Origin of the sequence: Sorangium sp. So ce204, from assembly GCF_051526795.1 — a bacterium.
In the GTDB taxonomy this organism is placed as follows: Bacteria; Myxococcota_A; Polyangia; order Polyangiales; family Polyangiaceae; genus Sorangium; species Sorangium cellulosum_B.
In genome coordinates this window covers 8429957-8545299 of record NZ_CP150317.1, presented here as the reverse complement: position 1 = coordinate 8545299, position 115343 = coordinate 8429957, and the positions used below count along the sequence as shown (strand labels likewise).

The window sequence follows — 115343 nt, the reverse complement described above, 5'->3', positions numbered from 1 at the left end:
TCTTGGAGCCACGCCAAGGCCCCAATACTAATGGCCGAGACAGCGGAGGCGGCTACCCTCGTCGAAACTGGGCTTGGCACCCATCCTCTACCTTCCTCCGAAATGTACTGCGTGCCGAAGTGCACAAATGGACCCATCGTGCGTGCCGGCAGGCTCGGTACGACGTCATTGCGATAGACATGCCTGAAGAGCATTTCTCCGAAGTCTCGTTCGAACCTGTCCTTGAAGTCCTGGTAACCGACCATCGGCTGTCCGTACGTGTACACGCCGCGCAGCTTCTCCCGGAAGTAGGCGAACCGAGGATCCACGCAAAGGAGCGCCGCCATGACAACGGCGAGCGCGCCGCCCAGGCTGTGACCCGTGATGTAGAGCGCATCCAGCATATCCGGGGCGTCCTCTCTGGGCGGCTGGGGCACCCCGTGCGGGGCGGCCGGCTCTGCCCCGGCGGGGCGCCGAGCATCCCCGTTGCACCGTGGGCATTCATTGAGGCAATCACTCCATATGGCTTTCTCCCGGGCAGCCGCTTCGCAGATGGATCCGCCCTTGCGAGCGCTCTGGAGCAAGATCTTCACGATGTCAGCCAGCGTCACGACGCCGCCAAGGAAGCCTCCGTGGACATGCCCTGCGGAGAGGAGTAAATCCGGTTTGGCGCTGGCGTTGGACATCCAGTTGATGATGTTAAGGGGCCCCGTGCCGCGGAAGCAGAGGATGCACATCTTCTTGTCTTCGCTCTGGACTAAATATGCCCTCGTGTCCGTCAGAAGCGCAGGGTTGCTCACCGTGATCTCGACCGTCTCGTTCCATTTGATCCCGGCGCGGCGGTGCATCATCCTCGCCAGGCTGCTGGTATCAGAATACGCCCATGCCGACGCCATGCCAAGGATAAGAGCGATAAAGTGGTCATGTTCTCCTACCGTGGCTTTCCTCATGTGGTCAACGGTGTCAAATCTATCCCACTCGGCCCCCGTCATGACAGTCTTTATGGCGGACTCAGTCTTCCCTGCGTCCGTCTCTCGCTGCAAGAGCTTGCTCACTCGAATCGCCTCAAATTTCATGTTCCACACTCCCGTATCCGTCCTGTAGACCCCATCCTCGCGTGGTGCGTGGCGTCGCCGTAGATTCGCGACCCGATGCGAGAGGAAGAGCGGTCTGCGGCGAAGGGTGGCTGGGCCCAGCAGCGAGCGGAGGAAACGGCGGTCGACGCTGAGGTCACCGCCCGCGTGCACGTCGCCCGCAGGCGCGCGGCGGCGAAGCCGCGTGCCGCCGATGCCTCTGCCGGGCCCGAATCGTCGACAAGGCGCCGGAAGCCACGCGTCGACCGCGCAAGCGCCGAAGAGCCGGCACCAGCGCGCCAAAGCCGGCGAGCTGCGCGCCCGGCAGCCGGAAAGCATGCGTCCGTACCCACGGCAGCGGACGGCGACGCCGACGATCGATCAGCTGGGCGTCGCGTCCGGCGCCCGGGGCCACGGACTGGCCGCGAGCCGCTGCCGAGCGTCGGCGTTCTCGAGGGTCTGCTTCCAGGACTTCGGAGCGAGCTCGATGACCCGCTCGGGAGGCCAGGTGGGCAGCATGATCAGCACGTCGCGCAAGTAGGCCCAGGGCTCGATGCCGTGCAGCGCGCAGGAGGCGATGAGCGACACGATGGTGGCGTTCCACTCGGCGCCGTCCTTGCTGCCCACGAAGAGCCAGTTCTTACGGCCCACGGCTTCACGGCGGAGCTCAAGCTCGCTCCGGTTGTTGTCGAGGCGGAGCCGGCCATCCTCGAGGAAGCGAGTGAGTGCGGTCCATTGGTTGAGCGCGTAGCCGATGGCGCCTGCGATGGGGCTCCTCGGCAGGACGAGCAGGTCCTCTGTCTCAAGCCACGCGCGGAAGGCCACGAGCACGGGCTCGGCATCCGTCCGGCGCTGCTCGGTTCGACGGTTCGGAGCCAGCTCCTTGGTCGCCTTGTCGATCGCGTAGAGCTTGCGAATGAAGCCGATGGCTACCGTCGCGCGGTCCCGGTCGGAGGTCATCGCCTCGAAGAACTTCCGCCGGCAATGGGCCCAGCAACCGACCTCGGTCACCCCCTCGGTGCGGAAGAGCTGCTCGTAGACGTTCGAGGCGTCGGCCTGGACATAGCCCTTGTAGCCGCGAAGGAACTCCTTCGGGCCATCCTGGTTGTGATGCGGCGTGAAACGGAACAGGACGTGATCTCGGTCCGCCACCAGGACCCAGAAGTGGCCCCGCCGACACTTGTCCTTTGCTTGCACGAGCACGCCGGTGGCGTCGATGGCGATGCAGTGCGCGTTCAGGGCGTCCTTGGCCATCGCCCCGACGAGGATCGCGAGCTTGTCGGCGCACGACTCGACCCAGCCGCACAGCGTCGAGCGCGAGAGGTGAAGGCCCCAGCGCTCGAACATCTTCTCCTGCCGGTGGAGCGGCAAGTGGTCGGCGTACTTGCTGACCAGCACGTGCGCGAGCAACCCCGGACCGGCGAGGCTGCGCGGGACAGGGCTGTCGGGGACGTCGGCGATCGTGATGCCTTGCTCGGGCTCACCTTTGACCGCGAACTTCGGCCTCACGATCTGCAGCCGCACGAAGCTCGCGGGCCGCCACTCCAGCGTCTCCGACACCTCCTCGCCGATGCGGACAAGCGTGGTCGCGCGCTCGTCCTGCGCCTCCGGCGGCAACAACTCGATCCGCTCGACCGGCACATGCTCGGGCAGCCGTTGCCGCCCGTGCGGGCGAGCTTGGCGCGCCTTGTCCCCGCCTCCGGAGGAGCCGTTCGGCGCCGCGCCATCGCGACCGTCGGGTGAGCCGGTCGCGCCCGCATCCGGCTGCGCCCCGGTGCCCGCAAGCATCTGCACGATCGCATCGAAAGCGAGCTGCATCTGCCCGGGGTCGACGTGCTCGGCCTTCTGGCCGAAGATGTGCCGGCGAAGGCGCTCCAGCTCGATGCTGGCGAGCTCGTAGAGCTTGCGGTACTCGTCCCGCTCGTGGGCAGCGCGCGCGAGCTTGTCCTTGAGCTCGCGAATCTGCTCTTCGACCGGCTTGCTCACGACGCGGTAAGTACTCGTGAGCTCTTGCTTTTTGAAGGGGCTTGTGGAGGAAAATTTATGTCGCTCGAGGCAATGCAACCGTGGGGGGCTACCCAGGAGCGTGCGAGGCTGTCAGGCGAGATCAGGGGACCGGAGGCGGCGCGGTCTCGGCGAACGGGACCGCTCGCCGCAACTTCGAGGGCGACAGGGCGATGCCTTCCAGGATCTTCGCGAGCTCGGCGGCGTCAATGATGACGCTCGTGGCTCCCGGCGTGACGGCACGCGGGGCTCGAAATGCCCCACGCTCGAGCCTTTTGTAAAGTAGACAGTATCCGCTGCGGTCCCACCAAAGCGCCTTGCAGCGATCGGCCGCCCGGTTGAAAAAGAGGAACAGCGCTCCGGAGAGCGGGTCTTGTCGCAGCACCTCGCGCACGACGGCAGCGAGACCATCGAACGAGCGCCGTAGATCGAGCGGCTCGGTGGCAACGTAGATCGAGACGCGGCCAGGGATCATCGTGCCCCCCCGAGCGCACGAACAACGCGCGCCAGCGTGTCCTCATCGAACGACGGCGGGACGCGGACGACCGCCCCGTCCGGCAAGACGATCTCCAGCGCCGCGCCCGACGAGGGCGTCGTGGATGCAGGCGCGGCGACCACCACGGGCAGCAGCGCCGGAAGCGTCGCCTTCTCCGAGCGCTGCCGGTACTCGCTCCGCTTCATGCCCAGTCGGCGGCTCCAGGAGTACAGTGTGCCGGCGTTGACCCCCTCCTGCTCCGCGAACACGCGGGCGGAGTGCCCGCTCTTGTGCCAGCGCGCCACGCGGTCGCGCCAGGTGCGTGTGCTCTCGTCCATCGGTACCTCCGGCGCGGGTTTCTAAGCGGCGCAGAGGCTCGAAGACAGGATGTGGTCCGCAGAACGCGTACACACTCCCTCTGGGCAACACGTCACACGTGGGTTGACTTTTGCACTGACACCGGTCGCTAGGGTTTTCAAAACCTGTTCAAAAGATACCGACGCACACCGGGAGCGCAATCGGTCGGCGTCGATTCACTCGCTTCACAGCAGTCGCGGCGGCGGCGGCGCGCGCTTTTGCCAAATTGAGCACGAATTCAGCTAAGCCGCGACCTACTCGGAATCCGCTCTCCGTGGCGCATTTGGCCGGCTCCTCGATGGCGAGCCGTTTGCGACGTCGAGGTACATCGAGTGGTCCGTGTTGATGACGCGGACATAGGGCTTTGACGTGCTGCGAACGAAAAACATAAAAACTGCTGAGGCTGGTGCTTCAACGGCGTGTATTCAAGATCCACAGGAATTCCGGGAAAGATGGGGATAGGGCTGCGGTGTTGCCTCTCCCGTCGAGGAGCTGGTGTTGACGCTCTGGCTGACCTATGCCCCGCCGAGCAGGCTCATTGATGACCATCGCGGGCGTGCTCGGTTGCGTGCAGGCCTCGTGACGGCCATCGCTCGGGCATGCGCCGCAGGGTGCCTTGCGATGGCCATCATCGGTTGTGGCCACCGGCGCCGGCGACATGTTCCTTCGCCGGTGCCGAGGGGCGGTAACCGCCCAGCCAAGGGCATCGTGACCATCCGAGCGGTGCCGGTTACCTGCTCCCATCGCGACGAAGGAAGAAGCGATGGCGACGAGGGTGGAGCGGGCCGAGCGGCTGGACGATGAGAGCGGAGCGGGCTGAGTGCCGAGAAGTTCGCGCGGCGCGAGAGGTACAAGCCGAAGCAGCTGTACTGGTGGCGCTGGAAGCTGCGCGTTGACAGGCCTTCGGGTCTAGGAATGCAAACGCGACCCGAAAGTCAATCTCCTCGTAGTGGCCGTCCCACCGTGCAGCCACGCTGCACGCGCTGGTTGACATCGAGAACCTTACGCGATCCGCATCCCTCCTGGAAAGGAGACACCTTTGCTTCATTTCCCGGGGGTTCTGCGTCGTTCTGACGATTGCCTGACGAATCGTCGTGGCCGTCGTCGCCCAGCAAGCTGGCGGGCAGCGGAGGGAACACCGCCTCGAGTCGGCCGACGAGCTGCTCCGCCTCCCGGACATAGCGCTGCGTCGTGACGAACGCCGCGTGGCCTGCCCGGCCCATGATCTTGAGCGGGTCATCGCCGCGGATGGCCATCCACGTCACGCCTGTCGCGCGGAGGTCGTGGAACGTGATGGGCTTCCGCGTGGCGTCATCCGCGAAGAGCTCGGGTCGGGTGACCCCCGCGAGCGTCAGGAAGCGGCGCAGCTTCGCGGCCAGACTCTGGCCGCACCGCATCCGGATCACCAGCGCGTTCGGATCGGCCTTGCCCTTCATCGCACGAAGCAGCGGCAGGAGGTTCGCCTCGATAGCGAACCTCCGGGCGTGCCTGCCCTTGGTCGACTTCTCCTTCGCGCGCAGCCGATCGATGCCGCGGTTCACGTTGATCACGCCGTGGTCGAGGTCGACGTCGCTCCACCGCAGTGCTTCGAGCTCCCCGGCGCGGAGGTACAAGTAGACGGCCAGCGCGATGATCCGGCGCCAGTGGAGCGGCACTCGATCGCTGTTCATGAGGGCCAGGAACTCGGAGGGGTAGAGATAGCTCTTCGCACGCTCGACGCCGCGGTCCGGACCGACCACATCAGCGCAGGGGTTGTCAACACGCACGCGCAGCGCAGCGAGTTTGGAGCGGTGCGAGTCCTTGAACATCTTGCTCATAATGATCCACACGCGCTGCATGGTCTGCCAGGAATGCGAGCCCGCGGCGACCTTGGCGTCCAGCGTCTCTACTACCGCTTCGATGTCTGTGCGCTTGACATCGGCGATCGGCTTCTTGCCGATGGTCGGCTCGATGTGCGTCTTGAAGGCGGACGCATCTTTGCTGATCGTCACGAGCCCGCGCACATCGCGAGCAGCGTTCCAGCGCCCGAAGTACTCGGAGACGGTCTCGCCAGGGCTGACCGCTGACGCCTTGCCGCCGTGCTTTGGTCTCAGCTCCAGCCCTTTCGCGTTCTCGCTCCAATACTTCGCTTTCTCCCGCGCCATCGCCTCCGAGCAGCCAGCCGGAAGGTGGTAGACGGGCCGACTCCCATCATCGAGCGTAACCCGGACGTCCCAATGATCACCATGCCGAAAAACCGTGCCAGTACGCTGACGTGCCATGCTGCCTACTCCCTGTAATTATGAAATCTCACGCTTCAATGTGTTCTGGCGCTGCCCACATTCAGCAGCGCTATTCGAGCGCGCTACAGCCAGTCTCGGTCCGATGTTGCTGCGGCTTCATCGCGTTCCCTTCGGCTCGGGCCGCAGGAAGTGGCGATCGAGCACGTCGAGCACGCGCAGGGCGCCGATCAACTCGACCAACGCCTCGCGCTCGGCCCGCGTCTTCGCCGCCAAGTGGAGGTCCATCACGGCGGCCCAGAGCTCGGCGCGGTTCCACGGGTGCGCGCCCGGGTAGGCGTCGAAGATGCTCAGCTGCTCCACGACGTAGGTCAGGTCCTCCTCCGTCAGGACGCGGCGCTTCTCGGCTCGGTCGCTCATCGGCGCCTCCGGAGCTTCCGCGCCAGCGCCTTCCGGGCGATCCTGAGCCGCGATGCCGCGGTGCTCGGGTTCATCCGGCGCCGCTGGGCGTACGCGACGAGGCTCTCCGGGTCGTCCACGGAGAGGAGCGCCTCCCGCTGCCAGCCCGGCAGGCTGGCCATCGCGTCCAGCACCTCGCGCGCCTCGATCTGGGCGTGCATGTCGACGCCGACGGGCTCGCGCAGCAACCCGAGCGGCGACGGATGGAGCACGGCGCGGCGCGCCCACGCGCTGTGGATGTAGTGCGAGGCGAGGCGCCAGGCGATGCCGTGGAGCCACTTCCGGAGCGCGTCCTTGGGCTTGTCCCGAGGGTCGGGCCGGTACATGCCGCGTCGGACGGCGTTCCAGGCGTTGAGCAACACCTCGGCCTCCACGTCGGCGCGGTCGCGGCGCGGGATGCCGGCGAGCGTCGCGAGGACGATGCCGCGCTCCGCGAGGATTGCCGCCATGCTCGGACGGGCCACGGGGGGCCGCCTCGCGGGCCGCTCGTCCTTGGCACGCGCGCCGCGGCTGGTTTCGGTGCTGGACCGCCGTGCTCGGCGGTGAAGGAAGCGATCGGACGGATGTGTGGAGCTGTCGATGGATGGATCGATCTGTTGGCCCTTTGCGGGCTGCGGGCGTAGCTTCGCCATGTCGGACCTCGTTCCGCGGGGTTCCGGCCACGCTCCCCGGTCGGTTGCCGCCGACGCGGGGAGCACCTTTTTGTGGTCCGTACAGGGTACGCACGCGTCCTGCAGGCCGTCAACGAAATACAGACGATCGTCTGTTAATCCGGCAAGAGCGTAGCGCTACGCCTGCGGGTGTGAGTAGCGCTCGAGTCAACACAGTGCTGATGTACGTGGCGGCGAACGTCCGACGGATTCGGCTCAAGCGCGACATGACTCAAGAGGCGCTGGCTGAAGCTGCCGACCTGCATCTGACCTTCATTCAGCGCATCGAAGCCGGTCGCGTGAACCCGAGTGTTGGTGTTCTCGTCCAGCTCGCCGATGCACTTGACGTATCCCCCGGGCTCTTGCTCCGCCCGGCAACGATGCCTGAGGTCAAACGTGGTCGTCCGCGGAAGGCACCGAAGTGACAGGCGCCTTTCAATCAAGCGCGCCGCTGGTACCTCTGCGCATCGCTCTCCGCTCCGAGCCGAGATAGCGCGGCAACGGCGTCGTCGTCGGACATGCCCGACTGCCCCGACATGATGCGGGCGATCTTCTCGCCGACGGTGAGCCCGGCGAGCGGCGAGGCGTGGCCGACGAGCCGAGCATGCTCGGCGCGCTCCGCTTGCTCGTCGCGGTCGGCGCATTCCTTTGCGAGTGCGGCGCCGTGGATCGCCTCGTACACATCCGCGGCCCCATGCTGGCCGGCAGCCCGCAGCTGAGCCAGTCTCGCAAGATGCGGCGTGTCGATCGGCGTTGCCACCATGGCCGGCGCGCCCGTGTTCGCGAGCTCCAAGGCGAGCACGCGCGCGCTGCGCTCGGCTTCGATCGCCGTCGCGTGGATCGCCTCGTACATCGTCGCGGTGGTCATCTTCCCCTCGGCTTTGAACCTCTCCAGTTGGTCGAGGTGCGACGCCGGGACGAGGTGCGGCTCGATGCGGTAGCCGTTGTCTCGGGCGAACTTCACCGCGGCGTCGGGCTGGCCGTTCGCCACGAGTTCATAGAAGGTGCGCATCGCCATCGGGCTGTTCTCGATGTTCTCGCTCATGTGCTGCTACTCCTATTCAGTCGAAAAAGCCGCGGATCTTGCATCCGCTCTTATCGAGATCGGCACGCAACCCGTCACTGACGTGCGGCTCTACATGCGTCTTGACCCATGCAATGAAGGGCTCGGAGCAATCAGAAGGCCGGACGTAGAACCCGCGCGGGTGCTCCGGCGTTGTGGCGGCAGTCACCCGACGAGCCGACTCGAACTCCTCATCCTCCATCAGCCGCTGAAAGTCCCTCCAGCGCTTCGGCACCTCGCGGAGGTGCACCGCCGTGCGCGGTGGCTCCTTCGGCTTCGGCCAGAAGCCTCCCGTAGCATCGGGGCGCGCCCATTCGATCGCAACGACCTCGGCGTGCGCCGTCCGAACCCATGCGGCGAAGGAGGGATCGATCATCGACGGCGTGACGTAGAACGCGAGCGAGATGATGCGCCGAGCTTCGATGAAGCACGCATCCATCTTCTGTCGCGCCTGCCGCTGCTCCCAGGTGTTGCTCTCAGCACTCGCGAAGTGCCGGATGCCCTCGTAGATCAGTTCGTCAACGCGCGTGCGGGCAGCGAAGTGTTGGTCGAGCGGCACGCGCGTGATCGTCGGGCTCGACGTCGCCACGACCTCACACGTCACGTCGGCGTCGATGCCCAGCGGGCGCAGGTCAAAGGTGCGTGTTGTGAGCATGCATCACCTCCAGGACTCGTCGTCGTCGTTGTAGAAGCAGTCCCAGATCACTGGGTTGCAGTGCTGCCGCACGTATACCTTTGCTTGCTCGCGAAGCTCCGCGGGGACATCGGATGGGCAAACGTAGCAGCCCTGATCCCTCACGTACCTGAAGGCCGTGTCGTAGTCCCGCGACGCTGGCCGCGCGTTAAGGATCTCGATGAAGCGATTGTAGACAGCTGGCCAGTCTTGGATCGGCTCGCGCGGCGGCGTCGGGTAGAAGTGCTCGCGCTGGCGCGGGTGGGTCATGCCATGAGGAAGTGCCATCTGCTTTATCTCCTGCGGCATCAAAGGCCGCGATCAGACCACGTGACGAAGTTGCGCCCGTTCGGCTTGCGCGTCGCGAGCGGTGACATACTCAGTGCACCATCGGCATCTGCGATCGCCGCGGTGAGCAAGAGCGCGGCGTAGTCATCATGTCCAGTGCGGGCGCCGTATGTGAGCGCGCCCGTCGCGGTGAACTTCTCCGAGAACGCGTGGAGCTGTTTCCGCATGGTCTCGTGAGGTGCGAGCGTGATTGCGTCATCACGAAGCCACCCGCGGATCAGCCCGACGGCGGCCGTCTTGTTGCTGTTCGTCCAGTCGTACGCGGTGAACTTGTAGCCGCGCGCCGCGAACGCGGCTTCGAGCATGAGAGCTTCGCGCTGGTCGGACACGACGCGGCGAATGGCGTGCTCCTCGCAGACGCCGCAGAGTCGATCCACGACGTCATCGCCTCGCATGTTCTGCCAGAACGCCCCGTCGATACCGCCGATCTCTTCGACCTGGAGGAAGGGGTTGATCTGGCCGGTGTAGTCGTCTCGCACGATCCGGTTGCCGCGCGCGTCGACTACGTAGGCACAGCTACCCGCGATCACGCGCCCCCATTCGTCGGTGAGGTCGGTCATCGCGTACGCCGTGACAGGAAGCAGCGGCCACGACCACCCGACGACGGCGTACGTGAACGAGTCGTTGCGCCCGCTTGAGGGATCGAGCACCAGGACGCGTTCGCCAGCGTGGTGCGAGCAGCCCGGGTCGCGGAACGCTCGATCGACTGCATCGGGATCGAACGCAGCGGAGACCGCAGCCTGCGGGAGCGCCTTGTACTCACGCGCCCAGATTCGCGCGTCAGGCTCAAGCGCGTGCGTGTCCTGCTCCGAGATCGACGGGTTCGCGATCCACGTCGGCGCGTACGCCACGCACTGCGTTGGCGCCTCGCCCTGCTCGAACGCGTCGAAGTGCGCATCGAGCGTGGACAGCGGCGACGACGAGAGGAACAACCTCGCCCTCGGCTGCGTCGCCATCGTCGGGCGGAGGGAGGCGAGCACCTCTTTCGCGGGGTTCGCGCCCGTGTCCTTGTCCGCCCACTTCGCCACCTCGTCGCAGATCGCCGCGATGGCGGTGAACCCTGAGACCCCCGCGATCGATGCGGCGAACACCTTGAACGCGACCGGGGCCCCGTCGTCGCGTTGCAACTCGATCGCTTCACCGGCCTTCCGGAAGTCGACGCCGAGCGCGCGCAGAATGGCCTCGATGGTCCGCAGGCGTGCCGCTGCCTCATCGCGCGATGTCGACACGATCGGCACCGTCCCGACATCGCCGGGCGGGATGTGGTGCTCGCCGAAGAGCGCCTCGACCACCGCGACGCGGCAGAGGGTGGACGACTTGCCTCCCCGGCGTCCGACGCGGAGCACGAGGGTGCGCCGGCCGCTGAGATAGAAGCGCTCGAGGGTCGACCACCACCACGCCGAGATCGCGGGGAAGCCCTGCGCCACGAGCTCCGCGTCTACGGCGCGAAGGTGGTCGAGGATGCGGCGACCGTGGTCGCTCACTGCTCGCCGTCGTCCTCGGCGTGCGCGTTCAGTCGGCCGGCAGCACGCTCGCGAACGCGATCGAGCGCGGTGCGGCGGCTGGAACCGCGCGCCTTTGCCTCGCGTGCGGCGAGCTCCCATGCGGCCAACTCGTTCTGCCTCGCCTCAGCGGCGAGAGCCGACGCGCGCTTGAGGAGCTCCGCATCGCCGATCGCGGCGCCTTGGTTCTGGAGGTAGCGCGACGACGCGAGGGCGAGCGCCGCAGACTCGACCAACGCGCCGACGCCGGCCGAGATCTCCCCACCGTGCGCCGCGGCGAGTTCACGCCGACGGTGCGCGCCGTACCGCCGACCCCACCTGGCGAAGGGCTTGAACGCGTCGGAAGTCGAGTCGACTCCACCGACACCGCCGAGCGGACCGGCGCGAAGCCGTCGCGCCCGTGCGGCCGTGTTACCGCGGAGGAATCGACCATCCGAGCCCCGATCGGAACGGACCGATTTGGAGCCCGCAGCGGCCGGCAGCTCGTCCGGAGGAAGCACCTCGACATGCGGTCGACCGCGACCGCGCCCATGTCCGGATCGAAGCGCCATCACGCGACCTCGGCGGAAGCGGCTGCGCGGGTGAGCTCATCCCGCATCACGCGCAGCCCGCGAACGAGGGCGGAACGAGCCACAGCGGCGCGCTTGACGATCAACCCATCCCGCGAGATCTGCGCCGCAACCGCCTCGATCTCGGCGCGCAGCTCTCCATCGACTCGAAGGTTAAGATGCTCTTGAAGTACATTTCTAGCCATCGTCTCACCAGCCTTGTTGCAACCTTCAATGACGCCACGAGCGACGAGCGCTCGAAGCGATCGGCGGACAGCCGCGCATGCAGTCGACAGAAGCGGCGCGGCGGTAGCTCGCGCGGATGTCTTCAGAGCGCGGCATCGGGAGCGCGCAGCGGGCGCTCCCGATGCCGCGGCTCACGAGCGCCGCACCCCGGCGCGGACATGCACGGCCAGCTTCACCGCCAGCCCAGGGAAGCGCGGCATGCTCGCGACCTCGCCCGCCGTCGCGACCTCGACCGCGAGCAGATCGTTGGGGTCGGCGGTGCCGACCGAGCGCCACATCGCGAGCACCGCGAGCGTGGCCAGCACCGCAACGACGAGCGCCACGAGCGCCGAGCAGATCGCGACCTCGACCAGCGCCGCGAAGGTACCGCGGGCGCCTTCTACGGGGCCGCAGGCGTGCCGAGTGCCGAGCACGTCGACCTCGACCATCCGGCCCGTCCACGGGCGTCCGGTGAGCGCACAGCGCGACGACCGGCCACAAGGACGACGACCGCGTATGCAACCTCGGAGCTTTCGAGGTTGGGGGCACCCGCGACCGATCCAAGGACCGGGACGCCGACGCCCGGCGCCGCTGCTCCGAGGTCGATCACCGCGAGCACGGGCGCCGAGTTGCCGATCGAGCCGCTGGCCGACGTGTCGGGTTGCGTCGTCCCCCGCAGGATGGGACGCACAGCGCGCTGAAATGCCTGGAAACCAAGGCTTCGCGCGATCGAATCGTCAGGGCGAAGTGTCAGCGCAACGCGCCGCTGAGCTCCGCCGGGGTCGAGGGCGCCATGCTGAGCGGCTCCGCCGACCACGAGGGCGCCGAGGTCGAGGTCGAGGTCGCGATCGAGCCTGCGGCGATCGGCCGGCGCGCCCGTGCTGCTCCGCCACGGCCAGGAGATCGACGGACACCAGCGCCAGCCCAACCGCCGAGCCCGATGCCAGGGCGGCCGGCGAGCAGCGGCAGCCCGACGCGCGCGGCGTTCCGGGACGCGTCGGCTTGGAGGGCGAAGACGTCCACCGCCTTCCCGTCCTGACCCCTCTCGTCCTGGCCTACCGCTCCTCTCCGTTGGCTCTCTGCCCCTCTCAATGTTCCTGCCTGACCCGCTCCGCTGTCGCCGCGAACGTGTCCCGTGTCCGGAGGTGTCCCGACGTGTCCAGGACACGCTGTGAGCATCGTGTCCCGTGTCCCCCCCCTTTAGGGGGAGACACGGACACGTTGCGAGCATGCCGGGCTCGACCCCGACCGAGATCACGACCGCCTGGCGGTGCGGCACATGAGACCTACCCATTGGTCCCATCCCTGCGCTGCCCGGTCAGGTAGTGCGCGAGCGAGCGCCCCTCTTGCCGCTGCTCCATCTCGCCGGACGCGACGAGCGATTTGACGGCGTCGTCCACGAGCTCCGCCTTGCCGCCTATCTTCTCCCGAAGTGCGCGGACGCCGATCCCAGGATGGGCGGCAACGACCTCTCGAACGCGATCGATGAGCTCTTGCTTCCGCTCATCGGCGCTGTGCTCTCCCTCTACTTCCTCAAGGCTCCGGTAGACGATGCGCGATGCCCCGGGCTCGCCGTTCTCGCCATCGGGTCGGAGAACTTCGAGGGTCAGGAAGAAGTCGTCGATGATGTCGTCGCCAGCATCGGGGGCGTTCTTCTGGTGCATCACCTTCTTGGGCTTCCCGTGCTCGCCGTGCATGAGCAGCACCAGCCCGGCGGCGTCGTAGATGGCCGATGAGCCTCGGAGCGCCATCCGCCCATCCGTCTGCCCCTCCCTGATCTTGCCCGCATGGTGGAGCACGACGAACGCCGTCTTGGTCCGCTCGGAGACGCGCGTGAGGTTGTCGAGCGACTCCCGGATCTTCGAGTCGTTTTCATCGCTGCCCGGTGTCGCTCCCTTCAGTGCGTCGATGATGACCAGCCCAACGTCATCCGAGCAGAGCTCGGCGTAAGCGTCCTCCGCGTCCTCCGCGTTCAGGAAGAAGCGAGGCAGGACGGCAACTCGCAGCCGATCCTCGAGGTCGCGCTGCCAGTCGAGCTCCATCCCGGCTGCAAGTCGCTGGTAGCGGAGAAACGTCCCGCGGCGTCCCTGCTCATGGTCGATGTGGATGACGCGCCGAGGTTGCTCGCACTGGAAGCATGGGTGCTGCCACGGCGGCCGGCCCGAAGCGACGGCGAGCGCGAGCGCCTGCGCAGCGAACGTCTTCCCCGATGAGCCGTAGCCCGCGAAGATCGCGGGACGACCGGGGCCCAGTTGCAGCCCCTTGACGACCCAGGACGCTGGAGGCAACGGCGCGAAGATGCTCGGCGTTCCGACCAGATGGATGCGCGTCCGGTGCTGCTCCGCGGCTGCCGTCGAGGTGTCGTTCGCCGCGGTCGAGGAAGCTGTCGCGGGCTCGCTTCGGCTCGCCGCATCGTCATGCGAGTCGGGGTCGCTCATATAGTTATCGGTCGCGCTCAAGGCATCGCTGTGATGCAGAGGCTCCTCGCACTCGCTCTGGATCGCGGCGCGCTCTTCAGGATCGTCGGGCAACCAACCGGGGATCGCTCTCATCACTTCGCCTCGCACCGCTTCCTGTGAAACCGCCGCAGCATGGTCTCCGCCATGTGCTCGGCATGCTCGCGGTTGCCCGCCCAGATCGTCGCGACGCTGTAGTCCTGAAGGAAGGCGAGCCCCGTCGCGATCACGGCGTTGGGCGCTGCCTTGCTCCGGTACGCGTGCGCGAACACGTCCCCGGCGTCGGCCTCGACCACGATCGCTTTGAGCTCGTAGGATCGGAGCCGCTCGCACTCCCGCTTGAACCGCTCGCGGTGCAAGATCAATGACTGCACGTAGTCATCGAGGGTCTTCCTCTCGATCGCGACGGTCGTCTCGAACCCGGCGATCGAGTAGTCGCCGGCGGGCAGCGTCGCCCGCTCGATGCGGAGGGCACCGCCGAACGTCCAGGGCCGCTGCTCGCGGGTGTCGACGATGATCGTGATGCTGTCCGCCGGCTTCATCGCGACGGCCTCTTCGGCTGGAGGGAGGCGAAGAACGCGGCGTCGACATCGTCGGCGGTCTGCTCCTTCGGCTTCGGCGTGCGCGCCTGCGTCGCGATCCACGCGTCAACGTCGGCCCTGCGCGCCATGAGCTTGCGGCCGATCTTGAACGAGGGGAACGCGCCCGCGGCGGCCGCACGCCGGAAGGTCGTCGGCGCCATCGGGCACGACTTCGCGTCGTAGTACTCGGCGCCGGTGTCGCGGGCAGCGTTCTCGTTCGCGGCATCGAGAACGAGGTTGATGAGGTAGAGGAGGAGGACGTCGACAGCCTTGGTCACGTCCGGCGGAACTGAACTGCGGTGCTTCATGCACCACGAATCTAGCTAGTGCGCCACAACCCCTCAAAGGGGGGGCTCCGGAACCCCCCTATCGCTAGAGGGGGGGAACTGTTACCCCCTATCGCCTGAAAGGGGGGGATCCACTGCCCCCCTTGACGTCACGGCGAGCGTTTCCCGGGCAGCTACCCATCCCGGCGCTGCCGTCGCTCCTTCTTGTGGAGGTCATCGAGCGACGACGACTTCACCGGGTCCAGCCCGGCCACCTGAACGAGCTCCGCGAGGATGACCCACTTGCCGCGTTTGGAACTGGACCAACCTCCCGGCGCTGACGGGGCCCGTGCTCCTGGCTTCTTGTTCATCCAGGCCAGGATCGCTTCAGCCACCAAGGCTCGGCCTCGCTCCGAACTTAGCCGGTTGGCGATCACCGGGTAGCACTGCCTGATGTGGAACCTGGCGAGCTCAACTGCATAGGCGAGCCCCTGCTCGCCCTCGTCTGCCCAACACATGGATCCAGCTCGGTCAGTGTAGAGTCTCACCGCGAAATCCATTGCGTCCATGATGGTGAGCTTCTTGTGCTGCTCGCCGCTGATCCCCCACAATGCGAGCTGGGCGGCCTCGATGCTGTCCGCCAGTCGACGCCGCGCCTTGTCCTCCAGCGTCGGATCCTCAAGTCGATCGGCGATCGCGAGTAGCTGGCTGGCGAGGACCCGCGCACGCTGCGCCGGAGACGGAGGCTGCTGCACCGGGATCCCTGCCGGTGCCGTGGGAACCGCCTTCTCGACCGGCTTGATGGGTGCGGTACGCTTGCTGGCCATGGGCACATGCTACCGCAGCCGCGGCGCTGGACGCAGCCCGCTCTCTCGGCAGGGCTTCCCCTCGCCGTGCTTGCAGCATCGAGCCCGTCCGCGCCGAAGGGGGCCGGTGTGGAGCTGCCATCGGCCGCGCGCAGCGGCCCCTCCTCGTGCGCGCAGCGCGGTCCGGAGGATTGCGCCCGCTGTCCGGGGTTGGGTACCATCGCGCGCCATGCCGGAACCGAGCTACGAGCGGGCGCACACAACATGGACCGTGCACCTCGGGATCCACCTTTGGGCCGCTACCACGGCCTACAGTCACAGCCTCGAATTCGGCTACCACCTGGATACGCTCATCCGTTTCAAGATACCGCCGGCGAATTCCGTGCGACGATGGAAATCGTGGTGGATACAGCGGCGGCGATTCGTGACCGGTCTAGCGTCTGTAAGGCGAACCACTGTACGGTCAGACATGCTTGCGATATCCTACGGTCAGTCCTCGTACTGGTCGACCAGTGCGCGAGAACCTGGACAAATGCCGCCGAATACAAATTCGCCTGTCGTCACCAACGCATATCCATGAACAAACAAGGCACATCATGTCAACGTCTGTATCACCGTCACCCGGCAAGCCTTTAGCCGTCAACCCGCGACGGTGGAGGCTCATTGCACAAGGCGTAGCGAAACACATGATCCACGTCGCCGGCACATGGGCTCACGCGCTCCGGCGCTCAAAGCCCATTGTCCAACGATGGGCGGAGGTGCTGACAATCGCTGTCGTATCGGCCGTGATCGCCGTCGTCGCAATGCCTTTCATACTTCCGCGTGCGGATGCCCAGTTGGCCACGCTCAATCAACAAGGAACCGTAACGGCGGTCGCCGTAGGCGCCCTGGTAATAGTGGCACTTATTATACCCGGAGCACGGACGATAGTTGGACGAGTGACGACAGTTGTTACTTATCTTCCACTATTGGTTCCTACTCTATTCGGGATATTTCTTGTGACGATCTACTGGTCTATCGAGCCCGCCGCTTGGAGCTTTCTCTGTCCCGGTGAATATGCGACACGCGGACCGGCATTCTTGCTTTGGTCTATGGGCGCACCTGCGTTGGGTTCGGTCATTATAGCCCTCTTCGTATCCGCTGCGACTCGGAGGAGGGCGAGAAAATCCCAGTCTGCGACCGACGCGAAGCAAAATCTGAGGCAGTCAGACGGAATGAGTCAGCTCGCTCTTCTAGATTGGATAAAGACTGACCTGCCGATACAAAGCTCAGATCAAGACATGTTCGGACATGGCGAAATCTCTCGCCGCATCGCTCGTCGGCTATGTGACAGAAAATCGTATGCGCAGATGCCTGCGATGGCCATTGTTGGGGCACTAGGTTCGGGAAAAACATCTATTCGAAACATGGTCAACGCGAAAGTGCGGGCTATTAACGCCGAGCAGGACGTTCGAATTGTTCCGTTTTCAGCGTGGCCGTTTGACACCGTCGCCGCTCTTGCTGCGGGGATCCTGTCATCTATTGTCGAAACACTCGAGGGAGCGACTGGATCACCTTTGCTTCGTTCTGTTCCGGAACATTACGTGAGCGCAATCGAGGGAGCCATTGGAAACTGGAGTCGATTGGCGCGTTCTCTTGACTCATCGCATAATCCAGAGGCGCTTCTCCAGCGCGTGGATGAGATAGCAACTTCCGTCGGGTTGCGTATCGTTCTATGGGTTGAGGATCTCGAGCGATTCGGCGCAGGCGAGGCCCCCGCCGCCTCAGCCGCCCTATATGAACGCCTCGCGCCGGTGCGCGCCCTGCTTTATCTACTCCAAGGAATGCAGTCGGTCACGATTGTGATGGCAGCGCCGTTCCTTTCCGTCGGGGTGGATCTTGAGAAGCTTGCGCGCTTCATCGAAACGCTGCATCCGCCGAGGAGCGAGCAAGTTAGGTATATTCTCGAATCATTTCGATCGGCCATGTTGGAGCTGTCACGACAAGGGAGTGTTATTGATGCTGCTAGTCCTGCGTTGCGTGAGCGATGGAGCCTTACGCCTGAGCGAATAAATTCTATAAGTGCGGCCTTAATGGGCGTAGGAACTATTAGAGAAAGAGGACTCGGTGGCGCGCTAATCGCAATATGCAATACACCTCGATCTATTAAGCAAGGCTTGCGTTCGTGCTACGAGATCTGGTCAGAGTATGCTGGTGAGATCGACTTCGATCACGTACTTGCAGCTTCTCTCCTGAGACACGGACAGCCTGCGATATTTGCCGCAATTGTTCCGCTCGTAGATCGCTTGCGCGCATCTCGACGGAATCATGGACAGGACAATCCATGGGGAGAGCTAGATGCGCTAGTGGACAGGATGACCTCTGATCCCAAAATTGCAACCGCCGTTCGCACGATTGTTTTTCAATTGTTCTCGGATTCACGAGAGGAATTCCCACAAGGTTTTTCACGGGACGAGCCAGTGGATTATTGGAGACGGTATTTGGCTCTTCCCGAATTGAGGGACGAGGATCGTGATCAGCCTATTATTCATGCGATCGATAAACTCATACGTGGAGAGCCCAATGAGCTGGTTGCGTTGTTGAGCAGCAATGAACGCGCACGCAGATTTCGGGCACTCGCGGTGAGTCTTGATCCTGCTTCCGTAATTAGGCTTCTTGATGCTCAGTTGGATTGGGCAGGAGATACTTGTTGCTCATCGTGGCCAGGGGATGAGCCTCCGGGCATATCTGGGACATGGCATCTGGTGGTGACCCATTCTCGCAGGGGGCAATGGTCGAGTGCTGAGATCGCGAACGTTCTGCGTCGACACATTGTGAAGAGTGTTCCTTTGAATCTTCCGCTTGCGCAGTATTTATTGTATTGGTTTGTATCTAATGATGATACGATACGTGATGTTCTTGAGCTTGCAGATCGCAAGGCGCTGAGGGCGTCGTTCGTTAGCGCGTTCGTCGGCGCGTTCACTGGTGCGCCGGAGGCTCTAGCGGATGCGTTGAGCAGTGGCCCGGCCTGGCTTCTTTCGAGACTCTGTTGGGGGATAGAGCGAATCCGGTCCCCCGATGGTTCATTGCCCTTTGATAACTGGGCATCGTTTGCTCCGACAATCGTAGAGGCTGCCAGGATTCGTCCAGGTGTACTACTTCCGCAGCTTGCGTTCTTGATTACGTCTAGGGAGGACCGTTTCGTTGAGCGCGATATGCAGGCGGATTATTCATATGACACGAAAATGGTGAAGCTTCTTTTTGACGAAATGAGTGTGCTTCATTTGTTTCGAGAGGCACGGGTTGATGCGACAGGGGTTCCCGATGTTGATGGACGACTGCGTGCCATACTGGCTGCTTCGAAGGATGGAGTCGATCGGTGAGCCGATGCCTGCGCAATGCGCTTCGCGATGAGCGAACGTTGCGAGCGCTGAATGCTGAGAGCGATGTCGTGGCATGGGCGTGTATGTACGCTGAGTTGTGCCGAGGCGTGGCGAGAGTCCCCCGCAGCATCTGCGTTTGATGTCAAAGGCTATGGGTGCTGGACGCCTGATAGGACCTGCTCGCTCGATGAGGCATTGGGCGAGATGACTCAGGACCATAACGGAACCACTTTACTCCGATGGACTCTACTTACAGAGCATCGCCACGCATTCGGTAAGGCCGATGCTGAGGTAGATGAGCGAAAGGTTGGTTAGCCGTGGCAGCCGTCGCTCTTGGAGATCCAGCGCTGGTGTGCGGCCGCTAGGGAGGGCTACGAACGACATCGGCGTGCGATAGTGAGGTCGACCACGGGTGCGCTATTCGCTGGCGCTTGCGGGGCGCTGAGGAACTCCGAGAGGGCGCGAGCGGCGATCCGCGCAGTCGCGAGGTCGCCCGCCTTGTGGGCAGCGGCGATGGTCTGCGTGAGGGTCGCGACGAGCACCTGGCGCGGGCTGCTCACCGGAGGCGTGGGGGCGGGGCTACGGCCGTGGCAATAGCAGCCAACATCTGGCATCGGAGCTGTTGAACGGGCCAAGGCGGCAGCATTACGCGCCGTCATGGCGGCAAGGTGATGCCATCTGCTGCCCCCGAGAGAAGTCTAGACGGAGCCGTTGCGGCTGAGTAACCTTCGGCGATGGAGTCATCTACCCGTTTCGTCAGGCTCATGGCGTGCGCCGTCTTTATCTCCTGCAAAGGCACGCCCGATGAAGCTCCACGCCCCCTACCATCGGCTACGATGCCCGCGGTCCAGAACGAAACGGTATCACCAGACGACGCCGAAGCTGGCGAAGTAGTCCAGGTGATGCGCGCCTATTACGGCTTGGCACAGACAATCAACAAGGCCGATTTTAAGGCGGCCGGATGCAACGACAAAACCGTCGGATTTGCTGCGCTGCTGGACTGTAACCAAAATTCGCTTAGAGAAATTATTGCGGTCAAGAGCCAAGTGCCAAGCGAAGGCGCGGCCAAGGCAGCATGTGGCCGAGAAGTCGAAGCGGCCCACAGAAAATTTATTGATGGTCAGGTTAAATACCATCAAGCGATGGTATCTTGGCTGGAGGCGAATCGGTTGAGGCTGACGCCGGCGCTTGTTAATAAAGCCTTGGGAGCTGCGTGCAGCTCCAGTGCCGCACTATGTAAGGGGCGGCCGTACGACTTCGCATATGAAGCAGAGTGGTACGGCATCGGCAAGATCGAATGTGCCAAGAGGCTCTTTCAGTGCGGGCCGTCAGACAATGTTTGCTCCATCAATAAGGTGGCCAGCAGGCTCGAAGTGGGGCCGGAGCCATATCACTCTGATGGACTCTTCGTGCGCAGCACGGGCAAGCGCATTCGGTAGCGCCGATGCTGAGGCAGATAAGCGAGGCGTCGGATTACCCTGGCGGCCCTTGCTCTTGGGGTTGCTGCCTCGGTCTGCGGCAGCTGAGGGGCTACGAACGCGCGCGGCGGGCGCTGGCGAGGTCGACGACAGGCGCTGTCCGCGGCGCCGCCGCCGGGATGCTGAGGAGCTCCGAGAGGGTGCGAGCGGCGATCTGCGCGGTCGCGACGTCGCCCGCCGCGTGGGCAGCGGCGATGGTCTGCGTGAGGGTCGCGACGAGCACCTGGCGCGGGCTGCTCACCGGGGCCGCGGCCGGGGCTGCTTCGAGTCGGGGAGGGGTCGCCAGGGCTGCCTCATACGTAGGCGCCGAGGGCACCGCCGGAAGCGTCACGGAATCGTCCGGCCGACCAGAGATCGCGGGGTTAGCTCCGTACGCGTTCTGCGGACCACATCCTGTCTTCGAGCCTCTGCGCCGCTTAGAAACCCGCGCCGGAGGTACCGATGGACGAGAGCACACGCACCTGGCGCGACCGCGTGGCGCGCTGGCACAAGAGCGGGCACTCCGCCCGCGTGTTCGCGGAGCAGGAGGGGGTCAACGCCGGCACACTGTACTCCTGGAGCCGCCGACTGGGCATGAAGCGGAGCGAGCACCGGCAGCGCTCGGAGAAGTGCCAGTTCGCAGGGTCATGGGGCCACCTGACGGCGTTTTTCGCAGGGTCATGGGGCCACCCCAATCGCAGGAGGATGGGGCCACCCGCGCGGGGGCGTGACCCAGTTTTTCGCAGGGTCATGGGGCCAGCTTTCGAGGTTTTTCGCAGCCTCATGGGGCCAGCTCGGGACGCCGCGGTCGGGATCTGAGACGGGCTCCTTCCGACGACGGCGCGGGTCGCCGTCGGAAGGAGCCCGATGCCCTACCGAGAGCTGATCATGGTTGACATCAAGGAAATGCTCCGCCGTCGTGCGGCGGGGCAGAGCGCGCGTCAGGTGGCGCGCGAGACGGGGTTCGATCGCAAGACGGTCGGCAGGTACTTCGAGGCCGCGGCGACGCTGCCACTGCCGCTCGACCGCGAGCCGACGGACGAGGAGGTCCATGCGATCGCCCAACGCGTGCAGGCGCGCCCGGTGCCCGACGCGAGCGACGAGAGGAAGCAGATCGACGCGCATCGCGTGCGTATCGAGGCCTGGCTCGCTCAATCTCGCCCGCTGAAGCTGCGGAAAATCCACACGCTGCTCCAGCGCGACCACGGCGTCACGGCGAGCTACGACACGCTCTGGCGCTTCGCCAAGGAGGAGCTCGCGTGGCGCAAGAAGACGCCGACGGTTCGTGTCGCGGATACCGAGCCCGGCGAGGTCGCGCAGGTCGACTTCGGCCTCATGGGCAGGCTGTTCGATCCTGCGACGCAGCGAGTTCGCAACCTGTGGGTGCTCGTGGTGACGCTCGCGTACAGCCGCTACCAGTTCGTGTGGCCGTCGTTCGAGCAGACCACCGTGGCGGTGTGCGCGGGCCTGGATGCGGCGTGGCGCTTCTTCGATGCGATGGCGCGCGTGATCATTCCGGACAACATGAAAGCCATCGTGCTGCGCGCCGACGAGGTCGCCCCCGTGCTCGCGCCGGCCTTCCTCGACTACGCTCAGACGCGCGGGCTGTTCGTGGATGCCGCGCGTGTCAGGTCGCCGAGAGACAAGGCACGTGTCGAGAATCAGGTCGCCTACGTGCGGGAGAGCTGGTTCGACGGCGAATCGTTCACGAGCCTCGACGACGCGCGCGCGTCGGCTGAGCGGTGGTGCCGCGACGTCGCCGGCGCGCGCGTCCACGGCACGACGCGCGAGGTACCGCGCGAGGTGTTCGAGGCGCGCGAGAGGAGCGCCATGAAGCCGGCGCCGGCAGCGCCGTTCGACGTGCCGCACTGGACCGACGCGAAGGTCCACCCCGATCATCACGTGCAGGTGCTCCGGTCGCTCTACAGCGTGCCCACCCGCCACGTCGGCAGCACGGTGCGCGTCCGCGCCGACAGCGCGTCGGTGAGGATCTACGCCGGCACGGAGCTCGTGAAAGTGCACGCGCGCGTCGCGCCGGGCAAGCGTTCCACCGATCCGAGCGACTACCCCATGGGCAAGGACGTCGCGGCGGTGCGCGACGTCGCCTCGCTCATCGCGAGCGCGAAGAAGTGCGGAGTGCACGTCGGCGTCTACGCTGAGCGACTGCTCGCGGTGCCATTGCCCTGGACGCGCATGCGGCTGGTCTACGCGCTGCTGCGTCTGTGCAAGAAGTTCGGTAACGGGCGTGTCGAGGCGATCTGCCAGAGCGCGCTCGCGTTTGATGTCGTCGACGTGCAGCGCGTGGCGCGCATGCTCGAGACGGCGAAGACGCCGGCGTCACCGTCCACGGGTCAGCGCACGGTCGTTGCGCTGCCCACGCCGCGGTTCGCGCGCAGCACGGAGCACTTCGCGACGCGCATGCCGGCGGCTGCCGCGACCAAGGAGGACTCGTGATGAGCGCGAGCGAAGTCGACCCTGCGCTCATCACGGCGCTCAAGCGCCTTCGTCTCGGCCGGATCGCGGCGACGCTGCGCGAGCGTCTCCTGGTCGCCGAGAAGCAGTCGATGGGACACGAGGAGCTGTTGCTCATGCTGCTCACCGACGAGATCGCGCGTCGCGAGGCCAGCGCGACGGAGAGCCGCGTACGCGACGCCGGGCTCGACCCGGCCATGCGCCTGGAGCTCTGGGACAAGACCGCGAAGGTCAGCTTCGACAAGCGTCTGCTCGGCGGGTTCACGAGCCTACGCTTCCTCGAAGAGCACAAGCACATCGTCATCCTCGGCTCTGTCGGCGTGGGCAAGACCTACCTCGCGAACGCGCTCGGACACCTCGCGTGCCAGCACGGCTACAGCGTACGCTTCTTGCGCGCGGACGCGATGCTGCGCAGGCTGCGCCAGAGCAGACTCGACAACTCACGCGACGCCGAGATGGTCGCGCTCACGACCGTCGACCTGCTCATCCTCGACGACTTCGCGCTCGAGGCGATGAACAAGGAAGAGAGCCGCGACGTGTACCAGCTCTTCCTCGAACGTACAGGCAACGCTTCGATGATCGTCACGAGCAATCGCGACACGGCCGAGTGGCTCGCGATGTTCGACGACGTACTGCTCGCGCAGAGCGCCGTCGATCGGTTCAAGAACGCGGCGTTCGACTTCATCATCGACGGCGAGTCGTACAGACCGCGGCTCAAGCCGAAGCTCGACGAGAGCACCACGGCCGCGCCGGTGCCCGCGCGCAGCAAGCCGCCAACCCACCCACGCGGCAGGCGGCGATGACCGCTGCGGCCTCGGCGAGGACGTCGAGCCCGGGGCCGCGCCTCTGACCCCTCGCTCCGATCGGCGTGCCTCGCCCACCCTCGTCGACGGGAGCGCGGGTGTCGCTGGGGGCGGGGTGAACCTGCCTGCTCCTGAGCGTCGCGGACCCTGCCGGGATCTGCCGGGGGCCTGGGTGGCCCCATGACCCTGCGAAAAGAGAGACGTCGCCGGTCGCTGCGCGCCCGGCTCCGGGGACCTCGACACGCTTCGCGGTCTCGGGCATGGTCGAGACCGATCACGGCGTCTCCCCCCTGGCCCCATGACCCTGCGACGGGGTGGCCCCATGATCCTGCGACGTGGCAGAGAAGGCGACGCTTCCGGCGCTGCTGCCCGTGGTGGTCGCCCCGCCTGCAGCCACGACGCCCTCTTCGGGCGCGGCGCTGGAGATCGTCTTGCCGGACGGGGCGGTCGTCCGCGTCCCGCCGTCGTTCGACGAGGTTACGCTGGCGCGCGTTGTTCGTGCGCTCGGGGGGGCACGATGATCCCTGGCCGCGTCTCGATCTACGTTGCCACCGAGCCGCTCGATCTACGGCGCTCGTTCGATGGTCTCGCTGCCGTCGTGCGCGAGGTGCTGCGACAAGACCCGCTCTCCGGAGCGCTGTTTCTCTTTTTCAACCGGGCGGCCGATCGCTGCAAGGCCCTTTGGTGGGACCGCAGCGGATACTGTCTACTTTACAAAAGGCTCGAGCGTGGGGCATTTCGAGCCCCACGTGCCGTCACTCCGGGAGCCACGAGCGTCCTTATTGACGCCGCCGAGCTCGCGAAGATCCTGGAAGGCATCGCCCTGTCGCCCTCGAAGTTGCGGCGAGCGGTCCCGTTCGCCGAGACCGCACCGCCGCAGGTCCCCTGATCTCGCCTGACAGCCTCGCACGCTCCTGGGTAGCCCCCACGGTTGCATTGCCTCGAGCGACATGAATTTTCCTCCACAAGCCCCTTCAAAAAGCAAGAGCTCACGAGTACTTACCGCGTCGTGAGCAAGCCGGTCGAAGAGCAGATTCGCGAGCTCAAGGACAAGCTCGCGCGCGCTGCCCACGAGCGGGACGAGTACCGCAAGCTCTACGAGCTCGCCAGCATCGAGCTGGAGCGGCTTCGCCGGCACATCTTCGGCCAGAAGGCCGAGCACGTCGACCCCGGGCAGATGCAGCTCGCCTTCGATGCGATCGTGCAGATGCTCGCGGGCACCGGGGCGCAGCCGGATGCGGGCGCGACCGGCTCACCCGACGGTGGCGATGGCGCGGCGCCGAACGGCTCCTCCGGAGGCGGGGACAAGGGGCGCCAGGCTCGCCCGCACGGGCGGCAACGGCTGCCCGAGCATCTGCCGGTCGAGCGGATCGAGCTGTTGCCGCCGGAGGCGCAGGACGAGCGCGCGACCGCGCTTGTCCGCATCGGCGAGGAGGTGTCGGAGACGCTGGAGTGGCGGCCCGCGAGCTTCGTGCGACTGCAGATCGTGAGGCCGAAGTTCGCGGTCAAAGGTGAGCCCGAGCAAGGCATCACGATCGCCGACGTCCCCGACAGCCCTGTCCCGCGCAGCCTCGCCGGTCCGGGGTTGCTCGCGCACGTGCTGGTCAGCAAGTACGCCGACCACTTGCCGCTCCACCGGCAGGAGAAGATGTTCGAGCGCTGGGGCCTTCACCTCTCGCGCTCGACGCTGTGCGGCTGGGTCGAGGCGTGCGCCGACAAGCTCGCGATCCTCGTCGGGGCGATGGCCAAGGACGCCCTGAACGCGCACTGCATCGCCATCGACGCCACCGGCGTGCTCGTGCAAGCAAAGGACAAGTGTCGGCGGGGCCACTTCTGGGTCCTGGTGGCGGACCGAGATCACGTCCTGTTCCGTTTCACGCCGCATCACAACCAGGATGGCCCGAAGGAGTTCCTTCGCGGCTACAAGGGCTATGTCCAGGCCGACGCCTCGAACGTCTACGAGCAGCTCTTCCGCACCGAGGGGGTGACCGAGGTCGGTTGCTGGGCCCATTGCCGGCGGAAGTTCTTCGAGGCGATGACCTCCGACCGGGACCGCGCGACGGTAGCCATCGGCTTCATTCGCAAGCTCTACGCGATCGACAAGGCGACCAAGGAGCTGGTTCCGAACCGTCGAACCGAGCAGCGCCGGACGGATGCCGAGCCCGTGCTCGTGGCCTTCCGCGCGTGGCTTGAGACAGAGGACCTGCTCGTCCTGCCGAGGAGCCCCATCGCAGGCGCCATCGGCTACGCGCTCAACCAATGGACCGCACTCACTCGCTTCCTCGAGGATGGCCGGCTCCGCCTCGACAACAACCGGAGCGAGCTTGAGCTCCGCCGTGAAGCCGTGGGCCGTAAGAACTGGCTCTTCGTGGGCAGCAAGGACGGCGCCGAGTGGAACGCCACCATCGTGTCGCTCATCGCCTCCTGCGCGCTGCACGGCATCGAGCCCTGGGCCTACTTGCGCGACGTGCTGATCATGCTGCCCACCTGGCCTCCCGAGCGGGTCATCGAGCTCGCTCCGAAGTCCTGGAAGCAGACCCTCGAGAACGCCGACGCTCGGCAGCGGCTCGCGGCCAGTCCGTGGCCCCGGGCGCCGGACGCGACGCCCAGCTGATCGATCGTCGGCGTCGCCGTCCGCTGCCGTGGGCACGGACGCATGCTTTCCGGCTGCCGGGCGCGCAGCTCGCCGGCTTTGGCGCGCTGGTGCCGGCTCTTCGGCGCTTGCGCGGTCGACGCGTGGCTTCCGGCGCCTTGTCGACGATTCGGGCCCGGCAGAGGCATCGGCGGCACGCGGCTTCGCCGCCGCGCGCCTGCGGGCGACGTGCACGCGGGCGGTGACCTCAGCGTCGACCGCCGTTTCCTCCGCTCGCTGCTGGGCCCAGCCACCCTTCGCCGCAGACCGCTCTTCCTCTCGCATCGGGTCGCGAATCTACGGCGACGCCACGCACCACGCGAGGATGGGGTCTACAGGACGGATACTTAGCTCCCGCGGTCGGCGCGTTGACGTCAGCCTCGACCCCCTCAAAACCCGCTGAAACCCGCCCGATCGTGTCATCCCGCTCCCCCTGGAAAAGTGACGCTGTATCAGTAACTTATCCATGCATCGAGGAGGCCGCGTTCACTCCACAGCCTCCGGGAGCTCGTCCAAAGCGGCCCGGCTTCGCCCCCGGCAGGGCGATGCGGCGCCTACCGCCGCGCGGCGTGCCGGCGCACGTGATCATCGCAGCGCGGTCAGCGCTTCCCAGGTCGCGTCGCGGCTCAGGCACGGCGCCTCACTCTGCGCACGCAGGCCCGTCGGACCAGACCATCCCTTCCGTGGGCTCGCGCGCTCGGGCGGATAGGAAACGGTAGAACATTGGCCCGTGTCAAGCCCCGCGGGGACGGCGCCTGGCGAGCCGTGTTTGGCCGATACCCGCTTGCCCCATCGCATGGCCGGCGCGGCGTGCTGCGGGCACAGCTGTCCCTCGACGACCGCGCCGTGCGCTCGCCATGACGGGGGCGGGTCGTATCCCCAGCTACGCGGCGTCGAACCCGAACGCCATCGGTTCCCACGTTGGGTCGCGTACGGGTGCTGCCGTTCGGGGGTGCAAGGGTAGTTTGAGATGATCGATGATGCGGCGCACCACCTTTGGGTCTGTGATCGTCGAAAGCGCGCGCATCTTCCGTTCGCATCTCGGGCATCGCAGAGCATCGAAGCCGAAGGTGCGTTCATGAGCACGGCCCACTCGACGTAGCGCGACGTTACGAACAACTCCCCGTCGAGCAGCCGCCCCCAGTGCAAGACCGAGATCAGGGTCGGCTCAACTCGCATCGTAGGCTCGGCAAGCGCGAGCGACTTCGCTGAGGGCGCTGACGGAGCGCACAACGACGCAGGGCCGGGCGCAGGCGACGCAGGCGCAGGCGAGATGCGCACCGCGCAATGGACGTCCAACCCGTCGCACGTGGCGGAGAAGCGTCGCTCCCGGCGCCCGAGAGCCGCGTCGGGGTTGTCCTCGGGCTCGTGTTGATGATCGCGGCAATCCGCGGAGATTCGGTGAAGTTCACCGGTGAAATCCGCGCCCGGTGCCGGTGAAACCCGCACCCGACGCCGGTGAAGTTCACCGGTGAAGAGGCCGCTCAGTGCTTTTTGGTGCGGCGCTGCTTGGTGCGGATGGCACTCAGCTCCTTGGCTTCCTTGAGCCGGTAGCTCTCGGCCTCGATCTCGATCACCTCGGCCCGGTGCACGAGCCGGTCGACGAGCGTAACGACGCAGGCGGCGTGCGGAAAGACCTGGCCCCAGTCGGAGAAGGCCTTGTTCGTACTGAGCAGGATCGGCTTCTGCGCGTCGTAGCGACGGGTGACGACCTCGAATAGCAGGTCGGCGTAGCGGCCATCGTAGGAGAGATAGCCGACTTCATCGATGCAAAGAAGGGCTGGAACCGTGTAGCGGTGCAGCCGGCGCGCGAGCGCGGCCGAGGACTCCTGCGCGGCGAGGTCGGCAAGCATGTCGCTCGCGGTCGAGAAGCGGACCGTGTGACCGCGGACGACGGCCTGGTGGGCGACGTTCTTGAGGATCATGGTCTTGCCGACGCCGTTGGGGCCGACGAGCACGGCGTTGTGGCCGGTGGCGAGGAAGCCGGGAGCGAAGAGGTCGTCGACGGCCTCGCGGTCGATTTTCTTGGGCCAGGACCAGTCGAAGTCCGCCATGGGCTTGAAGGCGGCTACGCGGGAGTTTTTGAGGCGGCGATCGAGGCTGCGTTTTTGGCGCTCGCGCTCCTCAATGGCGAGCACCTCGCGAAGCCAGGGCTTTTCGGCGAGCTCCTCCCAGCAGGCCAGCAGACCAAACAGGCCGAGGCTTTTCAGGCGGGCCTTGGTCTCGGTGGGCGTTAGATCGGTCATGGCGTCGGGTCCTTCTTCAGGGCGTCGTAGGTGGCGAGCGAATGCGGCGTGACGACGAGGGCGGCGTGCTGGCCGCGCGTGACGGGGATCGAGACTGGAGGCGGCAGGTGGCGCTCGGAGCGCCGGCGGTCGATCACCTGGCGCACGGCGCCGACGTGAATGGTGTCGCGCTCGAGCACCTCGACGAGCGCCTCTTCGAGCTCGGCGGCGCCGACGGCGTCGAGCAGGTGCAGAAGCCGGGCGATGGCGCTGCCGACGTTGTCTCCGCGCTCGGCGAGGATGCGCAGGAATGCCTGGCTGCTGCGGGCGGCGCGGGCGAGGCGATCGAGGCCGCGATGCTCGCGGGCGCGGCGCTTCTCGTCGACCAGGCGCTGGATGTGCTCGGGTTGCTCGATCTGCTGGCCGCGGTCCCACGAGCGGACATGGGTCGCGACGATCTCGTTGCCGTCAGCGATGCGCACCTGTTCGAGGTCGGCGAGGACGACGAGCGTGCGGCTCGTCCGGTCGTGGGGAACAGAATAGTCGTTGAGATCGAAACGCGCGTAGGGGGTCTTTCCGATCTCGACCTCGACGCGCTCATGGGCTGGAAACGGCGTGTCGGGGTGCCCGAGCAGCACACGGCTCTCGTCGTCGAAGGCCTGCCGCACGGTGCGGGCGCGGTCCTCGACCCAGGAGCGATCGAGCGCTGCGGAGCTGGTCCACTCGGTCGCTTGTCGGTTGAGGTCGTCGAGATCGGTATAGGTCCGGGCCTCGAAGAATGCCTCGCGGACGTAGCGGATGGCGCGCTCGACGCGGCCCTTCTCGTTGCCGCGAGCGACGGCGACGGGGCGCGGCTCGAAGCGGTAGTGCGCCGACAGAGCCAGGAGCATGGGGTGGAACCGGATCGCGTCGCCGTGACGCTCCACGACAGCGCTCTTGAGGTTGTCGTAGAGCAGCACGCGCGGGACGCCGTCGATGTCGGCGAACGCCTCGACGTGCCCGCGAACGAAGAAGGGCATCGCTGCGCTGGGGAAGAAGCGCAGGAAGATCCGCCGCGAGTAGCTGAGCACCATGACGAACGCCCAGAGCGGGCGCAGCGCCCGGCCGACAGCCAGCTTGCCGAAGTGCGCCCAGTCGACCTGCGCTTGCTCGCCGGGCAGCGTGCGCAGCCGCTGGAATGCCTCTGCCGGCTTCTTGGGGCGGAGACGACCGATCACTCGGCGCAGATGATCGGGACCGCCCGGATAGCCGCGCTCCTTGAGCATGCCGAAGAGGCGACTCGAGCGCAGCGAGGGATACTTGCCGAGCTGCTCGACGATGAAGGGCACGAACGGGTCGACCATCGACGGGCGCGGCGCGACGACCTTCGGGTCGACGCCCGCTTGCCCGAGCACGCGCTGAACGGTGGTGTGGTGCAGCCCGAGCTGAGCGGCAATGGTGCCCACGGGCCACTTCTCACCGTGGTAGAGGCGCAGCACCTCGGCCTCCTTCTCTTTCGCGATCACCGCCGCCTCCCGTCACCGCGGAGGGCTTCGTGGGACGCGGGGAGCGCGTCGGTGAACAGCTGACCGAGCGCGCCGCTCGCGCAGGGCCCAGGGCGGAAGCCGCGCTCCGCAGAGCGAGCAGCGGCCGACATCTCGGATCCAATCGTCATTGTTGTCCTTTCGGCCGGGGGTGATCTCCGGCGCGAGCTGGGACATCGACGCGGCCGCGGCTTGTGTCACCCTGTGATGCGTCACTTTCTGCGCGGAGAACTTGTCCCGCTGCCGGTCCCGATACCGGGCCTGGCGAGCGGCATGGAGGCGGCGAGCGCGAAGCTGCGTCTGGTAGGCCGCGCCGGCGCGGCGGAGCGACTCACGACGCTGGAGCGGGCGGCAGTCGGGGCAGAGGCGCTGGCCGCGATCGCAGCGACGGCAGAGGCGAAGCTGGACGCGGCAGCGGGCGCAGTGGGCGAGGCGGTAGGCGGACGAAGGCAACGGGCTCCATGACGCCGCTTTCTGGACCTGGAGCCCGGCTTGTGATGAAGGTGGGGGACTCCGGCAACGCGGAGCTCCAGAAGGCCCGAGGGTGGCAGCCCTCGGGCCTTCGACTTTTCGGCGGGCGTAACGTCTACGCCGCGGAGGCGAGCGTGGCCCAGATCGGCGTGGGGACCGGCGGTGAACGGTGAACGCCGCCGATCATGGGGCCGCGGTCTTCACCGATCGGACGCGGGACGCGATGCTCACCGACAGCTCGAAAGGCCTCGTAAGGAAGGCTCTTCCCGCGAGCGCGAGCTGGGTGCGCATCCAGCGCGGAGGGCGCGACGGTCTCGTTGCCGCGCTCCTCGGCCGCGCGTTCGTCGAGGTAACCGCGGCGCCGCAGCCAAAGGAGCGCACGCTCGCGGACGCGTCGCGCCACAGAGCCGACATTGTCCTTTGAAGGCGGCGGCGCATCGTTAGAGCGGTTTTCGTTCGGGTTCGGTGCAAGCAGAGCACGTCCGGTAGGGTGATGGCACGCAGGCTGCGTGGGCTACGCGCATGGGACCGTACAGTGTCGACCTGCGACAGCGGATCGTTGACGCCTACCGCAACGGCGAGGGAAGCATGCGAGAAATCGCCGCGCGTTTCGCCGTCGTTCTCAGCACTGTGCAGGAGTATCTCAGTATCGAGCGGTCGACTGGGAGCGTAGCGCCTCGGCCGCACGGTGGCGGAAGGGCCTCGAAGATCGACGAGGCCGGAGCGCAGCAGCTACGAGCGCTCGTCGACGAGAAAAACGACCGGACCCTGGATGAGCTCATCGAGCTGCTGGAGCGTAACCACCCGGCCATCGCCATGGGCACGGCCCCTTGCGGCTCTCACCGGGGTCGACGATGCTGGGCGCGGGGCGGCGTCGGTCCACGACTCGGCGCGGGCACAGGCGGTTCTGCACGGGGGGCCCGCCGAGGTGGCCTCCGCCTGCGTCGCCGGCCGAAGTTCGCGTTGTTCAGGTCGCGCCGGCGTCGCCGGCGCTCGGAGCAGCGCGCGACGATCTCGCCCATGCGTCGGGCAGCAACTCGTCCAGCCGGTCGCGCGGCCAGCCCGCCTGCAGCTTGCCGATGACGTCTGTCGCCCAGGCGAGCGGGTTGACTCCGTGCATTCGACACGAGCCGAAGATCGTGTAGCCGATGGCCAGGCGCTGAGCGCCCTTATCGGAGCCCGCGAACAAGTAGTTCTTTCTTCCGAGGGCTACACGTCTTAGCTGCCGCTCGACCTCGCCGTTGTCTATCTCAAAGCGTCCATCCGTGAAGCAGCGCCGCCACGCTGCCTCCTGGTTGATGGCATACTGGGTAGCCATGTAGAGCGGTGTGCCTGGCACGAGCCGCAGGTGCAGCTCGTGAATCCACTGATACAGCTCGTCCACAACGAGGAGCGACCGCTCCTGCCGGTGCGCCAGGCGCGCCTCCGTGGACAGCGCCTCATCTTTGCAGGTCGCCTCGATTCGGTAGATGGCCTTGAAGTACGAGAGCGCTACCGCCGCTCGCGCGTCGCCGCCCTTGGCCGCCTTCTCGAACTTGGCGCGGATGTGCATCCCGCAGCCGAGCCGACGCTCCTCGGGCACGATCATCTCGCCGTCGTCGCCTCCGCGGAGCATCGCGCCATAGCCCGCGTATCCATCGCCCTGCAAGTAGCCGGTGAAGCCCTGCAGCAGCGCGGCTGGATGCTTCGCCTTCCAGTCCGGTGCGTACAGGAACGCGACGAGATCCGCGCCGACAAAGGCCCAGATATGGCCTCGCTTCACCCCCGACGGATGATCTCGATCCAGCACCCGCATCCCCGTGTCGTCGGCGCGCAGATAGAACGAGTCCAGCACCCGCTCCCCGAGCCTCTCGGCCACGGGAGCGAGCACATCGAGCGCGAACGCGGACCAGTCTCCCAGCGTCGACGGCGACAGCGACACGCCGAAGCGCGCGTACTGCTGCGTCTGCCGGTACAGCGGCATCGAGTCCTCGAACTTCTCGACAAGGATGCTGGCGAGCAGCCCCGGTCCTGGGCGCCCTCGGTCCATCACCTTCTCGCTGTCCGCCGTCGTTACGCCCTGCTCGGGGCAACGCGGGCAGGCGAGCTTCTCCCGCTTCTCCTCGATGATCTTGAACTGCGCCGGCACGAACTCGAGCACTTCGCTCGTGCGATGGCCAATGCACTTCTTGTCCGCGCCGCACTGTGGGCACGTCCGCTCCGCCTCGGGGACGGGCACCATGCGCGTCTCACGCGGCAGGTGCTCGGGAAGTGGCGCGCGCCCGCCCCGTCCTCGCGGCGGCTTCGGCGGCTCAGGGGGTTGCGGCACCAGCCCCTGCTCCGGCTGCGGCGGAGCGTCCGCGCCGGGCTCCGAGCCCGCCGCCCCCGGCGGCGCTTCCGCCCCGAGCTCGGCGAACATCAGCATCAGCTGCTCGGTCGAGACCTGCTGGCTCTTGCGGCCGTACAGCTCGCGCAGCGCGCTCGCGAGCCTCGCCGAGAGCGCGGTGTTCTTGTCGCGTAGCTGGACCAGCAGCCCGAGCACCAGGTCGATGAGCTCCGGAAGCTGCCCGGCGGCCGCCAGCTGCTCGAGCTTGCGCCGCACATCCGCCAGATCGGCGGGCAGTTGTGCCTGGGACTGAAGAGGACTGGTCACGTGGCGCGGGGGATAGCTATCCCCCGCGCATCCATCAAGCTTTGCTTCGACGGAGCAATTTTTCTCACGCTGGGCCTCCAGCGCTTGCGCCGCACGGCCTCGGACAGGTCGAACCCTTCGAGCATCAGCGACAGCTCGGCCGCATCGACCTCAACGTGGGTGGTCCCCTTGGGCAGGTCGCGGGCGAGATGGAATCGCCCGCGGGCCAATTTCTTCGCCACGATCATGTAGCCAGTGCGGTCCCAGAACAAGACGCGCATCTGGTCACCTCGCCGATTCCTGAACACGAACAGATGCCCACAGATCGGATCGGCTCCGAAGCGCTGAGAGACCAAGGCCGACAGCCCATCAAAGCTCTTGCGCAGGTCCGTGGGCTCGGCTGCGATGTACACGCGCACCGACGGCGGCAGCGTCAGCACGGCGTCTCCTCGGCCGCGAGCGCCAGGACCCGCTCGAGCGTGGCCGGGTCGAAGCCCGGCCGGACCCGCACCACCCGCCCGTTGGGCAGCGCAATCTCGATCGGCTCCGGCGCGACGACCGATGCGTCCGTCACCACGTGGACCGGCAGAAAGCGCGGCGCTTCGGTCAACGACGACGGCGAGGGCTGGTCAGCTCGCAGCTTCCAGCGCCACCAGTACAGCTGCTTCGGCTTGTACCCTTCGCGCCGCGCGAACTTCTCGGCGCTCAGCCCGCTGCGCTCCCATCGCTCCACCCGCTCGGCCCACTCCACCCTCGTCGCCATCGCTTCCTCCTTCGTCGCGATGGGAACTGGTAACCGGCCCCGACGGGCTGATCACGATGGCGTTGGTCGGGCGGTTACGCTGGAGCACCGCACGGGGGCGCGCGTGAGCCGCCCGACGATGTGCCGCGCGCTGATGCGGCTCGGTTTGACACGAAAAAAAAGACGCTATGTGCAAGCGAACAGGACAGGCCTGAGGTTCAAGTCGCGCGTCGGAGGTTCCGCCGCCGAGCGCGGGCGGCGGGGGCGCGTCGGCTGATCTTCGTTGACGAATTCGGCGCCAACCTGGGCATGGCGCGCCGTTATGGGCGTGCGCCTCGCGGGAGGCGTGCGTACGGCAAAGTCCCCGCCAATCCGGACCCGAACATCACGCTGGTGATGGGGCTTGGCTTGCGAGGTGTCGTTGCACCGTGGGCCTTCAAGGGGGCGATGAACGGTGAGCACTTCGAGGTTTACGTGCGCCAGGTGCTCATGCCCGAGCTGAAGCGCGGAGACGTGGTCATTGTCGACGGCCTTGGCGCGCATCGCCTACGTGGCGTGCGCCAGGCGCTTCGTACCCGAGGCGTCCGCTACTGGATTCTGCCCGCCTACTCGCCGGACTTGTCGCCGGTGGAGAACTGCGGCTCCAAGGTCAAGGAGGCACTTCGCGCCGCCGCTCCGCGCACCGTGCCGGCGGTTTACGACGCGATGGTCCGTGGGGTCGACAAGGTCTTCCGACAGGACGCGCAGGGCTGGTTCGCGCTGAAAGGCTACGTCCGACGACCTCGTCGTCCTACTCGGCGGCGCCCAGTCCGGTCGCAGGCTCCTGCGCGCGTTGGTCGAGCCCGTGCTCCGCCGAATGCTGGGTGTACCGCACTCGAACGAAAGCCGCTCTAAAGCGCACTCGTATGACGGTCTTCTCGAAAATGCCTTTGATTGCCAGCGTGTGGAAAGGAACGTGAACGTTCAAGCGAGCGAAACGCGGACCGCTCGTGCTCTGCGAGGAACTCGGCGAAACGAGAGCCGGCGGGACCTGGCGGCGCCATGGCGGAGCGGTAGGGCGCGACCACGACCGCTCCTGCGGCGAGCGGCGGCTCGCAGCTCGGCAAGAGGCGGTTGCGGAGGTTTGATCCCATGATGCGCGACCAGGCTCCGCCCAACACAGAATTGGACCTGACGGCGCTTGGCGCCGCAGGTCAACTCAGCGTTCGGCCCGCACCCGCCACGGGCGACTGCGCGCCTCGTGATCCGAGCGCGGCGGCCGCACAAGGAGGCCGCCGCGGCGCGGCGCGCGTGGCTCGCCGGCCGCCCGCCGTCGCGCGGAGTCGCGAGCTCTCGCGCAGCCGCGCGCCGCTTCCACCGAGCGCGCTCGCGGCGCGCGCCCTCGGCGCAGGCGTGGTCTCCCCGGCGCTCCCGCCCGCGCCGCACCCAGGCCGAAGGCCCGCGCCGCAGCCCCTCGCAGGCGCTCCCGAAGCGGCCAACGCGCGCGCCGATGAGAACCTGGCGCGGCTCGCCGACTTCGTGCGGTGCCTCGCGCGGGGCGCGGAGCAGGTCAACCTGGTCTTCCCGGAGGAGAGCCCTGCCGTGGCGGAGCGCGATCGGCTGAGCGAGGCGCTCCTGCCGGAATGACGGAGGGGTTGCGGCGGGTCCGAAGCGCTAGCGCGCCGCGTTCTCGATCCGGCGCGGCGTCAGACCGGCGCGCCTGTCGGCTCGACCGGCGCAGGCTCGTCGGGCGCGGCGGCGCTGCCGCGGCGCTTCGGGCGGAGCCGCCGCAGGGCGCTGCGGAACGAGGTGGCGCTGAAGCGGCGCTTGCCGTATTACGAGGGGTATCTCGTGCCGTATATCCTCTATGGCATCAGAGCCATCGGCCTCGACGCGACCAAGGCGATCCTCGCTCCGCAGATGATCGACGAGTTCCGGGTCAACACCGGCCTCGACGTGGTCCCCGCGGACAAGATCGACGCCTATTACGACTTCCTCAGCTCGATCGGCGCGCAGTAACACCGCGTTGGCCAGGACGAGTTTGCCGTGGCAAACCGTCCCCCACCTCCCGTCTCCCTTCGGCGAGCGCGCCCCGACGGGATCGATGCCGCCGAGCGCACGCGAGCCGGGCGCAGACCGTCACCGCCGGTCCCGCGCGGCGCGGCCTGGTGATCCGGTCGGGGATGCCTGGTAAAGGTGGAGCAGGAGGCTCTCCCTGAAGATCTCTCGACGGCTTTCGCCCTTCACCTTGGCGCTGCTCGCGATCTCGTGTGGTCCTGCCGCCGGTCCGGCTCCAGCGGCGCCCGCGTCGGTCGCCATTCCTCCCGCCCCGCCGGAGGCGTCGGTGCGCGCCGAGGGCGGGCCCGCCGGCGGTCCCGTCGATCCGTCGGCCCCGCTGGTGTTGCCGGCCGCCGCGATCCCGCCTGCGCCCTGGATCGAGCCGCCCCTCGACGAGCAGGAACGCGAGCTGGCCGAGCGGGACCTGTTCCTCGAGCACCGCGAGATCGCCCTCGGCGCGCGCGTCGCGGTCTTCGCCGCACCTGGAGACGGCGCCGGCGCCGCAGGGCGAGCCGGCGGTGCGAGCGGCGCCGGCGCCCCGGGCGCAGCCGCTGTCGGCGCCTTCGCGGTCCACCAGGACCTCGGCGTCGTCGGCCCCTTGAAGCTGCCCGCGGGCTTCATCTGGGTTGGCGTCGCGGGCCAGCGGGACGACGCCCTCTACGCGGCGACGCCCGAGGGCGCGCTCCACCGCGCCGCCGACGTCCGCGCCGCGCTCCGGCCCGACGGCTTCGAGCTGCGCGGCAGCGTCCCCGGCGCGACGGCCTGGGACGCGGCCGGCGGCCTCATCGCGGCCGCGGCGGGGGAGCGCGTCAGCGTCTCCGCGGACGAGGGCCGCACCTTCACCTCGGCCGTCGTCGCGCCGGGCAAGCCGGTGCGCGCGGTGCTCGTGCGGCCCGACGGCGTGCTCGTCGCGCGCGTGCCCGCCGAGGCGCCCTCGCACGGGCGCCCGGCGCCGCCGGGGCGTGCGGCGCCTCCGGGCACGTTCGTCTCGTCGGATCGCGGGCAGACCTGGGCGCGGTCCACGTTCCAGCCGCGCACGCTCGAGCGCGCGGGCTCCTGGATCTGGAACGGCGATCGGGTCTGCCCCGCCGTGCTGAGCCGCGACGGCCGGGCGTGGACCCGGGCCGCTCCCGCCAACCTGTTGTACCGCCTGCCGCCCTTCGGCCTGGCGCTCAGCCTCTCCACCACGATCATCGCCCGGGAGGCCGGCGCTCGCCGTTCGGCCCTCGTCCCGCCGGCGCCCGAGCCGCCTGCGCGCGGCGCCGCGGCGGTCGGACGGGAGCCGCAGTGCAAGGACGTCGCCGGGCTCGGGCTCACCGGCACCGGGGAGGGCGGCGGCGGTCGTGGTGGCTGCGAAGGGGCGCTGTGCCTGCGCTTGGACTTCCGGCAGCCGCCGCCGACGCGCACGTGGCTCGCGGCGTTCGGCGACGGCCTCTGCGATCCGGCGCGCGTCCCGCCGGGCGGCGAAGTCCGGCCACGTCGCGTGACCGAATGCGCCGCGCACCTCGTGCGGCCGCCGACGTTCGCGGTCGTCGACCAGCGCGCGGGCGCCGTGACGCCCGTCGCGGCGCCGGAGGGGTGCGCGCAGCCGGTCGACCTGCGCAACGCGGCCGGCGTCGGCGTGCTCGTCTGCCGTGCCGCAGGCGGGGGCGCGGCGCTCTTCGTGCGGGGCGCGCAGGGCCCGTGGCGCGCCGAGGGGACCCACGCGATCCCGGCCGACGCGATCAAGCGGATCATCGCGGCGCCGGACGGCACGCTGCTCCTGCTCGAGCGGATGCGGCACGCGAGCGCCCCGCAGCGCGAGCCGCTGCAGGCGCTCGTGCGCAGCCCGCTGCCGCTGGGCGCGCCGCAGGCGTGGCGGCGCGTCGTGGTGCCGGACGGCGTCGCGGCGATGCCGGCTCCGGGCGGCGCGGCGCTCCTCGCGAGCTCGCCCGCGGCCTCGGCGGGCGGGCGCCTCGATGTGTCGCTGGATCGCCCGGGTCACCCGGTGCTCGCCCTGGCGCGCGGGGTCGAGGTGTCCCAGAATCTGATGCGGATCGAGGTGCACGACGGTCGCGTGCGGGTCGGCGTGCTTCCGAAGCCTGCGCCAGAGCTCCGGGGCGAGCCCTGGTACACGCGGGACGAGCGCTGGCATGTGCTGACCCACGGCGGCGAGCTCGTCCCGGAGGCGCCGCCGCCGGGGACGCCGGCCGACGCGCGCCGGTTCGGCCCCGCGGGGCGGTAGGAGGGCGCGCGTCCCCGCGGTCTCGCTCGGGGCGCCGCGGGCCTACGGCGCGTTGACGAACGGGTCGATGAAGTCGACGTAGCGGTCGACCGGTGTGTGCCAGCCGCTCGTGCACGGGTATCCCTCGCTCCCGCCGTACGACGTCACACCGACGATCGCTGCTTGGCGATATCGATGATCGCGGCGCGCACGAAGGCGCACGCGTCGTCTCCGTCGAGCGCGGCGGGCCAGAGCAGGTCCATGCCGCCGGCGGGGTGCGCGAAGGGAAAGGGCGCGCTGCGAAGGTGCGGCCGCTGCCGCACGAGCTGCGCCGCGAAGACGTCGGGCAAGGTCGCCACGAGCTGGCTGCCGTCGACGATGGCGCCGATCGCACTGAAGCTCGCGACCGACCAGCGGACACGTCGCTCGACGCCGAGCCTGTCCTCGACCGTGCCGCGGAGGTCGCCGTTGTACGAGACGATGACGTGCTCCTGCGCGAGGTACGTGCGCTTGCTGGGGCGCGCGCCGAGGCGCACGTGGCGCGGGTCGAACAGGCAGACGAAGTGGCCGCGGTTGAGCGGCGTGCGCAGGATGCCCCGGCGGATAGGAAACCATAGAGCTCTCGCCCGTGTCAAGCCCCGCGGGAACGGCGCCGGGCGAGCCGTCTATCGTATCGCGCATCAAACACCCGCTCGCCCCGTCGCAGGGCCCGCGCGCCGTGCATTGGGTGCAGCTCTGGCTCGACGACCGCGACGTGCGTTCGCCATGACGGGCTCGGGCCGGGTGCCCACCTACGCCGCGTCGAACCCGAACGCCATCGGTTCCCACGTTGGATCGCGCGCGGGTGCTGCCGTTCGGGGCTGCGAGGGCAAGTTCAGATGATCGAGGATGCGGCGCACCACCGCTGAGTCGGTGATCGTGGAAAGCACGCGCATCCTCCGTTCGCATCTCGGGCAGCGAAGCGCATCGAAGCCGAACGAACGCTTCATGAGCACGGCCCACTCGACGTAGCGCGACGTTGCGAACAACTCCCCTTCGAGCAGCCGCCCCCAGTGCAAGACCGAGATCAGGGTCGGCTCAACTCGCACCGTGGGCTCGGCATGCGCGAGCGACCTCGCTGAGAGCGCCGGCGGAGCGCACGGCGACGCGGGCGCGGGCGATGCGGGCGCGGGCGCGGCGGGCAGAGGCGCGAACACGCCATGGTATCTCACAAGCGGGATCTTCGGCGGAGGAATCAAAGCCGCGAGCCGGGCCATGAACTCCATTGGCCACCTCGCTGACATCGTCCTTTGAAGGCGGCGGCGCATCGTGGAAGCGCACGCCCATGGCGGTCTTCTCGAAAACGCCGTCGATTGCCAGCGAGTGAAAATGGACGTGAACATTCAAGCTCGAGCCGAATCTCTGAGGGAACCCGACCGAGCCCGTCCGTGCGCCGGCGATGCTCGCGAGCCGCGTGGTCACGCGGGCGATCTCCTCCGCGAAGATGCGCTCCATCGCCGCGAGGACGTCGGACCTTTTGGCCGCAAGCGCACGCAGCTCAAACGGAAGCCGCGAGGTGCTCCTGAACAAGGCCATACAACACGGTCTGATGCGGTTCGCGAGGCGCGTAGGCGTGCGGCGCTGGCCGCGAGGTCCTTGGACGCGCCGACAGCGGCCGAGACTCCGCTTGGGTGAGCATCCCGGCGGCTGCGAGCGAAACACGGGCCGCTCGTGCTCCGCGGGGAATTCAGCGGGACGAAAGCCGGCGGGACCTGGCGGCGCCATGGCGGAGAGGTACGGCGCGACCACGACCGCTGCTGCGGCGAGCGGCGGCTCTCAGCCCGGCAAGAGGCGGCTCTGGGATGTCTGATCCCATGATGCGCGACCAGGCACCGCCCAACACAGAATTGGACCTGACGGCGCTTCGCGCCGCAGATCAATTCAACGTTGGGCGGCTTCCCCCCAAGCGGGCTTCGAGAGCGGGCGCGATCACGCCACCTTCAAGAACTCAGGCGGCGCGAGGATCCCGCGGCGCCGGAGCGGCTCCGGACCCTCCTGCTCGCAGAGCTGCCGAAGCCGCGGCATCGTTCGCGCGGCCTTCACCAGGCAGACAGGGGTGGGTGCCGCCTCGACCGTGCTCGTCCAGGGCGGGGGGGCCTGCCCGGCGCGCGCCGCCAGGAGCTCGGCGACACCGGCCGCGACACCGAGGGCGACCGGATCGAGGTCGGTCGGCGCCGGGATCGACGCCCATAGGATGCCCTGTCGGAGGCTGTCCGCGACCCACTGCCGGGCCACGAGCGCGTCGAACGACAGAAGGGCACGCACCAGGTCACGCAGATCCATGCTCGGCCTCCCAGAGATCACAGAAGGCATAGTACGCCTTCATCTCGCGTCCGGGAACAAGGTGGGGCTCGACGAGCCGCCACACCTCGTCCCGATCGGCGGAGAGCTTCGCGAGAAGGAGGCGCGCGTCGTCGATGTCCACGTCGTCCCGCCACGCGGACAGCTTCATGGCGAGGAGCTGGTGGGGCGCCAGCGCGCGCACCAGAAGCGCCGGCTCGTCGACAAGGACCTCGCCGAGCGCGAGGCCGTGGACATACCCCTTCGCGGCGTCGTTCAGCCAGTCGTCGGGGAGACCGAGGGAGTCCGCGACTCGCTGGACGGCCTTGCGGACGAGCGCCGGATCGATGCGGCTCAGGATCAGGGCATCGACGTCCTTCGTGGCCTCGCGGGCGCCCTACAGCAACACGACGGCCGCACCGCCGACGACCACGATCTCGCAGCGCGTAGACATGTCCGCGAGCTCGTCGGCGAGCGCCACGAGAGCGCGGCGGATGTCGTCACGCGAGAGCATGTCGCCATGCTACCGCGCTGCGCCGCGGAGCGCACGCTGCGACGTCCTCAAGGAGGTCGGTGCCGGCTGCGCCGGCGGCTCCGGCTGCCCTCGTTCACCACCATCTGCGCGAGCGGGGCCGCGAGCGCGTGGTGGAGGGTCCCACCTCATCGTTGCCCTTTCGGCCGCGCCCGCTCGGCGTACGCTCGTCCGCACCTGCCCCCCCCCGCGACCATGCCGCCCAACCAGCCGCTGCTGCTGACGATCGCGCACAGGCGCGCCTTAAGCACTTTAGGTAGTTCCGACGCGGGATGCGACCGTGAACGGAATATGAACGAGATCGCTCGGCGCCACGCTAAACGGAGTGAAGATGAAGATCGAACGGTCACGAAACGTCGGAGCCGAAAATTGCGAAGAGTGTAGGGACCGCGAACCATGGGACAAGACCATCGCTGCCGTCGCGCGCCAATTGGCTGCACACGGCGTGACTTGGCCCGCGTTCGTCATCATGCACGGGCACGACCGTCGGTGCGCGGAAGCGCTGGGCGCGGAGAACTTCGATCGCAGTCACTACATTGTTGCGGTTGATGAAGAAGGCAAGAAAGCAAAGGACGCCTCCGTGTTCGACCGGAAGGACGGGAGCTTCGTCGGGGTGACCAGCGTCATCAACGGCAGTGCCTTCCACCGAGGACGATCTTCGTGTGAGCGCTGCTCTCGATAGTCGCGTTGAGCATGGGCGGCGGCTGGGGTGGCGGAATGCGGCGAGGTTCTTCGTGACCGATGCCTGTCGCAGCGCAACGGTTCTCTGCGCCGCCCAACTCAGCGATGGAGACCGACGCGGTGGGCTGGCGAGCGAAGCTAGCCTGCCCACCGCGCGGCTCATCGCCAGTCGTTGGGCGGGCAGGCGTGAGCCGAGGCAGGTATGGCTCCAGCGGAGTACGGCTTCCCAGGCGTCTGCCCCTGGAGGGCTCGCGCGGACGGGCCCGTCTCGACGATCGAGGATGCGCGCTCGAGCCCGGATGGGCTCGTCTCGACGACCAGCAGGCCGCCCACTCTCTGAACGGTCCTGATCCTCCCGACTTTTCTGATCAATACGAGGACGTGCGCGGGGCGACCTGGGCGCGCGTGCCTGGGCCTGGTATGCTCCAGGTGCGTCGGCGGGAGCGCGCCTTCGCTAGGAGCCGCCCGTGAAACCGCGCGTCTATGTCGAAACCTCGATCTTGAGCTATCTGACCGCGCTGCCAAGCCGAGATGTCATCCAGGCCGCCCGCCAGCAGGTCACGATCGGCTGGTGGGCGCGGCGAGACGAGTTCGAGCTGTTCCTCTCCGACCCGGTGCTGACCGAAGCGCGCCGGGGCGACCCCGCGGCAGCTGCTCGGCGGCTCGGGGCAGCCGCGGGGATCGCTGTCCTGTCAGGAGCCGAGGAAGCGGAGACGCTTGCCGCGGCCCTCATCAAGCAGGCAGCCATGCCCGCAAAGGCAATCGTCGACGCCGCGCACGTGGCCATAGCGACCGTTCATGGCCTCGATTTTCTGCTGACATGGAACTTTACGCATATTGCGAATGCTACGATGCGGCCACGCATAGAGTCGTGTGTAGAGACAGTGGGTTTCGACCGCCCGTCATCTGCACACCAGACGAGCTGCCGCCACAGGAGGAGAAATGATTCGCGATGCCATCGTCGATGAAGTTCGCGCAATTCGCGACGAAATTGCGAAGGAATGTGGCTATGACGTTCACGAGCTGTTCAAGGCGTTTCGACGCCTTGAAGCAGGCCGCGCCACAGACCACGTTTCGATCGTTCCGCGTAGCGGTGGCCCGGAGGCCGCCCAACAAGGCAATGCAGCGGACGAGGCGCAGGCGACGACGCCCGCACCTCGCCGCTGATTGCCAAGGCGTCGTTCGGCCTGCGCCCGCCACGGGCGACTGCGCGCCTCGTGATCCGAGCGCGGCGGCCGCACAAGGAGGCCGCCGCGGCGCGGCGCGCATGGCTCGCCGGCCGCCCGCCGTCGCGCGGAGTCGCGAGCCCTCGCGCAGCGGCGCGCCGCTTTCACCGAGCGCGCCCGCGGCGCGCGCCCTCGGCGCAGGCGCGGTCTCCCCGCCGCTCCCGCCCGCGCCGCGCCCAGGCCGAAGACCGGCGCCGCAGCCCCTCGCTGGCGCTCCCGAAACGGCCAGCGCGCGCCGATGAGAACCTGGTGCGGCTCGGCGGCTTCGCGCGGTGCCAGGTGCGGGGCGCGGATCAGATTAACCTGGTCTTCCCGGAGGAGAGCCCGGCCCTGGCGGAGCGCGACCGGCTGGGCGAGGCGCTCCTGCCAGCAGGACGGTGGGGTTGCGGCGGGTCCGCAGCGCTAGCGCGCCGCGTTCTCGATCCGGCGCGGCGTCAGACCGGCGCGCCGTTTGGCTCGGGCGGCGCCGGCTCGACCGGCGCCGGCTCGGGCGGCGCCGGCTCGTCGGGCGCGGCGGCGCTGCCGCGGCGCTTCGGGCGGAGCCGCCGCAGGGCGCTGCGGAACGAGGTGGCGCTGAAGCGGCGCTTGACCTCGGGCATGTCCCAGCAGGCGTTGACGCCGGCGGCGCGCGCCTCGTTCCCGAGCAGCGTGGCGTACGTCACGATGGAGTTGCGGAGCACCATCGCCTCTTCCCGGTTGCGCAACCCGAGGATGCCGAGCAGGTCGCGCCCGCTCACCTCGTCGAGCAGCGCGCTGCCTTCGCGCAGGAAGTCCTCGGTGAGGCCGACGGGCGCAAGGCGGGCCTGGTGCTGCTGGGCGAGGCCGTCGTCTGCCCTCCGCGCCCGTGCGCGGGGTTGGGACAGCCGCTACCCGAGCCCTGGCCCAACGCGCCCGCGCCCCGCCCGCCCTTGCTCGCGCTGTCGCCCCGTTGCCGCCCTTGCCCCCACCAAGGCCGCCGCTGCCGCCGCCGCCCATGATGAAGACGCCGGGGTTCATGCCGGGGATGGCGGGGATGTTCGGGACCGGAGCTGTGCGCGCCATGACGCATGCTCGCGGCGCAAAACACGCGGCGTCAACGTGGCTGTGGTGGTGCACGTGAGGCAGTCGTGACGCGCCGGTCGTCCGAACGTCCGTGGCGGCACGACGAGCAGGTTGCAACGCGTGCGCCTTGTGGGCGGAAGTACAAGCATAGTATTAGGGGCCACGTTTACCGCGCTGGGTGCCGCCGGTGCGACGGTGAGGTTCTGTCGAATTGGGCGAGGCGAACCGTGGCCACTTCTCTCTTGCGGACGTGTTTATCTCACGCGGCGGCGATCGCCGTGGTCCTCGCGTCCTTCCACCTGCGCGCCGCAGAGCCCCCGCCGAGGTCGAGGGAGCTGGATGCGCTGCACCAGCAGGCCGAGGCCGCCATGAAGAACCTCGACATGGTGGAGGCTCGGCGCCTCTGGGCACGCATCCACCACCTCGATCCTTCGATCATGGCGCTCTGCCAGCTCGGGGTGGTGGATACCCGTCTCGGTCGCTGGGACGTCGCCGCGGAGGAGCTCTCGGAGTGCGCCGCGCGGATGCCGCCGCCGAAGAACGACCTTGAGCGTCGCCGCTGGGAGGTCCGGCACGCCGACCTCGCGCGGGTGCTCCAGGAAGTGGGCGTACTCAACCTCTTCACGGCCCCCGGGGTCGTTCCGGAGCGGATCCTCGTGGATGGCCGCAAGGTCGAACGCGCCGATCGGGTCTATGTGCTGCCAGGCCGGCACGAGATCGTCGCCATGGCGCACGACGGGCGCCTCGCCCGTGTGAGCGTGGCGGCGAAGGCCGCCGAGTCCCAGGGCGTGCCGATCGTGTTCGAGCCGATCGAGCACCAGCTCGCGCGGCCCGCCGGTGCCGTGCGGGGCCCGCTCGCGCCGACGCGGGAGGCCTTGGCAGGATCGGCCCCGCCCGGCGTGAAGCCGTGGGTCGTCGCCAGCGGCGCCACCGCCGCGGTGGGCCTGCTCGTGACGGGCATCGGGCTCCACGTCGCGGCCAACAGCGCGGAGGCCGAGCGGCTGGCGGCGTTGTGCCAGCTGAGGTCAGAAGGCGATGGTGCTGGGGCACCTGCGCCGCGCGAAGGCGTGAGCACCATGAGCCACCTGGGAACGGCGTTGCTCACGGCCGGCGCGCTGCTGGGCGTCGCTACGCTGGTCTACGTCGTCGTCGCAGACGACACCCAAGTGCGGCCGCGACCCGGCGGCGCGGAGGTCAAGGTGACATGGTGACGGGGCGCGATCCGCGGCACAGGACAGGCCACCGAGGTCGCTGCGCGCTGCCTCTGCATGGGCTCCGTGCTGGCGCTGATGCTGCCGCCTGCGCCGGACCAGGTCGACAGGAGCCGCGATCGTCTACGCTCTGGCTGGAGGTTCTAGAGATGCGACTTGCTGCATTGTTCGCGCTTGCATCGCCCGTGCTCCTCGCCTGTTACGACGTGCCGGAGCTCTCCGACGAACCGCATACAGGCTGCCCGGCGGTCTGGCTCTGGGAAGGACCGCAAGACGATGCGCCGGCATGTCCCGAAGAGCGTGACACGTTGTGGGAGGGATGGAAGGGGGCGATCGTGCCGCAGGCGTGTGGCGCGTGTGAATGCGGTCCTGCCGCGTGCGTGCTCCCGTCCTCGGTGACGACACACGCGTCCGTGTGCCCCGGGACCCAGGATTCGATGACCCTTGATGCCGGCGCGGGGTGGGACGGCACCTGCACGCCGGCCGGCGCGCCGATCCCGGGGGAGGCGTTTGCCTCGGTGACCTTCGAGGCGCCGTCGCTGGGAGCGTGCACGCCCTCTCCGGCGCCCGAGCCGCTGCCGGTCGTCGCGACGTTCGCGAAGGCCTGCGCCGGCTACATCGGTCAGCCGCCCGAGGGCTATGACCTCTGCGTCCGGACGAAGAAGGATGGCTCGTGCTGGGACGGCTACCCGGAGAAGCGCGAGTTTACCGAAGAGCTCGTCGATCACCGCTCGTGCTCTGCCTGCGAGTGTGGTTCGCCGGAAGGAGGGAAGTGCAGCGCTGATGTCTTCCTGTATGGGGACGCCGCGTGCAGCGAGCAGATCGTGGCCTCGGAAGGCACCGGTCATGGAGCGGCGCGGTGCAGCGACGTCAGCTCGCCGTCGGCGGTGGTCGCCATGCGCGCCGAGCTGACGGAGGCGGAGCCGGGCTCCTGCACGCCGAGCGTGTCCAGGGTCACCGGCACGGTGGAGAAGGGCGAGATGCACATCGTGTGCTGTGCGCCGCGCCGCTCGCCGACCAACCAGACCCTGTCGTATACCTGTCCACGGTTCTAGTCCGGAATCTGCCATGTACAAGACCGTCCTTGCCCTTGGGATTGTGTCGCTGACCGCATCGCCCGGATGCGGTTCCAACGGTTCGGACATCGCCGGGAAGGCGATCGTCACGATCAAGGGCGAAACGCTCACGTTGGATACTGGTAACGACGGAAGACGCGTGGTGAATGAGGACGATGACTGGGGGACGTTCTGCGGCGTAGACAACGGAGCGCAAAGAGTATTATTGATGCATCCGAGCCGGTACGCCAGATTCGAATGGATACGGGTGTCAGCCATACCGGATGACATCAATGTGTACGCCCGGCTCGACGGCGATGAGTACGACGCCGTCTGCCATGTGACGCACACGATCACGTCGGAGGAGCCTTACGAGGCCGATTTCTCCGTGGAGCCGTGCGGGCTGAAGCGCGTCTTTGACGACGCGCCCGCGCGCCTGGAATCGGCCTTCTTCCATGTGACGTCGTGTGAAGATGACGGCCCGGGGGGATGAACGGCCTGCGTGCCTGCGCCCGGCGCGAAGGCTCCGCGCGGAGCCTGCCGCACCTCGGCACGTCCTGATGAATCGGCGCGACGAGCTGCTCGCCGCTGGAGCCGATCGCTGTCTGTCGCGGCTTGAAACGGTACGCCGCTGGATGTCGCGCGCTTGCGCCACGGCGTCCGTGCCTGCACCATGGCGGCGCCGGATGCCGTCCTGCGACGCCTCGCACCCGCGATGCGGCTTGGCAGCGTTGTCTGGGCGGTGAGAGGGGTTGCGGCGGGTCCGCAGCGCTAGCGCGCCGCGTTCTCGATTCGGCGCGGCTTCAGACCGGCGCGCCTGTCGGCTCGACCGGCGCCGGCTCGGGCGGCGCCGGCTCGTCCGGCGCGGCGGCGCTGCCGCGGCGCTTCGGGCGGAGCCGCCGCAGGGCGCTGCGGAACGAGGTGGCGCTGAAGCGGCGCTTGACGTCGGGAATGTCCCAGCAGGCGTTGATGCCGGCGGCGCGCGCCTCGTTCCCGAGCAGCGTGGCATACGTCACGATGGAGTTGCGGAGCACCATCGCCTCTTCCCGGTTGCGCAACCCGAGGATGCCGAGCAGGTCGCGGCCGCTCACCTCGTCGAGCAGCGTGCTGCCTTCGCGCAGGAAGTCCTCGGTGAGGCCGACGGGCGCAAGGCGGGCCTGGTGCTGCTGGGCGAGCCGGAGCAGCATGGCGAGATCGCTTGTCTCCTCGGTGAGCGTGCCGCTCGTGTTCACGTCGGCGAACTGCTCGGCGACGTCCGGCTCGAACGCGAACGCCTGGTCGGCGAACGCCTTGAGGCGCGCGCGCCAGGGCCGGCTCGCCTTGATCACCTGGTCGATGGGCCGCACCTGATACGCGCCGGTGCGCTTGCCCTCGCCGAACCAGAGGTTCGCCGTGTCGAGGAGCTGGATCGCGCCGCGGAGCAGCGCGCGACGCTCGGGGCCATAGGCCTTGCTCGCGAGCTGCGCCTCGTACTGGACGACGGCCAGATAGAGGTCCCGGAGCTCCGTGACGGTGGTCGAGACGGGTTGGCTCGGCTCCATGACCTCGCGGACGATGCGGTCCATCTCGGGACGCGCGGTATCGAGGAGGGCCTGGAACTCCGCGGGGGTACCGACCGCGCGGGTCTCCTTCAGGACAGCGTGTTGTTCTTGTGAGAGTTCGATTCCCATAACCTACCTCCAGTGGGGGTGGCGAGCAGGCGAGCGTAACACCAGCGCAGCGTTTGGCAGGGCCCGGACGGGCTCCGCCGTCCTGGGAGCACGTTGTCGACGCCTGGGAGCTGCGCCGGCGCACCCGGGACGCGTCCCTGCAGGCCGGGGCGCGAACCCAGCAGAGCGTGGAACGCACCCAGCGGGCCGGGGCGCGAACCCAGCAGAGCGTGGAACGCACCCAGCGGGCCGGGGCGCGAACCCAGCAGAGCGTGGAACGCGCCCAGCGGGCCGGAGAGCGCTGCCAGCGTCGCCAAGACGGCCCGGAATCGTGGCAGCAGGTCCGGGGAGCGGTACCAGCAGGTCCGGGGAGCGGTACCAGCAAGTCCGGGGAGCGGTACCAGCAGGTCCGGGGAGCGGTACCAGCAAGTCCGGGGAGCGGTACCAGCGGGTCCGAGGAGCGGTACCAGCAAGTCCGGGGAGCGGTACCAGCGGGTCCGGGGAGCGGTACCAGCAGGTCCGAGGAAGCGTACCAGCGGGTCCGAGGAGCGGTACCAGCGGGCGCTGGCACGCGTCCCGGGGTTGCTGGGGGAGCCGCCGGCAGGTGCTGGCACGGCGCCGGGCGACGCGGCGCGAACAGGGCAGAGCGCGCTTCGCTTCCGGCTCGGAGGTGACGCGTCCCCCCTGGCCCGAGCTCGGCGCGTTGCCGGCAAGGGATCGAGGCGAGCTGGGCGGCGCCTTCTCCGCAACAGCGCAGGCGCGGAGGTCGAGCTGGGCGTCGGCTATCTCGGCGCGGGCACCGTTCACATGGTCGGGCTCGCCGCCGAGGGCTGAGCGGCCGGCGTCGGCGGCACGGGCGCGCCGCGGGGCGCTCCTCGGCCAGGGATGAGCTCCTCCAGGGACAACCACGGCAGCCGAGCTACCGGGCGTGAAGCCCCTACGTTTCGCAACGATCTTGGGCGGCGCGGCTTTCGGGCAGCCGCGCGTGCCGTCATTTCCGCCGCCGTTCTCCTCGCCGGCGAGCTCACCGCCATGGAGGTGGACGCCGGCACGCGGGGCCGCCGTCTATGTTCAACTGGCTAGTTTGTGGTCACCGGCACGCCCTTGGTCCGGCCGCGCGTTCGCGCGTCAGCGCGCCGGAGTCACGACTCAGCGCGCGCCTCGTTCTACGGATGCGACAACAGGACTTCCGCAGCCTGATGGGGAGCAATCCCGACGAGGCGCGCAGGGCGCTCGAGTCGCTCCTCGACGGGCACGCTTCCGGGGTTCGCGTTTCTTGGGAGGGCGGGGAGCCGGTGGATACGGGCTTCCCGAAGCTGATGCACCACGCTTTCGGGTTCACGTTCTCCCAGAGGATGGAGCAGCTCATCGACGAGGAGATCCAGAAGCTCGTGGATGAGAAGAAGGCGCGTGCTGCGGAGGGTTCCCCCGGTTGACGCCCCTCCCGGGGCACCATGCTCCGAGAGCGGGCGTGACCGCGAGTGTCTCGATCGCCTTGGTCTGATGGCGGGGGCTACACCGGACTGTAGAAAGCGAAGCCGTCGCGTTCCAGCAGATCGGGGAGTTGATAGGCGAACAGATCGCCATAGAAATAGCTGTACCGGTGTTCCGGAAGCCCGGTATCCCCACGGGCGAAACCGAGGGCAAAATACCTTGCCTCATGCCTCGCCGCCGACCCGGCTCGTTGTAGATGCAAGCAAGTACGACGGGCTCTCCGTCATCGCACGGAGGCTGACACACCCGAATGTCGGCCAGCTGAAGGATGCGGTTAACCGTGGTAAGCACCACACCAGCCGCTGCATCGAAGCTGTTAGCGATCGGCGTCCCGAAGGCGAAGCCCCCGCTCGACAACCAGGCCAGGGGGTCCGGATCGGGCAGCATGAGCGTCATCGGGGGGGGCCGACGACCGCAGCCGAGCATACGGCATACACGGTCGAGCTGTGCCCCCCTGTTGACGCGCAAGCTACGCGCTTGACGCTCCGCGTCCCTCCTGCTCCGTGCGCAAGAGGTCCTCAATCCTCGAGGTTATGCTCACCAGGCTCGGCAGCCGGTGAGCGCAGGCACCTGGGGCGATGCCGTCGTGAACCTCGCCGAGCGCAACCCCGGACCGAAAGGTACGCGCCTGCACGGGTTCGCGGGCGCGGCGCCAAAGACATTGACCCGCGACCTCAACGGGCCGACAGATCGTCATCGAGATGTCGCCAAAACTTCTCCAGATTGCAAAATTCGTCCCCCGGCGAGGTTGGCGGGTCGGCATCCTTTGCGCGGTCTCGAGGCGCGGTCTCGAGCCTTCTGTCGCACAACGGATCGAGCTCGACGACGGACGGCAACGACCCGCCGGCGCCCGATTGCCCCGGCGGATCCGGCGGTCGAGTGGGCCCTGCCGGGTCAGGCCGGCATCTCCACCGTCCACGTGAAGCTTGCCATGCCGATCTCACGTGCCAGTGAGCCTCGCCGGCTCACGGCGCAACGGATAGCCCGACGCAACAACCACAGGAAAGCGAAGACCATGACAAGCGCTTATCATCCCTGGATGCTCCCCCTCACCCTCGCGCTGCTCTCGCCCATGCTCGGCTGCTCCGGCTCGGACGAGGGCGTCCTGGACGACGGAGCGACCAGTTCGTCGTCGGCCTCGGGCGGCGGCGCGACCTCCGGCGGCGGCGCGACGTCCGGCGGCGGCGGCGCGGCCTCCGGCGGCGGTGCGGCCTCCGGCGGCGACGGCGCGGCCTCCGGCGGCGGCGGCGACGCCGCGACCTCCGGCGGCGGCGTGACCACCGGCGGCGGGACGACCGAGAAGTTCAGCTTCTTCGTGACGAGCCTCAAAGCCATGCGGGAGCTGTCGGGCTCCGAGGACGGCTTCGGGGGCGACCTCCGCTTCGGGGAGACGGGGCCGGGCGCCGGTCTCCGCGGCGCGGACAAGATCTGCGCGACGATCGCCGAGAAGAGCCTCCCGGGCGCGGGCAGCAAGGGGTGGCGCGCGTTCCTGAGCGCCACGGCAGGAGAGGACGGCAAGCAGGTCAATGCGATCGATCGCATCGGCGAGGGGCCCTGGTACGACCGGCTCGGCCGGCTGGTCGCGAACAGCAAAGAGGAGCTGCCGAGCACGCGTCCCAGCGGGGCCGACGAGGCGATCATCAACGATCTGCCCAACGAGGACGGCGTCCCCAACCACCAGGCCGATCCGAGCCAGCCCGCGGTGGACAACCACGACACCCTGACGGGAAGCGACAGGCAAGGGCGGCTCGTCGGCCCGACGGCGACGTGCAACGACTGGACGAGCGCGATAGGCGACAGTGCCTCCGGGAAACCGCGCGTCGGACACTCGTGGCCGAGGAACTTCGGCGCAGCGATGAGCGGGTCCCAGTGGATATCGTCCCACGACGCGCCGGGGTGCGCGCCGGGCGTCTACCTCGTGGAGGAGGGCCCGCCCCAGGACGACTCGCCCACCGTCGGGTCCGGCGGCGGTTACGGCGGGCTCTACTGCTTCGCGCTGACGCCCTGACGCCGGCCCGCCGGCGCGCTCCGCCCCCCGATCAGCCCATCCGCCTCAGGAGGATTCATGTACGAAGGAACTCGCATCACGTCGATGCTCGCGCTCGCCCCGGTCGAAACGTGGATTTCGCGCCCAGGGGGCACGAGCGAGCCGAAGGTGCCGTGCGAGCGCCCGAACTCGCGCCGGCGCACCTTGGAGGTGCTCGGCGTGTGCCTTCGTTTGGTCATAGCAACCCGGACGGGTCGCCACGCCGAGCCTTTTTTTCAAGGCGTTCCTTTTACTGCGCCGGATTTCTCACGCCCCGGATCGGACTTTTAGGCGCGAAATCCACGTTCAGTACGGCCTCTGATTCTGGTGTCTGGTCGACCGTGCATGAAGGGGCGGAGCAGAGAATGAAAGCTGTTGTGATGGTGGTGGTGATTGCTCGCATGTCGCGTCTGTTGCGTATTGCGATCGGTGTGCCGAGCTCATGTGTGCTTCCCTGAGGCGTGTCGCATCTCTTCCGAACTGGAAACCAAAGGCTTTGGGCATGAACAGGTCACGTCGGGAACCGTCCGCTTGGTTCTCACCGCGGCTCCCACCAGCCTCTTTCCACGTCGACCGCCCTTCCTCTTTCTGCTCCGCAGGAAGTCGGCCCGCTCTGCGCTGGCGTCTGCGCAGCGTGCATGGCGCCCGTGCCAGGAAGGCGGCCGCGGCGTCGAGGTCACCTCGCAATCAACAGCCTCTCCTCCGCCTCCGCCACAGCGCCACCGCCCCGACCAGCGCCGCGCCCAGCGCCGCGCCCGCGCCCGCGCCTCGAGCGCCGGACGCGCGCCGCGGCTCGGCGCCCGCGGCCTCGCACGCGCAGCCTCCGCCCAGCTGGAGGATGAGCGGGGCCTGCTGCGGGCCTTCGCACAGGTCCACCGTGAGCGGCCGCGGCGCCGTCCGCACGACCCCTTGCCTGAGCGGCGTCTCGAGGTTGCCCGTGTTCTGGTTGTCGTGATGGAGGCTCTCCCAGGCGATGAGCGCGCCCGTCGTCGCCTCGGTGTGCCAGGCGAAGAGCCAGCCGTCGCGGGTGCCCACCGCGATCTCCAGCGTGCCGTCGCCGTCGAGGTCGCCCACGGCGGGCGTCGTGGTGATCGACTGGCCGGTGAACTTCGGGAACCCGCGCGGCTCCCGGCCGCACCCGTCGAAGGCGTGGAGGAAGTAGCCGCTCGATCCGCTCAGCACCTCGGGGTAGCCGTCGCCGTTCAGATCGACGACCGCCTGGCTGCCCGAGATCGCGTAGTCCTCGAGCACGAACGGGGCGCGAGGCAGCATCGCGCCCGACCTGCCGCTCCAGACGGCGAGCAGGTGAGGCCCCGGCTGCGTCGCCCCCTGCGCGCCCGCGAGGGCGAGCGCGGCCGCCTTCGAGGCGCCCGCGGCGATGACGTCGGGGGTGCCGTCCTGATCGATGTCGCCGAGCGCAGGCTGCGACAGCAGCGGGATCATCGTCCGGGCGCCGGCGGCGGGCGACAGGGGGCCGAACGTCGGGTCGAGCCCGGCCGGCGAGCCGCCGCTCGCCCGCGGCAGCGCGCCCGCCGGCGTCGCCAGGAGCTCGCGCTGCTCGCCGGGTGAGGCCGGGAGGACGAGCGGCGGCGCGCCGTTGCCCTGGACGACGCCCGCCAGCGCGCCGTCGAACCGCCCGACGACGCCCGAGGCCGTGATCCCCTCCGCGGCGAGCGGGGCGAACGAGCGCGACGGCACCGTGATGGGCCACCCCGCGAGCACGGGCCCGGAGGGCGCGGTCGTGCCCCGCCCATCGATCACGTACACCGCCCCGGCCTCGCCCTCCTCGCCGAGCCGCTCGCTCGACGCGACCAGCAGATCCGGCAGCGCGTCGCCGTTGAAGTCGGCCACGGCGGGCGTCGCGAGGAGGCGGCTCCGCGCCGGCTCCTCGGCGAGCGGACCCGCGTAGTGCACCTCGACGGGAAAGCCGCGCAGCGCGTTGCCATCCCTGTCGAACGCGTGGACCGTGCCGTCGAACGCCGCCTGGATCACGTCGAGCCGCCCGTCGCCGTCGAGATCGGCGAGGACCGGCGAGGCGAAGGCCCCGCGCGCGATCCGCGCGGCCGCCGACATGCACGGCGCGCTCGCCGGAGCCCCGGGATCGAGGGGGCAAGAGGGGATCTCGGGCAGGCGTATCGGCCACCCCCGTCGGTCGCTGCCGTTCGCGCCGATGACGTAGATCGTGCCCGGCCAGGTGGAGATCGCGATCTCCTGCCTGCCGTCGCCGTCGAGGTCCGCGATGGCGGGCGCGCTCAGGATCGGCTCGCGGCCGAGCTCGCTGTTCACCTTGCTGTACGCCGGGGCGCCGAGGTAATCGGGCGTGGCCGGGGACGCCGGCGGATCGAGCAGGCCGTCGATGGCGTCGGTCATGAACGGGAACCCCGGCAGCGGCTGCGGCCCCTTGGGCGTCACCTTCAGCACGTGCAGCGCGCCGCCGGCCGTCGGGTAGACGAGCTCGCGGACGCCGTCGCCGTCGATGTCGGCCATCTTCGGGCTGCCCTCGCCGCTGTCGCCGATGCGGACGGGGAAGCCCTGGACCAGCGTCGGATCGCTGTCGACGTGGATCGTGCGCCGCGCCTCGCTCTCCACGTCGCCAGTGGCGTAGCGGGCCCTCGCGCGGACGCGCACCGTGATCGCGCGATCGTCCTCGCCGTGCGGGCTGTCGGGGTCGCGGAGGTGGGACGTGTCGATCGTGCGCACGTCGAGCGAGGCGAGCGGGCCCTCGGCGCCCGTGACGACCGTCGGCGCGACGTTCGTCTCCTTGTGGATCACCTTGAACTCCGCCGCGAGCGGCTGCGCGCCTGCCGCCCACTCGACCCAGTAGTCGTAGGCCATCGCCCGCTTCGCCGAGATGGTGCCCTCGATCGGCACCGGGCCCTGGACCTGATCCTTGTAAGCGACCTCGAACCACCGCGGCGACGTGATGTCGACGGCGGGCGGCACGCGCCCCTCGAGGAGCGCCTCCACGGCGCGGTTCGCGTTGACGCGGCCGTGGCCGAACCGCTGGTCGAACCCCGCCTGCGAGAAGCGGTACAGCGACCCGGGCTCCAGCGACTCCGGCACGGCGATGTCGTCGGCGGTCGCGACGAGCAGGCCCTGCACCTCCCCCGGGGACAGGGACACGCCGCGGTCGAGGGCGACGGCGTAGAGCAGCCCCGCGACGCCGGCGAGCTCGGCGGTCGCGTCGCTCGCGCAGCCGGGGCTCGACACGGCGAGCACGTTGTTGCCGCCGAAGCTCGAGCACGGCGACGCGTCGATGAACGTGGTCGACGTCGCGACGCTCTGGCCGTCGTGGCGGACGGCGCTCACGGGCAGCGCGTGGTTGCTCGTCGCCGGCACGCTGTGGTGGCGCGAGCCCTCGTTGCCCATCGACGCGACGACGAGCGTGCCCTGGGCGTGGGCGTAGTCGAGCGCCGCCTGGACGAAGCCGGTGTTGTCGACCGCGGTCACCGGGCACTGCACGACGTTGGCCCGGCTGTCGGCCGCGTAGAGCAGCGCCTTCGCGAGATCCTGCGCGTCGGCGACGTGGCTCTCGCCGACCCGCAGCGGGATGAGCCTGCACTGCGGGCACACGCCCGCCCCGCCCAGCTGGTTGTTCGTCTGCGCGGCCGACGTCTTCGCGCCCTCGGTGCCGTGGCCGTTGCGGGCGTCGTCGAACGGATCGTTGTCGTTCTTGAAGAAGTCCCAGCCCGCGATGTCGTCGACGTAGCCGTTCTGATCGTCGTCGCTCCCGTCCGAGAAGTTGAGGATGAGGTCGCCGGCGTCGAGCTGGCCGTTCCCGTTCCGATCGCCGTGCGGCCGCCCCTCCGACGCCGCGGGCGTGAGCTCCGGCGTGTCCCTGTAGTCCGCGACGGAGAAGACCCCGTCGCCGTTGCAGTCGAAGCCCGCGAGCGCGCCGTCGCCGCCGCACGCCGCGCCGTCCGCGTGCCGCGGCTTGTGGGCCGCGAGCTCGCCCTGGTTGAGCCACACCTTCTCCAGGAGATCCCCCTCTCCCCAGAAGATCCCGGAGTCGGCGACGGCGATCCTGACGCGCGGGTCCCCCTGGGTGAAGCGCCAGGCGAGATCGATCGCCATGCCGGCGGCGGACTCCTCCGGCCGGACGTACCCGCTCGGGGCCGGGATGAACGAGTAGAAGGCCCACTGCCCGCTCTGCGTGACCGACGTGCCGTAGTCCGGGTCGTTCGGCCAGTGCTCGGGCTCGGCCATGTCCGCTGCGCTGGCCCACTCGGGCGGGGGCCATCCGCCGGACGCGTCGGATGGAACGAGCACGCCCGCCGTGGCGCCGCCGAGCGCCCCCAGAAGAGCAAGCGAGGGAAAGCAAGTGCAGCGCATGCCGAGACCCTACCATCGGTTCGCGCGCGCGAGGCAACCGCCGCCTCCAGCAGGAAACCGGCGCTTTCACCGCGCCCGGGCCCGGATCGCGGCGGCCTCCGCGCCGCGCGCGATCCGACACCGCCGCGGCGCTGCGGCGTTGCGACGTTTACCGCGCGCAGGCCGCCGGCGTCGGGTGCTCGGCGCAGTACGCGCTGTCGTCCGGCGGGCCGATGCGCAGCACGACGCTCTGCGACGCGAGGCGCGGCCGCGCGCCGCAGACGTCGGCGGTCTCGGCCTCCGACGGCGCGCACACGCCGGCCTCGTTGGGCACGGTCCAGGCCTGACCGGTGCCGTAGATGAGGCTGAGCGCGTAGCTCCCCTCGGGCAGGCAGCCGAACGCGACCTCGATGGTGCGGCCGAACTGCCGGCTCAGCGCTGCCTCGACCCGGGCCACGTCCCGCTCCGCGATGATGTCGTTGCCTTCCTTGTCGGTCCTGTGGCTGAGCACGAGCACGCCCCCCCGCTCCGGCTCGGTCGGGTGCATGCACAGCGCGGCGGGCCGGACGCCGATGAGCGCGCTGTCCCGCGGCTCGTTCAGCGGCTCCGGGCCGAGCGTGGCCGTGGTCACGAGATCGTCGTAAATCGTGAGCCCCTGGAGGAGCACCGCGGGCGCGGCCTGGCTGGTCAGCGGCTCCTCGTCGTCCTGCTTCGCGAACACCGAGATCGGGAAGAGCGCCGGGATCAGGGCCGAGTCGGGGACATGATCGTCGCCGTCGATCGCCCCGTCGCCGTTCACGTCCTGCCGCGCGTAGGTGAGGGTCGGCGCGGGCTCGCCGCCCACCGGCAGCGAGAGCGGGGGCTTCGCCGCGCGCGCGACCTCGCTGTCCGGCACCCCCGCGGCGAGCCGCAGGCGCAGCAGCGACGCCTCGGTGCCGGCGGGATCGGCCGGGCTGAACGTCTCCAGCTGGAAGTCGGAGGCCATGACCACCTCGCTCGGGCTCTGCGTGACGCCGGACGCCGGCGCGAGCACCTCGGCGACGTGGAAGAGCGGTCGCTCCAGCGGGAGCGGGAGGCCGAGGGTGACGGCGATGCCGCTGACGCGTGTGCCCGTCTCGGGGATGGGGGCGGCGATCGTGATCGCGCGGTACCGCGGGGCGGCGCCCTGGAGCACCTCGGTCGCGTTCTCGATCGCGCCGCCGGCCACGTCGCCCCGGGTCGGCAGGTTGGTGATACCGAAGGTGGGGTCGAAATTGCCGTCGTGGTCGTAAAATCCGCGGACCTGGTAGGTGCCGGCGGCCAGGGGCGAGAGCCTCCAGGGGACGCTCACGGTGACGGGCGGCTCGTCCGGCTCGGGGCAGTGGAGCGCGCCGTCCTCGGAGCGATCGAGCGCGGCGCCGAGGCCTCCGAAGAGCTCGTCGCCGGGGATCACGTCGATGCTCGCGGCCGAGGTGCCGAGCCCCTCGGGCGGCGGTAGCAGGCGCGTGTCGAAGCCGAGCACGATCGCGGCGCCGACGACGTGGCCGTCCTTCGTGCAGGGCCGGGGTCCGGCGTACGTCACCGTGCCGTCGAGCACCCCGGCGGGGCCGCTCTGGTCCGGGAGCGGGACGAAGACCTCCACGTCGTCGCAGGCCGGGAGGGCCGCGAGGAGCGCGCCGAGCAGGAGGAGACCGGTGCGGGGGCTGGGTCGGAGCATGGCCTTGCCTAGAGCGAGTAGCTGAAGAATCCCATGAAGCGCCGGCCGATGCGGTTGCCGAACGGGTGCATCTGCAGCGCGTTGTCGCCGAGCCCGTCGAGCGCGTTGAACACGGTCGCGGAGATCTCGGCGCGGTCCAGGAAGCGGTAGCCGACGCGCGCGTTGAGCAGCGTGTACGCGGGCAGCGCGTACTGCTTCGTGGCGATGACCGTCCCCGTCGGGACCTGCTCGGCCCACACCTGCGAGGACTGGTAGTGAAACGTGACCTCGCCGTCGACGCCGATCGGCGTGCGGACCTGGACCCCTGCGTTCACCTTGTGCCGGCTGGTGCGCGCGTCCTCGAGCGCGTCGCGCCCGTCCGGGCGCGTGTGCACCGAGCGGTTGAGCGCGTAGTTGGCGAAGATGTCGAGCCCCTCGGTGGGGTAGACGCGGCCGCCGAGCTCGCCGCCGAAGACGTGGTAGACGTCGCTCTGGTTCTCGAAGCCGCCGAAGCCGGAGGTGTACCTCCCCGTCTCCGGGTTCAGCCCCCCGGACCCGTGGGCGCGCTGCGAGAGGGTCGTGCGCTGCGGCTCGGCGAGCACGATGAGATCGCTCACGCGGTTGTAGTACGCGGTGATCTCGAACTCGAAGTAATCGCTCTGCTGGTTCAGGTAGCTCGCCTCGGCGGTGATGATCTGCTCGGGGTCGATGGGGCGCTCGGAGCTGCCCGGCGTCCTCGAGGTCGAGAGGAGCTCGAGGCCGGGCAGCGCGAGCTGGATGGGCAGGTCGACGTAGGCCTCGAGCGACGTGGGCGAGCGGAACGCCGTCGAGCCGGAGAGGCGGATCGCCTGGCGCTCGGTCGGCTTGACGATGACCGAGCCGCGCGGCGACGGGATGAGCCGCTCCAGGTAGGGCACGTAGTCGAGCCTCCCGGAGGCGACCAGCGTGACGCGCTCGCCGAGCTTCATCGAGTCCTGGAGGAACACCGAGCCCTGGTGCTCGAGCGGCATGTCGTCCGCGAGGTAGCTCCACGAGGTCGCCTTGAGCCGGTAGCCGAGGCCGATGTGGAAGTCGTGCACGACGGGGGCGGGCGCGCGGAGCGTCTTCACGAACTCGAGCTCGGCGTTCACGACGTGCTGCTGCGGCCGCCCCGCGAACAGGGTGTGCCCGAGGTAGGCGGCGTTGAGCAGCGAGTACCCGTCGAGGTTCGAGTAGTACGTCCGCGCGTTGACGTTCTCGCTGCGGTACGCGACGGCGACGTCGGCGTTGGCGACCTCCAGGTTGTAGTCGTTGAAGGGGCCGATGCCGTAGATGTCGAGCTCGCTCCGGGCGTAGCCCGCGCCCACCGTGAGCTCGCGCTGCGGCCCGAGCCGCTGCGAGGTCCGGAGGTCGATGCGGACGTTCTGCGCGCCGAGATCCTGGCTCTGGCCGCTCGTCGCGAGGTCGATGCGGTCGTCCGCGACCTCGCGCGACCACCGGGGGTAGCGGGTGTAGCCCGCGGAGAGGCGGTACGCGAAATCGCCCTCGCGCGCGGAGGCCCACACCGAGGCGTAGCCCTGCCGGTGATCGCCGTAGCCCGCGCGGAAGCCGCTCTTCCCGACGCCGGGCTCGAACGTGATGATGTTGACGATGCCGGCGAAGGCGTCGGCGCCGTAGAGCGCGGAGCCCGGGCCGCGCACCACCTCGATGCGCTCGATCTGATCCACGTCGATCGAGAGCGCCTCCCAGAAGGTCGAGCCGAGCACGTCGTTCTTGACCGTGCGCCCGTTCACGAGGACGAGGATCTTGTTGGCGAGGCGGCTGTTGAAGCCGCGCATCGACACGTTCTCGTCGCCGCCCGTGATTTGCATGACGTCCATGCCGGCGACGCGCCGGAGCAGCTCGGGGATGCGCGTGATCCCGGAGAGCCGGATGTCCTGCCGGGTCACGATGGTCGTCGAGTTCGGGGAGTCGAGCGGGCTCTGGGCGCCGCGCGAGGCGGTGACGACCGTCTCCTGGTAGACGTCCTCGGTCCGGGCCGCGCCGACGATCCTCGCGGCGTCGCCGGGGGCCGCCTTCGGGCCCGGCGCTGGCGCCTTCGTCGCGGCCGTCGCGGGCGCGCCCTGCGCGGCGGGCTCCCCGGCGGGGGGCGGCGGGGCGGGCGCCTCGCCTGGGGTGGGCTGCTGCGGCGCCGGCGGCTGCGGCGCGGGCGCTGGCGGCTGCTTCGGCTCGGGGATCGCCGCGGCGCGCCGCGCGGCGAGGCGCTGCTCCAGCTGCTCCACGATCCGCGTCACCTGCTCGCGGTCCGCGGGATCGCTCGCGATGTACTCGCGGTAGGCGGCGAGCGCCTGCTCGATGTGGCCGGCCTCGGCGTGCGCGCGCGCGATGTTGAAGGTGACGTTCGGGTGGGGGAGGATCTCGTTGGCCTTCTGGAGCTGCCGGATGCCCTCGTCGAACTGCTTCTGGGCGATGAGATCCATGCCTGCCCGGAAGTGGCGGCGCGCCTCGGTGCGGGCGTCGGCGAGCGCGCCGCGCGCGGCGGTCATCGCGCCGAAGGCGACGGCGCAGGCGAGGAGCTTCCGCTGGAGCGCCGTCGCGCGGCGCGGCCGCGCCGCGCGGGCGTCGTCGGTCGGGTCGAGCGCCGGGACGTCGTCGCGGCGGCGGTGCGAGCAGGAATCGGAAGACGACATGAGTTCGCCCTGTCCTCAGCGGGGCCGGGGAGCGACGGCGATCCCGGCGAGAGCTCGGGAGCGCTGACGGCGCTGCTCCCCACATCACACCGAACACTTCATCGACGGGTCCACGCGAGGAGCGTCCGGTGAGCTCCTCGCGCGAACGCGAAGCCGCCGCGGCCATGGTAAGAGGCCGCAGCCGCGAAAGCGCGGCGACTCTACCAGAAGAGCGGCCGGGGCGCGTCCGCGCCCTCGTCAGTAGGGGTTGCTCTTGTACGGCTCGGGCTTCTGGGTGTTCGCCCTGGGCCTGTTCGGGGTCGCCGGCGCCGGGATCGCGTCCGGGTCGAGCTTCGCGCGCACCTTCTCCTCGGCGCCGGAGACGTGCACCGTGGCGGGCTTGTAGCCCGGCTTCTCGAACACGAGCTCGTGCTCCAGCGCGAGCGCGGCTGCGGCCCCTCGCCAGACGATCTCGCACGGCGTCTCGGCGCAGAGCTCCTTGTTGCCTTCCCTGACGGCCGCGCCGGGCGGCGTGCTCTCGATGTGCAGCCCGCGCGCCGCGGGCGCCGGCGCTGTCGCCGCGGGCGGAGGAGGGCTCACCGCGCCCTGCTCGCGCGCCGCCGCGCTCGTGTGGGCGACCGGCGCGCGCGCCAGCAGGGCGGCGGCGACGCCGACCCCGGCCGCGAGGACCGCGGTGAGCGCCCAGGGCATGACCTTTCGACCTGGGCTCGCGCCGGTCTGGATGGCGGAGAGCCCCTCCGCGGGCGGCGCTGGGCGCGACCCCATCGCGTCGGTGATCGACGGGGGGACGAAGACGGGCGCCGCCGGCGGCTTGAGGGCGCTGTCCGTGGCGAGGGGGCCTGTATAGGTGGCGGGTGAGCTCGCGGGGGGCGACGAGTACGGCGTGGAGAGGCCCGGAAAATCGCTCGTCGTCGAGAGCGGAGCGGCCGATGGGCGCGGCGTGGCCGGCGGGCGCGAGGGCGCCGATGGGTACGGCGTGGCCGACGGACGCGAGGGCGCCGATGGGTACGGCGTGGCCGACGGACGCGAGGGCGCCGACGGGTACGGCGTGGCCGACGGACGCGAAGGCGCCGACGGGTACGGCGTGGCCGACGGGCGCGAGGGCGCCGACGGGTACGGCGTGGCCGACGTGTACGAGGGCAGCGACGCGCGGTAGCCCGTCGCGCCGGACGGCATGGGCGGGTTCTCGCCCGTGTCTCGCGTGGAGATGCCGCCTGCGGTGAGCTTGAGCGCGTTGACGAGCTCGTTCATCGAGGAGAAGCGGTGCGCCGGGTCCTTCTCCAGGCAGCGATAGACGATCCCCTCCATCGTCTGCGAGATGGAGAGCTGCGGGTTGTGGGCCTGCATCGGCGGGATCTGGTCGTGGACGTGCGACATGAGCGTCCCGACGCCCGCGCCCTTGTCGAAGGGCACGTGGCCCGACAGCATCTCGAACATCATCACGCCGAGCGCGTAGATATCGGTGCGCGCCGAGACCTCGCTGCCGGTGATCTGCTCGGGCGCCATGTACTTGGGCGAGCCCATGAACAGGCCTTGTTGGGTCAGGTCCTCGCCGCTCTGGGTGTCCTTGACGAGCCCGAAATCGAGCACCTTCACGTGGTCGTGCTCGTCCTCGTGATCGACGAGCAGCACGTTGCCCGGCTTGAGATCGCGGTGCACGACCCCGAGCCCGTGCGCCTCGCGGAGCGACCGGCAGATCTGGCGCGCGATGTGGGCCGCGCGCGCCTCGGAGAACGGCCCTTCCTCGCGGAGCACGCGGTGCAGGGTCTTCCCCTCGATGTACTCCATCGCGATGTAGTAGATATCGTCGTCGCTCTGGCCGTAGTCGAACACGGTGACCGTGTTCGGGTGCGTGAGCTTCGCCGCGATCGACGCTTCGAGGAAGAAGCGTCTGTGGAACTCGGGATCGTGGTCGCCCTCGTACTTGGGGCTCAGCACCTTGAGCGCGCAGATGCGGCCGAGCGGCGCCTGCTCGGCCCTGTACACCTTCCCCATGCCGCCGCGGGCGATGACGCTGACGATCGTGAAGCGGCCGTTGATGACACGCCCCAGCAGCGGGTCTGTCGCGGCAGCCCTCGAGACCTTCGAGCTGCCGGTTACCTCTCGCTGTCGGCTATCAGGCATGTCGCGCCTCTGCTCGGGCAGCGGGAGGAGGTGAAGATTGGACACACAGCAGCCGCCTCGGGAGCAGTCTGACTGAGGCGACTCTGAGGTGTCAATCTGCAGTGCCACGATACAAGCAGGGAATGCGTGGAGCGTGGTGCGCTGCCGTCCGTGCGGTCGTCGATGCGTGACGGGCCGCGCGAGGTTGAACGTCGGTGACGACAGCGACCCGACCCTGAGCAGGGAGCCGCGTTCCGTGTGAGGCCGCCGATCCAGGCGCGGTTCGCGTCGTCGGTGAAGAGAGCGCGAGAGCGACGTGCCTGCGATCGAGAGGCCCATGAGCGGAGCCGGGGAGCTGTCGGCGCGCACGCGACCGCCCTCGCGCTCCCGTTCGCGCCCTCGGACGGCGTCCGTCGGACGATGTCCTTCGCGTCCTCTGCACCGTCGGCATCGTCCCGGACGAACATCGGTCCGCTGGGCCGTCCCCACGCCGTCGCGGAGGAGCCACTCTTCTCGCCCGTCCGGTAGGTGGGACGTGGCTTCGACGGCTCGCTGGCCCGGCGCACGTCACGCCCGCGCCGGCGCGGGCGTGACGTGCGCCGGGCTGGCCGAGCCGCGTAAACAAATCAGCCGTCATCGTCAAGAGATCCCGGCGGCCGGGACGTTCGGAGGGGCGATCTCGGCCCAAATCAGCGGGGAAGCGGCCGCCGCAGCGCTGGGTTTGGCCTCTCCCTCCGAACGACCGTTGCGCTCGACGTTCAGATGGACGACGCTGTGCGCCGCAGCCGGTGTCGGGCACGCTCCGGTTCGCGCTCCTTTTATCCACCGCGGGCCGTGACCAAGACACCCCCTCCTCCCATCACTGCCGGAACGGTCATCAATGACCGTTACGACATCCGTCAGAGCCTCGGTAAAGGCGGCATGGGCGAGGTCTTCCTGGCCTTCGATCGCTCGACGCAGCAGACCGTGGCCCTCAAGGTGGTCCGCGAAGAGTCGCGCATGCCAGGCGACGACGAGGCGCTTCGCCAGGAGCTCCTCCTCGCGCGCTCGGTGGGCCACCCGAACGTCTGTCGCGTGCACGACCTCGCGCCGAGCCCGTGGGGCCCCATCCTCGTGATGGAGCAGATCCCCGGGCAGACGCTCCACACGCACATCCGCAAGCGCAAGGCCCAGGGCGGCTACTCGGCGGACGAGTTCCGCAAGATCGCGAGCGAGGTCTGCAACGGGCTCGCGGCCATCCACGCGCAGGGCCTCGTGCACGGCGATCTGAAGCCGGGCAACGTGATGGTCTCCGAGGGCCGCGCGGTGATCCTCGACTTCGGCTTCGCCCAGGAGCGCGCGCGCGCCTCGGCGCGCCGCCCTGGCGCGCCGCCCGACGGCGGCACGCCGAACTACATGTCTCCCGAGCGGCTGCGCAACGGCGGCGCGAGCCCCGAGGACGACGTGTACGCCATGGCCTTGACCCTCTGGGAGATGTGGACCTGCCGCGTCCCGGAGCCCGGCTACAAGCCGCGGGTCAAGACGATGAAGCAGCAGATCATGTTCGACGTGCCGGCGGGCCTGTCGATCGACGAGGTGCGGCAGATCTTCCGCGGCCTCAACGAGGACCCGTCGATGCGGCCGCAGGCGCGGCACATGCGCTTCTTCAACCCGTCGCAGCTGACCACGAGCCCGATCCAGCTGCCGCGCGAGCGCCTCGATCCCGGCCCGCCGCCGGGCGGCGCGCTCAAGCTGAACTTCACCCCCGGGGCGCAGTCGCTGCTCGTGACGTACGCGACGAACGCGCCCGAGATCGTGGGCTCCCTGCTGCCGCTGCACGACACGAAGCTCGCGCTCGGCCGCCGCAGCGATCAGAGCCTGTGCGTGCCCGAGGCGACCGTCTCGGGGGCGCACGCGATCCTGAAGTGGCAGACGGGGTCGTGGTTCATCGAGGACCAGGGCAGCACGAACGGCAGCTACGCGGACTTCAACTACGAGCGCAAGTCGCAGGTCTCGCTGCTGCACGGCGGCGAGGTGCAGGTCGGCGAGTGCCGGATGAAGCTCGTGACGTTCGGCCCGGACTCGCCGCAGCACCGGCGCGCGAAGCAGTACCTCGCGAAGCGCGACGGCCTCACCGGCCTTCTCGTGCGCGAGCACCTGATGAAGGCGATCGACGAGGACGGCCTGTTCGCCGACTGGGCCGAGGTGCCGATGCAGGTCGCGCGGTACGAGCTGCGCGGGCCGAACCGCCAGGTCAGCGAGCGCCCGACCATCCTGGAGATGCTCGCCCTGCGGAAGGCGGCGCAGCGGGTGATCGATCTGACCGAGATGCTCCTGCTCAGCCTCACGCCGGCCGTCGCGGGCCGGACGGGGCCGCTCAAGTTCGTGGTCTCGATCGTGGGTCCGAGCATCGACGAGGCCCGTCACGTGGTCGAGCAGGTGGTCGCGCAGGTCCAGGGGATGCTCCCGGAGACGCTCGAGCTCGGCGCGACGCTGGTGAAGGGCGAGCCTGGGCGCCCTGCGCGGACGCTCATCGATTGAGCCTGAGCGTGTCCGATGAACAGCCGGCCTCCGTTCCCTTCCACCTCCAGTCCGCCCTCTCAGCCCTCGCCGTACCGCTACCTCGGTCGCGGCGGCAGCGAGCGCCCCGTGCGGCTCCAGATCATCATCGCGCTCGTCGCGGGCCTCATCGTGGTGGCGGTGCCGCTCTACCTGTGGCGGCGCCCGAAGCCCGAGTCGATCCCCTCCGCGGACGCCGCGACGGCTGACGCAGGCACCTACGCCTGGGACGCGGGCGCGCTCGCCGACGCGGGCGCCGGGCTGTCCGAGGGCGTCACGCTCTCGCCGTTCACCACGCTCAAGTGCCAGAACCCCGGCCCGGGCACCACCCCGCCCGAGCGCTGCGATCACGTCACCTTCTTCGAGGACGGCCTGTCGCGCGCGATCCGCGACAACGTCCAGTGCGCCCCTTCCGGCAAGGCGAGCATCACGGTGAGCTTCGTCCTCGAGATGGATTTCCGGCGCAAGCGGACGAACCTCTACGTGGGCAAGTCGACGACGGTGAGCCGCGCGAAGACGAAGGAGCTGCTCCGCTGCGTGAAGCGGGCCATGCCGACGCCCGAGTGGGGGACGATCCCGCACCAGTACGTGAAGTACAAGATCAACGTCATGGCGACGTACCCTGCCAACGAGTCCTTCTGAGGCGAGAGGCTCGTGCGTAGCGCATCGATCGTGCTGGTGCGCTGCGTGTTCCCTGCCCTCGGGGCGCTGCTCGCGCTCGAGGCGCAGGCCCAGCAGGGCGGGAAGGCGGCGGCCGCCGGGGAGCAGGGGGGGCCGGCGGCGCCCGCCGCGCCGGCTCGGCGCGAGGGCTATTCGAGCTACGAGAGCGCCACCATCGAGCGTGTCCTGTCGCGCCTCGGCGCGACGCTCGAGCCTGCCCCCGAGGGCAAGATCGTCGAGGGGATCGACGTGGTCCCGCTCGAGGTGATCGAGGACCGCGATCCTGCGCCGGCCTTCCTGAACTGGTTCCACGCGCTCTCGCGGCCGCACGTCATCCGGCGCGAGGTGCTGCTCGCGGTCGGGCGCCCTTACGAGCAGGCGCTCGCCGACGAGTCGGCGCGCATCCTGCGCGACCTGCCCCAGCTGTCGCTCGTCCTCGTCTTCGCCGTGCGGGGCGGCGCTCCGGATCGGGTGCGGGTCGCCGTCGTCACCAAGGACGTCTGGAGCCTGCGCCTCAACTCGGACTACCGCATCGCCGGCGGGCAGCTCGAGTACCTGTTCCTGCAGCCCAGCGAGCAGAACCTGCTCGGCGTCCACCACGCCGTCGCGGCGCAGCTCGGGCTCGATCCCGGAGCGCTCTCGCTCGGCGTCACCTACACGATGCCGCGCATTGGCGGCAGCCACGTGCGGCTGTGGACCGAGGTGAACGCGATCCTCGACCGGGAGACCGGGGAGTTCGAGGGCACGAGCGGCGAGCTCGGCTACGGGCAGCCGCTCTACGCGACGCAGGCGGAGTGGGCCTGGGACCTCGAGATCTCCTGGCGCGACGAGGTGACCCGCCGCTTCGTCGGCACGAAGCTCGCCACCTTCGACGCGGCGGCCACGCCGGGGGACGATCGCGTCCCGTACCGCTACCGGAGCGATCTCCTGGTGGGCAGCTACGCCGTCACGCGCAGCTTCGGCGGCGGCGCGTCGAGGTCCTCGACCGTGAAGCACGACGTCTCGGTGGGCATCGAGGCGAGCCGCAAGGTCTATCGCCTCGACGCGCCCGGGGGCCTCGCCCCTGCCGCGATCGCCGAGTTCGAGGAGCGCGTGATGCCGGTGAGCGACACCCGCGTCGCGCCGACGTTCAAGTACGCGACGTACTCGACCCGCTTCTTGCGCGTCCTCGACTTCAACACGCTCGCGCTGCAGGAGGACTACCGGCTGGGGCACGAGCTCGCGATCCTGATCTATCCGGTCACGACCGCGCTCAACTCCAGCCGGAGCTTCGTCGGGATCTCCGCCGCGGCCGCGTACACCGTCGCGCTCGGCGACGGCCTCGCGCGCGCCGTGGTCGAGACCGTCACCGAGCTCGACGGCTCGCAGATCTTCGACGCCTCCATCGAGGCGCGCGCGCGGGTCCACACGCCGAGCTTCGGCGTCGGGCGGCTCGTGTTCGACGTGCGCCTGTTCGACCGGTACAGGAACTACCTGAACAGGAAGCTGGTCCTCGGCGGCGACACCCGGCTCCGCGGGTACCCGACGGCGGCGTTCATCGGCGAGGACGTGCTCTCCGCGAACCTGGAGCTCCGCACGCGGCCCCTCGAGATCTGGTCGTGCCAGGTCGCGGGCGCGGCCTTCTTCGACGCCGGCGACGCCTTCGACGGCTTCGACGATCTGCGCCTCAAGCAGTCGGCTGGCTTCGGGGTGCGGGCCCTCTTCCCGCAGCTCAACCGCGTCGTCATGCGCGCCGACTGGGGGGTGCCGCTGACGCGCGGCTACAAGGAGCCTGACGCGCTCCCCGGCGACATCCTCGTCACCTTCGAGCAGGCGTTTCCGATGCTCCCTGCGGACGAGTAGGGACGCCTCCGGCGCCGGGCGGCGCCGGAGGACCGCCCGCGGCCGCCGCGACGCGCGCGCGGTGCGCCGAGAACGCGCCCCGGAGCGCTGGCGTCACCGGCTCTCGGTCGAGCGTCGCGAGCGCCTCGGCCGCCGGCCTGCCCGCGAGCACCGCGTGCCAGGCCCGCTCGAGCGCCCCCCGCAGGCGCGCGGCGTCGTCCTTCGGCGGCTCTTGCCGCTTGCCCTGGCCGGCCGTCTCCGCGCCGGGGCCTTCCGCGCGCGTCGCATGGAACGCCCGAGCGACGCTGCCGCGGTGCGTGTAGCGATCTCCCTCGAACCCGGCGACGTCGAGGAGATCGGGCGCGATGGGATCCCCCTCGCCGAGCGGGATCCGGCCGGCGAGCTCCAGGGTGCCATCCTGATCGACGTCGAGCGCGAACCGCGGCGGCGCCGCGAGCTCGACGGCGTACCGGGCCGCGCCGAGCGGCTGCACGGCCCAGATCTCCAGCTCGCCTTCCTCGTTTCTGAGCACGACGTCCGGAGCGCCGTCTCGGTTGAGATCGGTCCCGGAGCGGAACGCCCCGAGCTGCTCCGTCGCCTCCGGCTCGTGGCCGGGGAGGAGCGACGGTATCAGCTGGGTCGCCTGCCTGCGGTCCACGCGCCCGCTGTCGAGCGGCCCCGCGGCGATGACCACGCCGTGCGGCGTCGCCACGCGGACCGCCGAGGTGCGGCGCCCGAGCGCGTCGGTCCCGCTGTAGCCGCGCACCACCACCTCGCCGCCGCGCCGTAGCGCGCCGCGGAGCTCGACCTCGAGCTTCAGCCCGAGCTCGGCGGCCTCCACGTCGATGGCGTGCAGCCGAGCGTCGAGGTCCGGGGGCGCGACGAACGCGCCGAGCGTCGGTCTGCCCGCTGCACCCCAGGGAGAAACCTGATGATCGCTGGCGCATGAGCTGGCGCAACTGACGCAGACGACGCAGACGACGCAGACGACGCAGACGACGCAGACGAGGCGTAGAACGCTCATCGTCAGCGAGAGCTTTTCTGTTACGGTTCCCGTCCGCATGCGCCTGCTAGTAGCCGACAAAATGGACCTCTCGGCTCTGGAAGAGCTCAAGGTGCTCGGGATCGAGATCGAGTCCCGGCCGGAGCTCACCAGAGACACGCTGCCGGCGGCCCTCGACGGGATCGGCATTCTCGTCGTTCGTTCCACCGAGGTCACGGCGAAGGCGATCGCGTCCGGGCGGCAGCTCAACCTGATCGTGAGGGCAGGGGTCGGCGTGGGGACGATCGACGTCGCGGCCGCGAGCGCGCGCGGCATCTACGTGGCGAACTGTCCCGGCAAGAACGCGACCGCGGTGGCAGAGCTGACGATGGCGTTCATCCTCGCGCTGGACCGCCGCCTTGTCGATGCGACGTCGGAGCTCCGGGCCGGCCGCTGGGAGAAGGCGAAGTACTCGGTGGCCCGTGGCCTGTTCGGTCGGCGGATCGGGATCGCGGGGCTCGGCGCGATCGGCCGTGAGGTGCTCCTGCGCGCCCGCGCGTTCGGGCTCGAGCCGCACGCCTGGTCGCGCTCGTTGACGCCGGGCCGCGCCGCCAAGCTCGACGTCAGCTATGCGCGGACCCTGGAGGATCTGGCTGCCCGCTCCGACATCTTCACCGTCCACCTGACGGCCACCCCGCAGACGCGCGGCATCGTCAGCCGGAGCGTCCTCGAGGCGCTCCCCGACGGCGCCATCGTCGTGAACGCCGCGCGCCCCGAGGTGATGGACTACGCCGCGCTCGAGGAGCTCATCCCGCGCAAGGGGCTGCGGGTCGGTCTCGACGTGTTCGCCACCGAGCCTGACAAGAGCTCGGCGCCGTTCGAGTCGCACCTCCTCGGGCGAGGGCTCGTCTACGGCACCCCGCACATCGGCGCGCAGACGGAGCAGGCCCAGCGCGCGGTCGCCCTCGAGACGGCCCGGATCATCCGCGCCTTCATGACGGAGGAGGAGCTGCCCAACGTGGTCAACATCTGCGCCACGTCGCCCGCCCGCTACGCGGTCGTCGTCCGGATGATGGACAAGGTCGGCGTCCTCGCGAACACGCTCAGCGTCATGAAACGCCACGGGATCAACATCGAGGAGATTTCAAACACCGTCTTCGAGGGGGCCACTGCGACCTGCACGAAGATGCGGGTCTCCGGCCGGCCGAGCGAGGCCTGTCTGAAGGAAATCGCGGCGTTCGAGGAGGTCCTGCACGTCGATATCGTCGCGCTGCCGAATCTGGCATAACGCTGGCGGACCCGGCGGGCGCGTCGCGTGACCGCCGCGCGGCGGGGAGCGCTCCAGCGCTGACGCGCCGCTGGCCCTCGCGAGGAAGCGAGGAAGCGACGACGCGACGACGCGACGACGCGAGGAGGAACCGGCGGGAGATCTCCGGCCGTGCAGGGGCGGTTTGCCCGTATCCCCCCTTGCATGAAGGCCCGCATTCGACTAGGTTGTCCGCCGACAACTAGGCGGATCCGCGAGCCGGGTTCCCAGTTCGGGGAATCGGCTCTTTTTTTTTGGCGCAGAGGCACCGGGCACCCTCGCTCGGGGCCGATCGCGCTGGGAGGACCTGGATCCGCCGAAAGTGACGTCTCTCACATGCAGCAACCCATGGAGCCTTCGACCAGAGCCGTGTTCGATCTCGGGCGCGTTCGCGACGCCGTCGCGCCGGTGCTGGCCTCGCATGGGATCACGCTCGTCGATCTGGAGTGGATCACGGAGCGGGCGGGCTGGACGCTGCGGCTCACGATCGAGCGCGAGAACGCGGACGGCGCGGACGACGCGGGCGGCGGGGTCACGCTCGAGGACTGCGCGGATGTGTCGCGCGACGTCTCATCGGTCCTCGACGCCGAGGATCTCATACCCAACCATTACAACCTCGAGGTCAGCTCGCCTGGCCTCGACCGGCGGCTGCGTACAGCGGCCGAGTTCGCTCGTTTCATCGGCAGGACAGCGAAGGTGAAGCTGGCGCGCCCCGCGCCGGACGGTCAGCGGTTGCTCCGGGGCGAGCTCCTCGAGGCTCCGGAGGGGCAGGTCGCGGTGCTGGTCGACGGCAAGCGGATCGCGGTCCCGTTCGCGGATGTCGTGGAGGCGCGCCTCGTCTTCGAGCTCACGGCGCAGCCAAAGAAGGGGCAGCGGCAGGGCAAGGAGCCGGCTAAGGAGTCGGGGCAGAAGAAGCAGCTCGCGGAGGCGGCTCCGCGGTCGGGCTCAAAGCGGAGCGAGCGCGGCTCCGAGAAGCGCAAGTAGAGAGAAGAAAGATCAGGAGACAGGGACGTCATGGCAACGATGGCAGCGATGCCGACCTCGGAGACGAGCCTCGGCAGCATCCTCGATCAGGTCGCGAAGGAGAAGGGGATCGACAAGAAGATCCTCGTCGAGACGATCGAGGCCGCGATCTTGAAGGCCGCGCAGAGCGTCTTCGGCCCCACCCGCGAGCTCGAGGCGCGCTTCAACGAGGACACCGGGCAGATCGACCTCTTCCAGTACATGACCGTGGTCGAGGCCGTGACGGAGCCGGAGCGCGAGATCTCCATCACTGACGTGGACAAGCTGAAGCTGGACGCGACCCTGGGCGAGGAGCTCGGCTTCCAGGTCTTCTGGCGGCCCGAGGACGCGGAGAAGGCGCGCGATCAGGACAAGGAATACGGCGACATCCTGAAGCTCAAGCACGGCCGCACGACCTTCGGGCGCATCGCCGCGCAGACGGCGAAGCAGGTCCTGCTGCAGCGCGTGCGCGACGCCGAGCGCGATCTCATCTTCAACGAGTACAAGGATCGCAAGGGCGAGCTCATCCGCGGCATCGTGCGGCGGTTCGAGAAGGGCAACAACATCATCGTCGACATCGGCCGCACCGAGGGCGTGCTCACGTTCCGCGAGCAGACGCCGCGCGAGACGTACCGGCCCGGGGACCGCATCGTGGCGTACGTGAAGGACATCGATCGCGAGGCCCGCGGCCCGCAGGTCATCCTCTCTCGCTCCGATCCACGGCTCGTCGAGAAGCTCTTCGAGGCCGAGGTCCCCGAGATCTACGAGGGCATCGTGCGGATCGTGTCGGTCGCCCGGGAGCCGGGCGCCCGCTCGAAGATCGCGGTGACCAGCCGCGACGCGGACGTCGACCCGGTGGGCGCGTGCGTGGGCATGAAGGGCTCGCGCGTGCAGGCGGTCGTCCAGGAGCTCCGCGGCGAGAAGATCGACATCGTGCCGTTCGATCGGGATCCGGCGCGCTACGTCATCGCCGCGATCCAGCCGGCCGAGGTGCACAAGGTGATCGTCGACGAGGCCGACGGGCGCATGGAGCTCGTGGTCCCGGACGAGAAGCTGTCGCTCGCGATCGGGCGCAAGGGCCAGAACGTGCGGCTCGCCGCGCAGCTGACGAACTGGAAGCTCGACATCATCAGCGAGACCAAGTTCAAGCAGATGGAAGAAGAGGCGATCTCCGCCCTGCAGCAGATGGACGTGGTGACGGAGCAGATCGCCAAGTCCATGTACCGGCTCGGCTTCCGCGCGCTCGAGGAGGTCAGCGAGGCCTCGGTCGAGGAGCTCGCGGCCATCCCGGGTCTCGGCGGCGTCGAGGCCGCCGATCGCATCAAGTCGCAGGCGGACACGACGATGGAGCGGCTGCGGCAGGAGCGCATCCGCTCCGCGAGCTCGCGCACCGAGCCGCTCACCGACCGCGAGCGGCTGATGTTCATCCGTGGCGTCGGCGATCGGACGGTGGTGTTGCTCGAGGAGGCCGGGTACCGCAGCGTCGAGGACGTGCTGCGGGAGGACGAGGATCGGCTGGCGATCCGCACCGGCCTCGGCATCAAGAAGGCGCGCGCCATCAAGCAGGGGGCGCGGGATTTCGTTGAAAGCGAGCAGAAGGTGCTCGATGCGGCGCGGGCGGACGTTCGTCGCGCCGCAGAAGTGAGGCACGCGTAGGCTGCGAGGAGAAATAGAGGGCCGAGGATGGGATCAGCGGTGAGCAGACAGAGCGACGCGGGTGAGCGTGAGCCCTTCGAGAAGGGGCGAGTGCGCACGTGCGTCGGCTGCGGGGAGCGCGTCGGCGTCGACGACGTCCGCGGCGCTCGTCCGCTCGTCCGGCTCATTCTTGGTCCCGGCGGTGTGGTCGCGGTCGATCCGGGCGACGGCGGGTTCGGGCGGGGCGCACACGTCCACCCGCAGCAGGGCTGCCTCTCGGCGGCGGTCGCCCGGGGGCTCGCCCGCGCCGCGAAGGGACGTGTCCACGCGATCGTGGGGGCCGCTGGAGGAGGCGCCGAGGGCGTCGACGATCAGGCGCAGGGCGTCGAACCGCTCACGACCGTCTCGCTGGCGCGGGCGATCCGAGAGGCTACCGAGCGCCGGCTCCAGGGGCTCCTCCGTGCCGCCGTCCGCTCCCAGAGCGTGGCGATGGGCGCCGACGCGGTCGTAAGGTCGTGCGTGCGGGGCGAGGCTGCGCTCGTCCTGGTCGCGTGCGACGCGGCGGCAGGCGCGGATCTGCCGGAGGTCAGGCGCGCCGTCGCCGAAGGGCGCGCCGTCGCGTGGGGCAGCGAGCAGGGGCTCGGCGCCCTGGCGGGCGGCCCGCGCGAGCACGGCGTTGGCCTGATGGCGATCTCATCGGCGTCGATCGCCGCTGCCGTCGCGAACGCAGCGCACGTCGTGGACACGTGCGCGCGCGTCGAGCGGGGCGAAGACGCCGCGGAGGGCGGACGCCGCGGCGCCGGTCGCAGGGGGCGGCCTTCGCGCAGCGCGGCCGCCCGATCGGAGGAGGGCGGGAGCCCCGAGCAACGGAAGGCGCCGCCTGGCCATGCTGGCCTCTCGCGTCGCCGCGCGCCGGGGACGTCGGGCGTGGAGCGCGAGAACCCCGGGGCCGGGGTTCTCTCGGCGTCCGAGGATGTCGGGGGAAGAACCGGCGGCCTGGAGGGCGCGCTCACCAGCCGCGACGAGCGGCGGGTGCCGGAGAGTGGGTCGGGTCGGCTTCTTGCTACCGCGCCGGGGACGGGGGGAGGCGGCGCGGTCGGGGGCAGGGCGGCGGTGTCCGGTCCTACCGGACGCGCCTCGACGGTGGACAGAGTGGCCGCAAATCGTCGCCCGCGCGGATGGGTGAGGCGGATTGGTTAACGTGGAGCGAGGTGCATGAGCAAAGTCCGGGTCTACGAGGTCGCCAAGCAGCTGAACATGGACCAGAAGACGCTGGTCGCGCTCTTCCAGTCCATGGGTATAGGCGACGTGCGCAATCACATGAGCGCCGTCGAGTCCGACGTCGTCGAGCGGGTGAAGCGGCACCTCGAGCGGCAGAAGTCGCCTGAGGTGGTGGAGGAGAGGATCCGCCCCACGGTCGTCAAGCGCCGCGCACGGCCCGGGGCCGAGCCCGAGCCGTCCTCGCCAGGCCGTGGGCCTGACCTGTCGGAGGCGCCCGTTCGCGCTGCTCCGGAGCCTGCGCCCTCTCGGCCTGCGGCTGAGCCCGCTCTGGCTTCGTCGCCGCCCGAGCGCGCCGCTCAGGAAGAAGCGCCGCCCCGTCGCCCCGTTGCGCCGCCCGCCGCTCCCGTCGCAGCGCCCTCGGCGCCGGCCCCCGAGCCGGTCGTCGCCGTGAGCCCGCGCGAGCCTGCTCCCGCACCCGCGCCCAATGCGCCTGCCCCGGCGATGCCGCCTGTTGCGGCTGCGCCCCCTGCGCCGCCGCCCCCGGCGGCTCCCGCTCCCGCAGCAACCGCGCCTGCCGCGGCGTCCGTGGCCGCGGAGGAGACGAAGGTGACCTCGCCCGAGCCGAAGCCTGCGCCGCCTGTCGCGGCGCCGCCTGCCACCGCCGCCGCGCCGGCGCCCGCCCCCGTCGCGGCCGCGCCCGAGGCGCCAGCTGCCGCCCCCGCGCAGGCGGCTGCGCCCGCCCCGATCCCTGCGCCTGCCGCAGCGCCCGCAGCAGCGGCGCCTGCCGCAGCGCCTGCCGCAGCGCCTGCGCCTGCCGCAGCGCCTGCGCCTGCCGCAGCAGCCGCAGCGCCCGGAACAGCCGCGGCGCCGACGCCGGCCCGGCCGCAAGCCGCGCCCTCGGCGCCTGCTCCCGCGCAGGGGGCGTCGCGTCCGACGTCGCCGCCGCCCGCGCCGCAGCGGCCTGCAGCTCCGGCCGCCGCCCGCCCGGGCGCTCGGCCGACCACGCCGCCCGCGCCGGCGCCCGCGGCCAAGCCGGAAGAGCCGGCCGGCACGCCGGGACAGGCGCCGCGTCGCCCGTCCTCGCCGCCGAAGACCGGCATCGAGGTCTGGCAGGGGCGCCCCGGCGTCACGATGCCGGCTGCACGCACCGGCACGCCGCCGGCGCGCCGCACGACCTACGACCCGCGCGCCAACGCCCAGCAAGCGCGCCCTGGCGGTCCCAGCTTCGGTCCGGGCGGCCGGCCCATGGGCGGTCGGAACACGCGCCCGGGGATGTTCGGGCGGCAGCGCCCGGGAGGCGGCGGGCTCCCGCGAAAGCCGGTCCAGGTCTCCACGCAGGAGATGGCCTCGCACAAGAAGGTCATCAAGATCGAGGAGCAGGTCACGCTTCAGCAGCTCGCCGCGAAGATGAGCCTGAAGGCGACGGACGTGCTCATGCGGCTCCTGTCGATGGGCATGACGGGCGTGAACATCAACAGCACGCTCGACGCCGAGACCGCGAAGATCCTCGCCAGCGAGTTCGGCTGGAGCGTCGAGGACGTGGCCGTCAGCGAGCAGGACACGCTGACCGCGGCCATGCAGGCCGGGGCCGACACCGACGAGGAGGTCGAGATCCGGCCGCCCATCGTCACCGTCATGGGCCACGTCGACCACGGCAAGACCTCGCTCCTCGACAGGATCAGGAAGGCCACGGTCGCCGAGGGAGAGGCCGGCGGGATCACCCAGCACATCGGCGCTTACCGCGTCGAGACGCCGCGCGGCACGATCGCGTTCCTCGACACGCCGGGCCACGAGGCGTTCACGGCGATGCGCGCCCGCGGCGCCTCGCTCACCGACATCGTGATCCTGGTGGTCGCGGCCGACGACGGCGTGATGCCTCAGACCAAGGAGGCGATCTCGCACGCCCAGGCCGCGAAGGTGCCGATCCTCGTCGCGGTGAACAAGATCGACAAGCCGGGCGCCGACGCCGACAAGATCAAGCGCGACCTCGCGGCCCTCGGGCTCCAGCCCGAGGAGTGGGGCGGCGAGACGATGTTCTGCGCCGTGTCGGCGAAGCTGGGGCAGGGCATCGACCAGCTCCTCGAGTCGGTCCTGCTGCTCGCCGAGGTCCAGGACCTCCGCGCCAACCCGAAGAAGCGCGCCAGCGGCACCGTCATCGAGGCGCTGCTCGATCGCGGCCGCGGCCCGGTCGCGCGCGTCATGGTCCAGGACGGCACGCTCCGCACGGGCGACATCCTCCTGGCCGGCGCCGCGTGGGGCAAGGTCAGGGCGATGACCGATGAGCTCGGGCGCTCCGTCGCCGAGGCCGGCCCCGCGACGCCCGTCGAGGTCCTCGGCCTCAACGAGGTGCCGAGCGCGGGCGATCCCGTCCACGCCGTCAAGGACGGGAAGACCGCGGAGGAGATCGCCGAGACACGCCGCAAGAAGGCGTCGAAGACGCTCATCCCGCAGGATTCGCGCGTCTCGCTCGAGTCCATCACGAAGAACCTGCAGGAGGCCGATCAGCTCGAGCTCAAGCTGATCATCAAGGGCGACGTGCAGGGCTCGGTCGAGGCGATCATCCACGCGCTGGCGAAGCTCTCGACCCAGAAGGTGAAGGTCACGATCGTGAACGGCGCCGTCGGTGGCATCACCGAGGGCGACGTCAACCTGGCGGTCGCGTCGAAGGCGATCATCGTCGGCTTCAACGTCCGGCCGGCCGGCAAGGCGGGCGCTCTCGCGGAGAACGAGGGCGTCGAGATCCGGCTCTACAACATCATCTACAACGCCGTCGACGACATCCGAAGCGCGATGGAGGGGCTCCTCCCCGCGACCAAGGTGGAGAAGGTCCTCGGCCGCGCCGAGGTCCGCCAGGTCTTCAAGATCACGAAGGCGGGCACGGTCGCCGGCTGCATGGCCATCAGCGGCTCGGTCAAGCGCACCGGCGAGGCGCGCCTCATCCGGGACAACGCCGTCGTCTGGACGGGTCGCCTGTCGGGGCTGCGCCGGTTCAAGGATGACGTGAAAGAGGTGGTCGAGGGGTTCGAGTGCGGCATCTCGCTCGAGGGCTACTCGGACATCAAGGAGCGCGACATCATCGAGAGCTTCGAGATCGAAGAGGTCAAGACGAAGCTCTGAGCCTCATCCGATGTTCGTGGGTGTACTCCGTCTCCGTCTCGATATCGTCGGGGCCCGCTCCCTCAAGGACAAGCGCAGCGTTGTGCGCTCCTTGAAGGAGCGGGCGCAGAGCCGGATGCGCGTGTCGATCGCCGAGGTCGGCGTGCTCGACGATCCGAGGCGGGCGACGCTCGGCGTCGCGGTCGTCTCGAACTCGTCGGTCATGTGCGACAAGGTCCTCGCGGACGTGGCCGCGATGGCGGGGTCGCTGCCGCACGCCGTCCTCACGGATCGGGCGACCGAGATCGTGCCGTTCGGCGATGGAGGTGCTGGGGTGCAGGGCGGCATCGAGCAGGCGCTCGGCCGTGACGATGGAGATCTGGGAGCGTCCTCGGACATGTTCGAGGACGCAGAGGACGACGAATGAGCGGCGTGGTGAAGCGGGCGACGCGGGTCGCCGAGCGGCTCCGAGAGGACCTGTCCAACCTGCTCCGGGATCTGCGTGACCCGCGGATCGCCGGCGTGCTCGTGTCGCGCGTGGAGATCACCGACGACCTGCAGAGCGCGAAGGTCCACGTGCGCCACGAGTTCGGCGCGGAGGACGCCGCGGCGCGCCGCGCCCTGCTCAAGGGGCTGGAGGCGGCGTCGGGCCGGCTGCGCAGGGACGTCGCCCGCACGATGGGGCTGCGCGTGGTGCCGACGCTGCGCTTCTTTTACGACGAGGGGCCGGACGCCGAGCGGCGGATCGAGGAGCTGCTCCGAGAGATCAAGGACGGCTCGGGCGGCGAGCGCTAGCGCGGGGTAGAGCGGCGCGCGGCCGGAGCTCGGGCGCGATCACCGCGAGATGAGGCGCTCGATCGCCTGCGCGGGCTCGAGGTCGAAGCGCCACGGTCCCAACCTCGTCGGGGCGTCGAGGGCCACCTTCAGCGCGCCGAGGAACTCGCGCCGCGGCCACTCCACGGCGCCGAATCGCTCCAGGTGGTCCGTGTACACCTGGCAGTCCACCAGCGCGAAGTCCCAGGCGACGAGGTTCCCGAGGAGCGTCGCGAACGCGACCTTCGAGGCGTCGGGCGCGCGCGCGAACATCGACTCGCCGAAGAACATCCGCCCCAGCGACACGCCGTAGAGGCCGCCGACGAGCTCGCCGTTCGACCACGCCTCGATGCTGTGCGCGACCCCGGCGGCGTGCAGCGCCGTGTAGCCGGCGATGAGCTCCTCGGTGATCCACGTGCCGTTCTGCCCAGGGCGCGGCGCGGCGCTGCAGGCCTGCATGACCCGCTCGAACGCCGTGTCGGTCCGCACCTCGATCTCGCCCCGGCGCACCCGCTTGCGCAGCGAGTGGGGGACGTGCGCCTCGCGCGGCGGCAGGACGAAGCGCGGATCCGGGGAGAACCAGAGCAGCGGCAGCCCCTCGTGGGGCCAGGGGAAGATGCCCCGCCGGTAGCCGGCCAGCAGCCGCTCCGGCGAGGCCTCGCCGCCCACGGCCACGATCCCCTCCGGGGTCGCGCGTTCTGGCGGAGGGAAGTCGAGCTTGCTCGTGAGCACCGGGACCCGCATCGCTGTGGGATCCAATCCTCCCAAAAGAGCGCGCGCTTGCAAAGCGTCGCCCGGCGCGCGCTCAGGAGGCGCACACGTAGTCGGAGCCCTCGACGAAGCCGCGCGCCGCGAGGTGGCTGCGGATGAGCGCGCGCGCCCCCCGCGCCCCCACGGCGACGACGACGGTCTCTGCGCCGCGCTCCAGCCGCGACGGGTCGACGATCGGCGCGCCCTGCGCGATCCGGCCGATCTTGCGCGGATCGATGTCCACGAACCGCGCGGGCGCCACGCCGTTCCGGGCGAGCGCCCTCGCCAGCCGGCGGCCCGTCTTCCCCGCGCCCCACACGGCCACCGGGCGCGCTGGGCCGAGCTTCCTCGCGAGGTAGTGCGCCTTTGCCTCGAGGAACCTCGCGATCGCGTACCGCGGATCGGCGAAGGTGGCGCGCCCCTCGCGGTGCCGCCAGCGCAGGCCGACCTCCGGGAGCTTCGCCATCCGCGCGCCCGCGGCGTCGAGGCGCAGCCACAGGTCGTAGTCCTCCGCCCACGGGACCTCCCGGAACCCGCCCACCTGCTCCAGCGCGCTCCGCCGCAGCATCACCGACGGGTGGCACAGCGGGGACTCCACGAACATCTCGCGCGCGTGGTCCTCCGGGGTGACGATCGAGTTCAGCCAGTCGACGTAGCGCAGCATGCCCTCGCCGATCGGCCCGGCGGCGAACGCCTCGACGCGGGCCCCGACGACGTCGAGCCGCGGATCCCGGAGGAGCGTCGCCGCTTGTCGCGCGAGCCGCTCGCCGACCGAGATGTCGTCGCCGTCCATGCGGGCGAGGAGCTCGCCGCGCGCCGCCTCCGCCGCCCGCGAGAGCGCCTGTGCGATCCCCACGCCGCCCGTCGCGACCTGCAGGACGCGGCGATCGCGCTGCGCGATGCGCGCGACCCTGGCAGGGCCGCCGTCCGTCGAGCCGTCGTCCACGGCGACCACCTCCAGGTCGACCGCGCGCTCGGCGAGCACGCTCTCCAGCGCCTCCTCGATCGTCGCTTCCGCCTGCCGGTACGGGAGCAAGACGGAGACGAGCGGCGCCACGCGGAGACCATGGCGGCGCGCCCGCGCAGCGTCCACAAGAACGGGCGCGGACGCCTAGCGCTTCTTGAAGTCGCCGAGGTGGGTGATGTACCAGCGGCCCTGCCACGAGATGATCGTGTGGACGTCCAGGCTCGCCGGCTTCCCGTCGATCTCGTACTTCAGCTTGCCGTGAAAGGAGCGGTAATAGCCGATCTTGTTGACCTCGTCCCCCGGAGGCACCCACTTCGGCTTCGAGCCCACCACGAAGCCGACGAACCGCGCCCTCTCCCAGCTCTTGCGCTTCCGATGCATCGACTTCACGTCGTTCACGTAAGCGGCGTGGAGGTTGTCCCAGTACTTGCCGGGGTCCTTCACGTCCTTGAGCGGGATGAACGGCTCCTTGGGGAACCAGAAGGGCTCGGCCAGCGCTGGCTCCTTCTTCACGATGGCGTCGAACAACGCCCTGGCTCGCGCCGTGAGCTCCTCGCTCTCGAGCGCCGGCAGGATCTTGTTGTCCGCGCGGGCGGAGGTCGCGGCGCTCGCCTCGGCGCCTGCGCTGGGCTCCGCTCCTGCGCCGGGCGACGCGCCGGCCGCGGGCGCCTCGGCGGCCGCGCGATCGCTCCCGTCCTGCGGCGGCTCCGGCGCGCTTGCGTCCTCGGGGCGAGGCGCTGGCGCCACCTCGGCCGCGCTGGTGCCTGGCGTCGCTGCTGCCGCCGCGGGCGCGGCGCCGACCGAGGAGGGCCGGGCGCTCTCGGCTGGCCGGGCATCGGGCGCCGGGGTGGGCGCCGCGCAGCCCGCCACCACCGCCAGCGCGGTCGCGATGACCTGCTTGATCATGCGCGTGCCCTATCGCAGCGCCCCGGCGCCGACAAGCGACGCCGAGGCGCGGCCGGATGCGGGGCCCGCCCGGCGGCGGACCTGGCTCACTTCTCCACGATGATGAACTGAACGCGCCTGTTCTTGGCCTTGTTCGCGGGCGTGACGTTCGGCGCGACGGGGCGATCCTGGCCATAGCCCTTCGCGAGCAGCCGCGAGCCGTCCACGCCGGCCCGGATCAGCCAGGCGCGCACCGCGTTCGCCCGCGCCTCGCTGAGCGTCTGGTTGTGCTCACGCCCGCCCGTGTTGTCGGTGTGCCCCTGGATCTCGACCTTGCGGATGTTCGGATTCCGCTGGAGCACGTCCGCGATCTCCTCCATCAGCGCGTTCGAGTCGCCGAGGATCTTCGCCGAGTCGGTCTCGAAGTGGATCTGCCGCGAGATCTTGATCTCGTTGCCCAGCACCTTCACGAGCGAGATCTTCGGCCGCTTGTTCACCGTGAGGGCGGCGCGCGTGTCCTCGCTCGTACGGACGTCGGCCTGGTTGACGTGGTTCATGTAGCCCTGCGCCTCGACCTTGAGCGTCACCGCGCCGGCCGGCAGGTCGGGGAAACGGAAGGCGCCGCTGCCGTCGGCCGTCGCCGTCTGCTCGCGGCCCGCAGCGTCGACCAGCCGGATCGTCGCGCCAGCGACCGCGTCCCCGCTCTCCGCGTCCTTCACCGTCCCGACGATGTTGCCCGTCTTGGGCAGCGCCTCGAGGGAGCAGTCGACGTCCACGAACGTCGGCCCCTGCGGCTGTGCCGGGCTCGGCGCAGCGCCAGGCCCTCCCGGCTGCGGACCGAAAGGCCCGGGCTGCGGGCCGAAGGGCCCAGGCTGCCCGGGCTGCGGTCCGAAAGGCCCAGGCTGTCCGGGTTGCGGACCGAAGGCGCCGGGCTGCCCGGGCTGCGGACCGAAAGGCCCAGGCTGTCCGGGTTGCGGACCGAAGGCGCCGGGCTGCCCGGGTTGCGGACCGAAAGGCCCAGGCTGTCCGGGTTGCGGACCGAAGGCGCCGGGCTGCCCGGGCTGTGGACCGAAAGGCCCAGGCTGCGGGCCGAACGCCCCGGGTTGCCCCGGCGCTGCCCCGCCAGGGAGGATCGTCGCCTGGCAGGTGCCGGGCTTGTACCCGTTCGCCCGGATGTTGAAGGTGTACGTCCCCGGATCGAGGTGCCGCGTGAGGAAGCGGCCGTCCGGCCCTGTCGCGTACGGCGGCTGAGCCGCGCCCTCGATCGTCACGATGGCGTCCGCCACCGCCGCGTCGGGCTTGTTCTGCTCGTGCACGAAGCCGCGCGCGAAGGTCTGCGGCGCCGGCACGAGCTGCGGCGGCTCCTTGATGATCTGCGGCGCGGGGGCCGGCGGCGGCTCCTTCTGCTTCGTATCGTACGCATAGCCAATCCCGAGATAGAGCGTCCACGGCGCCTGAGGCGCGACCTCCTCGATGAACACGGAGGTCGCCGACAGGCCGAGGTCGAACGCCGCGTGTCCGGAGAGCCCGCGGAACGCCTTCTCGAACGGCGTCACCCGCACGCCGAGCGACAGCCGAGACGGCGCCGCGGCGTAACCCGGTCCGCCCTGGTTCTGCGGGTCAGGAGACGCGAAGTCGTCGAGCCCGAGGCAGACGTCGCCGCGCGACACGGTCTTCGTGTGGCACTCGTAACCCTGCCGGTTCACCGGGATGTCGAGGGTGTACTCCAGGTAAGGCTGCACCTTCGGCAGCGGCACCTCGACGCCGAGGTGGGTCTGGAAGAAGTCGACGCGGTTGATGCCGAGCCCGAACCGCTCGACCCGCGAGATCGGCTGCCGCTCGCGATCGTCCGTGAACGCCTTCGCGCGCGCCTTCTCGATCTCCTCCACGAGGACGCCGGAGTTGTCGAGCTTGTAGCCGAGGTTCACGTTCACCCGCAGCGGGAACCCCTTGCCCTGCGGCTTGCGCAGATCGAGCGACGCGAGCCCGCGGAAGACCGCGCTCGTGCCGCCGCCGGCGAGGCCGACGCTGCCGGTCCCGTTGAGCAGGAGCAGCTGCGCCTCGCCGCCGAAGGAGAACGGCTTGCCGATCTTCGTGGGGGTGAACGCCTTCACGCCGAACGTCGTGTCGCCGAGCACCTGCAGCAGCCGCGGACGACCCTGATCGTTCGCGTTCGCGAACGTGCGGATCGACGCGTACCCCTCGAGGAAGGGCAGGGGGGTCGCGTTCAGCGCGAAGAACGCTCCGACGTGGCTCGCCGAGTCCTCCTTCGCGTCAGGACCGCACGTGATCGGGTGACCGGCGAGCGTCGACTCCGCCGGGTCGCAGAGGAAGCCGCTCGTGGAGAACCAGTCGAGCAGGAACGACACCCGGAAGGTGCCCGGCGCGCCCGAGCCCGCGTACGACGTCCTGAGGAGGCCGGTCGAGCCCCACAGGTTCGGCTGCGCGGTGAGGGAGAGCGCCCGCTCCTCCTCGTCCCACCCGGTGGATGTCGGCGCCTTCGCGCTGGCCTGGAGGCCCTGATCACCGACCGACGCCTGCGCGCCGAAAGAGACGCTCCCGTCCGGCGGCGGTTGGCCCGGCGGCGGCCCGAACTGCGGCGGAGCGTCGCCGGGAAAGCCGGGCTGCGGCCCGAACTGCGGCGGAGCATCGCCCGGAAAGCCGGGCTGGGGCCCGAAGGGGCCGGGCTGACCGGGCTGGGGCCCGAAGGGGCCGGGCTGACCGGGCTGAGGCCCGAAGGGGCCGGGCTGACCGGGCTGAGGCCCGAAGGGGCCGGGCTGACCGGGCTGGGGCCCGAAGGGGCCGGGCTGACCGGGCTGAGGCCCGAAGGGGCCGGGCTGACCGGGCTGAGGCCCGAAGGGGCCGGGTTGCGCGGAAGGTTGCTCGGGCCCGAAAGCGCCGGGCGGCTGCGCGGGCTGGCCTGGAATCGGCTGAGGTCCGAAGGGCGGCTGCGGCTGCTGCGCCTCGGCAGCGCCCGCGAGCGTGAGCGAGCCGACGAGCGGCAGCGCCGTGAGCGCAGCGCGCCGGGGCCTGTCGGCAAACACCTTCCGAAGCGTATGCATCGAGCCTCACCCGCGAGGTCGAACAAGGAAACGCCCGCCAATCGGGACGGTGGAGACCTCGCGCGCGGCCCGTTGTATCACTCCGGGCGGCGCGTGAAACAGCGGTTTTCGCTGGCAGCAGCTCCGCGACAGGCGCGCCGCGCGGCTCGATAAGTACGGCACACCGCGCGGTGGTGCCGAGCCTTTCGGCCTTCTCTGCGCGAGGCACGGCGCCGCGCCGGCGCCTCGGTCGCAAACGTGCTCGACCGGAGCGCCCGCGGTCCCCGCCGCCGCTCGGCCGGGGCCGAGCAGCCGTCCAATTCCGCGGACGCGCATGCTAGGAAAGCCATCACCATGGCATCCCGCGGGCGCATCCTGATCGTCGACGACGAGGCCAACGCGCGCGCGGCGCTCTCGGAGATCCTCCGCGAGGAGGGGTACACGACCGAGACCGCGGCCGACGGCTTCAAGGCGCTCGGCAAGCTCGAGGAGTTCGCGCCCGACGTGGTCCTGACCGATCTGAAGATGCCTGGGCTCGACGGCATCCGGATGATGGAGAAGGCGCAGCTCGCGCTGCCGGACGCGACCTTCGTGGTGATGACGGCGTTCGGCACCATCTCGAGCGCGGTCGAGGCCGTGAAGAAGGGCGCGTACAACTACCTGACGAAGCCGCTCGATTTCTCGGTGCTCGCGGTCGTGGTCGAGCGCGCTGTGGAGCGGGCGCGGCTCCTCCAGGAGAACTCGCGGCTGCGCGAGCGGCTGCGCGAGCGCAACGCGTTCGGGCACGTGATCGCGAGCCACCCGAGCATGGCGAAGGTCCTCCGGCTGGTCGAGCAGGTGGCGCCGAGCCGCGCGAGCGTGCTGATCGTGGGCGAGACGGGCACGGGCAAGGAGCTCATCGCCGAGATGATCCACCGCGCCAGCCCGCGGGCGAAGGCGCCGCTCGTCCGGCTGAACTGCGCCGCGCTGAGCGAGTCGCTCCTCGAGAGCGAGCTGTTCGGCCACGAGCGCGGCGCCTTCACCGGCGCCGTCGGCCGCCGCGAGGGCCGCTTCGAGCAGGCGAGCGGCGGCACCCTGTTCCTGGACGAGGTGAGCGAGATCCCGCTGGCCACGCAGGTGAAGCTCCTGCGCTTCCTGCAGGAGCGGACGTTCGAGCGGGTGGGCGGCAACGAGACGCTCAAGGTCGACGTGCGGATCCTCGCCGCGTCGAACCGCGATCTGCGCCAGCGCATCGCCGAGGGGGTGTTCCGCGAGGACCTCTATTACCGGCTCAACGTCGTCACCCTGGAGATCCCGCCGCTCCGCGAGCGCCGGAGCGACATCCCCGAGCTCGCGACGTTCTTCCTCGGCCGCTATGCGCAGGAGAACGGCAAGCGCATCGAGGGCTTCACCGACGAGGCGCTGTCGGCGCTGACGTCCTACTCGTTCCCCGGCAACGTGCGCGAGCTGGAGAACGCGATCGAGCGGGCGGCGGTGCTCTGCGACGGCGCGCGCATCGAGCTCCGGCACCTGCCGGCGCAGATGTCGTCCGAGCCGGCCGAGTCCGTCGACGCGATGCCGCGCGTCCCGGGCAGCACCATCTACGACCTGGAGCGCTACGCGATCCTGCGCACGCTCGAGGCGTGCAAGGGCTCGACCTCGAAGGCCGCGACGATCCTCGGGATCAGCCCGCGCAAGATCCAGTACAAGCTGCACGAGTACAGCGCGGCCAACGCGCGCGGCCGGGCGCGGCCGGCAGACGGCGCGCCCGGCGAGAGCCCCGAGGGGGAGGAGGGCGCATGAGCAACGCAGCCGAGCGCATCGTCGAGCCGGGCGACCAGGGTGCCGCGCCGGCCAGCTCCGCCGAGGAAGGGGCGCCGGAGGGCGAGCTGCTGATCGACGTCCGCGGCCTCCTGAAGACGTTCCGGGTGGGTTTCTTGCGCCGGAGGGCGGTCGAGGCGGTCAAGGGGGTGAGCTTCGACGTCCGGCGCGGCGAGATCTTCGGCTTTCTCGGGCCGAACGGGGCTGGCAAGACGACGACGATCAAGATGCTGACGGGCCTCATCGCCCCGACCGGCGGCGAGGCGTACCTGTTCGGCGCGCGCGTGCCGTCGCCCGAGGCGCGCCGGAAGATCGGCTTTCTGCCGGAGAACCCGTACGTCTACCCCTACCTCACCCCGCGCGAGTTCGTGGAGCTCTGCGGCCGCCTCTCCGGGATGCGCGGCGCGGCGCTGCGCAGGCGGGCGATGGAGGTGCTCGATCAGGTGAAGATCGCGTACGCGGCGGATCGGCAGGTCCGCCGGCTGTCGAAGGGGATGCTTCAGCGCACGGGGCTGGCGGCCGCGCTGGTCGCCGATCCGGAGATGCTGATCCTCGACGAGCCGATGAGCGGCCTCGATCCGGTCGGCCGCAAGGAGGTCCGCGATCTCATCTTCGCCGAGCGCGACCAGGGCCGGACGATCTTCTTCTCGACGCACATCCTGAGCGACGTCGAGGCGATGTGTGATCGCGTGGCGATCCTGCGCGAGGGCCAGGTGGTGGTGAGCGGCGCGATCCGCCAGCTGCTGCGGGGCGACGTGCTGCGCACCGAGGTCACGCTGGCGGGCGCGAGCGAAGGCCTCCTCGCCGATCTCGGCGCGAAGGGCTTCGCGACCACGCGCCGTGGCGACGTCGTGGTGGTCGACGTGGAGGGCGAGGCGCGCGTGCGCGAGGCGCTGCGGGCGTCGCTCGCGGCGGGCGCGCAGGTCGTCGAGGTAGCGCCGCGCCGCGAGACGCTAGAAGATCTCTTCATGCGCCGCGCCCTGTAGCCAGCGCCGGGGCCTGTCCCCAAGACAGCCGTAGGCCCCCGGAGGGGGTGTCCTCTGCGCGGGGTGGGGGATGGGCCGATGTTTGAGGCGCACAGATGGGTCATCCGGCATCGCCGGATGACCCATCTGTGCGCCGAGTTCGGCGGGGCCCCCACCCCGCGCAGAGGACACCCCCTCCGGGGGCCGGGCAGCCCTGGCTACGCTCCTGGTTACGCCGATGCCCCAGCGACGTCCTGCTTGGCCGCCTCGATGATCTCGAGCGCGTACGCCCCGATGGTCGACGCGTCCTCGCCCTCGACCATGACGCGGAGCTTCGGCTCCGTCCCGCTCCAGCGCACGAGGATGCGCCCCTTGTCGCCCAGCGTCTTCTCGATGCGATCCACGGTGACCCGCGTCCGCTGCATGCTGTCGAGCGGCAGCCGCGTCGCGAACGTCGCGTTCTCCAGGACCTGCGGCACCCGCTGCATCGCCTTCGAGGCGAGCTCGCTCAGGGGCTTGTCCTCCTCCATCATGATGGCGAGCACCTGCAGCGCCGCCACGATGCCGTCGCCCGTCGTCGCGTGGTCCAGGAAGATGAGGTGCCCCGACTGCTCGCCGCCGAACGAGTAGCCCCCGTTCCGCATCGCCTCGACGACGTAGCGATCCCCGACCGTCGTGCGGACGACGTGCCCGTTCTGGGCCTTGAGCGCCCGCTCGAGCCCGAGGTTCGACATCACCGTCGTCACGATCGTGTTCCGCGGCAGCTTGCCGGTACGCAGCATCCGGAGCGCGCAGAGCGCCATGATCGCGTCGCCGTCCACGACCTCGCCGCGCTCGTCGACCATGATCACCCGGTCCGCGTCGCCGTCGAGCGCGATGCCGATGGCCGCGCCGCGCTTGAGCACCTCGGCCTTCACGTGCTCCGGGTGCAGGGCGCCGGTCTCGCGGTTGATGTTGCGGCCGTTCGGCTTCACGCCGAGCGCCGTCACGTTCGCGCCGAGCTCGGTGAACACCGAGGGGGCGACGCGGTACGCCGCCCCGTGCGCCGCGTCGACGACGATCTTCACGCCGTCGAGCGAGAGCGCCGTGGGGAACGTGTTCTTGCAGAACACGACGTACCGCCCGCGCGCGTCGTCGAGCTTCACCGCGCTGCCGATCCCCGCCCCGATCACCCGCGCCTCGTCGAGCTCGTGGCTCTCCATCAGCCGCTCGATCTCCTCCTCCGCGGTGTCGGGCAGCTTGTAGCCGTCGGGCCCGAAGATCTTGATGCCGTTGTCCTGATACGGGTTATGGCTCGCGCTGATCACGACCCCGGCGTCGGCCCGCATGCTCTGCGTGAGCTGCGCGACCGCCGGCGTGGGGATCGGCCCGCTCAGCATCACGCGCCCGCCCATGGCGCACACGCCGGACGCGATCGCGGTCTCGAGCATGTAGCCGGACAGGCGCGTGTCCTTCCCGATCACCACCCGCACCTGCCGCGACTTCCCGTGGCTCGCGACGAACGCGATCGCGCGCCCAAGCCGCAGCGCCATCTCGGGGGTCATCGGCGGCTGGTTCGCCACGCCGCGCACCCCGTCGGTGCCGAAGAGCTTGCGGCCTGCGGCCTGCTTCTGCGGTTCGCCCGTCGCCGACGGAGCGCCCTCCCTAGGATCCTTCTTGGTGTGCTTCGGCACGGTCCCTCTCTGTGGTGTGGGGCTGAGGAGACCACCCTTAGCAACCTTTGCCAAGACGGCCTACGGCCAATCGCCGCCGCGGCGACGTTGGCGCGGCCTGCATCGCGCGGCTTTGTGGCGTGGCCGCTATCGTGCCGCGTCTGCGCCGTTTTGCAGCGCGGTCGCCATCGCGCCGCTTTTTGCAGCGCGGTCGCTATCGCGCCGCTTTTTGCAGCGCGGTCGCTATCGCGCCGCTTTTTGCAGCGCGGTCGCTATCGCGCCGCTTTTGCAGCGCGGTCGCTATCGCGCCGCTTTTGCAGCGCGGTCGCTATCGCGCCGCTGCCGGCGGCGCCTCGTTGTTGCGCCGAGCTGCCTCGTTGCTCAGGCGCAGCAAGACCGACCCTTGCGCCGGCGTGCGCAGGTCTCGGCCCTTCGTCGTGCCCTCGCCGCCGCCCGGCGGCGGAAGGAGCGCGTTGATGAGGCCCATCAGCCTCACCGTCGCCTGCGGCGCGATGCCGTGCGCCCAGCTCAGCAGGTGCGACGACAGCCCGAGCTTCACCTCGGTGCGCCCCTCGCGCGCCGCCGCCACCACCCGCCGCGCCGCGCGCCGCGCGTCGATCGTCGCGATCGGCAGCGACGAGGCCAGGCCGAACCAGCCGAACTCGTGCTGCGGGCTGCCGCCGAACGCGGCGTTGTAGATCGACCCCGTGCGCATCGGACCCGGGATCACCGTCGTGACGCGCGGGCCCCTCGCGCCGCCGTGCGTGAGCTCCGCCTGCACGCTCTCCGAGAAGCCCATCATCGCGAACTTCGACGCGTTGTACCCGAGCAGGTGCGGCACGGCGACGCGCCCGCCGATGGACACCACGTTCACGATGCGCGCCGCCCGCCCATGCCGCCTCAGGTGCGGCAGCGCGCGCAGCGTCGCGTGGACCGCGCTCCAGAAGTTCGAGCGCATCGCCTCGTCGAGCTCCTCCACCCGGAGGTCCTGCATGGGCGCCACCTGGATCACGCCGGCGTTGTTGACGAGCACGTCGATCCGGCCGAACGCCCTCGCCACCCCGTCGATGAACGCCTCGGCGGCGACGCGGTCGCCGAGATCACACGCCGCCGCGTGCACCTCGACGCCGAGCGCCTGCAGCCGCTGCTCCGCCCGGTAGAGCGCCTCCGCGTCGCGGCCGGCGATCGCCACCCGGGCGCCGTGCCGGCCGAACTCCTCGGCCAGCAGCAGCCCCAGACCGCGAGAGCCGCCCGTGATGACCACGACCCGGCCGCGCAGATCGAGCCGCCGCAGGGCGCGGAACGCCGTCCGCGCGAGCGCGGCCGCCACGAGGGCCGCCGCAGAGAAGAGCACCGGAGAACGCCGCTTCCTGAACGCCATGCCGCGGAGGACGGCATCGCGCGTGCCACCCGCCGCGCCCCGGCGGGCAGCGACGCGCCTGCACAGCGCGCCGCTCGCGCCCGCTTCAGAGCGTGACGACCGGATCCGCCACGATGCCGAGCAGCGCCGAGCGCACCTCGCCGACCAGGTAGATCGAGCCGGCCACGACCACGAGCCCGCCCGGCGCGGCGGCCTCGATCGCGCGCGCCACCGCGGCGCGCGGATCGCCGATCGCCTCGCCCGGCGCGACCCCGCGCAGCGCGTCGAGCGGCGCCGCCGCGCGGCCCTTCGGCGTCACATAGAGCCGGCGGCGCGCTCGGGGCGCGAGCACCTGTAGCATTTCGCCCCACCCCTTGTCGGCCATCGCCCCGAACACGAGCGTGGTGAGCGCCGCCCCAGGACCCTCCTCGTCGAGCCACGCCGCGAGCGCCTGCGCGCCGTGCGGGTTGTGCGCACAGTCGAGCAGGACACGGGCGCCGCCCGCGTCGATCCGCTCCAGGCGACCGGGCCAGCGGGCCGCGGCGAGCCCACCCGCGAGCGCCCGCTCGACCTCGGGCCACCGCCCGGCGAGCTGCCACGCGACGCCGCACGCCACGCCCGCGTTCTCGGCCTGGTGCGCGCCGCGGAGGCCGAGCTCCACCTCGATCTCGCGGCGCCCCGGCCCGGCGACGCGCGCCGCGCCCGCCCCGCGCCGGCCGCGCCCCACCGCGATCTCGCCCGCGCGCCCGCCGCGCTCCGCCGGCGCGACGCGGAGGCGAGGCCCGGCGCCGATCGCCTGCGCTGCCGCCTCGATCGCGGCGTCGGCCTCCGGATCGAGGGGGCCGAGCACCGCGGGCGCGCCCGCCTTGAGGATGCCCGCCTTCTCCCGGGCGATGTCCGCCAGCGTCGGGCCGAGCACGGCCTCATGGTCGAGCGCGATCGACGTGATCGCCGTGCAGAGCGGCGCCGAGATCACGTTCGTCGCGTCGAGCCGCCCGCCGAGGCCCACCTCGAGGATCGCGAGGTCGACGTCCGCCTCGCGGAAGGCCACGAACGCGGCGACCGTCAGCGCCTCGAAGAACGTGAGCGGCGAGGGGACACGCTCGAGCGCGGCGGCGAGCGCGCGCTCGAGCGCCGCGTCGCCGATCATCTCTCCCCCGACGCGGATGCGCTCGGCGAAGCGAGACAGGTGCGGCGACGTGTACAGGCCGGTCCGGAGCCCGGCCTCGCGCGCGATCGACTCGACCATCGCGCACACGCTGCCCTTGCCGTTCGTGCCGGCGACGTGCACCGCCGGGAGGCCTTCGTGGGGATCGCCGAGCGCGGAGAGCGCCTCGCGGACCCGGCCGAGCCCGAGCTCCATCCCCCGCGGCGCCTGCTGCCCGAGCGCCTCGAGCAGCGCGGGCAGCCGCGGCGCCGCCGAGGTCATCGCCGCGCCCGGCGGCTCGCCGTGAGGTGCTGGAGCAGCGTCCCGATGTACGCCTTCATCTCGGGGCGCGGGACGATGGCGTCGACCATCCCGTGGTCGAGCAGGAACTCGGACCGCTGGAAGCCCGCCGGCAGCGTCTGCCGGATCGTGTTCTCGATGACCCGCGGGCCGGCGAAGCCGATGAGCGCCTTGGGCTCGGCGATGTTCGCGTCGCCCAGGAAGGCGAAGCTCGCCGCGACGCCGCCCGTCGTCGGGTGGAGCAGCACCGACAGGAACGGCAGCCGCGCCTTTCGGTACCGCTCGAGCGCGGCCACGCTCTTCGCCATCTGCATCAGCGAGAGGATGCCCTCCTGCATCCGCGCGCCGCCCGACGCCTGGAGGAGCACCACCGGGAGCTCCTCGCGCGTCGCGCGCTCGAACAGGCGGGTGATCTTCTCGCCGACGACCGAGCCCATGCTCCCGCCCATGAAGGCGAAGACGAACGCGCCGTAGGCGATGTCGCGGCCGCCCAGCCTGCCGCGGCCGATCTCGATCGCCTCCTTCGCGCGGCCCTTCTTGTGGAGCGCCGCGACGCGGTCCCGGTAGCTCTTGCCGTCGCTGAACCGGAGCGGGTCGTTCGGGACGAGGTGCTCGTCCCACGCGGCGAGCTCGCCGTCGTCGAGCAGGAGCCTCCGCCACCCGTCGGCGTCGAGCTTGTGGTGGTGGCCGCACTGCGAGCACACCTCGAAGGTGCGCGCGAGCTCGGCGGCGTCGTGCGTGTGCGAGCAGCCGTCGCAGCGACGGAACACGCCCGCTCCCAGCGAGCGCTTCTCGCTCGCGTCGGTCGTCGGCAGGGTCTTTTCAGGCCAGGTCATCGGCGAGCCCTCAGGCGCTCCGCAGGTCCATCTCGTTCACGTCGGAGGGGACCCGGAGCGTTGGTTGTGTCTTCTCCTGCACCTCGCGGGCGCTCACGCCGGGCGCGAGCTCGCGCAGCACGAGCCCCTCGGGCGTCACATCGAGCACGGCGAGATCGGTGATGATCCGGTGGACGACGCCCCGCCCGGTGAGGGGCAGCGCGCACTCGTTCAGGATCTTCGGCGCGCCGTTCTTCGCCGCGTGATCCATGATCACGACGACGCGCTTCGCGCTCACCACGAGATCCATCGCCCCGCCCATCCCCTTCACCATCTTGCCGGGGATCATCCAGTTGGCGAGATCGCCCTTCTCGGAGACCTCCATGGCCCCGAGGATCGCGAGATCGATGTGGCCGCCCCGGATCTGCGCGAACGACTCGGCGCTCGAGAAGATCGCGGAGCCGGCGAGCATCGTCACGGTCTCCTTGCCGGCGTTGATGAGATCCGGGTCCTCCGCGCCCTCGATCGGGTACGGGCCGATGCCGAGCAGCCCGTTCTCGCTCTGGAGCACCACCTCGATCCCCGCGGGGATGTAGTTGGCGACGAGCGTCGGCATCCCGATGCCGAGGTTGACGTAGTAGCCGTCCTTGAGCTCCAGCGCGGCGCGCTGCGCGATCTGTTCCCGCGTGAGTCCCATCGTGTCCCCTGTCCCCGCGCCGCCTAGGCGGCCGGCGCCTTGCGCACCGTCCGCCGCTCGATCCGCTTCTCGAAGCGCTCGCCCTGGAAGATCCGGTGCACGAAGATCCCGGGCGTGTGGATGTGGTCCGGGTCGAGCGAGCCGACGTCGACGAGCTCCTCCACCTCGGCGATCGTCACCTTCGCGGCCATCGCCATCATCGGGTTGAAGTTCATGGCGGTGTGGCGGTAGACGAGGTTGCCGAACCGGTCGCCCTTCCAGGCCTTCACGAGCGCGTAGTCGCCGCGGATGGCGGGCTCGAGCACGTAGTCGCGGCCGTCGAACTTTCGCACTTCCTTCTTCTCGGAGTACCGCTTCACCGCGCCGTCCGGGCCATAGAGCACGGGCAGCCCGCCCTCGCTGATGGCCGTGCCCGCCCCGGTCGGCGTGTAGAACGCGGGGATCCCGGCCCCTCCGGCGCGGATGCGCTCGGCCAGCGTGCCCTGCGGCGTGAGCTCGACCTCGAGCTCGCCGCTCAGGTACTGGCGCTCGAACTCCTTGTTCTCGCCAACGTACGACGAGATCATCTTCCGGATCTGCCGGTTCTGAAGGAGGATCCCGAGGCCGAAGGTGTCGACTCCGCAGTTGTTGGACACGACCACGAGATCCTTCGTGCCGAGCTGCCGGAGCGCAGCGATGCAGTTCTCCGGAATGCCGCAGAGGCCGAAGCCGCCCGAGAGGACCGTGGCGCCGCCAGGGATGTCCCTCACGGCATCCAGCGCGCTCTTGTAGACCTTGTCCATGGCCGACCGAGAGGTAGCCCAACTGGCCGCGAGGCAAAAGCCTCCGCTGCCACCGCGACATGCCGTGGCGCCGGCGCCGCAGCGCGGCACAGGGGCCGGGCGGCGCCGGCCGCGGCGCGGCGTCACGAGGTGATCCGCGCTTCTCGGCCGCTCTACCGGCGGGCGACGGGAACCTCGCGTGTGTCCGGGGTGCATGCGGCGCTCGTGCCATGCGGCGCCGGCTTCTTGGCCCGGCCCGCCGAAACCCCGTAACGGACCGGTGTGCCTCGACCGCTCTCCGTGCTGTTCACGATCCTGGCGCTCTCCCTGTCCGGCTCCCAGACGGCCGCCGCGGCGCCGGATGCGCCGGCGCGCTCGCACGCGCGCCCCACCGCGGAAGCAAAGCCGCGGGACGCCGCTGCAGCCAAGGCGCGCGGGGCGACGAAGCGCGCGCCGCGCGCGCGGCTCGCGAAGGACGAGAGCAAGGGCCACCGCCCCCGCGCCGGCGACGCGGGCCCGCGATCGTCGGGGCCGGCCAGGGAGAAGGCCGCGCCCAAGGCGCCCGCCTCGTCGGTCGGCCATCCCAACGAAGGGCGCCTCGAGGGCGGCGTGCGGCTCGACACCTCGCGCAAGGACATCCGCGTCGTGCCCGCCTATGCCCGCGCCGACGTCCGCTGGGGTCTACCGGCGCTCGTCGGCATGATCGAGCGCTCGGCGCGCGGCGTGGCCAAGCGCTTCCCGGGCGCCGTGCTCGACGTCGGCGACCTGTCGCGCCAGCGCGGCGGCGAGGTCCACCGCCACAACTCCCACGAGAGCGGCCGCGACGTCGACCTCGGCTTCTACGCGCTCGACGCGCGCGGCAAGCAGGTCCACGCGCCGATCTTCCTCCGGTTCGACGCCCGGCTCGCCTCGACCAACGTGCCCGGGGCCCGCTTCGACCTGCCGCGCAACTGGCTGCTCGTCCAGCACCTGCTCACCGATCCTCGCGCCCGCGTGAGCCACATCTTCATCTCCGATCCGCTCCGGTCCGCGCTGATCGCCCACGCCAAGCGGATCGGCGTCTCCCGCGCGCTGATCGTCCGCGCGCAGCTCGCGATGATGCAGCCCACGGGCGCCGAGTCGCACGACGACCACATGCACGTGCGCATCTCCTGCCCCGCGGCCATGCGCGGCAGCTGCATCGAGCTCGCGAAGAACGCCCCCTCCCGCGCCCGCGCCCGCGCGCGCACGGCAAGGAAGACGGACAGGGCGCTCCGGACTCCGCCGCCGCCCGCGCGCGCGGAGGCCGCGCGCCCGCCGAAGGCCGCCGCGGCGCCCGCGCCGGAGCGGCCCCGCGCCGACCGGCGCGACCCGGCGCAGCCCTCGCGCCGCGACGACAAGCGACCTGAACGGGAAGCGCGCCGCGCTGCCCCGCATGCCGCCGCGGACGACAAGGCGCTGCCGCTCGCCGCCACGCGTGCGGCGGCACAGCAGCCCATGGGCGGCCTCGATCTGTCGTTCCTGCGTCCCGCTGCGTCCGAGGCGGAGATCGAGGCAGATTCGGACGGCGCCGACGCGAGCGGCGCGCTCGACGACAGCGGAGCGCTCAAGATCACGGACTGATCCGCCGCGCGCCGTTCACTACAAAAAAGCGGCAAAAGAGCCGGTAACGCGACGCATCGCAGGAAGTTCCGCAATCTCCGACCGGGGCGCCATCGCGCCTGGACCCCGAGAGAAGACCTCGGGCAGACTGGGGCGGAGCAAAGGGGTGTTCATGCCGCAAGAGGACTCCCACGCCTCGATTCCCACGCTGCCGTCCGCGGCATCGCTCGTCGCCGGCGATCACGAGCGCCGCGCGCTGCTCGCGGCGCTCACGTTCGTCGGCAGGCCTCCCCGGAGCGCGGCGGCGCTCGCGATCTGGTTCGAGAAGCACCTCGTGGCAGCCGGGAGGATGCAGCGACCGGGCTACGTGACCGAGGGCTTCTCCAAGCAGGTGGCGCTCGGCCCTCAGGCCCCGGCGGCCCCGGATGTGTTCGAGATCGAGCAGCTCGTCGACGCGGCGCGGCTCCGGGTGCTCGCCTCGCTTCGCGCCTTCGTGCCGCCCGCCGCGGACGATCGCTTCCTCGCGGCGGCCATCGACAGCGGGCGCGTGCGCCGCGACGGAGGCCTCGGGCCGTGGGAGCCGTGCCCGCGCGAGGAAGACCTGCTCAGCGACATCGTCCTCAGCCTCTTCGCCGCGGACATCCTCAACTTCCGCGAGTTCCACGACGCCTATCTCTGCGTCTGCAAGACCTGCTTTCGCATCGACTTCGACCCGAGCCAGGCCGGTCGCACCGGCTGCCCCGAGCACGAGCCGACCGTCACGGTCAACGTGATGCGCCGCAGCCGGCCGTCGCTCTGACGCGTCACCCTGAGGCTCAGAGGCAGCCGAGGCGGCACTTGGACGCCTGCTCCAGACAATCCGACAGGCAGCCCTGGTAACGCTGGTACTGCGTGCTCTGCGTGGGCTCTTTACCGCACTGCGTCGCCCTGCACGCCTGGTGTCGCCGCTCGCACGCCCCGACGCACCCGGCATTGCCGCCGGCGGGCGCAGGGCCGGTCGCGGCCGCCGCACGCGGCCCCGCCCCTGGAGACGCCGGCAGCGCGCCCGGCGCCTGTGCGGCAGGCGGATCGCTCCGCTGCGCCGGCGTCGCCCGGTGCCCCGCCGAGGCGGGCGACGGCCCGCAGCGCTCGAAGGCGCGGCGCATCACGTCCTCCGCCGAGCCAGGCGGGATCTCGCACGCCCGCGCCAGGCTCTCGATCCCGTGGTCGATCGCGGCGGCTGCGCGTGACGCGACCCCGTCCGGCCGCGCCGCTGGCGGTGGCGCGCCCTTCTGCGCGGCGCTCGCGGACGCGGCGCTCCCGCGCGCCGCGTCGTCGCCCGGCGCGCTCGACGCCCTGCCGATGAGGAAGGCCACGATGAGGCTGGCCGCCACGAGCCCCAGGGCGGTGAGCGCGAGCCGCGAGTCGATGCGGCGCGGCCGGCGCGCCGGCGCGCCGGCGGGCGGGGAGCCGGCCGGGAGCTGCGCCGGCCCCGCGGCGCCGGGCGGCCGCGCATTCGCGGGCTGCGGCCCGGTGACGTTCGGTGTCCGCGGGGTAGGCGTGATCGCCGGCGGCGCCAGCGTCGCGACCTCCAGGGGAGGTGATGGGACCACCATCGGCGAGAGGTTCGGCAGCGGCGCCGGCCTGGGGATGTCGGTGTGCGCCGGTTCGCTCGACGCGGCGGACGGCACCGTCGGCGTGTCGGGCCACTCCACGAGCGGCCTCGCGACGCGGAGGCGCTCGACGAGCGGCCCGAGCTCGCGCCGCTGCTCGAAGCGCCGGACGAGCTCGTGCGCCGCTGCCTGGATCCCCCGCTCCCAGGGGATGTCCGGCACGCCGAGCTCCTCCGCGAAGCGGCGCAGCTCGGCCAGGCTGAAGCAAGCCGAGATGCGCCCGCGGATCTCCGCGGCGCTGCGCGCCGTGCTCACCGACGTCCCCGTGCCCTCGCCGTCCACGCCCGGCAGCTTACCGCACACGCCACCGAAGCCGAACCTGGTATAGGCTCCGGACATCGTGTCCGGCGCTGCGGCACCCGGGGACGTGGAGGCCAGGAGATGAGCCGAGAGGACAGTGCAATTGGCGCGGCGCCGCCCGCCCTCGCGCCGCTGATCGGGCGCGAGGCGGAGCTGTCGGCGCTGGCCCGCGCGCTCGACGCGGTGGAGCAGGAGCGCTCCACGCGGACCGTGACGCTCGTCGGCCCGCCGGGCATCGGCAAGAGCAGGCTCGTGCGCGAGCTCCTCGAGCGGCGGCGCCAGGGCTCCGCCGCGCTGCGCGTCACCTCGGGCAGCGCCGGCGACATGGCGTCCGCGTACGGCGTCTTCACGCGGCTCCTGCGCGCCCGCTTCGGCCTCTCCGACGGCATGGACAAGGACGCGGCCCGCGCCGAGGTCCGCTCGCAGGTCGCGCACGTGATGGGCGACCGCAAGGTCGGCGACGTCATCTACTTCCTCGGCCAGTTCATCGGGCTCGCGTTCGGCGACAGCCCGCTCACCCGCGCGGTGCAGGACGATCCCGCGCAGGCCGACCTCATCCGCCGCGCCGTCCTGAAGGCGTTCCTCGAGGCGGACGCCGTCCACGGCCCCCTGTGCCTCATCTTCGAGGACCTCCACGCGGCCCACGACGACTCCCTCGCGCTCCTGCGCTACCTCATCGAGTACCTCACGGGCCCGGTCCTGATCGTCTGCGCCGCCCGCCCGGAGCTGCTCACCCGCCAGGACGACTGGGGCAAGGTCGGCGACCGGCGCCACGCGCTCCTCGAGCTCACGCCGCTCGGCGAGGCCGCCGCGGCGGAGATGGCGAGGGCGCTGCTCGCGCCCTGCGCGCCGCGCGGGAGCGACGATATCGTCATCATCGACGTCGTCGACGTCGACGACGTCGTCGACGTTAGGCGCGCCGAGCCGCACTCCCAGCCGGGCGTACCGTCGGAGCTCGTCGAGGCGGCCTGCTCCTTCGCGAACGGCAACCCGGCGCTGCTCGAGCAGATGGTCGCCATCTGCCACGAGCAGGGCGTGATCGAGGAGCTCTCGCCCGACTCCGCGGGCGGGCCGCGCTGGCGCGTGCACCTCGGGAAGCTGTCGACGGCGCGCCTGCCGATGACGGTCGAGGACGCCGTGAACGTCCGCCTCGCCGCGCTCGATCACGACGGCCGGCAGCTGCTCGAGCAGGCCGCGACGATCGGCCCTGTGTTCTGGAGCGGCGCGCTGTTCGTCCTCGGCAGGGCCGGCAGCCAGGCCCCGGACCTGTGGGGGGAGGAGCAGAGCGACAAGGATCTCGACCGGATCAACGCCGCGCTGCGCTCGCTGTGCGACCGCGGCTACCTGCGCAAGCAGAGCGAGTCGAGCTTCGCGGGCTCGGACGAGTACGTGTTCGTGCACGCCAAGGAGCGCGAGGCGCTCCAGAAGCGGATGAGCGCCGCGGCCCAGCGGCGGTACCACCACGCGATCGCCGAGTGGCTGGAGCAGCAGGTGGCGGTGCGCGCGAGCGAGGAGCTCCTCGCCGAGCTCGCGACGCACCGCGAGCGCATCGGCGACGCGGTGCGGGCGGGGCTCTCGCTGCTCGACGCCGGGGACGTGGCGCGCGGGCGCTACTCGAACGCGAAGGCGGCGGAGTACTACGCGCGCGGGCTCTCGCTGCTCGGCGACGCGCACGTCGCGCGGCGCATCGACGCGCTCCACGACTACGGCGACGTCCTCCAGCTCGCCGGGCGCATCGACGACGCGCTCGCCGCGTTCCGCGAGATGCTGACGCTCGCCTACCGGCTCGACAACCGGCGCAAGGGCGGGGCCGCGCACAACCGCATCGGGCGGCTCTACCGCGACAGCGGCTCGCTCGACGAGGCCGGCAAGCACCTCACGACAGCGCTCCGCCTCTTCGAGGGCGCGCGGGACGAGCGGGGGATCGCCTCGACGATCGACGACATCGGCAAGCTGCACTGGCTCCGGGGCGAGTACCAGGAGGCGCTGAAATGGCTGCGCGACGCGCTCGCCCGCCGCGAGCGGATGGGGGATCGCCGCTCGATCGCGCTGTCGCTGAACAACCTCGGCCTCGCCCTGCAGGACTCGGGCGAGTTCAAGCAGGCGCTCAACACGTTCGAGCGGTCGCTCGCGATCCGGCGCGAGATCTCGGACCTGCTCGGCGTCGTGATGAGCCTGAACAACCTGGGCATGATCGCGCAGGACCAGCGCGATCACCGCCACGCCCTCGAGCTCTTCGAGGAGGCGCTGGAGGTGGCGCGGCAGGTCGGCGATCGCAACCGGACGGCGCTGATCCTGACGAACATCGGCGGGACGCTCTACCGGAGCGGCGATCCCGACGAGGCGGTGCGCGTGCTGCAGCAGGCCGAGGAGCTCTGCGACGAGCTCGGCGACCGGCTCGGCCTGGCCGAGGCGCGGCGCGCCCTCGGGAAGGCCTACATGCTCCGGGGCGATCTGGAGAAGGCGCGCGACTCGATCAGCCGGGCGGTGGACCTGTTCGCCTCGGTCCGGAGCAAGGTGCACCTCGGCATCGCGCTCCGGACGCTCGGCGAGATCACGGCGGCGGGCGGCTGGGGCAGCGCGCACACGAAGAGCGCGCGCGCCTATTTCGCGCGCTCGGTGAGCATCTTCGAGGAGACGGGGAACGAGCTCGAGCTCGCGCGCACGTTCCAGGCCTACGCGCGGTTCCTGACGACCGATCGCAGCTTCGTGGCGAACATGGCGGCCCGGCGCGAGGCGGTGGCGATGAACGAGAAGGCCGAGGCGATCTTCGCGCGGCTGAAGGTCACGTCGGTGCGCCTGGAGGACGAGCCCACGCTCCCGACGGGCCCGCCGGGCCAGTCGGTCCCCACGAAGTCGTCGGTCAGCGCGAGCCCTGGCCGCTCGCAGGCCCCCGAAGAGCCGTCGTTCCCGAGCCCGGGCAGGGCCTCGACCTCCAGCTGAGGCCGGGCGGCCCGGGCGGGCCGGCGTGCTCTCGCGCGGGGGGGCGCCCGTGATACGCATGCCGGGTGATGAAGGCCCCGCACGAGAAGCGCGTCTCCGAGTCGGTCACGACGATGACCGAGTACGTCCTGCCAACGCACGCGAACGCGCTCGGCTCGATCTTCGGCGGGCAGGTGCTCGCGTGGATCGACCTGTGCGCCGCTATCTGCGCGCAGCGGCACACAGGCAGCGCGGTCGTCACCGCAGGCATCGACGACCTCTCGTTCGATCATGGGATCAAGGTCGGTCAGGTCGTCCGCCTGGCCGCGCGGGTGACGGCGACCTTCCGCACGTCGCTCGAGATCCTCGTGTCGGTCGAGGGGGAGGACGCGATGACGGGCGCCATCTGGCCCATGGTCACGGCCTTCGTGACGTTCGTGGCCGTCGACGCGTCGCTCAGGCCGACCTCGGTGCCGCCGATCCTCCTCGAGACGGACGACGATCGCCGCCTCGCCGAGGCCGCGGCGGAGCGGCGCGCGCGGCGGCTCTCGCGGCGCGGGGGCGGCCGCGGCGCGTGAGCGTGATCGCCGCGCGCTACTTCTTCTTGAACCGGTCGGGATTCCCGAGGAACTCGAAGTGCATCGTGTCCTCGAGGTCGTCGTGGCCGAGCCAGTCGAAGCCATAGCGCTCGAACGCCTTGATCCAGCAGCGGGACAGGGCCGTGCGCTCGTAGGCAGTGCGCTTCTTCTCCTGGCACAGCGGGCTCGTGGGCCACGGGTCGACGCAGCCGCAGCACGGGTTCCGGTCGGGATCGATGTCGATGGCGATACCGAAGAGGTGGTTCGAGATCTCGGCGCCGCGGTAGCTGTTCGCCGTGCGGAACCCGCCGACCGCGCGCGGCGTGTAGCGGCGGGACTTTCGGGTGCACGTCGAGCGGATCCGCTTCTCGACGCAGTGGAGCGCGGGCGCGATCTTCTCGTGGATGGAGAGCGGGAGGCCCATGAACTTCACGGTCGTCGCCTGGGAGTGGGCGCTCTCGGCGTTGTGGCGCCGCGTCTCCTCGGTCTCGACGTGGCCGTAGTGCTCGGCGAGGTAGCGGACCGCCTTGGCGTGCTTCTTCGGGTTGAGCATCCCCTTCTGGACGAAGGTGCGCCGCTTCAGGAACTTCTGCGGGCTCTGGACGCGGCACTCGTAGCGCTTCGCCTTCTTTCCCCGGGCCGGCTCCTTGGCTTCCGCGACGGGCCCGCCGCCGAGCCCCAAGGGGCCGGCCGCGAGCAGGGCGATCGCTGCTGCCACGAGCAGGTGCACCCGTGTCCGTCCGTTCGCGTTCACGGCCGGAGGTTAAGCAGGCCGCGTCAGGCGCGGCAAGGACTTGCCGTAAAAGCCTGTCAGGAGAAGCACCGTCAGGGGTACGAGCGCACTCTTGCGGCGGGCGGCGCCCCGTCGCTCGCGATCGCACGGTCGGTGTCGACTCATGGGGTGAGCTGCGGCGAGCTCATGAGGTGAGCCGCGGCGAGCTCATGGAGAGGCCCAGGGCGAGCAGATCTCCACGAGGACGCCGTTCAGATCGCGCACGTAGGAGACGCGCTGGCCCCACGGCTTGTCGTGGGGTTCCGACACGGGGGCTGCGCCGGCCTTCACGGCGCGCGCGAACGCCGCGTCGACGTCCTCGCTGGTGACGATGATCTCGAACCCGGCGGGGCGCTCGCCCGGCCTGTTCTTCGCGAGCTCCGGGAGGCCCTTCTGGGCGAAGTCCTCCTGAACGAACCCGAGCGGCACCCTGCCCTTCAGCTCGCAGTATTCGTTGTCGCTGGAGACGAAGCTGCGCTCGAAGCCGAACGCGCGCTCGTAGAACGCCGCGGCCTCCACCGCGTCGGGCACATAGACGATCACGCCACCCAGTCCTGTGTTCATGAGGTCCTCCTCGGGGGTCCTGCCCCACGCGCCGGCATCCTAGGGCGGCGCTGCTGACAGCGTCCGGTCAGCAGCCTCGCTCGATGGACGGCGCGAGCGAGGCGCGGAGCTCTCGCGCATGAACCCCTCACCACGCTTCGATGGATGGCAGAGCGCGACGCCTGGTCGAACCAGAGGCTGCCCACGCTCGACGCCGAAGTGCGGCTTCTGCGCGGCGCGGTGCGGCTTCTGCGCGGCGAAGTGCGGCTTCTGCACGCGTCCCACGTCCAGGTCGAGCGCGTGGGGAGCGCGCAGGTCCACCTCGACGCCCACCCGGTTCATCGTGGGCAGGCGCACGCGATGCTCGCCGCTGCTCGACGGTTCTTCAGGGCCGAGGTGCGTCCGTGGCGAGCGCGGAGCTCTCCGCGAGCTCGGCGCTCCCGGTGCGTCAAGGCGAGCCTCACGGCGCGTCGAGGCGAGTTTCGGGGCGTATCGATGCGAATCTCAAGGCACATCGAGGCGAGCCTCGAGGCATATTGACGCGGGCCTCACGGCGCGTTGACGCGGTGTTCCTTCCGCTCGGGGCGCTGGCGGGTGTGTGCCGCAGCAAACGCGTGGAGCGGCCTGAGCGAAGATGAACACCGTCCCGGTTGTCTCCGCGCGGTTGCACCGCTGAACCAGCGTTTCATCCATGCAAGGGAAATCTGGCATGAACCCCTTGTTCACGCGGTGACTCGTTCAGTGAGCGGTCGGCATGGCCGTTGCTAGGTGGATCGTGTGCCCTTCGCTGCGGTGGTTGCCGCAAGCGGCCTTTGTGTTGAGTCTTTTTTTTGCGGCGAGCTCCCTATGAAAGAGGTCCGCAGCGACCAGCGCCGGCAAGCGAACGAGACGCCCATCCCCAAGAGCGGTGTCATGCGCGCCGTGACCCGAAGCGTCGCGCCGCCGAGCGCACCGTCCACGGAGGGGCTGCTTGTCGGGCCGAACGGAGCTTCGTTCGAGGTGCGTCCTTCCGATCCGCTCCTCGGCAACATCGACATCGACGCCGTGGTGGCGGGGGTCCCCGAGTCCTACGCGATGAAGGGGATGTTCTTCAACGCGCTGGCGGCGACGCTCGGGGAGCGTTTCGCGCAGGTGGTGTCGACGCTGTCGAGCCCGCCGAGGGGCGGGCTCTACCTGCCGTTCTCGGACTATCCGACGCGCGACTTCTTGCGCCTCTACGACGCGGCTGCGCGGCTCTCGCACCCGAACCGGAGCTCGCGGGAAGGCTACCGTCGCCTCGCGCGGCAGCAGGTCGGGGCCTTCAGGGAAAGCGCGCTCGGCCGGATCACGATGCACCTGGCGACCGACCCGGGCGCCGCGCTGATGCGCTACACGGGCAGCCTTGGCGCGCTCGTGAAGGGGCCGCTGGCCAGGGCGCGGCAGCTGGGGCCGTCGGAGGTGCAGATCGACATCAGCAGCCACCGCGGTACGCTGGAGTACCCGCTGGGGAACTTCGAGGCGCTCGTCATGGGGTACGGCGCCAAGCCGACCATCTCGGTCGAGGTGCGGGGGGCGGAGACGCTTCAGTTCCTGGTGAGCTGGTAGGCCCCGAGCTGGTGCCCGCGCCGGCGGGAGGGTCCACGCGGCGGGGGCGGGTGGGCGCTCGGCCATCCGCCAAGACAGGGGGCGAGGCGCTTGCGCTGAGAACACCACCCGGCATGTCTCCCTTCGGGCCATGCCGGCTGGGACGTTATGGTGCGCGCCACTCAAGGCGCGCCTGAGACGTGGAGCCCGCTGCGACCTTATGGCACCTCGGTCGGTGCTCGACGCGCCCACCCGCCCCCGCCGCGTGGACCCTCCCGCCGGCGCTACGGTGGTGGGGGGAGGGGGAGCGAGGAGGCCCGACGTCGATGCGCGTCTTCCGGTAAGGCCGGTGCATCAGGGCGGGCAGTTCAAGATCTATCGAATCACGGCGAGTGGAGTCGGCTCGCGGGCGTCTCAACGGAATCGGCGACCATAAAGATCATCGTTTCGACACGAGCTGATCGAGAATCGATGTTGATCGAGGTCGCCTCTCGAGACGGGGAATGCTCGGCTGGATGAAAGCCGCATTCGCGCCGGGCAGGTGAATATCGGGCTGCTGCGTAAAATTGCGCTCGAACTCTCATCGAACGCGAGCGTCAAGCGAGCATGGGACACTGTCGATCGCGGTGGATGCGCCTTGGAATTGGCGGGTCCTCCACAAGAACCGCAGCTCTCCAGAGGTGGGCAGGTGCAAGATTCCTCTGGGGCTACAGTTTTGCCGCGGCTCGCCAGCGTCGCTCCGAGCAGCCTTGCGCTCGCGCCCTCGCTTTGCGAGCGTCGGAGCCGGGCGGCAGAGCCCATCCCGAGGACCACGCCAATGACGACCCATGAGATGGTGCTCTTCGTTTACGACAACCTCATGAAGGGCGAGGAGCAGCACGAATGGCTCGCGACAGCCCGCCCGCTCGGAGAGGCGACCACGACCCCCGAGTACGCGCTCGTCGATCTGGGCACGACCGGCGCCCTCGTCCAAGGCGGGCTCGTCGCCGTGACCGGCGAGCTCTACGCCATCGCGCCGGCCGCGCTCGCCGCGCTCGACGTCCACCGGGGACACCCGATCTTGCACCGGCGAGCCCCCATCCGCCTCGCCGGCGGGCGGGAAGCCCAGGCATACCTCCTCTCGATGGAGCAGGCGGCCGGGTGCCGGCGCGTCCGCGAGGGCGACTGGCGGAAGCGCCGCGGCGCGCCCGGCGCCGTGCGGGCCCGGGACAACAGCCCGCTCGTGAGCTGGGCAAAGCGCCGGTTCGACCCGCCCGCCCGATGAGAGCCACACACGCGAGCCCCCGCCCGCTCGGCCGCTCCGCTCGACCGGTACGTCAGCCCGTCCGCTCGAGCGGCACCTCCGCCAGCAGGTGCTAGGCCAAAGGCCTCGAGGGACGCGTGACGACGATCTCGGCGAACGACCAGCTCTCCGCCGCGAACGGAGAGCTCGCTCCCGCGGCCCAGCTGGCAGAGGCGGTCGTCGAGGCATGCGCTGCGCTCGCCGGGAAGCTCGGCCCGCAGCAGATCCACGACACCATCGTCCAGCAGGCGGTCCGGCTGCTCGGCGCCGACATCGCGCTCCTCCACGGGGCGCGCTCGCCGGCCGAGCGGGCGCTCCACGTCCGCCTGCTCGCCTCCTCCGGCCTGCCCGGCGCGCTCGCCGGCGCGCTCGACGATCTCACGAGCACCCCGTCCCTCGTCCTGCGCGCCGCAGAGAGCTGCCGCATCGAGCACACCGCGGCGGACGCGGCGGCCATCGAGCGCCTCTTCGACGTCCGCGCCATCGACGCCTGCCTGAGGCCGTGCTGGGTTCTGGCCGCGCCCCTGCTCGGCGCCGGGCGGCCGCTGGGCGTCCTCACCTGCGCCTTCGGCGGACGCAGCCCGCCCCCGCACGAGCTCATCCCGCGCGTCCAGGCGCTCGGCGCCCTCTTCGCCCTCGCCCTCGGGTCCGTCGAGCGCGAGGGCGAACAGCGAACCGAGCGCCACCACCGCGGGCTCGACGACGCTGGCGGCGCGAGCTCGCCGGCGCAGCAGCGCGCCGAGGCCCTCCTCCGGGACGCCCAGACCGCGCGCCGGGAGGCAGAGGACCGGCTCGCGGCGGAGCAGCAGTGGCTGCGCAGCATCATCGAGGACTTCCCCGTTGCCATCGCCGTCTTCGATGAGCGCGGACGACACTCGCTCGTCGCGAGCCGCCGCTGCAAGCAGCTCTGCGCCGGCCCTCACCCCCTCACGGCGTTCGGGGCCGCCCAGTACGCGCGCCTGTGCGAGCCGACCGGACGGCCGCTCTCGCACCACGAGATGCCCCTCGTCCGCGCGGCGCGCGGCGAGGGGACGATCTGCGCCGAGCTGTACCTCCAGCGGGCCGACGGGAGCACCATCCCCGTCGTGGTGAGCGCAGGCCCCGTACGCGACGACCAGGGTGAGATCCTCGGGGCCATCGCCAGCTACGAAGACGTCACCCATTTCATGGAGCGCGAGCGGCTCCGCGAGGAATGGCTCTCCATCGTGGCGCACGATCTCAAGCAGCCGCTCACCGCGATCGCCGCGTGCGCGGGCATGCTGTCGCGCCGATCCGAGGACGCCAGGATCCAGGCGTGGAGCGGGAAGATCCTCGCCAGCGTCCAGCGGCTCGAGCGGATGACCGGGGACCTGCTCGACGCCTCCAAGCTCGAGGCGCGGCGCTTCTCCCTCGAGCGGCGGCCGACCGATCTGCGCGCCCTCCTCCACGCCGCCGTCGAGCTCGCGGCTGCGGAGCGGCCGGACCGCGCCGTCGTGCTCACCGCCGACGAGGGCGTGCCGCCCGTCCACGCGGACGCGGCGCGCATGGACCAGGTGCTCGGAAACCTCCTCCTCAACGCCGCCAAGTACGGCGACCCCGACGCGCCGATCCGCGTGACGCTCTCTCTCCGCGACGCCGAGCTCGAGGTCGCCATCGAGAACCGCGGGCCCGGGATCTCCCCGGACGAGCTGCCGAGGCTGTTCCAGCGCTTCCAGCGGCTCTCGTCGGATCCATCGAGGAGCCGCCCGCCCGGCACGGGCCTCGGGCTCTACATCTGCAAGGGCATCGTCGAGGCGCACGGAGGCAGGATCTGGGCGCAGAGCGAGCCGGACGAGACGACGTCCTTCCACTTCACGCTCCCGCTCTCGCGCGGCGGCTGACCCCGCGGGCCACCGCGGCCTGCGCCGCGGCGAAGGCGCGAGATCAGCCGTGATGACGTCGCCCGCTCAGCCGTTCTTGATGCGGGCCACGATGGCGTCGGTGAGCGCCTTCGTGTCCGCCTTGCCGCCGAGATCGCGGGTGCGGACCCCGTCCTGGTTCAGCGCCCCGTCGATGCCGGCGCGCAGGCGGACGGCGAGCTCCCGGTGGCCCACGTGGTCGAGCATCATCGCGGCGGCGAGCATGAGCGCGATCGGGTTCGCCACGCCCTTGCCGGCGATGTCCGGCGCCGAGCCGTGCACCGCCTCGAAGATCGCGGCGTGCTGGCCGATGTTCGCCCCCGGCGCCATGCCGAGGCCGCCGATGAGGCCCGCGATCTCGTCCGAGAGGATGTCCCCGAAGAGGTTCGTCGTGACGATGACGTCGAACTGCCACGGGTTCAGCACGAGCTGCATCGCGCATGCGTCCACGATCCGCTCGTCGGTCGCCACGCGGCCCTCGTAGCCCTTGCTCACCTCGCGCGACGTCTCCAGGAAGAGGCCCGTGAGCGCCTTCATGATGTTCGCCTTGTGGACGATGGTGACCTTCTTGCGGCCGTGCTTCTCCGCGTAGTCGTAGGCGAACTCGGCAATGCGGCGCGAGCCGACCCGGGTGTTCACGCCGGAGCCGATCGCCACCGCGTGCTCGTCGCTGCCGATCGGGATGTAGTGCTCGAAGCCCACGTAGAGGCCCTCGAGGTTCTCCCGCACGAGCACGATGTCGATGTTCTCGAAGCGGCCGCCCGGGATCAGCGTCCGCGCGGGGCGCACGTTGGCGAACAGCTTGAACTCCTGCCGAAGGCGCACGTTGGACGAGCGGTACCCGCCGCCGATCGGCGTCTCGAGCGGCCCCTTGAGCGCGAGCTGCGTGCGGTGGATGCTGTCGAGCGTGGCCCGCGGCAGCGGGTCGCCCGCCTCCTTGACGCCGGCCATGCCGGCCACGCACGTCTCCCATTCAAAAGGCGCGCCGAGCGCGTCGAGGGCGCGCAGCGTCGCGTCCACGATCTCGGGGCCGATGCCGTCGCCAGGGATGAGGGTCGCAGGGTGCTTCTGTGAGGTCACGGGCTGTCTCTCGATCTCGGGGTGAATCGTCGCGTCGACGAGGAAAGGCGCACGCATAGCCGAGGTGCGCGCCGCGATCCACCTCGCCGGGAGCGGCGCCGCGCGCCGCCCGCCCGCAAGTCCCTTGAGGATCCCCGCCCCCGCCGCCATCATGACCCGGGTCCCATGATTTGCCCGCGCTGCCACCGCGCGTACACCGATCGCTCGTACGGCTTCTGCCCCGACGACGGCGCGCGCCTCGTCCAGTCGCTGTCGGCCGCGCCGCCGCCGGCGCAGCCGACGCGGCAGTTCGGCGCCGTCCTCGAGGATCGCTATGTGATCCAGGGCTTCATCGGCGCCGGCGGCATGTCGCGCGTGTACCTCGCGGCGGACAGCCGCACGAAGGAGCAGGTCGCGATCAAGATCCTGAACCGGAGCTTCGCCGCCGATCGGGGCCAGCGCGAGCGGTTCCTCCGCGAGCTCGAGGTGGCGGCCGAGCTCGGGCACCCCAACATCGTCCGGGTCCTCGACGCGGGCGAGCGCAAGGACGGGTCCCCGTTCATCGTGCTCGAGCTGCTCACCGGCGAGTCGCTCGGCGTCCTGCTCCGCCGCGAGGTGGCCGTGAGCGAGGCCGTCGCGCTCCCGCTGATACGGCAGGCGGCGTCGGCGCTCGCCTCGGCGCACGCGGCCGGCGTCATCCACCGCGACGTGAAGCCGGACAACCTGTTCCTCGTCCGCGCCGCGGGCGGCCCGCGCGTGCTCAAGATGATGGATTTCGGCTTCGCGAAGCTGAAGACGGGCCCCACCACCGCCGCCGGTCTCGTGCTGGGCACGGTCCCCTACATGGCCCCGGAGCAGGCCCTCGCCGATCCCATCGACGGCCGCACCGACATCTATGCCCTCGGCGTCACCATGTTCCGCATGCTCGCCGGCCAGCTGCCGTTCTCCTCGCCAGACGACGTGGTGGTCGTCGCCCAGCACGCCTGCACCCCGGCCCCCCGGCTCAGCTCGATCCGGCCCGGCATCGATCGGCGCCTCGAGGCGCTTGTCGCCACCGCGCTCCGCAAGGCCCCGGGGAACCGCTACGACTCGATGCAGTCGCTCCTGGAGGACGTCGAGCGCATCCTCGGCGTCCGCCCGGGCGAGCCGATCGGCGCGCCGCTCAGGACGACCCCGGACGTCTACGAGCCGGTGAACCGCGCTGCCCGGGAGGCGCTCAAGTTCCTGCGGCGCCAGCTGCCTTGAGCCGGCGGGCAGCCTTGAGCCGGCGGGCAGCCTTGAGCCGGTAGACAGCCTTGAGCCGGCAGGCAGCCTTGAGCCGATAGGCAGCCGCTCGCCCGGCGCGGCGCCTGGGCTCGCCGGCCCGTGGAGCTGCGCTGGTCACCGCGCGCCGAGATCCTCGATACGGTAGCCGTCCGGGTAGGTGCGGTTCCTCAGCCGAGTGAGCAGGCGCGGCGAGCGCCGGCGCGGCATGGCCCGCAAGAGCGGGCCGCGCGCGCGGAGCGCCGCCTGCACGAGGTTGCGCAGCCCGGGCGGAGGCCGCGGCAGCCCGACGGCGTCGAGCATGCGATCATCGATCATCGCATGGATGACCGGCGCCCCGAGCGGCCATAGCGCTCTCGGCAGCGCCCAGCCCAGCACGAGATCCCGCGTCGCGACGGCGAGCTTCCGGTTGTCCTCCGAGAACCGCAGGTGCTCCGCCTCGTAATCGAGGTTGAACCGCTCGAACGCCTCGTAGCTCGGCGGGATATCCTTGATGTTCATCAGCGTCCCGACCTGCTTCCAGTAGTGGTAGGCCGCGAGCTTCTCCTTGTCGAGCAGCGCGCGCCAGGCGAAGCGCTCGTTCCAGCGGATGGGCTCGAAGATGAACGTCGACAGCGTGTACAGGTACTCGTCGTTCGGGATGGCGTAACGCCCGTGCTGCCGGTTCATGCGCCGCAGCGCCGCCCGGCCGCGCTCGCTGTCGTATCCGTTCTCCAGCATCTCGGAGAGGATGAGGACGGTGTCGTCGTAGCGCTTCTGGGCGCGCTGGAGGAACTCCCCTGTCTGCACCAGGAGAGGTGTGCCCTTGGCGATCCCGAAGACACGGAACAGCGCGAGCTCGAGGGCGCGCTGCGTGTCCCACGGGAAATCATAGCACGTCGAGAGAAATGCGATCTCCTGATGATCCTCGACCGGATCCAGGTTTGCTTCGATATGGTCGCGGATCGCATAGCGCGATCGCGATTCGGGAGGGGCCCAGCGCATGGAAGATCTCCTGATGTGTATCCGCCCGATGACGCGTCCATTTCTATCATGCATCGCGCATCCAGGCGGAAACATCGCTGAACAGATGAAGACGTCGAGCGTGGCGAGCGTGGCGACACGAGGTGAGGTGCGGTCCACCGTGGCGCGCCGTGATGAGGAGGTGTGATGCGGCGGCGGGCCCGCGCCGGGCGAGCCGGCTGGCCAGGCTCCGCGCGGCGAGGCCGCGGGGAGGGCCGGGCAGCGCGGCACCGAGGCGCTCGATCAGCTCGGTCTCGCGCTCGGCTCTCGGACCCGCTTTCGCCCGCGCGGGCGCGTGCGCGGCCTGCGCGAAGGTGGCACGCTAGCGCCGTGCCGCCTGTCATCGACGACATGATCCAGGAGCTCCTTACACGCCATCGGTCGACCGGTCGGGTGGACCTCAACGACATCGCCGAAGTCGTCGACCGCCGGGCGGTCTCGTACGAGGAGGTCGAGTACATCATCGACCGGCTCGAGTCCGAGGGCCTCCGCGTCGCCGAGCCGCTCGATCGGGGCGATGTCGAGGTGCTCCGCGCCGTCCTCGCGAGCGCGAGGCGGCTCGCGACCGAGCTCGGGCGCACACCCACGATCGGCGAGATCGCGCTGACCTCGGGCCACGCCCCGCACACGGTGCGCCGGGCGCTGGAACAAGCGGGGCGTGCCAAGGCTTGTTGAACTTGTTGAAGAGGAGGCGCGCTGGCCGCGCAGGACGCAGCGCGGCAAACCACGGTGACGCGCGGGCACGACGAGGTGCGCGAGAGGTGGCAACCCGGGGCGAGAAACGCAGAAGCGGAACGGCGCCAAACAAAACGAAAGCGCTGCGCCGTTGAGTGAAGACCAGAGCTCTACATCAGTGTTACGATGGAGATGGAGGGGTGCTCTGTAGCCGTAGTCGATTGTTTCATCTACGCATCAGGGAAGGAAGGCTGGACCCGATGAACATCACGATCACGTTCCGCCATATGGTGGGTACCGACGCCGTGAAGAATTACGCCCATGAGAAGGTGGCCAAGCTCCAGAAGTTCCTTAGGCAGGCGATGACGGCGCAGGTCACCCTCTCCGTCGAGGGTCTGACGCACGTCGCCGACGTTCGCCTCTCCTCCGGCAGTCTAGCCTTCCATGCGACCGAGCGGGGTGAGGACATGTACGCGTCGATCGACATGGTCCACGACAAGCTCGAGCGGCAGATCCGGGATGGGAAGGGTCACACCATCGCGCGGAAGCGCGGCGGCACGAGCGCCGGCGAGTACGCCGTCGAGGTGGAGCGCGAGGCGGTGGCCGCGACGGGACGCACCCGATCCTGAGCCGCCGCGCGCGTCGCGCCTCGGCGACGCGCGACGCGCGAACCGGAGCGAGGGCAGCCGCGCCCGCCGGCGCGGCGTGCTCCCATCCTCTGAGCCGCCGGTCGCGGGCGAGGCGGCGCGCTCCCTCCGCGTGAGCCGCCGCGCGCGTCGCCGCGACGAGCGCGGCGGGCGCGGCGGGCGCGGCGGGCGCGGCTGTGACGCGCGCTCGTCTCCATCAGCTCACCCGTGCGCATGCCCAACCTGCCGGGGGGCCTGCCTGGAGCGGCGCGGCGGTCGCCCAGCGATCGCGACGTGAAGTAACGCGAAGAACGCTCCCTCCAGGGCCGCTCGTCGCGATAGCGTCCTTGAGTCGCGTGCCCGAAGTCCCCGGGGTACGATGGCCACATCGGCTCGCTTGGCCCTGGCCGAGCGCCGCGCCGACCGTGCCACGTGCGCCGTTCCAGAGCCCTCTCACCTCGCCCGAGCGCCGAAATCAGCATGCAAGTCCGCGACATCTTGACCGCGCACCAGGTATCCGTCGCCAGCGAGCAGGAGGGGGTCGTCCGCTCCAAGACGGACGCGCTCCGCCGGCTCGCCGCCCTGCTCGCGGCAGGACAGCCGGGGGTCAAGGCCGATGAGATCGAGCGGGTGCTCGGCGAGCGCGAGCGCCTGCAGTCCACCGGCGTCGGGAGCGGCGTGGCCATCCCCCACGGCGCGATGGAGGGCGTCGATCGGCTGATCGGCGCGGTCCTGATCTGCCCGAAGCCGATCGACTTCGACGCGATCGACGGGGCGCCGGTGTCCATCCTCGTCGCCGTGATCGGGCCGAAGCGCGCCACGGGCGAGCACCTCAAGACGCTGGCGCGCATCTCCCGCCTGCTGCGGGACGAGACGTTCAGGCGGCGGCTGCTCGGCGCCTCGACCGGGCGCGCGGCGTTCGAGCTCATCGCCGCCGAGGAAGGGAGGTCGGTGTCATGAGCGGCCCGCGCAGCGGCGGACAGGAAGGGGAAGGGGGCGGCCGGATGCCCCCCTCGACCCGCGGTGGCCGGGCGGACCGCCCCGCGATCGCGGTGCGGAGCCTGATGGCCGACGAGGGGCTCGGCATCGACCTCACGCTCATCGCCGGCGCCGCGGGCCTCGACCGGCCCATCATGAACACCCGCATCCAGAAGTCCGGGCTCGCGCTCGTCGGCCACTTCCACGGCATCGTCCCGACGCGGGTGCAGATCCTCGGGCAGACCGAGCTCTCGTTCCTCCACAAGCTCTCCCGCGAGGACCGGCTCCTGTCGCTGCGCGGCTTCTTCGAGCTCGGCCTGTGCTGCGTCATCCTCACGCAGGGCGACCAGCCGTTCGAGGCGAACGGCTCCGGCATCGGGTTCGTCCCTGTGCCGGAGCTCGCGCAGTGCGCCGAGGAGAGCGGGACGCCGCTCGTCGTCTCGGCGGTGCGGTCGAGCGCCACGATCACCGCGCTGCACGCGCTGCTCGACGATCGCCTGGCGCCGCGGCTGCGGCTGCACGGCGTGCTCGTCGACGTCTTCGGCGTGGGCCTCCTTCTCATGGGGTCGAGCGCGATCGGCAAGAGCGAGTGCGCGCTCGATCTCGTGATGCGCGGCCACCGGCTCGTCGCCGACGACGCCGTGGAGTGCGATTACCGCCCTCCCGGCATGGTCTTCGGCGCCCCGGCGGAGCTCCTCCGGTACCACCTCGAGGTGCGTGGCCTCGGCATCCTCAACGTGAAGGACCTCTTCGGCGTCACGTCGATCCGCGAGCGCAAGCGGATCGACGTCGTGGTGAAGCTGGTCGAGTGGTCGAGGGACACCGAGTACGATCGCCTCGGGCTGGACGAGCGGTACCACACCATCCTCGGCGTGAAGATCCGGGAGCTCGTCATCCCGGTGCGCCCGGGCCGCGACATGGCGTCGATCCTCGAGGTCGCCGCCCGCAACGAGCTCCTGAAGAACGCCGGGTTCCACGCGGCCCGCGAGTTCTTCGGCAACGTCGAGGGCGAGCTGCTCCGCGAGCGCTCGCCGGAGGAGTCGTCGATCCCGCCGCCGGCGAGGCTCGCGGAGGAAGGCGCCTCGCGGAGCGCCGCGCCGCCCGGACCGCCCCGGCCGCCGCCACCGCCGCCGCCCGGCCGCGGCCTGGACGCGCCGAACCCCCCGAGCAGCGCCTTCCGGCCGCCCGCGGATCGGGGCAGGCCGCCCCTTGATCGCCCGAGCTCCGGGTTCAGCCCCACGGAGTCGTCCGTGAGCCTGCCGCGGCCGAGGAGGCGAGGGTGAGCAACGGAGGCGATCAGCAGCAGCAGCAGCACGGCCTGCACGGGCCCGACGGGGCGCCGGGGCGCGTCGTCGTCGTCACGGGCCTCTCCGGCGCGGGCAAGTCGACGGCGCTCCACGCCCTGGAGGACCTCGGCTTCTTCTGCGTGGACAACCTGCCCACGTCGCTCGTGCAGCCGGCGGTCGAGGCGTGCGAGTCGGGCGGGATCACCCGGATCGGGCTCGGCATCGACGTCCGGGTGGGCTCCTTCCTGGCGGGCGCCACGGCGGCGCTCGACTCGATACGGACCGGACGGGACGTGGTGATCCTCTTCCTCGACGCCTCGGACGAGACGCTGCTCCGGCGCTTCAGCGAGACGCGGCGCCCGCACCCGCTGACGACCGGCGGCAGCGGCGCCATCGCGATGCTCGACGGCGTCCTCTTGGAGCGCGAGCGGCTCGCGTCGCTGCGGGCCAGGGCGACCATCGAGCTCGACACGACCCGGCTGTCGACGCACGACCTGCGCCGCGTCGTCATCGAGCGGCTGCGCCCCGCGAAGGTCGAGGTGCCCCGGATGTCCACCCGGTTCGTCTCGTTCGGTTACAAGTACGGCATCCCGCTCGACGCCGATCTGCTCTTCGACGTCCGCTTCCTCGACAACCCGTATTTCGTCCACGGCCTCCGCGAGCTCACGGGGAACGACGAGCCGGTGCGGGAGTACATCCTGAAGAACCCGGATGCCCTCGAGTTCATCTGCAGGACAGAGCAGCTCCTCTCGTTCTGCATGCCGCGCTACGCCAGCGAAGGAAAGAGCTACCTCACCGTCGGCATCGGATGCACCGGCGGCCGGCACCGCTCCGTCGTGCTCACCAACGCGCTCAGCGACAGCCTGCGGCGGAAGACGGGGCTCCCCATCACGGTCGTGCACCGGGACGTCGCCCGGGTGAGCACGAGTGGTGTACCCTCGGGGGTGGGAGAGGGCATGGCCGGGGCGCCCGGCGTGGATCTCCGGCTGGCGCAGCCGGGAGCGACCCCGTCGGAGCCTCGCCCGGCGTCGGACACGAGCGTGACGGGGGGCGAGCGGTGACGACCGAGGCGGTAACGAGGCGGTTCACCATCATCAATGTGCGCGGGCTCCACGCGCGCGCCGCGACGAAGCTCGTGCAGCTCGCGGGGCGCTACGACTGCGAGATCTCGCTGACCGGGCCGGACGGGCAGGCGGCCAACGCGAAGAGCGTGATGGGCGTGCTCCTGCTCTGCGGGTCGATGGGCACCCAGATCGAGGTGAGCGCGACGGGCGATCAGGCCGCCGACGCCGTCTCCGCCATCGGCGAGCTGATCGCCGGGCGCTTCGGAGAGCACGAGTGACGCGCGGCCCGAGCGCGCTCTCGTCGGACGCCCCGGACGAGCATCCCGCCCCGGCGGACGCCGTCCGGAGCGGCTCGGCGGCGCCCGGCGCCCGGGTCGACTCGATGCCGCCCGGCGCCCGGACGGAGACGCTGCGGGGCATCTCTGGGTCCCCCGGGGTCGCGATCGGCGCGGCCGTCGTGATGGGCGGGCACCGGACGAACCACCCGCGCCGCCGCGTCGGCTCCGGCGAGATCGCGGCGGAGCTCGAGCGCTTCGAGGCCGCGGTCGAGCGCGCGCAGGACGAGCTGCGCGACATGGCGAAGCGCATCGGCGACCACCGCGCCGAGGCGTCGATCCTCGAAGCCTACCTGCTGATGCTCGGCGACGAGGCGCTCGCCGACGCCGTGAAGCGCCAGGTCATCGAGGAGCGCCGCTGCGCCGAGTGGGCGGTGGCGACCGCGTGCGAGGCGATCGCCGGCCGCTTCGCCGCGCTGGACGACCCGTACCTGCGCGAGCGCAGCCACGACGTCCTGTTCGTCGGCGAGCGCCTCCTGCGCGCGTTCAGCCTCCCGCCCCAGGAGCCGCCGTCCTCGCGCGACACCTCGCCCCTCTCCACGCGCAGCCTGATCGAGCTGCAGAACTCGATCGCCATGCCGGCGACGTTCGGCGCGGCGCTCCCGCGCTTCTCCGGGCCGACGATCCTCATCGCGCACGACCTGTCGCCGGCCGACACCGCGGCGATGGTCGACGAGCCGGTCGTCGGCTTCGTCACCGAGGTCGGCACCCGCACGAGCCACACCTCCATCATGGCGCGCGCGCTGGAGATCCCGGCCGTGGTCGGCGTCAGCGACGTGCTGCAGCGCGTGATCACGGGCGACATCGTGGTGATCGACGGGCTGCGCGGCACGGTCGTCGTCCGCCCCGGCCCCGCCGAGCTCGCGGACGCGCGCGCCCGCGCCGAGCGCTACGTCGCGCTCGGCAAGGAGCTCTCGGAGTCCAGGCACCGGGCCGCCCAGTCGAAGGACGGCGTCAAGGTGTCGCTCCGGGCGAACGTCGAGCTCCCGGCCGAGGCGATCCTCGCGCGCGACCAGGGCGCCGACGGCATCGGCCTCTACCGGACCGAGTTCCTCTACATCGACCGCACGTCCCCGCCCTCGGAGGACCAGCAGTTCGAGATCTTCCGCGCGGTCGTCGAGGCGCTCCGCCCGAAGCCGGTCACGCTGCGCACGTTCGACATCGGCGGCGACAAGTTCGTCTCCACGTTCCAGGTGCCCCCCGAGATGAACCCGATGCTCGGCCTCCGCGCGGTCCGGCTCGCGCTCTCTCGCCCCGACGTCTTCCTCGAGCACCTCCGCGCCATGGTGCGCGCCTCCGCCTACGGCGACGTGCGGATCATGATCCCCATGGTCGCAGGCCTCGGCGAGCTCCGGCAGGTGCGCGCGCTGCTGCACCGCGCGCAGGAGCAGGTGCGCGCCCGCGGCCAGGCGTGCGCCGACGAGATCCCGCTCGGCGTGATGATCGAGGTGCCCTCGGCGGCGGTCATGGTCGACCATTTCGCGCGCGAGGCCGCGTTCCTGAGCCTCGGGACGAACGATCTCATCCAGTACGCGCTCGCGGTCGACCGGACCAGCC

Annotated in this window: 101 protein-coding genes and 1 pseudogene (2 of these 102 running past the window's edge); 50 read left to right on the top strand and 52 right to left on the bottom strand. The window is 70.3% G+C overall.

Features of this window, described 5'->3' with window-relative positions:
* The 7 genes from WMF22_RS31835 to WMF22_RS31805 all read right to left on the bottom strand — a co-directional run.
* On the bottom strand, positions 1-1034 hold the 5' portion of the coding sequence (locus WMF22_RS31835) for a lipase family protein (protein WP_438032223.1). 127 nt of this gene lie to the left of the window's left edge; only the first 1034 of its 1161 coding nucleotides appear in the window; it begins with the start codon at positions 1032-1034; its stop codon lies off the left edge, out of view.
* 399 nt (positions 1035-1433) lie between these two features.
* Positions 1434-3116 (bottom strand): IS66 family transposase, encoded by a 1683-nt coding sequence (gene tnpC / locus WMF22_RS31830; protein WP_438032222.1) that lies wholly within the window; start codon positions 3114-3116, stop codon positions 1434-1436.
* A gap of 43 nt (positions 3117-3159) precedes the next feature.
* Entirely contained in the window at positions 3160-3531 is a 372-nt protein-coding gene (tnpB, locus tag WMF22_RS31825; RefSeq protein WP_438032221.1) for an IS66 family insertion sequence element accessory protein TnpB, read from the bottom strand.
* Positions 3528-3869, bottom strand: a complete 342-nt coding sequence (tnpA, locus tag WMF22_RS31820) for an IS66 family insertion sequence element accessory protein TnpA (RefSeq protein WP_438032220.1) — start codon at positions 3867-3869, stop codon at positions 3528-3530. Before tnpA (WMF22_RS31820) ends, tnpB (WMF22_RS31825) begins: the two co-directional genes overlap by 4 nt.
* A gap of 954 nt (positions 3870-4823) precedes the next feature.
* Positions 4824-6032, bottom strand: coding sequence for a tyrosine-type recombinase/integrase (locus tag WMF22_RS31815; RefSeq protein WP_438032219.1), 1209 nt, complete (start codon positions 6030-6032; stop codon positions 4824-4826).
* Between the two features lie 234 nt (positions 6033-6266).
* Complete coding sequence (locus WMF22_RS31810) at positions 6267-6527, bottom strand: hypothetical protein (protein WP_438032218.1); 261 nt, start codon at positions 6525-6527, stop codon at positions 6267-6269.
* Positions 6524-7015, bottom strand: coding sequence for a sigma-70 family RNA polymerase sigma factor (locus tag WMF22_RS31805; protein ID WP_438037301.1), 492 nt, complete (start codon positions 7013-7015; stop codon positions 6524-6526). Before WMF22_RS31805 ends, WMF22_RS31810 begins: the two co-directional genes overlap by 4 nt.
* 383 nt (positions 7016-7398) lie before the next feature.
* Between WMF22_RS31805 and WMF22_RS31800 the strand changes: the two genes are divergently transcribed.
* Complete coding sequence (locus WMF22_RS31800; RefSeq protein WP_438037300.1) at positions 7399-7641, top strand: helix-turn-helix domain-containing protein; 243 nt, start codon at positions 7399-7401, stop codon at positions 7639-7641.
* A gap of 14 nt (positions 7642-7655) precedes the next feature.
* Here WMF22_RS31800 and WMF22_RS31795 read toward each other — a convergent pair whose 3' ends face one another.
* The 11 genes from WMF22_RS31795 to WMF22_RS31745 all read right to left on the bottom strand — a co-directional run bounded on the left by WMF22_RS31795 (position 7656) and on the right by WMF22_RS31745 (position 15705).
* Positions 7656-8261 carry a hypothetical protein gene (locus WMF22_RS31795; protein WP_438032217.1) on the bottom strand — a complete coding sequence of 202 codons (606 nt, stop codon included), beginning with the start codon at positions 8259-8261 and terminating at the stop codon, positions 7656-7658.
* A 16-nt stretch (positions 8262-8277) separates the two neighbouring features.
* Positions 8278-8934, bottom strand: coding sequence for a hypothetical protein (locus WMF22_RS31790; RefSeq protein ID WP_438032216.1), 657 nt, complete (start codon positions 8932-8934; stop codon positions 8278-8280).
* A 3-nt stretch (positions 8935-8937) separates the two neighbouring features.
* Positions 8938-9240: a hypothetical protein gene (locus WMF22_RS31785; RefSeq protein WP_438032215.1), complete on the bottom strand. Its 303-nt coding sequence runs from the start codon at positions 9238-9240 to the stop codon at positions 8938-8940.
* A gap of 20 nt (positions 9241-9260) precedes the next feature.
* Positions 9261-10784 carry a hypothetical protein gene (locus WMF22_RS31780; RefSeq protein ID WP_438032214.1) on the bottom strand — a complete coding sequence of 508 codons (1524 nt, stop codon included), beginning with the start codon at positions 10782-10784 and terminating at the stop codon, positions 9261-9263.
* Complete coding sequence (locus tag WMF22_RS31775) at positions 10781-11302, bottom strand: hypothetical protein (RefSeq protein ID WP_438032213.1); 522 nt, start codon at positions 11300-11302, stop codon at positions 10781-10783. Before WMF22_RS31775 ends, WMF22_RS31780 begins: the two co-directional genes overlap by 4 nt.
* Before the next feature lie 50 nt (positions 11303-11352).
* Positions 11353-11556, bottom strand: a complete 204-nt coding sequence (locus WMF22_RS31770; protein ID WP_438032212.1) for a hypothetical protein — start codon at positions 11554-11556, stop codon at positions 11353-11355.
* Between the two features lie 171 nt (positions 11557-11727).
* A complete protein-coding gene (locus tag WMF22_RS31765) occupies positions 11728-12024 on the bottom strand; it encodes a hypothetical protein (RefSeq protein ID WP_438032211.1) in 297 nt (98 codons plus the stop codon).
* An 837-nt stretch (positions 12025-12861) separates the two neighbouring features.
* The gene (locus WMF22_RS31760) at positions 12862-14013 is read right to left on the bottom strand and encodes an AAA family ATPase (protein WP_438032210.1); all 1152 of its coding nucleotides are present in this window, start codon (positions 14011-14013) and stop codon (positions 12862-12864) included.
* Positions 14014-14126: 113 nt separating this feature from the next.
* Complete coding sequence (locus tag WMF22_RS31755; RefSeq protein ID WP_438032209.1) at positions 14127-14573, bottom strand: ERCC4 domain-containing protein; 447 nt, start codon at positions 14571-14573, stop codon at positions 14127-14129.
* Positions 14570-14920: a hypothetical protein gene (locus WMF22_RS31750; RefSeq protein ID WP_438032208.1), complete on the bottom strand. Its 351-nt coding sequence runs from the start codon at positions 14918-14920 to the stop codon at positions 14570-14572. The genes WMF22_RS31755 and WMF22_RS31750 overlap by 4 nt, the downstream gene beginning before the upstream one ends.
* A gap of 152 nt (positions 14921-15072) precedes the next feature.
* Positions 15073-15705: a hypothetical protein gene (locus WMF22_RS31745; RefSeq protein ID WP_438032207.1), complete on the bottom strand. Its 633-nt coding sequence runs from the start codon at positions 15703-15705 to the stop codon at positions 15073-15075.
* Positions 15706-16442: 737 nt separating this feature from the next.
* Between WMF22_RS31745 and WMF22_RS31740 the strand changes: the two genes are divergently transcribed.
* Positions 16443-19046: a P-loop NTPase fold protein gene (locus tag WMF22_RS31740; RefSeq protein ID WP_438032206.1), complete on the top strand. Its 2604-nt coding sequence runs from the start codon at positions 16443-16445 to the stop codon at positions 19044-19046.
* An 836-nt stretch (positions 19047-19882) separates the two neighbouring features.
* The gene (locus tag WMF22_RS31735; RefSeq protein WP_438032205.1) at positions 19883-20485 is read left to right on the top strand and encodes a hypothetical protein; all 603 of its coding nucleotides are present in this window, start codon (positions 19883-19885) and stop codon (positions 20483-20485) included.
* A gap of 91 nt (positions 20486-20576) precedes the next feature.
* Here WMF22_RS31735 and WMF22_RS31730 read toward each other — a convergent pair whose 3' ends face one another.
* Positions 20577-20765: a hypothetical protein gene (locus WMF22_RS31730; protein ID WP_438032204.1), complete on the bottom strand. Its 189-nt coding sequence runs from the start codon at positions 20763-20765 to the stop codon at positions 20577-20579.
* Between the two features lie 200 nt (positions 20766-20965).
* On the opposite strand from WMF22_RS31730, the gene tnpA (WMF22_RS31725) reads away from it, so the two are divergent.
* The 6 genes from tnpA (WMF22_RS31725) to tnpC (WMF22_RS31700) all read left to right on the top strand — a co-directional run bounded on the left by tnpA (WMF22_RS31725) (position 20966) and on the right by tnpC (WMF22_RS31700) (position 26392).
* A complete protein-coding gene (gene tnpA, locus WMF22_RS31725; RefSeq protein ID WP_438032203.1) occupies positions 20966-21322 on the top strand; it encodes an IS66 family insertion sequence element accessory protein TnpA in 357 nt (118 codons plus the stop codon).
* 48 nt (positions 21323-21370) lie between these two features.
* Entirely contained in the window at positions 21371-22957 is a 1587-nt protein-coding gene (istA, locus tag WMF22_RS31720) for an IS21 family transposase (RefSeq protein ID WP_438032050.1), read from the top strand.
* On the top strand, positions 22957-23778 hold the full coding sequence (locus tag WMF22_RS31715; protein WP_437296943.1) for an ATP-binding protein: 822 nt from the start codon (positions 22957-22959) through the stop codon (positions 23776-23778). The genes istA (WMF22_RS31720) and WMF22_RS31715 overlap by 1 nt, the downstream gene beginning before the upstream one ends.
* A gap of 335 nt (positions 23779-24113) precedes the next feature.
* Positions 24114-24299, top strand: a complete 186-nt coding sequence (locus WMF22_RS31710; protein WP_438032202.1) for a hypothetical protein — start codon at positions 24114-24116, stop codon at positions 24297-24299.
* Complete coding sequence (tnpB, locus tag WMF22_RS31705; protein ID WP_437296052.1) at positions 24296-24667, top strand: IS66 family insertion sequence element accessory protein TnpB; 372 nt, start codon at positions 24296-24298, stop codon at positions 24665-24667. Before WMF22_RS31710 ends, tnpB (WMF22_RS31705) begins: the two co-directional genes overlap by 4 nt.
* A gap of 42 nt (positions 24668-24709) precedes the next feature.
* Positions 24710-26392, top strand: coding sequence for an IS66 family transposase (gene tnpC / locus WMF22_RS31700; protein ID WP_438032201.1), 1683 nt, complete (start codon positions 24710-24712; stop codon positions 26390-26392).
* A 1502-nt stretch (positions 26393-27894) separates the two neighbouring features.
* Here tnpC (WMF22_RS31700) and WMF22_RS31695 read toward each other — a convergent pair.
* Together WMF22_RS31695 and istA (WMF22_RS31690) are read right to left on the bottom strand one after the other, a co-directional pair.
* On the bottom strand, positions 27895-28656 hold the full coding sequence (locus tag WMF22_RS31695) for an ATP-binding protein (protein ID WP_438032200.1): 762 nt from the start codon (positions 28654-28656) through the stop codon (positions 27895-27897).
* Positions 28653-30140, bottom strand: coding sequence for an IS21 family transposase (gene istA / locus WMF22_RS31690; protein ID WP_438032199.1), 1488 nt, complete (start codon positions 30138-30140; stop codon positions 28653-28655). Before istA (WMF22_RS31690) ends, WMF22_RS31695 begins: the two co-directional genes overlap by 4 nt.
* 515 nt (positions 30141-30655) lie before the next feature.
* Here istA (WMF22_RS31690) and WMF22_RS31685 point away from each other — a divergent pair.
* Together WMF22_RS31685 and WMF22_RS31680 are read left to right on the top strand one after the other, a co-directional pair.
* A complete protein-coding gene (locus WMF22_RS31685; protein WP_438032198.1) occupies positions 30656-30802 on the top strand; it encodes a hypothetical protein in 147 nt (48 codons plus the stop codon).
* Between the two features lie 50 nt (positions 30803-30852).
* Entirely contained in the window at positions 30853-31053 is a 201-nt protein-coding gene (locus WMF22_RS31680; RefSeq protein ID WP_438032197.1) for a hypothetical protein, read from the top strand.
* A 543-nt stretch (positions 31054-31596) separates the two neighbouring features.
* Here WMF22_RS31680 and tnpC (WMF22_RS31675) read toward each other — a convergent pair.
* Genes tnpC (WMF22_RS31675) through tnpA (WMF22_RS31665) form a run of 3 tightly spaced genes read right to left on the bottom strand, consistent with a single transcriptional unit; the run spans position 31597 to position 34003 of the window.
* Entirely contained in the window at positions 31597-33261 is a 1665-nt protein-coding gene (gene tnpC, locus WMF22_RS31675) for an IS66 family transposase (protein WP_438032196.1), read from the bottom strand.
* Positions 33258-33680 carry an IS66 family insertion sequence element accessory protein TnpB gene (gene tnpB / locus WMF22_RS31670; RefSeq protein WP_437294488.1) on the bottom strand — a complete coding sequence of 141 codons (423 nt, stop codon included), beginning with the start codon at positions 33678-33680 and terminating at the stop codon, positions 33258-33260. The genes tnpC (WMF22_RS31675) and tnpB (WMF22_RS31670) overlap by 4 nt, the downstream gene beginning before the upstream one ends.
* A complete protein-coding gene (gene tnpA / locus WMF22_RS31665; RefSeq protein ID WP_437294489.1) occupies positions 33674-34003 on the bottom strand; it encodes an IS66 family insertion sequence element accessory protein TnpA in 330 nt (109 codons plus the stop codon). Before tnpA (WMF22_RS31665) ends, tnpB (WMF22_RS31670) begins: the two co-directional genes overlap by 7 nt.
* Positions 34004-34123: 120 nt before the next feature.
* Here tnpA (WMF22_RS31665) and WMF22_RS31660 point away from each other — a divergent pair, with 120 nt between their 5' ends.
* The 4 genes from WMF22_RS31660 to WMF22_RS31645 all read left to right on the top strand — a co-directional run bounded on the left by WMF22_RS31660 (position 34124) and on the right by WMF22_RS31645 (position 38243).
* On the top strand, positions 34124-34876 hold the full coding sequence (locus WMF22_RS31660; protein ID WP_438032195.1) for an IS630 family transposase: 753 nt from the start codon (positions 34124-34126) through the stop codon (positions 34874-34876).
* 396 nt (positions 34877-35272) lie between these two features.
* The gene (locus WMF22_RS31655; RefSeq protein ID WP_437990211.1) at positions 35273-35608 is read left to right on the top strand and encodes a hypothetical protein; all 336 of its coding nucleotides are present in this window, start codon (positions 35273-35275) and stop codon (positions 35606-35608) included.
* A 162-nt stretch (positions 35609-35770) separates the two neighbouring features.
* The gene (locus tag WMF22_RS31650; protein WP_438032194.1) at positions 35771-35980 is read left to right on the top strand and encodes a hypothetical protein; all 210 of its coding nucleotides are present in this window, start codon (positions 35771-35773) and stop codon (positions 35978-35980) included.
* Between the two features lie 229 nt (positions 35981-36209).
* Complete coding sequence (locus WMF22_RS31645; protein WP_438032193.1) at positions 36210-38243, top strand: hypothetical protein; 2034 nt, start codon at positions 36210-36212, stop codon at positions 38241-38243.
* A 143-nt stretch (positions 38244-38386) separates the two neighbouring features.
* Here WMF22_RS31645 and WMF22_RS31640 read toward each other — a convergent pair whose 3' ends face one another.
* From WMF22_RS31640 to WMF22_RS31620, 5 genes and pseudogenes are all read right to left on the bottom strand, one after another.
* Entirely contained in the window at positions 38387-38857 is a 471-nt protein-coding gene (locus WMF22_RS31640; protein ID WP_438032192.1) for a LysR substrate-binding domain-containing protein, read from the bottom strand.
* Positions 38858-39013: 156 nt separating this feature from the next.
* Positions 39014-39310: a hypothetical protein gene (locus WMF22_RS31635; protein WP_437836020.1), complete on the bottom strand. Its 297-nt coding sequence runs from the start codon at positions 39308-39310 to the stop codon at positions 39014-39016.
* A gap of 250 nt (positions 39311-39560) precedes the next feature.
* A pseudogene (locus tag WMF22_RS31630) lies at positions 39561-39716 on the bottom strand (transposase); the annotation flags it as partial.
* Between the two features lie 474 nt (positions 39717-40190).
* Positions 40191-40544: a hypothetical protein gene (locus WMF22_RS31625; protein WP_129347919.1), complete on the bottom strand. Its 354-nt coding sequence runs from the start codon at positions 40542-40544 to the stop codon at positions 40191-40193.
* The gene (locus tag WMF22_RS31620; protein WP_438032191.1) at positions 40531-40746 is read right to left on the bottom strand and encodes a hypothetical protein; all 216 of its coding nucleotides are present in this window, start codon (positions 40744-40746) and stop codon (positions 40531-40533) included. The genes WMF22_RS31625 and WMF22_RS31620 overlap by 14 nt, the downstream gene beginning before the upstream one ends.
* A gap of 652 nt (positions 40747-41398) precedes the next feature.
* On the opposite strand from WMF22_RS31620, the gene WMF22_RS31615 reads away from it, so the two are divergent.
* From WMF22_RS31615 to WMF22_RS31605, 3 genes are all read left to right on the top strand, one after another.
* Entirely contained in the window at positions 41399-41755 is a 357-nt protein-coding gene (locus WMF22_RS31615) for a hypothetical protein (RefSeq protein WP_438032190.1), read from the top strand.
* Between the two features lie 466 nt (positions 41756-42221).
* Complete coding sequence (locus WMF22_RS31610) at positions 42222-42722, top strand: type II toxin-antitoxin system VapC family toxin (protein WP_438032189.1); 501 nt, start codon at positions 42222-42224, stop codon at positions 42720-42722.
* Entirely contained in the window at positions 42697-42921 is a 225-nt protein-coding gene (locus WMF22_RS31605) for a hypothetical protein (protein ID WP_438032188.1), read from the top strand. The genes WMF22_RS31610 and WMF22_RS31605 overlap by 26 nt, the downstream gene beginning before the upstream one ends.
* A gap of 493 nt (positions 42922-43414) precedes the next feature.
* Here WMF22_RS31605 and WMF22_RS31600 read toward each other — a convergent pair whose 3' ends face one another.
* Positions 43415-43717: a hypothetical protein gene (locus tag WMF22_RS31600; protein ID WP_438032187.1), complete on the bottom strand. Its 303-nt coding sequence runs from the start codon at positions 43715-43717 to the stop codon at positions 43415-43417.
* 531 nt (positions 43718-44248) lie between these two features.
* On the opposite strand from WMF22_RS31600, the gene WMF22_RS31595 reads away from it, so the two are divergent.
* From WMF22_RS31595 to WMF22_RS31585, 3 genes are all read left to right on the top strand, one after another.
* Complete coding sequence (locus WMF22_RS31595; RefSeq protein ID WP_438032186.1) at positions 44249-45232, top strand: hypothetical protein; 984 nt, start codon at positions 44249-44251, stop codon at positions 45230-45232.
* A gap of 437 nt (positions 45233-45669) precedes the next feature.
* Positions 45670-46287, top strand: coding sequence for a hypothetical protein (locus WMF22_RS31590; protein ID WP_438032185.1), 618 nt, complete (start codon positions 45670-45672; stop codon positions 46285-46287).
* Positions 46288-46300: 13 nt separating this feature from the next.
* On the top strand, positions 46301-46780 hold the full coding sequence (locus tag WMF22_RS31585; protein ID WP_438032184.1) for a hypothetical protein: 480 nt from the start codon (positions 46301-46303) through the stop codon (positions 46778-46780).
* A 310-nt stretch (positions 46781-47090) separates the two neighbouring features.
* Here WMF22_RS31585 and WMF22_RS31580 read toward each other — a convergent pair whose 3' ends face one another.
* On the bottom strand, positions 47091-47957 hold the full coding sequence (locus WMF22_RS31580; protein ID WP_438032183.1) for a hypothetical protein: 867 nt from the start codon (positions 47955-47957) through the stop codon (positions 47091-47093).
* A 1151-nt stretch (positions 47958-49108) separates the two neighbouring features.
* On the opposite strand from WMF22_RS31580, the gene WMF22_RS31575 reads away from it, so the two are divergent.
* Positions 49109-49372: a hypothetical protein gene (locus tag WMF22_RS31575; protein WP_438032182.1), complete on the top strand. Its 264-nt coding sequence runs from the start codon at positions 49109-49111 to the stop codon at positions 49370-49372.
* Positions 49373-50469: 1097 nt separating this feature from the next.
* On the top strand, positions 50470-51438 hold the full coding sequence (locus WMF22_RS31570) for a hypothetical protein (RefSeq protein ID WP_438032181.1): 969 nt from the start codon (positions 50470-50472) through the stop codon (positions 51436-51438).
* 705 nt (positions 51439-52143) lie between these two features.
* Here the strand turns inward: WMF22_RS31570 and WMF22_RS31565 are convergent.
* The 4 genes from WMF22_RS31565 to WMF22_RS31550 form a co-directional block, all read right to left on the bottom strand.
* On the bottom strand, positions 52144-55788 hold the full coding sequence (locus WMF22_RS31565) for an FG-GAP-like repeat-containing protein (RefSeq protein ID WP_438032180.1): 3645 nt from the start codon (positions 55786-55788) through the stop codon (positions 52144-52146).
* Positions 55789-55936: 148 nt separating this feature from the next.
* Positions 55937-57463 carry a hypothetical protein gene (locus WMF22_RS31560; protein WP_437293710.1) on the bottom strand — a complete coding sequence of 509 codons (1527 nt, stop codon included), beginning with the start codon at positions 57461-57463 and terminating at the stop codon, positions 55937-55939.
* An 8-nt stretch (positions 57464-57471) separates the two neighbouring features.
* On the bottom strand, positions 57472-60111 hold the full coding sequence (locus WMF22_RS31555) for a TonB-dependent receptor domain-containing protein (RefSeq protein WP_437293709.1): 2640 nt from the start codon (positions 60109-60111) through the stop codon (positions 57472-57474).
* A gap of 237 nt (positions 60112-60348) precedes the next feature.
* A complete protein-coding gene (locus WMF22_RS31550) occupies positions 60349-62235 on the bottom strand; it encodes a protein kinase domain-containing protein (protein ID WP_438032179.1) in 1887 nt (628 codons plus the stop codon).
* 753 nt (positions 62236-62988) lie between these two features.
* Between WMF22_RS31550 and WMF22_RS31545 the strand changes: the two genes are divergently transcribed.
* The 3 genes from WMF22_RS31545 to WMF22_RS31535 are packed head-to-tail and all read left to right on the top strand — an operon-like array spanning position 62989 to position 67254.
* Positions 62989-64734, top strand: coding sequence for a protein kinase domain-containing protein (locus tag WMF22_RS31545; protein ID WP_437804337.1), 1746 nt, complete (start codon positions 62989-62991; stop codon positions 64732-64734).
* Positions 64735-64749: 15 nt separating this feature from the next.
* The gene (locus WMF22_RS31540) at positions 64750-65394 is read left to right on the top strand and encodes a hypothetical protein (RefSeq protein ID WP_437293707.1); all 645 of its coding nucleotides are present in this window, start codon (positions 64750-64752) and stop codon (positions 65392-65394) included.
* Positions 65395-65406: 12 nt separating this feature from the next.
* The gene (locus tag WMF22_RS31535; RefSeq protein ID WP_437293706.1) at positions 65407-67254 is read left to right on the top strand and encodes a hypothetical protein; all 1848 of its coding nucleotides are present in this window, start codon (positions 65407-65409) and stop codon (positions 67252-67254) included.
* On the opposite strand, the gene WMF22_RS31530 is transcribed toward WMF22_RS31535, so the two are convergent.
* Positions 67211-68296 (bottom strand): FG-GAP repeat domain-containing protein, encoded by a 1086-nt coding sequence (locus tag WMF22_RS31530; protein WP_438032178.1) that lies wholly within the window; start codon positions 68294-68296, stop codon positions 67211-67213. The two genes, WMF22_RS31535 and WMF22_RS31530, sit on opposite strands and share 44 nt — an antisense overlap.
* Positions 68297-68318: 22 nt before the next feature.
* Between WMF22_RS31530 and WMF22_RS31525 the strand changes: the two genes are divergently transcribed.
* From WMF22_RS31525 to rbfA, 7 genes are all read left to right on the top strand, one after another.
* A complete protein-coding gene (locus WMF22_RS31525) occupies positions 68319-69503 on the top strand; it encodes a phosphoglycerate dehydrogenase (RefSeq protein WP_437293704.1) in 1185 nt (394 codons plus the stop codon).
* Positions 69504-69869: 366 nt separating this feature from the next.
* Entirely contained in the window at positions 69870-70505 is a 636-nt protein-coding gene (gene rimP / locus WMF22_RS31520; RefSeq protein ID WP_438032177.1) for a ribosome maturation factor RimP, read from the top strand.
* Positions 70506-70553: 48 nt separating this feature from the next.
* Positions 70554-72179: a transcription termination factor NusA gene (gene nusA / locus WMF22_RS31515; protein ID WP_438032176.1), complete on the top strand. Its 1626-nt coding sequence runs from the start codon at positions 70554-70556 to the stop codon at positions 72177-72179.
* Positions 72180-72218: 39 nt separating this feature from the next.
* Positions 72219-73358: a DUF448 domain-containing protein gene (locus WMF22_RS31510; RefSeq protein ID WP_438032175.1), complete on the top strand. Its 1140-nt coding sequence runs from the start codon at positions 72219-72221 to the stop codon at positions 73356-73358.
* Positions 73359-73373: 15 nt separating this feature from the next.
* Positions 73374-76496: a translation initiation factor IF-2 gene (gene infB, locus WMF22_RS31505; protein ID WP_438032174.1), complete on the top strand. Its 3123-nt coding sequence runs from the start codon at positions 73374-73376 to the stop codon at positions 76494-76496.
* A gap of 10 nt (positions 76497-76506) precedes the next feature.
* Positions 76507-76902 carry a DUF503 domain-containing protein gene (locus tag WMF22_RS31500; RefSeq protein ID WP_437293699.1) on the top strand — a complete coding sequence of 132 codons (396 nt, stop codon included), beginning with the start codon at positions 76507-76509 and terminating at the stop codon, positions 76900-76902.
* Positions 76899-77270, top strand: coding sequence for a 30S ribosome-binding factor RbfA (gene rbfA / locus WMF22_RS31495; protein WP_437293698.1), 372 nt, complete (start codon positions 76899-76901; stop codon positions 77268-77270). The genes WMF22_RS31500 and rbfA overlap by 4 nt, the downstream gene beginning before the upstream one ends.
* Positions 77271-77309: 39 nt before the next feature.
* Here rbfA and aat read toward each other — a convergent pair whose 3' ends face one another.
* The 4 genes from aat to WMF22_RS31475 form a co-directional block, all read right to left on the bottom strand.
* The gene (gene aat / locus WMF22_RS31490) at positions 77310-78032 is read right to left on the bottom strand and encodes a leucyl/phenylalanyl-tRNA--protein transferase (RefSeq protein ID WP_438032173.1); all 723 of its coding nucleotides are present in this window, start codon (positions 78030-78032) and stop codon (positions 77310-77312) included.
* Positions 78033-78093: 61 nt separating this feature from the next.
* Positions 78094-79095 carry a glycosyltransferase gene (locus WMF22_RS31485; RefSeq protein ID WP_438032172.1) on the bottom strand — a complete coding sequence of 334 codons (1002 nt, stop codon included), beginning with the start codon at positions 79093-79095 and terminating at the stop codon, positions 78094-78096.
* Between the two features lie 54 nt (positions 79096-79149).
* Positions 79150-79911, bottom strand: a complete 762-nt coding sequence (locus tag WMF22_RS31480) for a hypothetical protein (protein ID WP_437293695.1) — start codon at positions 79909-79911, stop codon at positions 79150-79152.
* 86 nt (positions 79912-79997) lie between these two features.
* Positions 79998-82952, bottom strand: coding sequence for a carboxypeptidase regulatory-like domain-containing protein (locus WMF22_RS31475; RefSeq protein ID WP_438032171.1), 2955 nt, complete (start codon positions 82950-82952; stop codon positions 79998-80000).
* Positions 82953-83285: 333 nt separating this feature from the next.
* Between WMF22_RS31475 and WMF22_RS31470 the strand changes: the two genes are divergently transcribed.
* Both WMF22_RS31470 and WMF22_RS31465 read left to right on the top strand, forming a co-directional pair.
* Positions 83286-84713 carry a sigma-54-dependent transcriptional regulator gene (locus tag WMF22_RS31470; protein WP_437293693.1) on the top strand — a complete coding sequence of 476 codons (1428 nt, stop codon included), beginning with the start codon at positions 83286-83288 and terminating at the stop codon, positions 84711-84713.
* Positions 84710-85717 (top strand): ABC transporter ATP-binding protein, encoded by a 1008-nt coding sequence (locus tag WMF22_RS31465; protein ID WP_437293692.1) that lies wholly within the window; start codon positions 84710-84712, stop codon positions 85715-85717. The genes WMF22_RS31470 and WMF22_RS31465 overlap by 4 nt, the downstream gene beginning before the upstream one ends.
* A 209-nt stretch (positions 85718-85926) precedes the next feature.
* Here the strand turns inward: WMF22_RS31465 and glmM are convergent, their stop codons facing one another.
* The 6 genes from glmM to WMF22_RS31435 all read right to left on the bottom strand — a co-directional run bounded on the left by glmM (position 85927) and on the right by WMF22_RS31435 (position 92449).
* On the bottom strand, positions 85927-87369 hold the full coding sequence (gene glmM, locus WMF22_RS31460; RefSeq protein ID WP_438032170.1) for a phosphoglucosamine mutase: 1443 nt from the start codon (positions 87367-87369) through the stop codon (positions 85927-85929).
* A gap of 307 nt (positions 87370-87676) precedes the next feature.
* Positions 87677-88729: an SDR family NAD(P)-dependent oxidoreductase gene (locus WMF22_RS31455; protein WP_437293690.1), complete on the bottom strand. Its 1053-nt coding sequence runs from the start codon at positions 88727-88729 to the stop codon at positions 87677-87679.
* Between the two features lie 85 nt (positions 88730-88814).
* On the bottom strand, positions 88815-90137 hold the full coding sequence (locus tag WMF22_RS31450; RefSeq protein ID WP_437293689.1) for a bifunctional folylpolyglutamate synthase/dihydrofolate synthase: 1323 nt from the start codon (positions 90135-90137) through the stop codon (positions 88815-88817).
* Complete coding sequence (accD, locus tag WMF22_RS31445; protein WP_437293688.1) at positions 90134-90991, bottom strand: acetyl-CoA carboxylase, carboxyltransferase subunit beta; 858 nt, start codon at positions 90989-90991, stop codon at positions 90134-90136. The genes WMF22_RS31450 and accD overlap by 4 nt, the downstream gene beginning before the upstream one ends.
* A 10-nt stretch (positions 90992-91001) precedes the next feature.
* A complete protein-coding gene (locus tag WMF22_RS31440; RefSeq protein ID WP_012238413.1) occupies positions 91002-91667 on the bottom strand; it encodes a CoA transferase subunit B in 666 nt (221 codons plus the stop codon).
* A 23-nt stretch (positions 91668-91690) separates the two neighbouring features.
* Complete coding sequence (locus WMF22_RS31435) at positions 91691-92449, bottom strand: CoA transferase subunit A (RefSeq protein ID WP_438032169.1); 759 nt, start codon at positions 92447-92449, stop codon at positions 91691-91693.
* Between the two features lie 261 nt (positions 92450-92710).
* Between WMF22_RS31435 and WMF22_RS31430 the strand changes: the two genes are divergently transcribed.
* Positions 92711-94030 carry a penicillin-insensitive murein endopeptidase gene (locus tag WMF22_RS31430; protein ID WP_438032168.1) on the top strand — a complete coding sequence of 440 codons (1320 nt, stop codon included), beginning with the start codon at positions 92711-92713 and terminating at the stop codon, positions 94028-94030.
* 151 nt (positions 94031-94181) lie between these two features.
* Positions 94182-94808, top strand: coding sequence for a hypothetical protein (locus WMF22_RS31425; RefSeq protein ID WP_437293685.1), 627 nt, complete (start codon positions 94182-94184; stop codon positions 94806-94808).
* 16 nt (positions 94809-94824) lie between these two features.
* Here WMF22_RS31425 and WMF22_RS31420 read toward each other — a convergent pair whose 3' ends face one another.
* Entirely contained in the window at positions 94825-96000 is a 1176-nt protein-coding gene (locus tag WMF22_RS31420) for a hypothetical protein (RefSeq protein WP_437293684.1), read from the bottom strand.
* 42 nt (positions 96001-96042) lie between these two features.
* Here WMF22_RS31420 and WMF22_RS31415 point away from each other — a divergent pair, with 42 nt between their 5' ends.
* Both WMF22_RS31415 and WMF22_RS31410 read left to right on the top strand, forming a co-directional pair.
* Entirely contained in the window at positions 96043-98904 is a 2862-nt protein-coding gene (locus WMF22_RS31415; protein WP_437293683.1) for an ATP-binding protein, read from the top strand.
* Positions 98905-98972: 68 nt separating this feature from the next.
* Positions 98973-99461 carry an acyl-CoA thioesterase gene (locus WMF22_RS31410; RefSeq protein WP_437293682.1) on the top strand — a complete coding sequence of 163 codons (489 nt, stop codon included), beginning with the start codon at positions 98973-98975 and terminating at the stop codon, positions 99459-99461.
* Between the two features lie 16 nt (positions 99462-99477).
* On the opposite strand, the gene WMF22_RS31405 is transcribed toward WMF22_RS31410, so the two are convergent.
* From WMF22_RS31405 to WMF22_RS31395, 3 genes are all read right to left on the bottom strand, one after another.
* Positions 99478-100215 carry a M15 family metallopeptidase gene (locus WMF22_RS31405; RefSeq protein ID WP_438032167.1) on the bottom strand — a complete coding sequence of 246 codons (738 nt, stop codon included), beginning with the start codon at positions 100213-100215 and terminating at the stop codon, positions 99478-99480.
* Positions 100216-100401: 186 nt separating this feature from the next.
* On the bottom strand, positions 100402-100797 hold the full coding sequence (locus tag WMF22_RS31400) for a VOC family protein (protein ID WP_438032166.1): 396 nt from the start codon (positions 100795-100797) through the stop codon (positions 100402-100404).
* A gap of 39 nt (positions 100798-100836) precedes the next feature.
* Positions 100837-101133, bottom strand: coding sequence for a hypothetical protein (locus WMF22_RS31395; RefSeq protein WP_438032165.1), 297 nt, complete (start codon positions 101131-101133; stop codon positions 100837-100839).
* 489 nt (positions 101134-101622) lie between these two features.
* On the opposite strand from WMF22_RS31395, the gene WMF22_RS31390 reads away from it, so the two are divergent.
* From WMF22_RS31390 to WMF22_RS31380, 3 genes are all read left to right on the top strand, one after another.
* Positions 101623-102360 carry a DUF2378 family protein gene (locus WMF22_RS31390; protein WP_438032164.1) on the top strand — a complete coding sequence of 246 codons (738 nt, stop codon included), beginning with the start codon at positions 101623-101625 and terminating at the stop codon, positions 102358-102360.
* 796 nt (positions 102361-103156) lie between these two features.
* Positions 103157-103603, top strand: a complete 447-nt coding sequence (locus WMF22_RS31385) for a gamma-glutamylcyclotransferase family protein (RefSeq protein ID WP_438032163.1) — start codon at positions 103157-103159, stop codon at positions 103601-103603.
* Between the two features lie 116 nt (positions 103604-103719).
* Entirely contained in the window at positions 103720-105480 is a 1761-nt protein-coding gene (locus WMF22_RS31380; protein ID WP_438032162.1) for an ATP-binding protein, read from the top strand.
* Positions 105481-105546: 66 nt separating this feature from the next.
* Here the strand turns inward: WMF22_RS31380 and WMF22_RS31375 are convergent, their stop codons facing one another.
* Positions 105547-106578, bottom strand: a complete 1032-nt coding sequence (locus tag WMF22_RS31375; RefSeq protein WP_438032161.1) for an isocitrate/isopropylmalate dehydrogenase family protein — start codon at positions 106576-106578, stop codon at positions 105547-105549.
* A gap of 165 nt (positions 106579-106743) precedes the next feature.
* On the opposite strand from WMF22_RS31375, the gene WMF22_RS31370 reads away from it, so the two are divergent.
* Positions 106744-107802, top strand: a complete 1059-nt coding sequence (locus WMF22_RS31370) for a serine/threonine-protein kinase (protein WP_437293675.1) — start codon at positions 106744-106746, stop codon at positions 107800-107802.
* Between the two features lie 135 nt (positions 107803-107937).
* On the opposite strand, the gene WMF22_RS31365 is transcribed toward WMF22_RS31370, so the two are convergent.
* Positions 107938-108804: an oxygenase MpaB family protein gene (locus tag WMF22_RS31365; RefSeq protein ID WP_438032160.1), complete on the bottom strand. Its 867-nt coding sequence runs from the start codon at positions 108802-108804 to the stop codon at positions 107938-107940.
* A gap of 348 nt (positions 108805-109152) precedes the next feature.
* Here WMF22_RS31365 and WMF22_RS31360 point away from each other — a divergent pair, with 348 nt between their 5' ends.
* The 7 genes from WMF22_RS31360 to ptsP form a co-directional block, all read left to right on the top strand.
* Positions 109153-109497, top strand: a complete 345-nt coding sequence (locus WMF22_RS31360; protein ID WP_437293672.1) for a sigma-70 domain-containing protein — start codon at positions 109153-109155, stop codon at positions 109495-109497.
* A 260-nt stretch (positions 109498-109757) separates the two neighbouring features.
* Positions 109758-110126 (top strand): ribosome hibernation-promoting factor, HPF/YfiA family, encoded by a 369-nt coding sequence (gene hpf, locus WMF22_RS31355; RefSeq protein WP_012238397.1) that lies wholly within the window; start codon positions 109758-109760, stop codon positions 110124-110126.
* Between the two features lie 477 nt (positions 110127-110603).
* Positions 110604-111083, top strand: a complete 480-nt coding sequence (locus WMF22_RS31350; RefSeq protein ID WP_012238396.1) for a PTS sugar transporter subunit IIA — start codon at positions 110604-110606, stop codon at positions 111081-111083.
* Entirely contained in the window at positions 111080-112384 is a 1305-nt protein-coding gene (gene hprK / locus WMF22_RS31345; RefSeq protein WP_438032159.1) for an HPr(Ser) kinase/phosphatase, read from the top strand. Before WMF22_RS31350 ends, hprK begins: the two co-directional genes overlap by 4 nt.
* On the top strand, positions 112381-113448 hold the full coding sequence (gene rapZ / locus WMF22_RS31340; protein WP_438032158.1) for an RNase adapter RapZ: 1068 nt from the start codon (positions 112381-112383) through the stop codon (positions 113446-113448). The genes hprK and rapZ overlap by 4 nt, the downstream gene beginning before the upstream one ends.
* A complete protein-coding gene (locus WMF22_RS31335; protein WP_437293668.1) occupies positions 113445-113729 on the top strand; it encodes an HPr family phosphocarrier protein in 285 nt (94 codons plus the stop codon). The genes rapZ and WMF22_RS31335 overlap by 4 nt, the downstream gene beginning before the upstream one ends.
* A protein-coding gene (ptsP, locus tag WMF22_RS31330) for a phosphoenolpyruvate--protein phosphotransferase (protein WP_438032157.1) crosses the window boundary here: on the top strand, positions 113726-115343 show its 5' portion. It continues 353 nt past the right edge of the window; 1618 of the gene's 1971 nt are visible here — the first part of the coding sequence; the start codon lies at positions 113726-113728; its stop codon lies off the right edge, out of view. The genes WMF22_RS31335 and ptsP overlap by 4 nt, the downstream gene beginning before the upstream one ends.

Excerpts from the sequence above, each read along its gene's own strand:
- tnpB (WP_438032221.1), bottom strand. The coding sequence starts at position 3,531 with ATGATCCCTGGCCGCGTCTCGATCTACGTTGCCACCGAGCCGCTCGAT.
- tnpA (WP_438032220.1), bottom strand. The coding sequence starts at position 3,869 with ATGGACGAGAGCACACGCACCTGGCGCGACCGCGTGGCGCGCTGGCAC.
- WMF22_RS31815 (WP_438032219.1), bottom strand. The coding sequence starts at position 6,032 with ATGGCGCGGGAGAAAGCGAAGTATTGGAGCGAGAACGCGAAAGGGCTG.
- WMF22_RS31810 (WP_438032218.1), bottom strand. The coding sequence starts at position 6,527 with ATGAGCGACCGAGCCGAGAAGCGCCGCGTCCTGACGGAGGAGGACCTG.
- WMF22_RS31805 (WP_438037301.1), bottom strand. The coding sequence starts at position 7,015 with ATGGCGGCAATCCTCGCGGAGCGCGGCATCGTCCTCGCGACGCTCGCC.
- WMF22_RS31800 (WP_438037300.1), top strand. The coding sequence starts at position 7,399 with ATGTACGTGGCGGCGAACGTCCGACGGATTCGGCTCAAGCGCGACATG.
- WMF22_RS31795 (WP_438032217.1), bottom strand. The coding sequence starts at position 8,261 with ATGAGCGAGAACATCGAGAACAGCCCGATGGCGATGCGCACCTTCTAT.
- WMF22_RS31790 (WP_438032216.1), bottom strand. The coding sequence starts at position 8,934 with ATGCTCACAACACGCACCTTTGACCTGCGCCCGCTGGGCATCGACGCC.
- WMF22_RS31785 (WP_438032215.1), bottom strand. The coding sequence starts at position 9,240 with ATGGCACTTCCTCATGGCATGACCCACCCGCGCCAGCGCGAGCACTTC.
- WMF22_RS31770 (WP_438032212.1), bottom strand. The coding sequence starts at position 11,556 with ATGGCTAGAAATGTACTTCAAGAGCATCTTAACCTTCGAGTCGATGGA.
- WMF22_RS31765 (WP_438032211.1), bottom strand. The coding sequence starts at position 12,024 with ATGGTCGAGGTCGACGTGCTCGGCACTCGGCACGCCTGCGGCCCCGTA.
- WMF22_RS31760 (WP_438032210.1), bottom strand. The coding sequence starts at position 14,013 with ATGAGCGACCCCGACTCGCATGACGATGCGGCGAGCCGAAGCGAGCCC.
- WMF22_RS31755 (WP_438032209.1), bottom strand. The coding sequence starts at position 14,573 with ATGAAGCCGGCGGACAGCATCACGATCATCGTCGACACCCGCGAGCAG.
- WMF22_RS31750 (WP_438032208.1), bottom strand. The coding sequence starts at position 14,920 with ATGAAGCACCGCAGTTCAGTTCCGCCGGACGTGACCAAGGCTGTCGAC.
- WMF22_RS31745 (WP_438032207.1), bottom strand. The coding sequence starts at position 15,705 with ATGGCCAGCAAGCGTACCGCACCCATCAAGCCGGTCGAGAAGGCGGTT.
- WMF22_RS31735 (WP_438032205.1), top strand. The coding sequence starts at position 19,883 with ATGCCCGCGGTCCAGAACGAAACGGTATCACCAGACGACGCCGAAGCT.
- tnpA (WP_438032203.1), top strand. The coding sequence starts at position 20,966 with ATGGACGAGAGCACACGCACCTGGCGCGACCGCGTGGCGCGCTGGCAC.
- istA (WP_438032050.1), top strand. The coding sequence starts at position 21,371 with ATGCCCTACCGAGAGCTGATCATGGTTGACATCAAGGAAATGCTCCGC.
- WMF22_RS31715 (WP_437296943.1), top strand. The coding sequence starts at position 22,957 with ATGAGCGCGAGCGAAGTCGACCCTGCGCTCATCACGGCGCTCAAGCGC.
- tnpB (WP_437296052.1), top strand. The coding sequence starts at position 24,296 with ATGATCCCTGGCCGCGTCTCGATCTACGTTGCCACCGAGCCGCTCGAT.
- WMF22_RS31695 (WP_438032200.1), bottom strand. The coding sequence starts at position 28,656 with ATGACCGATCTAACGCCCACCGAGACCAAGGCCCGCCTGAAAAGCCTC.
- WMF22_RS31685 (WP_438032198.1), top strand. The coding sequence starts at position 30,656 with ATGAAGGTGGGGGACTCCGGCAACGCGGAGCTCCAGAAGGCCCGAGGG.
- WMF22_RS31680 (WP_438032197.1), top strand. The coding sequence starts at position 30,853 with ATGCTCACCGACAGCTCGAAAGGCCTCGTAAGGAAGGCTCTTCCCGCG.
- tnpA (WP_437294489.1), bottom strand. The coding sequence starts at position 34,003 with ATGGCGACGAGGGTGGAGTGGGCCGAGCGGGTGGAGCGATGGGAGCGC.
- WMF22_RS31625 (WP_129347919.1), bottom strand. The coding sequence starts at position 40,544 with ATGGATCTGCGTGACCTGGTGCGTGCCCTTCTGTCGTTCGACGCGCTC.
- WMF22_RS31605 (WP_438032188.1), top strand. The coding sequence starts at position 42,697 with ATGATTCGCGATGCCATCGTCGATGAAGTTCGCGCAATTCGCGACGAA.
- WMF22_RS31590 (WP_438032185.1), top strand. The coding sequence starts at position 45,670 with ATGACCCTTGATGCCGGCGCGGGGTGGGACGGCACCTGCACGCCGGCC.
- WMF22_RS31585 (WP_438032184.1), top strand. The coding sequence starts at position 46,301 with ATGTACAAGACCGTCCTTGCCCTTGGGATTGTGTCGCTGACCGCATCG.
- WMF22_RS31580 (WP_438032183.1), bottom strand. The coding sequence starts at position 47,957 with ATGGGAATCGAACTCTCACAAGAACAACACGCTGTCCTGAAGGAGACC.
- WMF22_RS31575 (WP_438032182.1), top strand. The coding sequence starts at position 49,109 with ATGCGACAACAGGACTTCCGCAGCCTGATGGGGAGCAATCCCGACGAG.
- WMF22_RS31570 (WP_438032181.1), top strand. The coding sequence starts at position 50,470 with ATGCTCCCCCTCACCCTCGCGCTGCTCTCGCCCATGCTCGGCTGCTCC.
- WMF22_RS31565 (WP_438032180.1), bottom strand. The coding sequence starts at position 55,788 with ATGCGCTGCACTTGCTTTCCCTCGCTTGCTCTTCTGGGGGCGCTCGGC.
- WMF22_RS31560 (WP_437293710.1), bottom strand. The coding sequence starts at position 57,463 with ATGCTCCGACCCAGCCCCCGCACCGGTCTCCTCCTGCTCGGCGCGCTC.
- WMF22_RS31555 (WP_437293709.1), bottom strand. The coding sequence starts at position 60,111 with ATGTCGTCTTCCGATTCCTGCTCGCACCGCCGCCGCGACGACGTCCCG.
- WMF22_RS31550 (WP_438032179.1), bottom strand. The coding sequence starts at position 62,235 with ATGCCTGATAGCCGACAGCGAGAGGTAACCGGCAGCTCGAAGGTCTCG.
- WMF22_RS31540 (WP_437293707.1), top strand. The coding sequence starts at position 64,750 with ATGAACAGCCGGCCTCCGTTCCCTTCCACCTCCAGTCCGCCCTCTCAG.
- WMF22_RS31530 (WP_438032178.1), bottom strand. The coding sequence starts at position 68,296 with ATGCGGACGGGAACCGTAACAGAAAAGCTCTCGCTGACGATGAGCGTT.
- WMF22_RS31525 (WP_437293704.1), top strand. The coding sequence starts at position 68,319 with ATGGACCTCTCGGCTCTGGAAGAGCTCAAGGTGCTCGGGATCGAGATC.
- rimP (WP_438032177.1), top strand. The coding sequence starts at position 69,870 with ATGGAGCCTTCGACCAGAGCCGTGTTCGATCTCGGGCGCGTTCGCGAC.
- nusA (WP_438032176.1), top strand. The coding sequence starts at position 70,554 with ATGCCGACCTCGGAGACGAGCCTCGGCAGCATCCTCGATCAGGTCGCG.
- infB (WP_438032174.1), top strand. The coding sequence starts at position 73,374 with ATGAGCAAAGTCCGGGTCTACGAGGTCGCCAAGCAGCTGAACATGGAC.
- WMF22_RS31500 (WP_437293699.1), top strand. The coding sequence starts at position 76,507 with ATGTTCGTGGGTGTACTCCGTCTCCGTCTCGATATCGTCGGGGCCCGC.
- rbfA (WP_437293698.1), top strand. The coding sequence starts at position 76,899 with ATGAGCGGCGTGGTGAAGCGGGCGACGCGGGTCGCCGAGCGGCTCCGA.
- aat (WP_438032173.1), bottom strand. The coding sequence starts at position 78,032 with ATGCGGGTCCCGGTGCTCACGAGCAAGCTCGACTTCCCTCCGCCAGAA.
- WMF22_RS31480 (WP_437293695.1), bottom strand. The coding sequence starts at position 79,911 with ATGATCAAGCAGGTCATCGCGACCGCGCTGGCGGTGGTGGCGGGCTGC.
- WMF22_RS31475 (WP_438032171.1), bottom strand. The coding sequence starts at position 82,952 with ATGCATACGCTTCGGAAGGTGTTTGCCGACAGGCCCCGGCGCGCTGCG.
- WMF22_RS31470 (WP_437293693.1), top strand. The coding sequence starts at position 83,286 with ATGGCATCCCGCGGGCGCATCCTGATCGTCGACGACGAGGCCAACGCG.
- WMF22_RS31465 (WP_437293692.1), top strand. The coding sequence starts at position 84,710 with ATGAGCAACGCAGCCGAGCGCATCGTCGAGCCGGGCGACCAGGGTGCC.
- WMF22_RS31455 (WP_437293690.1), bottom strand. The coding sequence starts at position 88,729 with ATGGCGTTCAGGAAGCGGCGTTCTCCGGTGCTCTTCTCTGCGGCGGCC.
- WMF22_RS31450 (WP_437293689.1), bottom strand. The coding sequence starts at position 90,137 with ATGACCTCGGCGGCGCCGCGGCTGCCCGCGCTGCTCGAGGCGCTCGGG.
- accD (WP_437293688.1), bottom strand. The coding sequence starts at position 90,991 with ATGACCTGGCCTGAAAAGACCCTGCCGACGACCGACGCGAGCGAGAAG.
- WMF22_RS31440 (WP_012238413.1), bottom strand. The coding sequence starts at position 91,667 with ATGGGACTCACGCGGGAACAGATCGCGCAGCGCGCCGCGCTGGAGCTC.
- WMF22_RS31435 (WP_438032169.1), bottom strand. The coding sequence starts at position 92,449 with ATGGACAAGGTCTACAAGAGCGCGCTGGATGCCGTGAGGGACATCCCT.
- WMF22_RS31425 (WP_437293685.1), top strand. The coding sequence starts at position 94,182 with ATGCCGCAAGAGGACTCCCACGCCTCGATTCCCACGCTGCCGTCCGCG.
- WMF22_RS31420 (WP_437293684.1), bottom strand. The coding sequence starts at position 96,000 with ATGTCCGGAGCCTATACCAGGTTCGGCTTCGGTGGCGTGTGCGGTAAG.
- WMF22_RS31415 (WP_437293683.1), top strand. The coding sequence starts at position 96,043 with ATGAGCCGAGAGGACAGTGCAATTGGCGCGGCGCCGCCCGCCCTCGCG.
- WMF22_RS31410 (WP_437293682.1), top strand. The coding sequence starts at position 98,973 with ATGAAGGCCCCGCACGAGAAGCGCGTCTCCGAGTCGGTCACGACGATG.
- WMF22_RS31400 (WP_438032166.1), bottom strand. The coding sequence starts at position 100,797 with ATGAACACAGGACTGGGTGGCGTGATCGTCTATGTGCCCGACGCGGTG.
- WMF22_RS31390 (WP_438032164.1), top strand. The coding sequence starts at position 101,623 with ATGAAAGAGGTCCGCAGCGACCAGCGCCGGCAAGCGAACGAGACGCCC.
- WMF22_RS31385 (WP_438032163.1), top strand. The coding sequence starts at position 103,157 with ATGACGACCCATGAGATGGTGCTCTTCGTTTACGACAACCTCATGAAG.
- WMF22_RS31370 (WP_437293675.1), top strand. The coding sequence starts at position 106,744 with ATGATTTGCCCGCGCTGCCACCGCGCGTACACCGATCGCTCGTACGGC.
- WMF22_RS31365 (WP_438032160.1), bottom strand. The coding sequence starts at position 108,804 with ATGCGCTGGGCCCCTCCCGAATCGCGATCGCGCTATGCGATCCGCGAC.
- hpf (WP_012238397.1), top strand. The coding sequence starts at position 109,758 with ATGAACATCACGATCACGTTCCGCCATATGGTGGGTACCGACGCCGTG.
- WMF22_RS31350 (WP_012238396.1), top strand. The coding sequence starts at position 110,604 with ATGCAAGTCCGCGACATCTTGACCGCGCACCAGGTATCCGTCGCCAGC.
- hprK (WP_438032159.1), top strand. The coding sequence starts at position 111,080 with ATGAGCGGCCCGCGCAGCGGCGGACAGGAAGGGGAAGGGGGCGGCCGG.